Origin of the sequence: Dolomitihabitans soli (assembly GCF_022213955.1) — a bacterium.
Lineage (GTDB): Bacteria > Actinomycetota > Actinomycetes > Streptosporangiales > Streptosporangiaceae > Streptosporangium_A > Streptosporangium_A soli.
The window spans coordinates 1-113,994 of the sequence record NZ_JAKNTW010000036.1 but is presented as its reverse complement, the minus strand read 5'-3'; the positions used below and the strand labels follow the sequence as shown (position 1 = coordinate 113,994).

Genomic DNA, 113,994 nt, shown 5'->3' with positions numbered 1-113,994 from the left:
GCGGATCGCGATCGTGCTCGACAACGAGGTGATCTCCTCGCCGCAGGTGAACGAGGGCGTCGCCTGCAATGTGGGCATCCCCGGCGGCTCCACCCAGATCACCGGTTCCTTCACCAACGAGCAGGCCCAGGACCTGTCCGTGCTCATCAAGGGCGGCGCGCTCCCCGTCCCGGTCGAGATCGTCGAGCAGCGCACGGTCGGCCCGACGCTCGGCTCCGCCGCCATCGAGGCCAGCGCCAAGGCCGCCGTCGTGGGCGTGCTGCTGACCGCGCTGTTCATCATCGTGATCTACCGGCTCGTCGGCCTGTTCGCCACCGTGGCGCTGGCCTGTTACGGCCTCATCGCGTACGCCGCGCTGGTCGCGCTCGGCGCCACCCTGACCCTCCCCGGCCTGGCCGGCTTCGTGCTCGCGATCGGCATGGCCGTCGACGCGAACGTGCTGGTCTTCGAACGCGCCAGGGAGGAGTTCGAGGAGAATCCGGACCGGGGTCTGCGCGCCGCGCTGGAGAAGGGCTTCCGCAACGCGTGGAGCGCCATCGCCGACTCCAACATCACCACGCTGCTCGCCGCCGGGCTGCTGTTCTTCCTGGCCTCCGGTCCGGTCAAGGGCTTCGGCGTGACCCTCAGCATCGGTGTGATCGCGTCGCTGATCTCCGCGATGCTGATCACCCGGGTGCTCGCCATGTGGGCCGTCAGCCTGCGGGCCGTACAGCGCCGGCCGATGATTTCGGGCCTGGGCAGCATCGGCAGGGTCCGCCAGTGGCTGACCGCGCGCAATCCCGACCTCATGCGGCACCGGCGGCGCTGGCTGGCCATCGCCGGACTCGTCGTCGTGCTCGGCGGGGCCGGGCTGTTCTCCCGCGGGCTGAACTTCGGGGTGGAGTTCACCGGCGGCCGCATCGTGGAGTACTCCACCGGCTCACCGGTCACCGCCGACGCCGCCCGCGAGGCGGTCGCCGAAGCCGGGTTCCCGAGCGCGGTCGTGCAGACCTCCGGTGACGACATCTCCGTGCGAACCGGGCAGATCTCCAGCGACGACGTCGTCAAGATCGAATCCGCCCTGTCCACCGTGGCCGGCGACGTGACCAAGCAGCGTGACGAGCTGATCGGCCCGAGCCTCGGCGACGAACTCCGCCGCAACGCCCTGATCGCCCTCGGCGTCGCCCTCGCCGCCCAGCTCCTCTATCTGGCCGTCCGCTTCCGCTGGACCTTCGGCGCCGCCGCCGTGCTCGCCCTCTTCGTGGACGTCGCCGCCGTGGTGGGCGTCTTCGCCTGGCTGGGCAAGCCGATCGACGGTGTCTTCCTCGCCGCGATCCTCACCGTCATCGGTTACTCGGTCAACGACAAGGTGGTGGTCTTCGACCGCGTCAGGGAGATGTGGGGGCTGAGCCAGAAGACCCCCTTCGCCAAGGTGACGAACAGCGCGATCCTGCAGACCATCCCGCGTACGGTCAACACCGGTCTGGGCGCCCTCTTCATCCTGGCCGCCCTGGCCTTCTTCGGCGGCGACTCCCTGCACGACTTCGCCATCGCCCTGGTCATCGGCATCCTGGTGGGCACCGTGTCCTCCGCCTTCGTGGCCGGCCCGCTGGCCATCGAGTTCGAGGCCCGCAGCTCCACGCCCCCGCCGAAACCCCCCAAGAAGCGCACCCGTCGCCCCCGCGAGGGCTCCGGCGCCGTCGTCTGACACCCCTGCGGGCCGCCCACCGGTACGGCGGGCGGCCCGCGCAATCCCCGCGAAACCGGCTAAGGTGCCTCTGATCGAGATCCCCTGTGCCCGGAAGGCGGCCACCCATGGCGAACCTGAGCGACTACGCCGCGACCTTCGACCTGGTCGACGCCGACAACGACGGCCTCATCTCGGCCGGCGAGATGGCCCGCCTCATGGAGGTCCTCGGCCAGCCCATCACGACCGACGCCGCCCGGATCGCCGTCGGCAAGCTCGACCAGAACGGCGACGGCCTCATCTCCCTGGAGGAGTTCGCCGCCTACCTGAGCTGACTCGGCTGCGCACGGCCGAGGGCCAGGCGAAGCGGGCGGCCTGCCGTCACAGCGAAGCGACGGCAGGCGGTTCGCCTGCCGTCGCTTCATGGCCGTGGGTGCGGAGGGAGTCAGGCTGAGGTGAGGTACACCTGGCTGAAGACCTCGGCGAGCTTCTTCAGGTCGGTGGCGGTGTCCACCTCGGGGGTCGCGGGGTTGTAGAGGGTGGAGAGGCGGGGCTTGACGGCGGTCAGCTTGGCGAGCTGGTCCCAGGTGGGGTTGGCGGCGTGCTTGTCGCCGAGGACCCGGTAGACCTTGCCTTCGGCGTCCTGCCAGCGGGTCCAGAGGGTCACGGTCTCGGCGCCGTCGTCCATCAGGGTGCGGGAGATGCGCTCGGCGATGGCGTCGGTGGCCTGCTTGGCGGTGAGCTGGGAAGAGGTGGGACCGGCGAAGCCGGCGTCCTCGGCCGCGATGTGCGCGTAGGCGTCCCAGGCGCGGGCCCTGACCTGGATCCACTGGTTGCGCAGCACCTTCTCGGCGCTGATCTTCCAGGGGGTGTACTCGGTGCGGGCGAGGCCGCTGTCCAGGGCGAGCTGGTCGATGGCGCCGGAGGTCACGTACGACCCGACCTGGTCGGGGGCGAGCATCGGATACTTCTTGGCCATCTCGGTCCTGCACGCGTCGCTGGTGCCGCAGCCGAACTCGGGCACCAGGGTGTGCACGGCGAGCTTCTTGCCGGGGGCGGCGGAGCGGAGGGCGGCCGAGGCGGCGGTCACGAACTTGGTGATCTCCTCGGCGTTCGCGAAGGTCGCGCCGTACCCGAGCTGGGAGCTGAACCTGATGCCGGTCACGCCGGGCTGGGCGGCCAGCGCGCCGACCCGCTTCACGGCGGCGGTGAACTGCTCGGTGCCGGCCTTCCAGTCGTCGGCCAGCTCGGTGTCCACCCAGACGCGCATCCCGGCGGCCTTGGCGGCGGAGACGGCCTTGCCGTCGGCGGTGTCGGTGGCGGCCTTGACCTCTGCGGCCGTCACCTCGACGTCGGTGGGCGACTTGGAGCACTCGGTGCCGGGCGGGTCGCACTCGGGAGCGCCTTCGGGCTCCTCGTAGTCTTCGGGCAGGCCGTCGCCTTCGCCGTGCGTCGTGTCTGCGCCTCCGGGCTCGGGGCAGGTGTTGGCGGGGTCCGTGCAGTCGACGACGACCGGGGGGAGGGGCTCGGCGGCCTTGAGGTTCTCACCATCGTTGATGAGCCAGAACATCGCGGTCTTCCTGGCCTCCTCGGGGGTGGCCAGCCAGTTGCAGTACACGTAGGCCGGAGTGTCCTCTTCCAGCAGTTCGGTGCAACTGCTCGGATCGTCCTCGGAGTAGGCCGCTGTCGGCACGGCGATGCCCAGCATCGTGAGTGCCGCCCCGGCGGCGAGGATTCTGCGGAAGTTCCAGCGCATTTCTACCAAGCTCCCCGGCCAGCCTAAAGATCTACTCACCTTAGCGATCAGGTCCATGTCATACCAGACCTTCTGACCATGTGGCGCCATCTCTGTAATCATCGGCATTACTGAATCCGATATATCGCGGTATTTGGGGTAGCTGATGGCTCTCGCTGTTTCCCTGGGAGGAATCCGATGGGCTGGAGCTACCGCAAGTCGATCAAGCTGGGCCCGTTCCGGCTGAACCTGTCCCGCGGCGGCGTGGGACACAGCTGGGGCAACCGGGCGTTCCGCGTCACCCGTACGGCGGACGGCCGGCGGACGTTGTCGATCAACCTGCCCGGCGGCCTGCACTGGCGCAAGACCCTCCGTAGCCGCTCACGCGGCTGAGGCGCCCCCGACGGAACGCACGGGTACGGCCGGCGGGCCGTACCCGTCAGTCGTGCTCGTCAGCCGTACCCGTCAGCCGGGGAGATCGGTGTCGCCGCTGGTGCGCAGGCCGCGGGAGGGCTCGCGGGGTCCGAGCGCGAATCTCCGGTCGGGTTCGGCCGCGCCGTCGAGGAGGTCCGCGACGTACTCCGCGAGGGCGGGCGCGTGCTTGAACCCGTGCCCGGAGTCGCCGCCGAGCACCCAGACGTTCTCCCGCTCCTCCGCGATGATCCACTCGGCGTCGGGCGTCAGCGCGTACTGGCACACCTGGGCCAGCAGCACCCGCGCGTCCGCCAGTACGGGGAACCTGCGTCGCAGATAGGCCCGCGCGGCGTCCTCACTGCGCGGCGCCACCCGCCGCTCCCCCTCCTCCGGATCGTACGGCGGGCCCTCCTCGTCGGAGGTCACCTTCATCCCGGCCCCGCCGAGGTCGCCGTGGCCGTAGGCGGACCCGTCGTAGTCGACCCAGGCGGGCAACGGCGGCGTGCTCCACTCCCCGGGGACGGCGAAGTGCAACGTGTCCTGCCGGGTCACCGTCACCCCCGTGCACTCGGGGAACAGCCGGGGCAACCACGCCCCGCATGCCCACACCACCCGGTCCGCGCCCAGCAGCTCACCGCCCACCTTCACCGCCCCGCCGTACGGCACGGCACGGCCGAAGACCAGGCGGACCCCCGCGTCGACGGCGAGACCGGCGGTGACCTGGACGGCACGGCGGGCCCGCAGCACCCCGGCGCGCGGCTCCCAGAGCGCGAACGCGAGGTCGTCGCCGCGGAAGTCGGGAAACAACCGTCCGGCGCGCTCCGGCTCCCAGATGTCATGCGGGATATCCAGATTTTTCAGGACCTGGGCGCTCTGCCGTTCCCACCCGTCGGGACGCCGCGCGAACCACACCGCCCCCGACTCGCCGTACAACTCCTCGCCCGCCCGCTCGCCGAGCGCCCGCCACAGACCCCTGGCCCGCCACGCCAGCTGGGCGTACCACTCGTCGGTGCCGTGCGCGCACCGCAGCAACCGCGTCTCCCCGGCGCTGGCCTGCCGCAGATGCCCCGGCTGGTACTGCTCGACGAGCGTCACCCGCCAGCCGGTCTCCGCCAGCCTGAGCGCAAGCGACGCTCCCCAGATGCCCGCTCCCACGACGACGGCCGACTTCATGCTCACGTCCCCCTCAAGTCGATCTCCACCGTGTCCCACCACCTGGGCTTCCCGCAAGCCCCGCGATAATCGTGGCCATGATGGCCGCGGAGTCCTCTCAGACCCTGGAGCGCGGGCTGCGCCTGTTGCGACTGCTCGCCGACGGGCACGGCGGGCGCACGCCCACCGAGCTGGCGGGAGAGCTCGGCCTGAGCCGTCCGGTGGTCTACCGGCTGCTCACCACGTTGCAGGAGGAGGGATTCGTCCGCAGGAGCGGCGACGGGCGGGTGAATCTCGGATTCGGCGTGCTCTCGCTGGCGCAGGCCGTGCATCCGCTGCTCAGGGCGGTGGCGCTGCCCGCGCTGCGCAGGCTGGCCGAGCAGGTGGGCGCGACCGCGCACCTGACCGTCGCGGAGGGCGACGAGGGGCTGGCGATGGCGGTGGTGGAACCGTCGTGGACGCATCTCCACGTGGCGTATCGGGAGGGGGCGCGGCACTCGCTCGGGCAGGGGGCGGCGGGCCTGGCGATCCTGGGGCTGCGGCGGGGCGAAACCGGTTATCTGGTCACGGAGGGGCAGTTGCAGGAGGGGGCGCGTGGGATCGCCGCGCCACTGGCCGGACTGCCCGGGCTGGAGGCGTCCGTCGGGGTCGTCACCTTCGGCGCGCTGGACCCCGCGGAGGTCGGCCCACAGGTCGTCGCGACCGCACGGGAGTTGTCGATCGCACTGGGTTGACATCCTCTGACATATCCCGGATTGTCGTACGTATAGAGGACATCTGTGTCCGATAAACGGACGCCCAAGGGGGCGAAGGAATGCCGTTCTACCGCGTTGTGGGCGAGGTACCCCGCAAACGCCACATTCAGTTCAGGCAACCGGACGGCGCCCTCTATTCGGAGGAGCTGATGGGCGAGGAGGGCTTCTCCGCCGACTCCTCGCTGCTCTACCACCGGCACCTGCCGACCGCGATCGTGAAGTCGGAGGCGGTCACGGAGGCCGAAGAGTCCACCGTGCTCGCGCCGAACCACCCGCTCTCCCCCCGCCACTTCAGGACCGGCGAACTCCCCGCCGGCGGCGACCTGGTCACGGGCAGGAGACTGCTCGCGGGCAACGGCGACGTGCGCATCCTGTACGCGGCGGCGACCCGTGCGGGCGAGCTGTACCGCAACTCGATGGGCGACGAGTGCGTCTACCTCGCGAGCGGCCAGGCGAGGTTCGAGTCCACGTACGGCGCGCTGGACGTCGGCGAGGGCGACTACGTGGTCATCCCGACCGGCACGATCCACCGCTGGGTGCCGCGCGGGCCGGTCACCGCGCTCGTCATCGCCGCCGCCGGGCACATCCGCCCGCCGAAGCGCTACCTCTCGCGACACGGCCAGTTCCTGGAGCACGCGCCGTACTGCGAGCGTGACCTGCGCGCGCCCGCCGAACCGCTGATCGAGGCGGGCGAGGACGTCCCCGTGCTGGTCCGCACCCGGGGCGGGCTCACCCGGCTCACCTACCGCAACCACCCGTTCGACGTGGTCGGCTGGGACGGCCACCTCTACCCCTACGCCTTCAACATCGCCGACTTCGAGCCGATCGTGAAGCGCACCCACGCGCCGCCGCCCGTCCACCAGACCTTCGAGGGTCCCGGCTTCGTGATCTGCTCCTTCTGCCCGCGTCCGCTCGACTTCCACCCCGACGCGGTGCCGATCCCCTACAACCACCACAACGTCGACTCCGACGAGTTCATGTTCTACGCGGGCGGCGACTACGGCGCGCGCAAGGGCTCCGGCATCGACGTGGGCTCGGTCTCGCTGCATCCGGCCGGGTTCACCCACGGCCCGCAGCCCGGCTCGGTCGAGGCGGTGATCGACGCGGTCCGGAACGGCCTCACCGAGACCAGCGAACTGGCGGTGATGGTCGACACCTTCCGCCCGCTCGATCTCGGCGAGGGCGCCCTCGGCTGCGAGGACCCCTCCTACGCCTGGACGTGGGCCCGATGAACCCGCTCTTCGTCAACCTCGTCGACGACGCCGGCCTGTTCCCGCCGACCTCGCTGACCATGGGTGACGCGCTGGCCCGGCACGCCATCGACCGGCGGATCGGCAGCGACGTGCTCAGCCACCGCTTCCTGTGCCCCACCAGCCGGCTCGACGACCTGCGCCGCCACGCACCGGGGCCGCTGCGCCTGGGCCTGATCGTCGACACCCACTCGCCGCCCGACCTCGACGGGCTCGACGTGGAGTTCGTCGAGGTCAAGCACGTGCCGGAGCCCGCGGCCTCGTGGGCGCCCGCCACCGCGAGGGTCTTCGTCGAGGTCTCGCCCGCCGCGCTGCCCGTGCACGTGGAGCCGGGGATCGGCCTGAAGGTCCGCTGCGGCGGCCAGACCCCTTCGGCGTTCCCCACCACCCACGAACTGGGGGCGTTCATCCGTTTCTGCACCCACCACGCCATCCCGTTCAAGGCCACCGCCGGGCTGCACCACGCCGTCCGCCATCCGGACCCGAGCTTCGGCGTCTACCTGCACGGCTTCCTCAACCTGCTGCTCGCCGTCTGCGCCGCCGTGGACGACCGCGACCCGGTGCCGCTCCTCGAAGTGTGCGACCCGCACGAGTTGGTGGGGCTGACCGGTGCCGTGCCGGTGGACACCGCGCGACGGGCCAGGGCCTCGCTGATCTCCTACGGCTCGTGCAGCACGTCGGCGCCGCTCGACGACCTGACCGCACTCGGCTTGATCGAACCCGTCGGAGCGAGAGCATGAACCACCTGCCCTACGGCGTCTTCTCCACCACCGGGCAGGCCCCGCGCGTGGGGGTGCGAATCGGGAACCACGTCCTCGACCTCGCCGCCGCCCTCGGGGACGAGGTGTTCGCCGCGCCGAGCCTCAACCCCTTCATGGCGCTGGGCCCGGTTGCGTGGCGGGAGACCCGGCGGCGGCTGCAGGACCACGAGTGGGACGCGGACCCGATCCCGCTCGGCCAGGTCACTCTGCACCTGCCGTTCGAGGTGGCCGACTACGTCGACTTCTACTGCTCGCTGGAGCACGCCACGAACCTCGGGCGGATGTTCCGGCCCGACGAGGAGCCGCTGAAGCCCAACTGGCGGCATCTGCCCGTCGGCTACCACGGCAGGTCAGGCACCATCGTGGTGTCCGGCACGCCGATCAGCCGGCCGAACGGGCAACGGGGGGCCGGCGTCTTCGGGCCCTCGGTGCGGCTCGACATCGAGGCGGAGCTGGGGTTCGTGGTCGGGGTGCCGGGGTCGGGCGCGTTCGAGGACCATGTCTTCGGCGTCACGCTGGTCAACGACTGGAGCGCGCGCGACATCCAGGCGTGGGAGTACGTGCCGCTCGGGCCGTTCCTCGGCAAGTCGTTCGCCACCTCGATCTCGCCGTGGGTCACGCCGCTCGCCGCGCTGTCCGCCGCCAGGGTCGACGGCCGGGCCCAAGATCCTCGGCCGCTCGACTATCTACGCAGGTCAGGTGGGCCGTGGGGGCTCGATCTTGAGCTGGCGGTGGAGTTGAACGGGGAGATCGTCTCGCGCCCGCCGTACCGGGAGATGTACTGGACGCCGGACCAGATGCTCGCCCACCTCACCGTGAACGGCGCCTCGCTGCGCACCGGCGACCTGTTCGCCAGCGGGACCGTCTCGGGCGCGGAGAACGGCCGGCAGGGGTCGCTCATCGAGCTGTCCTGGAACGGAGCCGAGCCGGTCAAGCTCGCCAACGGCGACACGCGGACGTTCCTCGAGGACGGCGACACCGTCACGATCAGCGCCTCGGCCCCCGGAACCGACGGGAACCGGATCTCCCTGGGCGAGGTGACCGGCACGATCCTCCCCGCACGATCGATCACCTAGCGCACTCTTATGGACACTCTTCGCTACCATTGAGGATCTCCACGGACTCGACGGGACACTCGATGGGACAGGAGTGAGATGCGGCGCGCCGCGGCTTGTCTTGTGATCGTTCTCCTCCTGGCCGCGGGCTGCTCGCCCGCCGGCCCCGAGCGTGTCGCGCCGGTCCTGACGATCTCGCCGCCGCCGGGCTCCGGCCCGGTCCGCCCCGACCAGCACCTCGTCGTCACCGCGACCGGCACGACGCTCGGTGCGGTGACGACCACCGTCGCGGGCAGGCCCGTCCCCGGCACGTTCGACGTGGGCCGCACCCGGTGGCGCTCCTCCTGGCCGCTCGCCCCGGGCCGCGCGTACGACGTGGCCGCCGCCGCGACCGCCGACGGCACTCCCGTCACCACCACCGCCCGTATCCACACCTTCGCCGCCAAGCGCACCGTCAGGGTGGCCGCCGTCTCGCCACGCCCCGGCGAGACGGTCGGGGTCGGCATGCCGATCATCGTCACCTTCGACGCCCCGGTGAGCCGCCGCGCCCCCGTCGAGCACGCGCTGCGGGTCGACGCGGGCGACGACGTCGAGGGCGCCTGGCGCTGGGTGAGCGAGAACCAGGTGATCTACCGCCCCCGCCGTTTCTGGCCCGCCGGCCGCCACGTGACCCTCACCGCCCACCTCACCGGGGTCCGCATCGGCAAGGACACGTACGGCACGGCCGACCACTCGACCGGTTTCACGGTCGGGCGCAGGCAGCTCAGCACGATCGACACGACGGCCAAGCAGATGGTGGTCAGGCGCTCGGGCGAGGTCGTCCAGCGGATGGCGATCAGCGCGGGCAACGGCAGCACCTACGAATACACCACGACCAGCGGCATCCACCTGACCATGGAGCGGGACAACCCGGTCCGGATGGTCTCCCCCGGCCGGAGCGTGGGCGATCCCGGCTACTACGACCTGCGGGTCGATCACGCGGTGCGCATCTCCAACAGCGGGGAGTACGTCCACGCCATGGACAATCTGTGGGCGCAGGGCGTGGCCAACACCAGCCACGGCTGCATCAACGCCGCCCCCGGACAGGCCGCCTGGTTCTACGCCCACTCGCTGCGCGGCGACCCGGTGATCATCACAGGCACCGACCGCGAACTCGGCTGGGACAACGGCTGGGGGTACTGGCAACTGTCCTGGAAGGAGTGGCTCTCGGGTAGCGCGCTCTCCCTGCTGTAGGGCATATGTTGGGAACGATCGCACCATCTGGCCCGTTGTATACAGCAGGAGGGCCGAAGCATGGACGACTGGGTCATCTGGTTGGTCCTGGCGGTAGTGCTGGGCGTGGCGGAGATCTTCACCCTGACGGCCGCCCTCGGGTTGCTGGGCGGCGCGGCGCTGCTCACCTCGATGGTCGCGGCGCTGGGGCTGCCCGTGCCGCTCCAACTACTCGTCTTCACCATCGCCTCGGCGGCCGGGCTGGTGCTGATCCGGCCGATCGCCGCCCGCCATCTCAAACAGGTCCCCGCGCAGCGCTTCGGTGTGCAGGCGCTCGTCGGCAAGACCGCCTACGTGGTGCACGAGGTCAGCGGCAGGGACGGCCTGGTCCGCATCGGCGGCGAGGACTGGACGGCCAGGGCTTTCGACGAGACGCTCGTCATCCCGGAAGGCTCCACCGTAGACGTGATCAAGATCGAGGGCGCGACCGCCCTCGTTTATCCGCGGGAGTGATGTATGGACGCCCTGCTCATAGCCGGCCTCGTAGTCGTGTTCTTCGCCGTGCTCACCGTCCTGCGCTCGGTGCGGATCGTGCCGCAGGCGCGGGCGCGGAACGTCGAGCGCCTCGGCCGTTACCACCGCACGCTGCAACCCGGCCTCAACTTCGTGATCCCCTACATCGACCGCGTCTATCCGATGATCGACCTGCGCGAGCAGGTGGTGACCTTCCGCCCCCAGCCCGTCATCACCGAGGACAACCTGGTCGTCGAGATCGACACGGTCCTCTACTTCCAGGTCACCGACCCCAGGGCGGCGGCCTACGAGATCGCGAACTACATCCAGGCCATAGAGCAGCTCACCGTGACGACCATGCGTAACGTCATCGGTTCCATGGACCTGGAGAAGACCCTCACCTCCCGCGACACCATCAACAGCCAGCTCCGCGGCGTCCTCGACGACGCGACCGGCAAGTGGGGCATCCGGGTCAACCGGGTCGAGGTCAAGGCCATCGACCCGCCGAAGACCATCAAGGACGCGATGGAGAAGCAGATGCGCGCCGAGCGTGACAAGCGCGCCGCGATTCTCAACGCCGAGGGCCACCGGCAGTCGCAGATCCTCACCGCCGAGGGCGAGAAGCAGAGCAACATCCTGCGCGCCGAGGGCGACCGCACCTCGGCCATCCTGCGCGCCGAGGGCGAGTCCCAGGCCATCGACCAGGTCTTCCAGGCGGTCCACCGCAACGACCCCGACCCCAAGCTGCTGGCCTACCAGTACCTCCAGGTCCTCCCGCAGCTCGCCCAGGGCGAGAACAACACCTTCTTCGTCATCCCCAGCGAGGTGACCGCCGCCCTCACCGGCGTCTCCCGCGCCTTCACCGAGTCCCTGCCCAAGTCCGCCGCGACCCGCGAGGTCACCGCCGACTCCGCCGCCGAGGCCGCCGCCCAGGAGGCCGCCCAGGCCGCGCGGGCCGCGGAGGAGGCCGTCGCCGACGCCACCGAGCCCGAGCACCGCGGCGGCCCGCGCCAGCTCGACGCCGGCCCGCTCACCCCCGACCCCCTGGCCGACCTCCAGGAGAAGCGCGAACCGCATCACCACTGATCACTCGGTCGGCAAAGCGCGCCTCCTGACACGGCCATGGCAGAGGCGACGGCCCTTCGTGTTACGTTCGCTCCGTGCAAGCAGCTGATCTGGTGGAGCCGTATCCCACCGTCGAAATCGATTCGGACGCTCTCGACGCTGCTCGGCTCCTGGCCGAGCAGCGGCTGGTCGGCTTGATAGTGGTGGACGCCGACGGCCGCCCCCAAGCCGTGCTCCCGGGCTCCCAGTTCCTCCGGATCGCGGTCCCCCAGTACGTCCAGTCGGATCCCGCCCTGGCCAGGGTCGTCGACGAGCGGCACGCCGACCGGATGTGCACCACGCTCGCCGGCAAGCGAGTGCGGGACGTGCTTCCCGATGAGAAGCTCAAGCCGGCCATCGTGGATCCCGACGCGACCGCCCTGGAGATCGCCGCCCTGATGACCCAGTCCCACACCCCGCTCGTCGCGGTCATGGACGGCACCGACTACCTCGGCGCCATCACGGCGTCCGGCCTCCTCCGCCGCCTCCTCAACGCCGCCTGACCCGCCGGCGCCCACCGTTGCGCGGCGTGGCCGTCGTCGACGGGCTACTCCCGGCGGGCGAGGGCGACGGCCTCGGTGAAACGGCGATAGCGGTCGAGTTCGGCCTCCACCGGGGCCACCACCAGTTCCCTGCCGACCTGGCCGACTTCTGCGTGTAGTGACTTCGCGGTCTTGCGCGCCCGCCGCCGGCCGCCGAGCCAGGCGACCCCCCGGGAGAGCAGGGCGATCACCAACCCGACCAGCGCGCCGCCGACCAGTGACACGGTGGGCCACGGCACCTCGCCCAACGTGGGTGACGGCAGTTCGGGCAACCGGAGATAGTCGAGGGCGAACAGTCCCGCCAGCCAGAGCGCGCCCGCCACCATCAGCGCGAAGACCAGCCACTGCAACAGGCCGACCGCCCGCCACCACCTGGGACGCCTGGCCGCGCCGTACGAGGTCGCCGCCACTGTGCGGTCCAGCCGGTCGGGCAGGTCGCCGGCGTGTGAGCGGGCCGCCTGCCGTACGGCTGCCGCCCAGACGTCCGGCAGGCCGGCCGAGGCGGACTGGGCGAGGTCTCTGATCGCGGTGTCCACCCGGGAGCGCTGGACCCCGGAGGCCGCCGGGATCGACGTACGGCCGACGGCTTCCGGTTCCGTTTCCGGGATGCCGCCCAGGCGCAGCCTGCGCAGCGGGTCGGGCCTGAACCTGCGCAGCCACCTGGTCACCGGCCAGCCCGTGGCGACCACCGAACGGTGCCGGTGCGCCTTCGCCACCGCCGCCACGACCAGCGGCACCCCGGCCGCCTCGGCCAGGGCCGCCGTCAGCGGCCGCTGCAGGCGTTCCGGCGGGACCTCGGCCTCGGCCGGCGCGCCGTGGGACGCCTTGACCAGCGAGTCCGCGGCGGTCTCCGCGTCGGCGGCCAGCCTCGCCGTCCACGAGCGCCGTTTCGACACGCGCTCGACGAGCGTCGCCCGCAGCTCGGGGACGCCCGCGCCGGTGCGCGTCGAGACGCCGATCACCGGGACGCCGGAGAGTTCGTCCTCCGCGAGGAGACGGCGCAGGTCGGTGAGGCAACGCTCGGCGGCCGAAGGGGTGAGCCGGTCGATCTGGTTGAGGACGATCACCATGACGTCACGGTGGCGGGCCAGGGGACGAAGGTAGCGCTCGTGGAGGAGCGCGTCGGCGTACTTCTGCGGGTCCACCACCCAGACCAGCAGGTCGACCATCGTCACCAGGCGATCGACCTCCAGCCGGTGGCTCAGCCGGATCGAGTCGTGATCGGGCAGGTCGAGCAGCACCAGTCCGGAAAAGTCGGGATCTGGGGTCGTCTGCGTGGAGGCTCCCGGTGCGGTGGCGGAGGGGCCGCGAGGGGAGACGGGTTCGGCGACCGGCGGAGGCGCGTCAGCGGGCGACACCGAGGCGACGTCCGACCGTGTGAAGCCCGAAGCGGGGGCATCTGACAGGGCGGCGTCCGCCGGGGTGACGTCCGAGGGCGGGGCGTCCGAATCGGCGTCCGACAGGGCGGCGGGCGAAGGGCCGGGGGTCAGTTCGTGGCGGTGCGGGATCTGGAGCCAGTCGAGGAGGGGGGCGGTGCCCGCGCCGTTCCAGGTGGCGGCCTGGGCGGTGGAGGTGGTGGGGCGGGTGACGCCCACCTCGGCGAGGAGGGTGCCGGAGAGCAGGTTGAAGAGGGAGGACTTGCCGCTGCCCGTCGCCCCCGCCAGCGCGACGACGGTGTGGTCGACCGACAGGCTCCGCCGTACACCCGCCCGTTCGATCACGGCGCGCGCCTGCTCGACCACGTCGTCCGGAAGACGCCCTTCGGCCGCCTCGACCGCCTCGCCGAGACCTGTGAGCCGGTCGTCGAGCGAGACCGCCGACTTCCGCCGGAACACCTTCACTTCCCGCCACCGCCCCTTGGATCCGGATCACCAGGCTCGGGCCTGTCACCACCGACGGTACGAGAATCACGACGTCCGCCCTCGGAACCACCGGCCTGCGGATCGTCGCGCCCGAGAACACCTGCACCCGGACGGTCACGCTCGAAGGCACCCGCTCCCGGACGGTCGCCGCCTGAGGCGTCGGACTCCGGACGGTCACGCCTTCCCGGACGGTCACCGCCGGCCGTACCGGGTTCCGGACGATCGCGCTCGAAAGCACCTGCTCCTGGACGGTCACCGCCGGCGGCACCGGGTTCCGGACGGTCGCGCTCGAAGGCACCTGCCCCTGGACGATCATCACCGGCGGCACCGGGTTCCGGACGGTCGCGCTCGAAGGCGCCGATCCCCGGACGGTCGCCGCCGGAAGTGTCGGACTCTGGGCGGTCGCGCTCGAAGGCGCCCGTGCGGGGGTGGCCGGGAGGGGTGTTCGTGGTGATGGCGGTCGCCAGGGTGCGGAGGGCCTGCGGGGTGTCGGCGGGCGGGGTTCGCGGGGCGAGGAGGGCGGTGAAGCGGGTGGACTCCTCGGTGAGCAGGTCGCGGACGCGGTGGCGGAGGTCTTCGCGGGCCTTGGCGGTGAGGGTGCGTACGGCCTGGTCGCCGAAGACGGCTTCGAGGACCTTCTGGCTGAGCACGCTGGTCCCGCCGGCGATGCCGACCTCGATCCCGGTCAGGCCGCCGGTGGAGGCGAAGACGGCGAGCATCAGCAGCAGCCCCACACCGTTGACGCCGAAGGAGGCGACCCTCGCGGTGGTCCGCCGGTCGGCGCCCTCCTGGCGGACGAGATCGAGGACGAACGCCTGCCAGTCGCGGATGGCGGCCTCGGAGCGGGCGGGCAGGTCGGCTCCGGCGCGGGCGAGGCGGCCGGTGGTGCGGACGCCGGCGCGTTCGAGCAGGTCACGTCCGGCGGGGACACCGGACCAGGATTCGAGGGCGCGCTCGGCGGCGGAGTCGGCGGCGGCGCGGATGAGCGCGCCGACCCCGCTCTCCAGCGCGACCCGCAGTTCCCTGGCCGGCACGGGACGCCCGGTGAACAGCGACACCACGCGGTCCCGCAGCCGGCCGACGCGGGTCTCCAGGCCGCGCATGAGGTCGCCGGTGCCGATGAAGTCCTGCCATCGGGCGAGCACCTCGCCGCGCAGCAACGACCCGTCGCTCATGCCCTCGTCGAAGTGGGCCATCCCGCTCTCGTAGGCGCCTCCCACCGCCTCCTCCAGCACGAGGGCGGCGGACTGCTGGCGCTCCACCGCGTCGGCGAGCGCGGGGACGCGGGTGGCGAGGCTGGCCAGCGCCCCGGAGAGGGTCTGCCTGACGACCGCGGCACGGGCCTGGGCGTCGGCGGCGATGCCGGCGAGCCAGTCGGAGATCGACCGTACGGCCTCGGCGGGCAGCCTGGCGTTCTCCTCGGGCAGCGCGACCTCCGGGACGGCGAACAGCCGGGCGCCCGCCAGCCCGTTCGCCGCCAGCAGCCGGGTGAGGTCCGCGGCCACCACGTCGGTGCCCTCCGGGGGCACCCGGTCGAGAATGATGGCCAGCGCGGTGCTGCGTTCCCTGGCCACGCGGAGGAAGCTCCAGGGCACCTCGTCGGCGTAGCGGGCGGCGGTGGTGACGAAGAGCCACAGATCGGCCGCCGCGAGCAGCTGCGCGGCCAGCTCGCGGTTGGCGGTGACCACCGAGTCGATGTCGGGAGCGTCGAGCAGGGCCAGCCCGCCGGGTAGCGCCGGGGTGGTGACCACGCGGAGGGTGCCGGGTTCGGCGCTGCCGCCGCCGGTCACCCGGGGGAGTCCCGGGAGCACGTTCTGGCCGGTGAACCATTCGGCGTCGGCGGGGCCGGTGACCAGGGTCGGCACGAGCGTGGTGGGCCGCAGCACGCCCGGCTCGGTGACGTCGGTGCCGGCGATGGAGTTGACCAGCGTGGACTTCCCCGCCCCGGTCGAACCGCCGACCACCGCGAGCAGCGGGGCGTCGACGGCGCGCAGCCTGGGCAGCAGATAGTCGTCGAGCTGCCCGGTCAGCTCGGCGAGCGCCCCGCGATCCGCGGCGACGTCGTCGATCGCGAGCGGGAGCAGCTCACCGTCGAGACACCGTCTCAGCGCCTCGACCGTCTCAAGCAGTCCCTCCCCCGTCATAAGACCGATCATTCCCCATCAAAGGAGTGCTAGGCAGCGTGAAGCGAAAGACGGCTCCCGCGCCGTGGGTGCTGTCGACCGAGATGGTGCCGCCGTGCGCGTGGACCAGGGCGGCGGCGATGGACAGGCCGAGGCCGCTGCCGCTCCCGTCGGTACGGCGGCGCGAGGGGTCCGCACGGTAGAAGCGCTCGAAGACGCGCTCGATCTCGCCGGGTCGCAGTCCTGGTCCCTGGTCGGCGATCTCGACCACCGCCTGACCCTCCTCGACGGCCACGCCGACCACGACGGGAGTGCCTTCCGGCGTGTGCCTGAGCGCGTTGCCGACGAGGTTGCCGAGCACCTGTCTCAGTTTCGCCTCGTCACCGTCGACCGTCACCGGCCCGTCCGCGTCGTCCAGCCGCTGGAGGTCGATCGTGCGGTCGGGGGCGAAGGTCTGGGCGTCGAGCACCGCGCCGGCGGCCAGGCTCAGCAGGTCGACCGGGAAGCGGTCGAGGGGGCGTTGCTGGTCGAGCCGGGCGAGCAGGAGGAGGTCGTCGACGAGCACGCCCATCCGCGCCGCCTCGCCCTCGATCCTGCGCAGCACCCGGCCGGCCTCCTCCGCGTCCTGCACGCCCGCCTGCCGGTAGAGCTCGGCGAAGCCCCTGATCGAGGTGAGCGGGGTGCGCAGCTCGTGGGAGGCGTCGGCGACGAAGCGGCGCATCCGCTCCTCCGAGCTGCGCGCGGTCAGCGCCGACTGCCTGGCCACGCCCTCGGATCGCGACCTGTCCGTGAACGCCTTCTCGATCTGGGCGAGCATCCCGTTGATCGCCCTGCCCAGCCGCCCCATCTCGGTACGGCGGTGCCGCAGCGGGACCCGGCTCGACAGGTCTCCTTCGGCGATGGCCTGGGCGGTTCGCTCGATCTCGCCGAGCGGGCGGAGGCTGCGCCGTACCAGCCAGTGGCAGGCGAGGGCGAGGGTGACCAGCACGGCGCCGCCCACGCCGGCCACGATGACGCCGAGGCGGGAGACGGTCCCCTCGATGTCGCGGAGGCTGACCGCGACCACGCGGCTCTGCCCGCCCCGGCCGGGGACGGCGATCACCCGCCACCGGGCTTCGCCGGAGACGACGGAGGGCACGGTGAACGGGCGGCCGCCGCGCAGGGCCACGTCGATGGTCGTGAGGTGCGGGAGGTCGGGCATGCCGCCTTCGGTGGACTCCGCGACGGTACGCACCAGCGTGCCGTGCCGGTCCAGGATCACCAGGTGGAACAGGCCGAACAGGCGCTGGGGGCGCAGCGCGCGCTCTTCGACGGTCACGTCGTCGGGTTCGGGACGGGCGGGCTTGCTGGCGGCGGTGAGCTGCTGGTCCACCCGGTCCACCAGATACTCGCGCAGGAGCTGGACGGCGAACAGGCCGGTGAGCGTGATCGCCAGGGTCACCAGCAGCGTCGTCGCCGCCACCAGCCGCAGCCACAGCGGGGTGCGGGCCAGCCGCCGTTTCAGCTCATCGACGAGGCGCACGGAGGACATATCCCACGCCCCGCAAGGTGTGGATCAGCCGGGGCTCGACGTTGTCGATCTTGCGCCGGAGGTAGGAGACATAGGACTCGACCACTCCCGCGTCGCCGCCGAAGTCGTAGTTCCACACGTGGTCCAGGATCTGGGTCTTGGAGAGCACCCGGCCGGAGTTGGTCATGAAATAGTGCAGCAGCTTGAACTCGGTCGGCGACAGCCGCACGATCCGGCCGTCCCGCCAGACCTCGTGCGCCTCCTCGTCCAGCATCAGGTCGGCCACCTGCAGGCGGGTGGGCGACTCCAGGTCGCCGCGGGTACGGCGGAGCACGGCCCTGATCCTGGCCAGCACCTCTTCCAAGCTGAACGGCTTGGTCACGTAGTCGTCGCCGAGCCCGAGCCCGGCGACCTTGTCGTCGACGCCGTCACGCGCGGTCAGGAACACCACGGGCAGCCGCCGCCCGGACGCCCGGAGCTGCTCGGCGACCGTGAAACCGTCGAGGTCGGGGAGCATCACGTCCAGCACGACCAGGTCAGGCCGTACCCGCTCGGCGACCTGGACCGCCTCCTGCCCGTCCGCCGCGGCCAGCACCTCGAACCCGGCGTAGCGGAGGCTGGCCGACAGCAGTTCGCGGATGTTGGGCTCGTCGTCGACGATCAGCAGCCGGGCCTCGGGTGATCTCATCGGCCTCCTCGGACGCCGAATCCGCCTCCCTGGCTGACCATGGTCGCGGCCACGGTGCCGTCGCCGCCCTTCTCGCCCTGCACCAGCACGGTGCTGCCCGGCTTCAGGTCGGCCACCTTGCCCTGCTCGGTCACCTGGATCCTGGTCTGCCCGTTGGTGGTCACGGTCACGGCCGTGCCGTCCATCGTCTCAAGGTAGATCTTCTTACCCGCCACTCGTTTGACGGTACCGGTGGTCAGGCCGCCCGTCGCACCGGGCCTGCCCGTGGACGACCGGCCCTGCGTCCCGGCCTGGCCCGGACGCTGGTTCTCCCCGGCCGGCTGCACCATCAGCCCCGGACCGGCGACGTCGCTCCCCCACAGCTTCTGCGCCTGAATGCCGCCCAGCGCGCCGGCGATCAGGAGTAACCCGGCCGCCAGCCCGAGCGTCAGCTTCGAGATGGGCCTGCGCTCCGGCCGTGCCGCGAGTTCCTCGTCGAGGTCGCCGTCGAACGGCGAGGAGGCGAGGATGTCCGTGTCCGGCTTGCTCATGTCGCTCCTGCTCACTCGTGCCTCAGTGCCTCGATCGGCCGCAGCTTGGCGGCCCGGCCGGCGGGATAGCCGCCGAAGAACAACCCGATCGCGACCGACACGCCGAGGGCGAGCACGATCGAGCCCGGCACGAGCACCGGTTGCACCCCGGCGATCGTGAACTGACTGCCGAGCACCCCGACGGCCACCCCGAGCAGGCCGCCGACCAGGCTGAGCATCGTCGCCTCCGCGAGGAACTGGCCGAGGATCGCCCCCCGGGGCGCGCCGACGGCCTTGCGGATGCCGATCTCCCTGGTCCGCTCCGTGACGGTGACCAGCATGATGTTGGTGATCCCGATCCCGCCCACCAGCAGGCTGATCGCCGCCACCGCGCCCAGCAGCACCGTGAACGTGCCCATCGCCGCACTCACCGTCTCCTGCAGGGCCGCCTGGTTGAACACCCGGTAGTCGGCGGCGGCCATACCCGAGATGCCGTGCCGCGCGTTCAGGATCGAGGTGACCTCGCTCTCCGCCGCGTCCACGGTCTCCGCCGAGGTCGCCTGCACGATGACCTGCCCGAGCGGCCCGAACCCGGTCAAACTCTGCTGTACGGCGGGCAGCGGCGCGATGGCCACGTCATCCGCGTCCTGGAACCCGGCGGAGCCCGCCTCCTTGAGCACCCCGGCCACGGTGAACGGCACGCCCCCGATGGTGATCCGCTTGCCGATCGGGTCGAGCGTGCCGAACAGGTTCTCCGCCACGGTCCGGCCGATCACCACGACCTTGCGGGCCGCGAGCACGTCGTCGTTGGTGAAGTAGGAGCCGCTGGCGACCGGCTTGTTCGAGGCGTCGAAGTAGGCCGGGTAGGTGCCGATGAGCTGCTGGATCGTGTGGCCGGCCCCTTCGTAGACCGCAGCCTGCGACTGCGCGGCGACCACCGGGGACACGGTCCGCACCGACGGCGCGCCCGTCTTGTCGGCCAGCGCCCGCGCGTCCGCGACGGTCAGGCCCTTCGCCTGGGTACGCGGCCCGGAGTCCTGCTGCGGCGCGGCCATGCGCACGCCACCGCCGCCACCGCCGCCACCCATCGTGTTCGAGGAGATGGTCAGCGTGTTGGCGCCCAGCCGCTGGATGTTCTGGGTGATCGCCTGGGACGATCCCTCACCCACCGCGACCAGCAGGATCACCGCCGCCACCCCGATCAGGATGCCCAGCGTGGTGAGCCCGCTGCGCATCTTGTTCGCCGCCAGTCCCCGTACGGCGAAGCGCAGCACCTCCAGCGCGTTCACGCCGTCACCCCCGCGAGCTTCGGCGGCGGGCCCGCCACGGGCGACCGCCGGCGATCCTCGACGACCTGGCCGTCGACCAGCCGCAGGATCCGTTTGGCGTGTCCCGCCACGTCGTCCTCATGGGTGATCATCACGATCGTCCGGCCGGCCATGCTGAGCTGGTCCAGGATGTTCAGCACGTCACGGGTGGACGCGGAGTCGAGGTTGCCGGTCGGCTCGTCGGCGAGCAGCAGGGCGGGCGCGGTGACCAGGGCTCTGGCGATCGCGACCCGCTGCTGCTGGCCGCCGGACAACTCGTTGGGCTCATGCCGGGTGCGGTCCGCGAGCCCCACCAGGGACAGGGCCGCCAGCGCCCGCCGCCGGCGCTCGCCCGCCTTCAGCCCGCCGTACGCCAGGGGCAGTTCGACGTTCGCCAGCGCGGTCATCCTGGGGATGAGGTTGAACGACTGGAAGACGAAGCCGATCTTCCGGTTGCGCAGGATCGAGAGCTGCCGTTCGTCGAGGGCGCCCGCGTCGGTGCCGTCCACCAGGTAGCGGCCGGTGGAGGGGACGTCGAGACAGCCGAGGATGTTCATCAGCGTCGACTTGCCCGAGCCCGACGCGCCCATGACGGCGACGTAGTCGCCCCGGTCCACGGTGAGCGACACTCCGCGCAACGCCCGCACCAGGGCGTCTCCCCGGCCGTACGCCTTGGTCACCGCGCGCACGTCCAGGACCGGCGGGACGTCTTCCGGCCGCCCGCTCATCGGCCGCCTCCGCCGCCGCCGATGCGGGTGCCCAGGCCGCCGCCCGGGAACCCGCCCTGCTGGCCGGTGGTGGCGGGGGTGCCCTGCCGTACGACCTGGTCGCCGTCCTTCAGGCCGGACTTGATCTCGGTCGTCAGGTCGCCCTTGAGGCCGATCTCGACGACCGTGGGGACCTGGGCGCCGCCTTTGGCGAGGACGAGCACGGTGGGCCGGCCGCCCGCCGTACGGATCGCGCTGGTGGGGACCGTCAGCACGTCGGTGACCTCGCCGGTGATGACCTGGACGCTCGCGGTCTGGCCGAGGCGGACGCTCTTCGGCACGCCGGTCATCTTGATCGTGACGGGATACTGGACGACGTTCTCGGTGGTCTTGGCCACGGGGTCGATCCGGGTGACCTTGCCGGTGGCGGTCGTGCCGGGCATCGCATCGAAGGTGACGGTGGCCGCCTGGCCCGACTTGACCTTGGTCACGTCGGACTCGGTGAAGTCGCCGACGATCTGGAGCCTGGTGATGTCGGCGATCTCGACGAACCCGGTGGAGCCGGTGTCGTCGGTGCCGCTGCCCGCGGTCCCTGCGGCCGGGCCGCCCGCCGTACCGTTGAGGGCCGTGACGGTGCCGGCGAAGGGGGCCTTCAACACGGTGCCGGCGAGCGCTCGCTGGGCCTGCTTGCGGGCGTTGAGCGCGCTGACGTACTGGGCGTAGCCGGAGGCGGTCGAGGTGTCGCCGTCCGCGGCGGCGTTCAGGCTCGCCTGGGCGGCTTCGAGGGCCTCCCTGGCGTCGGTGTCGTCCAGTTTGGCCAGCACCTGCCCCTTCTTCACCCGGTCACCGGGCTCGACCTTGACGGAGGCGACCGTGCCGCTCCCCGTGAAGCTCAGCGACCTGGTCCTGGCACTGGTGACGGCCCCGGAGGCCGACACGGAGGCCGACACCATGCCCCTGGTCACCGTGCTGGTGGCCGGAGCGGTCTCCGACCGGACGCTCGTGTTGAGCGAGGCGTAGGCGGCTCCGACCCCGCCCACCAGCAGAACGGCCAGAGCGCCGTTCACGATCAGCGCTCTGCGCCGCAACGACAAGTTCACAGTCCATCACTGTGGCCCTCTCTGCTTGACGCCGCCTCAGACCAGGCTGAGCGTTTCCTGACAGCCGTCACCCTCAGCAAACTCTCAGCTCAGCCTGAGGCGGTGCTGACCTCCGCGCCGGAGGATGTCGGGCATGAGATCGGGAGTCCTGCGCGCGGCGGTTCTGAGCGTCGCCGCCCTGGCCGTGGCGGGCGCGAGCGCGCTGTTCCTGGTGGAGACCGGCTCGCCGGCGTCCCCCGGGCGGGCCCAACTGGTGGCCGCCAAGCGGGGCACGGTCGCCGCCACGGTGTCCGCCGCCGGTTCGGCCGTCGCCGCCGACACCAGGGAGCTCGCCTTCGCCGCGACGGGAGCGGTGCGGAAGGTCTATGTCGCGCCGGGTGACGAGGTCGAGGCCGGTGACCCGCTCGCCAGGATCGACGACACCCTCGCCCGCGAGAACCACAGCGCCGCCGCGGCCGCGCTCGCCGCCGCCGAGGATTCCCTGACCAAGGCGCGGGCCACCCCGACCGCGACCCCCGCGCCCGACCCCGGCCCCGCCGCCGTCGCGGGCCCGTCCGGACGTTCCACCTGCCCCACCCCACGTCCCAGGGCCTCGGGGACCAAGCCCCGCGCCGCAGCGGCCCCGGGTACGGCGGCGCGGATCGCCCCTGTCGCCCAACCGCTTCGTGGAGCAGAGGCTCGTACGGCGACGCGGATCACCCCGGTCGCGTACCGCCATCCGACGGCCACGCCCGGCCCGTCGGCCTCGGTCGAGCCGCCGCACCCCACCGGTGAACCCGGACCGCAGCGCACCCCTGCCTACCCGCTCTCCCCCGCCCCCGAGCCGCCGGTCTCCACCCCGACCGCCAGGAAGACGCCACCACCGAGCGCCACCCCGGCTCCCGTCACGCCCACCCCGGCCACCTGCGCCACGCCCACGCCCACCCGCACCGCCGCCGCCCCCAGGAACGAGCGGCAGGCCAGGCAGGGACCGACCACGCAGCGGCAGACCGGCCGTACCTCTGCGAAGCAGACCAAGTCGGTCCCCCAGGCCGAGGCCGACCTGGCGAAGGCCGAGAAGGCCTACCAGGACGCCGAGGCGGCGCTCAAGGGCGTCACGATCAAGGCCCCCGCCCCGGGCACCGTCCTCTCGGTGGCGGGAGGCGTGGGTTCCCAGGCGGGCACCGGCACCTTCGTCACCCTCGGCGACCTCGACGAACTCCAGGTCGAGGCGATGTTCTCGCAGACCGACGTGAGCCGTCTCAAGATCGGCCAACCGGCCGAGGTCGGCCTCGCCACCCGCCAGGGCGCCGACTACCGGGGCACGGTCACCCGTATCGCCCCCACCGCCACGACCGACGGCGACCTCGTCAGGTACGCCGTGCTGATCGCCCTCGACAAGCCGCCCGCCGGTCTCCTGATCGGCCAGAGCGCGATCGTCGAGGTGACCACCGAGAAGTCGGACGACACCGTCTATCTTCCGGCCCGTGCCGTACGGACCGGGGCCGACGGCTCCGCGACCGTCACTCTGCGCGAGGACGGCGGCGACACCGAGCGTGCCGTCGGCACCGGCGTCCGGGGCGACCTGTTCATCGAGATCACCGACGGCCTGACGGAGGGCACCCAGGTGCTCCTCCCCGGCTCCACCACACCCGACCTGACCTTCCCCGGCCTCTGACGGCTGGCACGGCAGGCCGAGAAGGAGGCGATACCGCGGGCAACGGAACCGCGACCCTGAGGATCCTTCAGCTCGCGTGCGCGGCGGGCGCGGCGGTACGGCGGCGCCAGAGGCTGTCGACGGCGAGGGCTCCGCCGTTGCTGAAACCGATCACCAGGCTGGCCGCGGCGAGAGCGAGGACGAACTCGTAGCCGCCCTTGTCGACCGCGAACCCGGCCGAACCGTGCACGAAGACGATGGCCCCGATCATGTTGAGGGCGAGCAGGGTGCCGAAGATCGGGAGCGCCGCGCCGAGAATGAGCGCGACCCCGCCGACGACCTCCAGTACGGCGACGGCCGGGGCCGCGATCCCCGCAAGTGGCACGCCAATCGATTCGAACATGGAGGTGGTTCCCGAGATGCCCATGGTCGTGAACTTCATCCAGCCGTGCACGAAGAAGATCACCCCGATGGCCACCCGGCCCAGCAGCAACGTGACCGACCTAGCCTGATCCATCATGACAACTCCTGTTAGTTCGAATTTCAACGACACCCTAGTCGTTAGTACAAATTCAAACAACCTTTATGGTTGAAGGGTGACGAACTGGCTCAACGCTGGCGAGATGGCCGCCTGGCAGGCCTTCCTCAATGCATCTCACCTGCTGGAACGAAGGGTCGAGGAGCAACTGAGAGCCGACGCCGGGCTGACTCACGGGCAGTACGAGGTGCTCGCCCGCCTCTCCGCCACCGCCGACCGGCGACTGCGGATGAGCGAGCTGGCCCGCGACGTCATCGTCTCCAAGAGCGCCCTCACCTACCAGGTGAGCCGGCTGGAGGAGCGCGGCCTCGTCCGCCGCACCAACTGCCCCTCCGACGACCGCGGCGTCTTCGCCGAACTGACCGACGAAGGCATGCGCTGCCTGGAACACCTCGCCCCCGGCCACGTCGCCGTCGTCCGCGCCAACCTGATCGACCACCTCACCCCGGACGACCTCACCGCCCTGACCCGGATCATGTCGAAGGCCGAAGCCTCAATGCGCTCCACCTGAGCTCAGGCGTAGATCTCCGCCGGCGTGACGAGACGCAACCGGTCCGCCGTCGCCGCGTACGCCATCAGCCGCGCGCTGAAACCGCTGCGCGAGAAGATGTATCTCGCCACGCCATCCGTCGCCCCTTCGACATAGGGGGTAAGACGATCCAGGAGATTCAGCTCGTCGAAGTCGACCTCGCTGCCGGTCCACTTGCACATCCCGATCACCAGCGGGGTCCGGTTGCCGTCCACCCCCACGACGTCGATCTCACGCTCTTCCGTCCTGGGGCCGTTGCCGACCGGGACCTGCCCCCACCATCGCCCGACTGCGGTGACTCCGGGGACCGTATGCAGCACATGCTGCCGGCACATGTCCTCCCATGCGTAGGAGGCATGCTGGTCGAGCTGCGGAAGCACCGATTCGTCGAGATAGGCGGCGGCCAGTGCGCTGGTCCTCAGCTGTGAACGGGCGGGCTCCACGAACCGGTAGTGGAACCGGAGGAACTGGTCACTGATCGCATAGGCCGTCTTCTTCGCCCGCGGCGACGCGGTGGCGGGCCGCAGTCGTTCCACCAGGCCGAGGCGCTCCAGCGAACCGAGCACCTTCGTGACGCTGGCAGGGGTCAACCCGGTCCGCGAGGCGATGTCGTTGTTGCGGTTATGTCCGTGCGCGATCGAACGCAACACCGCGATATGACTGGTCGGATCCGGAATCGACTGCCGCAGCATCAACTCCGCCTCGTCGTGCAGCAGCCCGGTGCGCTCGAAGACCTCGGTCAACAGGTGTTCGGACAGCGGGCGGTCGTCGGAGAAACGTTCCAGATAGTACGGAACACCGCCGCAGATCGAGAAGACCCGGACGCGGTCCTCGACCGAATAGCCCGGATGAAACAGCGCGGCTTCCTTCGCGAGAAAGGGCTCCAGCTTGAGCTGGCCGGTCCGGCGTCCGTAGAGCTGCCCGGCGAGCACCTCGTCCTCGAAGAAGGAGAGTTCGCTCCCGGCCAGGACGAGGACCACCGGCAGATGCCGTCCCGTGGTTCTCCACCAGCGGCTGAGCGTCGTCTCCAACTCCTGCGACTGCGTCGCCAGCAACTGGAACTCGTCCAGCACCACCAGCGTCCGCTCGTCGCCCACGAACTGAGCAACCGCGGTGAGCGCCGCGTCCCAGCTGCCCAGGGGCTGTACGGCCAGCAGGTCGTTCCCCCACACCCGGGCGAGCTCGTCGGTGAAGTCACGCAGTTGCTGCTGCACGACGGTGTCCGTCGCCTCGAAATAGAAGGACCTCATCCCGGCGGCGAGATGGGCGAGCAGCTCGGTCTTGCCCACCCGCCGACGCCCGTAGACCACCAGCAACTCGGCCTTGTCTCCGGTCAGACGGCGGTTGAGCATGCCCAGCTCGTCGGTCCTGTTAAGAAACTCCACAGGAAAATCCTACAGAAGATAATCCTGGGCAGGAAAATCATTCGGTGGTGTCGAGGGGGAGGGCGACGCGGAAGACGGAGCCTGCGCCCAGGTCGGAGTCGACCGAGACGAGTCCGCCGTGGGATTCGACGATGGCGGCCACGATGGCGAGGCCGAGGCCGGTGCCGCCGTCCTTGGTGGCGGTGCGGCTGCGGGCGGTGTCGACGCGGTAGAAGCGCTCGAAGACCCGGTCGAGCTGGTCGGGGGCGAGGCCGGGGCCCTCGTCGGCGACCTCCAGGAAGGCGGACTCGCCCGTGGCCCCGACCCGGACCGCGACCGGGGTGCCGTCGGGGGTGTGGGTGAGGGCGTTGGCCATCAGGTTGCCGACCACCTGGCGGAGCCGTACCTCGTCGCCGGAGACGATCAGCGCCGCGCCGTCGATCGTGAGCGTCACCGTGCGGTCGGGGGCGAGCATGCGGGCGTCGTGCACCGCGTCGGCGGCGAGGGCGAGCAGGTCGACGGGGTCGGCGGCGATGGGCCGCTGGCGGTCGAGACGGGCCAGCAGGAGGAGGTCGTCGACGAGCAGGCCCATCCGGGCGGCTTCGTCCTCGACGCGGCGGAGCAGCGCGGCCGGGTCGCCCTCGGGGTTCTGGCGGTAGAACTCGGCGAACCCGCGGATGGAGGTCAGCGGGGTGCGCAGTTCGTGGGAGGCGTCGGCGACGAAGCGGCGCATCTTCTCCTCCGAACGCCGGGCCGCCGCCTCCGACTCGGAACGGGCCTGGAACGCGGCCTCGATCTGGGCGAGCATCCCGTTCAGCGAACGGGCCAGCCGGCCGACCTCGGTGCGGGGGTCGATGCCGGGCACCCGGCGGCCGAGGTCGCCGGCGGCGATCGCCTCCGCCGTGTGCTCGATCTCGGCTAGGGGACGCAGGCTCCGCCGTACCGTCACGATGCCGATGCCCGCCAGGATCAGCATCACGGCGCCGCCGCCGAGCAGCTCGATGAGGGCGAGCCTGCTGGTGATCTGCCCCACCTCGGACAGGTCGGTGGCCACCACGTAGCTGCCGGCGCCGACCGTGAGCACGCGGATCCGCCACTCGCCGCCGCCCGACTGCGCGGGGACCGTGAACGGGCCGACCGGCGAGCGGTTCGGGACGACGGGTCCGGGGATCCCCTCGGCGTCCATGCCGCTCAGGGTGACCAGGACGTGCCCGCCGCGAGCACGGACCTGGACGATGCCGTCGGGCGGCAGCCGGAGGTTCGCCACCGCGTTCGGCCCGCGCTGGCTCCGGCGCACCACCTCTCCGCTGATCATGCTGAGCTGGCCGTCGACCCGGTCGATGAGATAGCCGTGCAGCACCGACACGCTGCCCACCCCGATCAGCGCCAGCCCCAACGCCAGCAGGGCCAGCGTCGCCGCGATGAGCTTGACCCGCAGAGGAGTACGGCCGGGCATCAGGTCACTGGGGGCACGCGCAGGACGTAGCCGACGCCCCGCAGGGTGTGGATGAGCCGCGGCTCGATGTTGTCGACCTTACGGCGGAGCACCGACACGTAGGACTCGACGATCGCGGCGTCGCCCCTGAAATCGTAGTTCCAGACGTGGTCGAGGATCTGCGCCTTCGACAGCACCCGCCCCGCGTTGGCCATGAAGTAGTGCAGCAGCTTGAACTCCGTCGGCGAAAGCGGCACCGGCCTGCCCTCCCGCCACACCTCGTGGCTCTCCTCGTCGAGCTCGATGTCGGCGAAGGTCAGGCGCGGCGGCGGCGCGGACGCGTCCCCGCTCGTACGGCGGAGCACGGCCCGGATCCGGGCGACGACCTCCTCCAGGCTGAACGGCTTGGTCACGTAGTCGTCGCCGCCGAGGGTGAGCCCGCGGATCTTGTCCTCGATGCCGTCACGCGCGGTGAGGAAGACCACCGGCGTGTGCGAACCGCCGCCCCGCAGCCGGCGAACCACGTCGAAGCCATCCATGTCGGGCAGCATGACGTCGAGCACGATCAGGTCGGGGCGGTGCCGCTGAACCGCCGAGACGGCCTCCAGCCCCGCGCTCGCCGTGGCCACCTCGAATCCGGCGAACCGGAGGCTGGCGGCCAGCAGTTCGAGGATGTTGGGCTCGTCCTCGACGATCAGAAGTCGGGCTTCTGGCGAATCGGTCACAGTCTCCATCTTGGCCCGGTCGTCTGAGAATCCTGTTAAAGCCATCCTGTCACGTACCCGATATAACGTCCGCGATGTGGCGCGCGATCGCGAGGCTGGACGTGGCGGCGGGCGAGGGGGCGTTGCGGAGCAGCACGACACGGCCGTGCACGTCGATGACGAAGTCGTCGGCCAGCGACCCGTCACGACGCACCGCCTGGGCCCGCACCCCGCTCGTGGTGCCCGCCACCTCGGCGTGTCGGATCCTGGGGACGAAGATCGTGGCGGCGTTGAGCATGGCCTGCCTGCGCAGCGAGCCGTACACCTCGCGGATTCCGGTGCGCCAGTGTCGCCTGGCCAGCCGCAGGGTGCCGCCGTAGGTCAGGATCCGCCGCAGGTCGCCGGGTTTCACATCGCGCCAGGAGTAGCCCTCGTAGGCCAGCGCCATCACCGCGTTGGGCCCGACGAGCAGGTCGCCGCCGATCGTGCGCGTCAGGTGGACTCCGAGGAAGGGGTAACGCGGATCGGGCACCGGGTAGATCAGGTTGTGCACCAGATCCTTCGCCGCGTCGGACATCACCAGATATTCACCCCGGAATGGGATGATCCTCACGTCTCCCGAACGTTTCGCCATCCCGGCGACCGCGTCCGTGCCCAGCCCGGCGCACGAGACCAGCCGGTCGAAGGCGAATATGCGACCCCCCGCGACCACTTCCACCTTGCCCGCCCGCTCCCGCATGGCCCGCACCGGATGCGACAGCCGTACGGAGCCGCCCAGCTCCGCCACGTCGGCGGCGAGCCTGCGGGCGATCGCGGGGAAGTCGGCGATGGCGGTGTGCGGCGAGTGGACGGCCGCGACGCCCGTGACGTTCGGCTCCAGCCTGCGGATCTCCCGCGCGTCAAGCTCACGGATGCCGGGCACGCCGTTCTGCCGGGCCCGCTCGGCGATGTCGTGGAGCCGGCCCGCCTCCAGCGGCGAGGTGGCCACGACGAGCTTCCCCACCTCCTCGTACGGCAGGGCGTGCTCGGCGCAGTACTCCTTGAGCATCGCCACCCCCTCCCGGCACAGCCTGGCCTTCAGCGAACCCGGAGGGTAGTAGATGCCGGCGTGCACGACCCCGCTGTTGTGCCCGGTCTGGTGAGCGCCGACCCGGTCCTCCTTTTCGAGCACCGTCACCTCGGCCCCGCGACCGCGCGCCAGCTCCCTGGCGACCGCCAGCCCGACGATGCCCGCCCCGATCACGCCGATCCGTTCGCTCACCCGACGACGCTAACGCCACTCCGGTACAGAGGGGGGCTTTTCGGGAGATCGAACTGACGTTCGGTACAGTAGACGGGTGTATGTGCCACCGGACTGGCCCCCCGCGGTCCTCCCGCCGGGGAGCCCCGACTGGGAGGCGTCCGCGGTGATCTGGCTGCTCGACGCGGTCCCGCCCGACTACCGGGCGTACGGCGTGCTGCGCCGGCATCCGCTGGCCCTGGCCAGGATGGCCGGCTACCACGTGCGCTCGTCCGTCGAGGCCGCCAGGACCGGTTACCGGGGAGCCGCCGTCGATCTCAAGGACCACCTGCCGCCGCACGTCATCGAGGCCGTCCTTGAGGCGTACCGCGAGGAAGGACCCCGGCTCGTCCGCCTCGCCACAGCCATCGACCTCGTAGAGCGCGCCCTGCGCGGCGAACTATTCACCGCCCGCATGTGATCGGGCCCTCCCATCGGGCCACCTCTGATCATCGCTGTCTTGATCATTGCTGTCTGATCGTCGCGGCGGTGAACCTCGCCGATTTTCTGATCGTCTCGTCAAGTCGGGGGTGTGAGCGCCGCCATCGGCACACGTAGAGGGCATGATGGCGGGATGGGGGTAATGATCCGAACGGCGACCGCGCTCACCATGCTGCTCACCTTCCCCGCGGTCAGCAGCACCGCAGCCGATGCCGCCGACACCACGGCCGCCTCGACCGCCACCGCCCAAAGCTCGGACCAAAGCTCGGTCGACGGTGAGCGGCTCGTCTTCCGCTTCCGTGATCCGCGGATCACCGAGTCGAGCGGCCTGGCCGTCTCCCCCGCCCACGAAGGCATCGTCTACACCCACAACGACAGCGACGCCGCCCCCGTGATCTACGCCGTGGGCCCGCACGGCCGTACCCGCGCCGCCCTCACCATCAGCGGCGCCGAAGCCCGTGACTGGGAAGGCATCGCCGTCTCCACCGACCCCGAGACCGGCCGGGGCGTGCTCTGGATCGCCGACATCGGCGACAACCTCGACGGCGCCTGGTCCGACATCTCCGTCTACCGCGTCCTCGAACCCACCAAACTCCGCGACGCGACCCTCCTCGCCACCCGTTATCGCTTCCGCTACGACGACGGCGCGCGTAACGCGGAGGGCATCATGATCAACCCCAGGACGAACCGCCTCTACGTCGTGAGCAAGGAGTTCGCCGGTTCGATCTACCAGGCTCCACGGAAACTCCGCGCCAACCGCCCCAACATCCTCCGCAAGGTCACCTCCGCCCCCCTGATGGCCACCGACGCCGCCTACTCCCCCGACGGCTCCACCTTCGTCATCCGCACCTACTTCTCCGCCACCCTCTACAGCGCCCCCGGCAAGATGATCCGCCAGATCTCCATGCCCTCGCTCAAGCAGGCGGAGTCGATCACCTACACCCGCGACGGCAAGGCACTCCTGGTCGGCAGCGAAGGCGTCAAAAGCCCCGTCTACGAAGTCCCCCTCCCCGCTGATCTCCTCCCGGCCCCGAAACCCAGCGCCTCCCCGCCGAGAAGCCAGCCGCCGCAGACACCCGCCGACATCTCCGCCTCCGCCACCTCCCCCACGGCCGTCGGCCCCTTCGACGGCCTGTCCCGGAACCTGATCCTCCTCGGCCTGGCCCTGGCCGCCGCCGTCACCACCGTGATCATCCTCATCGCCCGCCGAACCCGCTGAGCCCGCCGAACCCGCTGAGCCCGCTGAGCACCCGCCGGCTTGAGCCGTAACCCTGCTGGTGCGAAGCGCATAAGCCCGCTGAGCAAGTACGCAACCCGCTGAACCGCCCGTGAGCCGGTTGAGCCCATAAGCCAGTGACCCGGCTGAACCCGTGAGCCGGTCGAGCCGGTCGGGTCGTGCAGCCGCTGTGACGCCATCGCCACGGTCGAGTCGACCGGCCACGCCTGCCCCGGGTACGCCGCCAGATAGGGCGATGCCGAATCGTCGAATGCCCAACTTTCGGGATAAGCAACCAAGGTTGACTAGTGCCAGATTAGTCAACTACGGTTGCTTGCGTTCCCCCTTGTGGCACGGCCGGCCGATCGAACTGGAGCGGTGGTGTGCCGGGAAATCCCTAATCTGAGGACGATGAATGAAACGGGTAGCTGCTGTGCTCGCCGCGCTGGCGGTGGGAGCCGGGGTGCTGGCCGGGACCGGGATCGCCGGCGCCGAGGCCCCCCTAAGCCGCTTCTACGAGCAGGACGTCACGTGGAAAGCCTGCGGGGACACCGCGCTGGACCAGGCGGGGGCCCAATGTGCCGAGGTCACGGTGCCGCTGGACTACTCCAAGCCGCAGGACCGCACGATCAAGGTGGCGATCTCACGGCTCAAGGCCACCGACACCGAGCACCGGCGCGGGATCATGCTCTCCAACCCCGGTGGGCCCGGTGGCGCGGGCCTGCACTTCATGCTCTACATCAAAGGGGCGATGACCCCCGAGGTGTCCTCCCGCTACGACCTGATCGGCATGGATCCGCGGGGCATCGGGCGGAGCGCGGCGATCGAGTGCGCGTGGCCCATCGGTCACATGCTCTGGTCGGCCGGGCTGAAAAGGGAAGACTTCAGCGACGCCGTACGGACTCAGGCCGATCTCGCGCGGCGGTGTGCGCGGAAGGAGGGCGACAGGATCGGCCACATCACCACCCGCAACACCGCGCGGGACATGGATGTCATCCGCGGCGCCCTGGGCGAGGCGAAGGTCTCCTACTTCGGCATGTCCTACGGCACCTACCTCGGCGCGGTCTTCACCCAGATGTTCCCGCACCGCGGCGACCGGATCGTGCTGGACAGCGCGATCGACCCGGCCGCCTACATGGCCGGATCGATCAGAAACCAAGGCGCGGTCAACGAGGCCGCGCTCGATGAGTGGGCGAGTTGGACCGCCGCCCGCGACGCCGATTACCACCTCGGCACGACAGGGCGGCAGGTGCGGGACCGGGTCCAGGTTCTGATCAGGCAGGCGGCCGACTCGCCGATCCGCATCGGCGAGCATCTCCTGGACGAGCGTTTCCTGCCCATGACGCTGTTCACGCTGCTGCCCGACGCCCGCTACAACGCCCACCTGGCCGGACGGGTGCGGCAGATCGCTGACGCGGCCGAGGGCAAGCCGATGCAGCCGAGCAAGGACTTCGACGACGAACTGCGCTTCACGCTGAAGGGCCGGCCGCAGGACCTGTCCAGCCAGGCGGCCGTGATCTGCGGTGACGCCCCCGTGCCGCGCGATCCGGAATGGTACTGGCGCAACATCCAGCGCAGCCGGGCCGACCAACCGGTGTTCGGGCCGTACGCGAACAACATCACGGCGTGCGCATCCTGGGCGCCGCCCCGCGAACCCAGGACCATCGTGCGCAACGACGTCCCCGCCCTGATCGTCCAGGCCACCCGCGACACCCGCACCGTCTATCAGGAAGGCGTGAACCTGCACCGGGCGATGTCCGCCTCCCGCTTGGTCACCCTCCAGGATGTGCGCATGCACGGGATCTTCGGCCGCCTGCCGAACGCCTGCGTGGAGGACGCGGTGAACACCTACTTCCGCGACGGCACCCTGCCCGCCGCCAACGTCACCTGCCACGCGGGCTGACCTTTGCCGCAGTGGCACGGACCGGTGGCGTCCAGGCGGGAGCTAACCCGGTGAACCGGCGTCCGGCGGCAGGCGGCGATCGTAGGCGTCGTGGGCGGTGTCGATCTCCTCGATGTGCCGCTCGGCCCACTGCGTCACGGTTCGCAGGACGGGCAGGAGGCTCTGGCCCAGAGGGGTGAGCGCGTAGTCCACGCGTGGCGGGACGGCGGCGGTGATCGTGCGGGAGACCAGGCCGTCGCGTTCGAGGTGGCGCAGGGTCTGGGTGAGCATCTTCTGACTCGCCCCGGCGATCGTGCGTGCCAGGTCGCTGTAGCGGCGAGGGCCCTCGGCCAGTTCCTTGAGGAGCAGGGCGACCCATTTGTCGCCGATGCGATCCAGCAGGCGGTTGGTCGGGCAGGAGGCGAAGCGGGCCTGGTGCGAGGACCGGTCCTCCGCGCGTCGCCGGCCGGCGGTACGAGTGCTCATGGCATCCCTTCGCGTGCGCAAGCCACCTTGAAGTGCGTACTTCCCGCCAACGGTAGCGCTGCCTACTTTGCTGGTTGACCCGCCCAATCAAGGAGGACGAAACCATGACGACGATCGGCATCCTCGGCTCGGGAAACGTGGCCCGGGCTCTCGCCGGCAGGCTGCGCGAAGCGGGGCACGAAATGACCGTCGGCTCCCGCGACCCGGAGGGGCCGGTGGCCGCCGAGTGGGCCGGGACGGGCGTGCGCGTCGCCGGACTGCCCGAGGCGGCCGGCTCCGCCGAGGTGGTCGTCAACGCGATGCCGGGCTGGGCGTCGCTGGAGGTGCTCACCGGTCTCGCGACGCTGTCCCCGGGCCAGGTCCTGATCGACATCGCGAACGCCACGGAGTTCGACGCGAACGGCTTCGCATCCGCCCCCCTGTATCCCGGCGGCAGCCTCGCAGAGGAGATCCAGCGGGCGCTGCCCGGGGTCCGCGTGGTGAAGACGCTCAACACCATGCACGAATCGGTCATGGCCGACCCCGGGAGGCTCGCCAGCCCGCCCTCCGCGTTCGTGTCCGGCGACGACACCGGCGCGAAGCAGGTCGTCATCGGCCTGCTCGGCGATCTGGGCTGGCCGAGAGACTGGATCATCGATCTCGGGGGCGTGCGGACCGCCCGGGTGCCCGAGGCGTTCGTGCTGATGGTCGGCGATCTCGTCCGCGCGCTGGGCCCGGTCCCCTTCGGCCTGTCCGTGGCCCGATGAGCGGTGATCCCGGTCACCGGCGCCCGGAGACATGACCGCCGGCGCGGACGTGCGAGCTCGGCCCCGGGGACGAGGGGTGATTTGCCGCCGGCGGGCGAATGGGGTTGATTCTCCGCTAAGGGGAGGCGGGAGGGTGAGGGCATGGAAGGCGACGCGTACTACACGATCGGTGAACTGGCCCGGCGGACCGGGCTGACGGTCAAGGCCATTCGGTTCTACGCCGACCGTGGGATCGTGCCGCCGACCGACCGCAGCCCGGCCGGCCACCGCCGCTACGACATCGACGCCGTCGCACGCCTGGACCTGGTGCGGACGCTGCGCGACCTGGGGCTGGATCTCCCCACGATCCGACGGATCGCGGATCGGGAGATCCCGCTCGCCGAGGTCGCCGCGGCGCACGCCGAGGCACTGGCGGTGCAGATCCGGACGCTGCGCCTGCGGCGTGCGGTGCTGACGGCGGTGGCCAGGCGCGGGTCCACTCCCGAGGAGACGGATCTCATGCACAAACTGGCCAAGCTCTCCGAGGACGAACGCCGACGTCTGGTCGACGAGTTCCTCGACACCGCCTTCGGCGGCCTGGACGCCGACCCCGCGTTCGCGGGAGCCAGGCGCTCGATGACCCCCGAGGTGCCCGACGATCCCGCAGCCGAGCAGGTCCAGGCGTGGATGGAACTGGCCCAGCTGTCCCAGGATCCGGATTTTCGGCTCAGCATGCGCCGTATGGTTGAGGACCTCGCGGCCGAGCGCGCCCAGGGCGACACCACGGAGCTGCGCCGCGACACCGTCGCAGCCGTCCGGGACCAGGTCGCCCCGGCCCTGGCGGCCGGCGTCGACCCGGCCTCGCGGCAGGCTGACCCGGTCGTCGCGGCGGTCACGGCTCGATACGCGCACCTCTTCGGCCTGCCCGACGACGCCGACCTGCGGCGTCGCCTGCTGACCCGGTTGGAGACCGCGAACGACCCGCGCAGGGAGCTGTACCTGCGGCTCCTCGCAGTGGTCAACGGCTGGCCGGCCCCGGACGACCTGACGCCGGTGTTCGACTGGGTCCTCCCGGCCCTGCGCGCCCGGATACCGGCCTGACGAAGCGCCGCCCGGCGAGAGCCCCTGACGGGCGATCGACGGTCATCAGCCGGTTCCACCCGCACACCGACTCCGTACGGCCGCCTGACACGATGGACGGCCCCGTGGTCACACCTCGGCGAGGATTCCGGCGACCAGGGCAGCGCGTTCGGGCAGCGAGGACAGCACGATGCACTCGTGCAGCGCGTGCGCGCCCGCCCCCCGCGGGCCGAATCCGTCGAGCGTGGGCACTCCGAGCGAACCGGCCGTGTTGGTGTCGGCGGCTCCAGCGGCGGGGGCGGCGGCGATGTCCTGGCCGAGCCGCTCCCCGGCCCGGCGCACGGCGGAGGTGAACGGGTCGCCGGCTCCCTCGAACACCCAGGTGGGCCTGCTGGACAGGATCTCCGTCGAGACCTGCGCCCCCGCGCGCACCGGCGTCCGCGCGCCCAGCTCGGCGAGCACCGCGCGTTCGACGGCGGCGTCGGCGAAGCGCAGGCCGATGTCGGCGGATGCCCGATCGGGCACGACGTTGGCCTTGCCGCCTCCCGTGAGGACGCCGACGTTGCACAGCACGCCGCTGGAGTGCCTGGCAATGATCTCGCGCACCGCGACGAGCTGGTCCACGAGCTCGTCGATCGCCGAGATCCCCTTCTCGGGGTCGAGCGCGGCGTGCGCCGCCCGGCCGCGCACGCTGAGCCGTAGCCGGGTGCTTCCGCGCCGCCCGCGCTTGAGCGCCCCGTCCGGGTGCGGGGACTCGAAGCCGAGCGCGGCGAACGCCCCCTCGACGCGCTCCCTGACCAGTCCGTTGGACGTGGGGGAGCCGATCTCCTCGTCGGCCACCACGACGATCCGCACCGGCCGGTGCGGGAGGGCGGCGAGCGTGGCGAGCTCCAGAGCCGTCTCCATCACCACGAGCCCGCTCTTCATGTCGAAGACGCCGGGCCCGTGCGCGAGGGTCCCGTGCTCCGCCGACTCCTCGACGCGCCAGGGCATGGGCCCCGCAAGATGGCCCTTGGGCCACACCGTGTCGTGGTGGCCGATGAACAGCAGCGGAGCCTCGCCCGCGCGGTCGGGGTGACCGGGGAAGTCGGCCGCGACGTGGTCGCCGGTGGGCGAGGGGACCCGGCGCGCGACGCCGCCGAGGTCGGCATAGCGGGCCAGCAGGCGGTCGGCGAACGCGTTGAGCGCCTCGGCGTCGCCGGTGGGCGTCTCGTGCTCGACGTAGCCGCGCACCCGCTCGGCCATCTGGGCCGCTCTGGCCTGGGCGGCATCGCGAAGCCCGGCGGCCGGTGCGGCACCGTTACGGGCGGATCCGGCGCTGGTCATCTGATGTCCTCTGTGGTCTGGGGCGGGCGGCCCACACCTTCATCCTGACGGATCATACGTGACGTATCCCTGCCAGGTCGCAGGCCGTATCGCGGGGCATTCGTGAACTATGCGCAGCTCAGCATACTATTGACATTGTCACATATCAGTTGATAGCTAAATTTAAGCCACAGATCTCCGCCTCACCATTCTCGCCCGCAGGAGCCTCCGCCCTTATGACGTCATCCGCCACCCCTGTGGTCCGGACACTCTGCACGCCCGATGAGCTAGGTCAGGCCACCACGCTCTACCGGGACGTGTTCGGCTACACCGACCTGCGCCAGGGTGCCAGCCCCCGGCTGCTCACCTCGCTGCGTGACAACGGCGGCTCCGTCGTGGGCGCGCGGGACGGCTCCCGCGTCATCGCGTTCGCCTACGGTTTCCACGGCACCGACGGGATCAGCACCTACCACTACTCCCAGGCGGCCGTGGTCCACCCCGAGCACCAGGGACGCGGCCTGGGCAGGGCGCTCAAGTCCGCGCAACGCCAGGTCGCGCTCGGCTGGGGCACCACCCGGATGCGCTGGACCTACGATCCGGTGATCGCCCGCAACGCGCACTTCAACCTCGACGTGCTGGGCGCCGTCGCGCGCTGGTTCCACGGCGACCTGTACGGCATCGGCGCCGACCGCCTCGTCGTCGACTGGGATCTCACCCGCCCGCCCGGGCCGGCGGCGCCGCCACACGATCTTCCTTCGGGTACGGCCGGCTGGGCCCACCTGATCGCCGACGGCGACCTGCGGTGGCTGCCGATCCCGACCGACTTCGCCGCCCTGGCCGAGCGTGAGCCGAAGCGCGCCGCAGAGGTGCGCACCGATCTCGCCGCCGAGCTGGACACGCTGATGGGCGACGGATGGGCCGCCGTGTCCTGCGCGCCGTACAGCCCCGACACCGCGATCTATCGCTTCGAGCGTGTCGGGTGACCACGACCAGCGACATGGACGGGCAGGAGGCGGAGCGCGCGCACGCCGAGAACCGGAGGCTGAGCAGCCCCGGTGAGCGTTTCGGGGCCCGGTTGCAGCGCCAGTCGTCCGCCGCGGCGTTGCAGCGGCGGCTGATCGAGCAGGAGACCCGGAACCTGGCCGAGGCGCTGGGCCGGATCGCCGCCGACGGCTCGGTGGTGCGGAGCGCGGCCGCGGTCGTCGCCGCGCGGCGGCGCTTCGTCACCGGCTCAGGCAAGTCGTTCGCCTACGCCTCCCTCCTCGCCACCGACCTGTCCGCCGGGCTGTCCCACGTCACCCTGGTCGACGGCGCGGTGGTGCGGCCGCTCGACGTGCTCAGCGAGGTCAGTCAGACCGATGTGCTGATCGCGGTGTCGCTGCGGAGGTACCGCCGCGAGACGGTGGTCGTCGGCCGGCACTTCGCCGAGGCCGGCGGCACGGTGGTGGCCATCACCGACGACGCCGACGCGCCGCTGGCGTCCATCGCCGCGGAGACGATCGTGGTGCCGACCGACAGCGCCTCCTACGCCGACTCGCCCACGGCCGTCGCCGCGGTCGTCCACCTGCTGACCACGCTGGCCACCGCCAGCTCCAAGGGTGCGCGGCGCAGGCTCGCGGAGCGCGACCGGCTCAGCCACGCGCTCGGCAACTACCTGGAGGACTGAACCTTGCGCATCGTCGAAGCGTCGCTGCACCTCGTCCGGCTGCCGCTGGTGCACGCCTTCCAGACCAGTTCCCATCGCAAGAACCACCTGGACCACATCCTGGTGCGGCTGGTGGAGGAGTCCGGAGCCGAGGGCTGGGGCGAGATCGCCTCCCCCTCCGACCCGTACTACTGCCCCGAGACCACCGAGACCTGCTGGCACATCGCCGAGCGCTATCTGCTGCCCGCGGTCGTCGGCGCCGACTGGGAGCACCCGGCGGAGCTGTCACGGCTGTGGAGCAAGGTGCGCGGCAACCGGTTCGCCATCGCCGGGGTCGACGCGGCCGGCTGGGCCCTGTGGTCCGGGGTCCGGGGCGTCCCACTCGCCAAGGCGCTGGGCGGGACGCGCAGCGAGGTCGTGGCGGGCGTGTCGCTGGGCATCGAACCCGGCTACGACGCGTTGCTCGCGCAGGTGCAGCGCCAGGTCGACGCCGGCTACCCGAGGGTCAAGCTGAAGATCGCCCCTGGCTGGGACACCGAGCCGGTACGGCTGGTCCGCGAGTCCTTCCCCGACCTGGCCGTGCACGTCGACGCCAACGGCGCGTACGGCGAGACGGACGAAGAACTCGCCGTGCTCCGCGGCCTCGACGACTACGGCCTGCTGATGATCGAGCAGCCCTTCGCGCCCCGCAACCTGGTGGCCCACGCCGCCCTCCAGCGCAGCGTGCGGACGCCGGTGTGCCTCGACGAGTCGATCGACACCGTCGACGATCTCCGCACCGCGCTGGAACTGGGAGCCGGCCGGGTGCTCAACATCAAGGTGTCGCGGATGGGCGGGCTCACCCCGGCCGTGGCGGCGCACGACCTCGCCGGAGAGCACGGCGTCGACGTGTGGTGCGGCGGGATGCACGAGTTCGGGATCGGCCGCGCCGCCAACGTGGCCCTCTCCAGCCTCCCCGGATTCACCCTGCCCTCCGACGTGTCGGCCTCGGCCAAGTATTACGCGCGTGACGTCATCCAGCCGGAGGTCGTCGCCGACCACGGGATCGTGACCGTCCCCGACGGTCCGGGCCTGGGTTTCGCCGTCGACACCGCCTTCATCCACCAGAACCTCCTGAAGGAGACGGTCATCCCCGCCCGCCAGGTGCGATAACCCGGCAACCCCCTGCCCTCCATGATCGAGGAAAGCACCAAAATGAGCACCGATCCCCCGTCGAGTGGCACCCCGCCCGAATCCCCCGCCGCCACCGGCGCTCCGGTCAAGGACGAAGGCAACGCCTACGAGGTCGACACCTCCGCGGGCCGCCGCAGACTGAACAACATCATCGCGATCGTGGGCCTGCTCGCCTCGATCGGCGCCGGTTTTCTCGGCGGCGCGCCCACCATCTGGGGCCTGCTGCCCATCGTGCTCTACGCGCTGCTGGCCCTGCTGGGCATGGACATCGTGGTCGCCACGGTCATCGCCCTGCTGTCGGGAGTGCTGATCGCCCAGCTCCCGCCGCTGGAGATCGGCAACCTGCTCGGCGACTCCCTGGCCGACCAGGTGACGATGATCGGGCTGATCATCATGCTGGGATGCGGCGTCGGCGAGGTCCTGAAGACGACCGGCGTGGCCGGGACCATCGTGCGGGGCGTCATGCGCGTCGTGGGCGAGAAGAGCCGCCTCGCGGTGATCCTCGGCATGATGGTGGCCTCGTTGCTGCTGGTCGCCAGCCTCGGCACGCTGGCGGGGGCGCTGGCGATCGCGGCCCCCGTCCTGCTCCCGATCGCCGCACGGATGGGTTTCACCCGATCGGCGACCGCGTCGATGATGTTCATCGGCGGATGCGCCGGTCTGACCATCGCCCCCTTCGCGGGCTCCAACGTCGCCATCATGGAGGCGGCCGGGATCGGCTACCTCGGCTACCTGGGCTACGGAGCCGGGCCGCTCGCGGTGCTCTCGCTGATCATGGGGCTTCTGGTGGTCCCCTGGATGCAGCGCAGGACAGTGCGCACCGATGACCACTACACCGAGGCCGAGGTCGGCGCGGCGGCCGACCAGGACGTCCGGAAGGCCGGCGCCGGCCGGGCCACCACCGTCTTCCTGCTGGTGCTGCTCGCCAGCGTCGGCTACGCGACGTTCACCAACGCCGGGACGTCGTTCCCGCTGCTCGCCCTGCCGGTGCTGGGCGTCGCCACCGGCCTCGCCGGCGGCCTCGGCACCAAGGAGATCGTCGGCCTGATCTATCGGGGCGCGGCCCGCCTGATCAGCATCTTCCTGCTCTTCTGGCTGCTGGCCGGCCTGTTCATCCTGATCGAGAAGCTTGCCCCCTTCAAGGTCATCCTCGACATGTACGGCGAGAGCCTGGCGGGCAGTTCCCCCTTCGTGTTCTCGATCCTCATCGCCCTGCTCGGCTGGGTCGGCGTGCCGGGGGCGACGGCGGCCCAGGTGGTGCTGCTCGACCAGGTCTTCGGCGACCTGGCCACGAACATCGGCGTCACCACGGGCGCCTGGACGGTGGTGCTGCTGTTCGCGTCGAAGGCCGACACCTACGGCCCGTTCCCCAACGGCAACATGGTCGGCGCGATGGGGCTGGCCCGCTCCGCCAACCTGCGGAACATGATGATCACCGGCTGGGCGCTGCTGGTCCCGGCCTGCGTGATGTACACGATCATCCTGCTCTTCCTGTCCCCCTGATTTCGGGTATCGCCCTGTTGATACGCATCCACCGGAGAGGACGAGCGCAGTGACGGAGCACGAGACCGTTGTCCGCGGCGGCACCCTGATCGACGGCACCGGCGGACCCGGTTACCGGGCGGATCTCGGGATCGACCACGGGAGGATCACCCGGATCGCCCGCCCCGGCGACGGCGACCCGCCCCGAGGCGGCACGGTCGTCGACGCGTCGGGGCTGACGGTCACGCCCGGGTTCATCGACCTGCACTCGCACGCCGACTTCAGCGTCGAGGGCTGGCCCCAGGCCACCACCCAGCTGCACCAGGGGGTGACGACCCTGGTCACCGGCAACTGCGGCTGGTCGCCGTTCCCCCAGGACGAGTCCGGCCTGCTGCGCGAATGGAGCGCGTTCCTCTCCCCCGAGACCGGGTGGGACTTCTCCGACACCGGGGGATTCGCGGCCGCGGTGTCCCAGGCGCGACCGGCCGTCAACCTCGCGCTGCAGATCGGGCACGGCGCGCTGCGGCTCGCCGCGATGGGCGGCGCGGAACGGCCCCCGGAGCTCGCCGAGCTCGACACGATGCGGGCGCTGCTGCGCGCGGCGGCGGCGCAGGGCGCGTACGGCTTCTCCACCGGCCTGATCTACGCCCCCGGGTCCTTCGCGACGGAGACGGAGGTGCGGGCCCTGGTGGCCGAGGCCGCGGCCGCGGGCCTGCTGTACTCGACGCACATGCGCAACGAGTCGGGCACCCTGCTGCCGGCGGTGCGCGAGGCGCTGAACGCCGCCGAGGCGGCCGGCGGCCGGCTGGAGATCTCCCACCTCAAGGCGATGGGACCGGAGAACCACGGCTCCGTCGTCGGCGCGCTTGACGCACTGGACCAGGCTCGGGAACGTGGTGTGGACGCCACGGCCGACGTCTACCCCTACACCGCCTCCAGCACCACACTCACCTCACGGCTGCCCCTGTGGGCCATGGACGGGGGCAGCCCCGCGCTGCTGCACAGGCTGGCCGGCCCCGCTGACCGCGAGCGGGTGGCCGAGGGCCTGCGGTCCCGCTTCGGCCGCGACGTCGACCCCGAGGGGATCATGCTGGCCAAGCTGCCGGAGGGTCCCTACACCGGCTCCATCGGCGACAGCATCGCCGAGATCGGCCGGCGCGAGGGAACCGATCCGGCGGAGGCCGCGCTCCGGGTCCTGGAGGCGCACCGCGGCGCGGTGTCGATCATCAACCACGCGATGAGCGAAGACGACGTCGTCACGGTCCTGCGTCACCCCATGGTGTCGGTCGCCAGCGACGGCTGGGTGCTGCGGCCGGAGGGCGACGGGATGCCGCACCCGCGGAGCTTCGGCACCTTCCCCCGGGTGCTCGGCCGGTACGTGCGCGACCTCGGCGTACTGGACCTCCCCGAGGCGATCCGCAAGATGACCGGTCTCCCGGCCCAGCGGCTGGGGCTCACCGACCGCGGCCTGCTCACCGAGGGCGCCGTCGCCGACCTCGCCGTCTTCGACCCGGCCACCGTCACCGACCACTCGACGTACACCGACCCCTGGCGCCTCTCCACCGGCTTCGCCGCCGTCCTGGTCGCCGGCGTCCCCGTGCTCGCCGACGGCACCCCCACCGGCGCCCGCCCAGGCCAGGTACTCCGCCGCCCCGCCCCACCAGGCTGACCATCTCACCGCCTACCCGGGTCCGAGGAACCGGATCGTGCGTGGCAGAACGAGGACGCCGGCCGGCCCAACGACCTCGGGGTAACCGCTAAGCGTTTGTCCTGGTGATTCCTGGTTCGGCCCGGCTCTCGACCCGTACGGCCAACGCCGCGGTGGCCGCGCCGATTCAGTCTCCCGACGGCGGCGTCGATTCGGAGCGGTGCCGGATGAGGGTTTCCACGCCGTCCAGGATGCGGGTGAGGCCGAACGCGTAGTGGAACCGCCGCTCCTCCTCGGTGGCGTCCGGTGGATAGTCGAACGCGCCCGCGTCGATCGCCACACGCAGGTCGGGGAACCGCTGAGCGTCGACAAGGCCGCCGAGCAAGGTGCTGTGGGCGGCGACCGACTCCCCCGAAGCCGCCGGGCCGAGTTCCGTGCTCATCCGTGCGGTGGTGAGCATGTAGCTGGCGACCAGCAGGACCACGCCGGCCTTGTCGGCCTCGGTGAGCGCGGTGCCGCGCAGCGTGCGCAGGGCGCGATCGGTCCACGCCAGCTGGTTGGGTGTGATCGGCGGTCCGCTGATGGGCAGGGCGACCACCCAGGAATGGGCGCGCAGCATCACCCACTGCGCCCGGCACCAGCGCTCCAGGCCGAGCCGCCAGTCGTCGCCGGGCTCGTCGAGTTCGGCGGGCACGGCCGCGACCGAGTCCAGCATCAGCAGCAGCACCTCGTTCTTGTTCGTGACGTGCCGGTAGAGCGACATCGGGGTGAAGCCCAGCCGCTTGGCGATCTTGGCCATCGAAACGGCGTCCAGGCCGTCGGCGTCGGCCAGTTCCACCGCCGCGCGCACGATGCGGGACAGGCTCAACCCCGGCCTGGGCTCCGGCGCGGACTCGTCGAGCCGTTCCCAGAGAGAGCCGAGCCCGGTCGGCAGCTTGTCGTTCATCGCTCCTCATTCGCGCTCGGGGCAGCTTGCCATCTCCCTGAGTATATGTCATAGACTGAGTATATGGCATATACTTCGGTGATCATCGGTGGCGGCATCTCGGGCACGTTAAGCGCCATCGCCCTGCGCAAGGCGGGGATCGACTCGATCGTCTACGAGGCCTACGACGGGACCGCGGACAACGTGGGCGCCTTCCTGACGCTCGCGGTGAACGCGCTCGACGCGCTGCGCACGCTGGACGTGGACATCAGCGACCTCGGCTTCGACACGCCGAGGATGACACTCACCAGCGGTTCCGGCAGGAAGCTGGGTGAGATGCCCTATGGCACGGCCCTGCCGGACGGCACGGTGAGCCGGACCGTCAAACGGGCCGACCTGTACCGCACACTCCGCGAGCAGGCCGTCCGCTGCGGAGTGCGGATCGAGTACGGCAGGCGACTGGTCGACGCCGAGGACACCGGCGACGGGGTGCTGGCGAGGTTCGCCGACGGCACCACGGCCGAGGGCGACCTCCTGATCGGCGCGGACGGCCTGCGGTCGCGCACCCGCGAGATCATCGACGCGCAGGCTCCGGGCCCGCGATATGCCGGATTGATCAATACCGGCGGCTATGCGCACGGCAGCACACTCGGCGGCGAGCCGGGCATGATGCACGCGATCTTCGGCAAGCGCTGCTTCTTCGTCCACACAACGCACCCGAACGGCGAGGTGTGGTGGATGGCGAATCCGGCGCGCGCCACCGAGCCCACCCCGGCCGAGCTGGCCGCGATCCCTCCGGAGGAGTGGCGAGCCTGGCTGATCGACCTTTTCCGGCGCGACCGCGGGCCCGCCGAGGCCATCATCGCGGCGACCGACAAGATCTTCACGGGCTGGAAGACCTACGACGTCCCCACCGTGCCGAGATGGCACCGAGGCCGGATGATCATCATCGGGGACGCCGCCCATGCGACCGCGCCCTCGATCGGGCAGGGCGGGGCCATGGCCATCGAGGACACCGTCGTGCTGGCCACATGCCTGCGGGACCATCCCAGCATCGCGTCCGCGTTCACCACCTACGAACGGCTACGACGCGAGCGGGTGGAGCGCGTCGTCGAGCAGGGCAACCGCACCGGCGGCTGGAAGACACTCGGCCCCCTGGCCCGGATCCCACGTGACCTGATCATGAGCCTGGGCATGAAACACATGGCCCGCACCGGCAACGACCCCAGCCGATGGATCTACGACCACCACATCGACTGGGACGAACCGATCCGAAGCAGCCATTAGCGGGTTCGGCCGAGTCCCGTCCGGGGTTCGACCGGAGGGCATGGTCAGGGGGCGAGTTGTCGCGGCGGCCGGCCACAGCCGCTGGAGTGGCATGGCCCCGCGGACGCCGACCACCCCACAGCCTGGGCGCCGAGGGGGCGGGCCGTAAAAGAGCAGCAGTCGGGGCGCTCGACTGGAGCGCACTCCAGGTATTTAGGCTGGCGGTATGGAATACGTGAACCTTGGGCGTAGTGGTCTATCCGTCAGCAGGCTCTGTCTGGGGACGATGAACTTCGGGCCCAGCACCTCGGAAGACGATTCGTTCACGATCATGGATCGTGCCCACGAGCTGGGGATCAACTTCTTCGACACGGCCAACGTCTATGGCTGGAAGCAGGGCGAGGGGATCACCGAGCAGATCGTCGGGCGCTGGTTCGCCAAGGGAGGCGAGCGGCGCGAGAAGACGGTCATCGCGACGAAGCTGTACGGCTCGATGGGCGACTGGCCCAACGACAACAAGCTGTCGGCACTGAACATCCGCAGGGCGTGTGACGCCTCGCTCAAGCGGCTGCAGACCGACTACATCGACATCTACCAGGCCCACCACATCGACAGGGACACGCCCTTCGACGAGTTCTGGGAAGCCATGGAGGTCCTGCGGCAGCAGGGCAAAATCCTTTACGTGGGCTCCTCGAACTTCGCCGGGTGGCACATCGCCAAGGCGCAGGAGGAGGCGAAGCGGCGCAACTTCTTCGGGCTGGTCTCGGAGCAGAGCCACTACAACCTGCTCACCAGGGCCGTCGAGCTGGAGGTGCTGCCGGCCGCCGAAGACTACGGGCTGGGCGTCATCCCGTGGAGCCCGCTGGCCGGCGGTCTGCTGGGCGGCGTGCTCCGCAAGATCGACAAGGGGCGCTCCGCGGCGGAGAACATGCTCAGGGAGCTGGAGAAGCACCGCGACAAGATCGAGCGGTACGAGGCGCTCTGCGATGAGCTGGGCGAGGACCCGGCACACGTGGGCCTGGCCTGGCTGCTGCACCAGCGGGCGGTCACCGCGCCGATCATCGGGCCGCGCACGATCGAGCAGCTCGAAGGCACGATGCGGACCCTGGAGATCAAGCTGGACGACAAGGCGCTGGCGCGCATCGACGAGATCTTCCCCGGCCACCGGCCGGCCCCGGAGGACTACGCCTGGTGATCAGGTCAGCAGGGCGCCCAGCACCACGATGAGCACGAGCAACGCGAGCACCACCGGGAGTAGCCAGCTTCGAGGACGATCCACGTTGTGGAGCCTAGCCGCCCTGCAGGGTGGTCCGGGACAGGGGCCACGACTCGACGGTCTGGTAGCGGACCCGCGCGCCGAGGTCGCTGCGCACGAGGTGGATTTCGGACGCCTCCCAGGGGGCGCCCGTGAAGGAGCTGAGGGCCGCCACGAGGGGACGCACGTCGACGTCCTCCCGTGAGCGGGCCACGCTCAGGTGCGGCCTGAGCCGTTTGTCATCGGTCTCGACGGCCCCCGCCCTCCGCGCGCCCGCCTGCAGCGAGGCGGCGAGCTTGACCAGGTCGGCGCGAGGGCCGTCGAGACCGGACCAGACGACACGGCTGCGGCGGGCCGAGGGGAAGGCGCCCGCCCCGGTGAACGAGAACGTCATCGGGGCGTGGCGCGCGGCGGCCCTGGCCAGCCGTTCCTCCAGGCGGGGCAGGACACGGTCGGGGACCTCGCCGAGGAAGGCGAGCGTCACGTGCCAGTTATCGCGGGACAGCCAGCGCAGCCCCGGCCAGGCATGGTGGTACGGCAGGAACGCGCGCTGCACCTCATCGAGCGACTCCGGCGGTGGCGGCAACGCCACGAACAGCCTCATGCGTCTTCCTCCTGCGCCCGATCGCGTTCGTCGCGAGCACGGCCAGACCGGTGCCGACCAGGCTCATCACTCCAGCCAGCATGACACCGACACGGGGCCCGCCGAACTCGGAGACCCAGCCGATGAGCGGGGCGCCGAGCGGGGCTCCCCCGGTGAACACCAGGATGAAGATGCCCATCACCCGGCCGCGCATCTCCGGCGTGGTGCCGAGTTGCAGGGTGGCGTTGGCGGCGGTGTTCACCGTGATCATCGCGACGCCCGTCGGGATCAGCAGCACGAGGTAGACCAGGTACGACGGGGCGAGCCCGGCCGCGATCTGGGAGACGCCGAAGCCGATGGCTCCGCCGATCATCAGGCGGCGGCTGGGCCGTACCCGCCGGGCGGCGAGCAGGGCGCCGGCGAGCGCGCCCACCGCGAAGACGCTGGAGGCCAGTCCGAACGACGAGGCGCCCGCGCCGAAGACCTCCTTGGCCATCAGGGCGATGGACATCGAGAACGACTGCGCGAACATCGACACGGACGCGATCACCAGGATCGGCATCAGCAGTTCGCGCCGGTCGAGGACGTAACGCAGGCCCTCGCGGAGCTGACCCTTGGCCCTCGGCACCAGCTCGGGCGTGCGCAGCTCGGAGCGGCGCATCAGGAACAGGCTCGCGATGACCGCGGCGAACGTGGTCGAGTTGAGCAGGAAGATCGGCCCGGTGCCGCCGAGCACGTAGATCAGCACACCGGCCAGGGCCGGGCCGACCACGCGGGCCAGGTTGAAGATCGAGCTGTTCAGCGCGATCGCGTTGGCGAGGTCGTCACGGCCGACCATCTCCACCACGAACGCCTGCCGGGTCGGCACCTCCACGCAGGAGATGATGCCGAGCAGCAACGCCATCACGTAGACGTGCCAGACCTGCGCGCTGCCGGTCACCGTGAGCAGGCCGAGGGTCAGGGCGAGCATGCCCATCATCGCCTGTGCGGCGATCAGGATCGGCCGCTTGGCGTACCTGTCGGCGATCATGCCGCCCCACAGCCCGAGCACGAGCTGGGGAAGGAACTGCAGGGCGGTGGTGGCGCCGAGCGCCGCCGCGCTGCCGTGGGTCAGGTCGAGGACCAGCCAGTCCTGGCCGGTGCGCTGCATCCAGGTGCCCACGTTGGAGACCACGCCACCGGAGGCGAACAGCCGGTAGTTGTGGCTGCGCAGGGAGCGGAACATGCCGCCGCGGGTCTCGGGGACCACCTGCGCGCCGCCGGACTCGACGGCCTGGATCTCTCCCGCGACAGCCGCCTTCGCGGCCCTCCGCCGGCGGAGCCGGCGGCGTCCGCGACGCACGCGGGAGACGGCGACGGCGTCGGCCTCAACGGTGGACGCCGCCGCGCCGGGTTCCTCAGGTTCGAGGTCGTCCTGCTGGCCTAGATCCTGCTGAGCTTCTCCAGAATCGGCGCGGCGGCTCTCAGCACCGCTCGCTCCTCCGTCGTCAGCTCCTTCAACCGCTGGGTCAGCCACGCCTCCTTGCGGCGGCGTTCCTCCTTCAGCAGCGCCGATCCGGCCTCGGTCAAGCTCACCGAGACCTGACGCCTGTCGGTCGGATGCGGGGTTCGCGCGACCAGTCCCCGCTCGTCCAGGGCGGCGATCACCCTGGTCATCGAGGGCGGCTGCATCTTCTCCAGCTCGGCGAGCTCCCCGGGGCTTATCGAGGAGTGGCGTTCGACGGCTGCGAGCGCCGCGAGCTGGGTGGGTGTCAGTGTGTCCACTACGGCCTGCCTGCGCAACCGCCGGTTCAGCCGGGCCAGGGACACGCGCAACGCGGATGCCAGACCGGCGTCGCTGCGCAGGTTCGCAACGCGGTCCTTCTTGGGGTGGTTCGTTAGCATGTGTCATTACCTTTGCTAACTATATACGACATCACGATGTTCCTCCACGCATATACCTTCTAACCCAGTTGTGCCGCCTGGAGCCCTGAGTATGCACCCCGGCGTCGGAGCAGCTCATCATGGGTGCCGACCTCCATGATCCGACCGTCGTCGAGCACCACGATGCGGTCCGCCGTACGGATGGTGGACAGGCGGTGCGCCACCACGAAGACGGTACGGCCGGCCACCAGCCGGGACAGGGCCTGCTGGATGAGCGCCTCCGAACGGCTGTCCAGCGCGGAGGTGGCCTCGTCCAGGATGAGCACCCGGGGGTCGCGGATCAGCGCGCGGGCGATGGCCAGGCGCTGCTTCTGACCTCCGGACAGCCGCGCGCCCCGGTCCCCGACGACGGTGTCCAGCCCGTCGGGCAGCCGGTCGACGAACTCCAGCGCGTTGGCGTCGCGGAGCGCGTCGTGCAGGGTCTCCTCGGTCACGTCCGGCAGCCCGTAGGCGACGTTCTCCCTGATGCTGCCCTCGAACAGGATCGACTCCTGTGGCACCACCGACACGAAACGGCGGTAGGTCCGCAGGTCGAGCGACTCCATGTCGTGCCCGTCGAGCGCGATCGTGCCCGAGGTCGGGCGCAGGAAGCCGATGACGAGGTTCAGGATCGTCGACTTGCCGGCTCCCGACGCGCCCACCATGGCGATCGTCTCGCCCGGCGACACGGTGAGCGAGAAGTCCCTGATCGCGGGCCGGTCCGCCTCGTAGGCGTACTCCACGGCGGTGAACTCCACCTTGCCGCGGACCGACTCGACCTCGGCCTTGCCCGCGTTGTTCTCCAGGTCGGGAGCCTGCAGGACCTCGCCGATGGAGCGCACCGACGCGAGGCCCTTGCTCACGACCGGCGTGAGGCTGAGCAGCGTGGTGACGGCCGTGGTGAGCGTGGTGAAGTACGTCGTGAGCATCACCACGTCGCCGGGCGTGAGCGGCAGCACCCCGTAGTAGGAGATCAGGGCCGCCCCGCCGAGCACGGCCACGCCCAGCGCGTTGAGGATGATCCAGGCGAGCGAGCCGAACCGGCCGTTGACCAGGTCGAGCCGGAGGCCGGTGCGCAGCACGTTCGACAGCGTGCCGTCCACCCGGTGCAGCGCGTCCCGCTCCAGGCCGTGCGCCCGGGTGATCGGGATCAGGCTCGTCATCTCGCTCACCCGGGAGGAGAGCCGCTCGACCTCCTGCCTGAAGGTCTCGTTGTTGGTGCGCAGCCGGTCCCGCATCTTCATCACGAGTACGGCCGCCGCCGGCACGACCACCATGAAGACCGGGAGCGCCTCGGGCACCTTGAACGCGATCACGGTGACCCCGCCGGTGAGCATCACGAAGGCCGACAACCCGCCGTCCCCGGCCTGCTGCGCCATCTGCTCCACGCTCTCCACATCGCGGATGACCTTGGTCTGCAGGACGCCCGCGCTGACCTTCGCGTGGTAGCCGACGGACAGCTGCTGCATCCGCCCGCACAACGCCGAACGCAGGCTCGTCCCCATCCGCCGGATCGATCCGTGCAGGTAGCGGACGTAGAGCAGGTGCATCGGGTAGTTCGACAGCAGCATCACGAACAGCAGCCCGATGTTGATCAACAGTCCCGTCACCGGGAGCCGTCCCACCAGGATGTCGATGACGTTGGCGGTGATCAGCGGCAGCAGCCAGATCGGGCTGTGCTTGACCATGAAGGCGGCGACCGCCAGGGTCAGCCGCCCGCGGTCCTCGGCGAACAGGTAGGCGAGGGTCCTGACCGGGTGCTCACCGCGATATCGATGATCGAGCGCGCCGTACGGCACGGCCACAGTAACCACAATCCCTTACGTGCTAGTTGATATGAAAAATCATGACGTAAGGGACGGGGAAAAGCCCCACCGGAGGGGGGCTTTTCCAGCCGGCTACAGGCCGAGCAGCGAACCGATCGGTTCCACGGTGAAGTAGACGACGAACAGCAGGCCCACCACCCACATCAGCGGGTGCACCTCGCGCGCCTTCCCCTTCAGCACCTTGATCACGATGTAGCTGACGAAACCGGCGCCCATGCCCGCCGTGATCGAGTAGGTGAACGGCATCAGCACGATCATCAGGAACGCCGGGATGGCGAGTTCCAGATCCGCGAAGTCGATCTCCCTGATCTGGGTCATCATCAGGAACCCGACGATCACCAGCGCGGGCGCCGCCGCCTCCGAGGGCACCATCTCCGTCAGCGGGGCGAAGAACATGGCCAGCAGGAACAGCAGACCGGTGACCACGCTGGCCAAGCCGGTACGCGCGCCCTCGCTCACCCCGGAGGCCGACTCGACGTAGGTGGTGTTGGAGGAGACGGAACCCGCGCCACCGGCCGCCGCGGCGACCGAGTCGACCAGCAGGATCTCCCTGGTCCGCGCCATCTTGCCGGCCGGGCTGACGAGGTTCGCCTGGCGGCCCACGCCCACGACGGTGCCCATCGTGTCGAAGAAGTCGGCGAGCATCAGGGTGAAGACCAGCAACACCGCCGCCACCACGCCGACCTTGGCCGGGTCGAACGCGCCGAACAGGCTGAACTGGCCGAGCAGCGACAGGTCGGGGATGCCCACCACGTTCGCCGGCATCTGCGGGGCCACCAGGCTCCACGCGTTGGGATCGGCGGGCTTGCCGTCCACGATCTGGGTGCCGAGGTCGGCGACCAGCTCCACGACGACGGCCAGCACCGTGGTGCCCAGGATGCCGAGCAGGATGGCGCCCTTCACCTTGCGGGCCACCATGACGGCGATGGCCAGCAGCCCGATCACGAAGACGAGCGTCGGCCAGCCGTTCAGCGAACCGGTGCCGGCCGCGCCGAGCTGCACCGGCACCGCACCCCCGGCCGTCCTGCGCACGAACCCCGCGTCCACGAAGCCGATCAACGCGATGAACAGGCCGATGCCCACGCTGATCGCGGTCTTCAGCGACCCCGGGATCGCGTTGAACACGGCGACCCTGAACCCGGTGAGCACCAGGACCAGGATGATGATCCCTTCGAGCACCACCAGGCCCATCGCGTCCTCCCAGGACATCTGGGAGGCGACGCTGTGGGCCAGGAACGCGTTCAGGCCGAGTCCCGCCGCGATGGCGAACGGCACCCTGCCGACCACCCCCATCACGATCGTCATGATCCCCGCGACGAACGCGGTGGCCGCGGCGACCAGCGGGAAGTTCGGAGCCGAGCCGTCGCCGAGGAACTGGCCGGTATCGTCGGGCACGGTGGCGATGATGATCGGGTTGAGCACCACGATGTACGCCATGGTGAAGAAGGTGGCCAGGCCGCCCCGGACCTCGGCGCCGAAGGTGGAGCCGCGATCGGTGATCTGGAAGAAACGGTCAAGGGATCCCCCGAAGCCGGTACGGCCAGCCGACGGGGGGAGGGTGGTGTCTTTCACGGCCGCAGAGTCCCAGCCGGTATCACCCTAGGAAAGGCATCTACGGGTAATTTGATGGATTTGAGACAGATCTGTGCCCTTTCGCGATCCACGGCCACCGTCGCCTAGGCTGGATCACGTGAACGAGCCCCGCCGCCCGGAGATCGAGCCGTTGCAGACCAACGACACGGCCACGATCCTCGTCGGCACGGCCCTGTGGGCGGCGGCCCTGGTCGTGCTGCTGATCATCCAGCCGTCCCCCGACCACCAATGGTGGATCTGGACCTGCGTGGCCGGCATCGGCGGCGGCGCGTTCGGCCTCCTCTTCATCCGCCGCCGCGACCGCAAACGCCCCCCCGGCCCCACCCAGCAGCCGATCGAACCCAGCACCACCGTCCCCCCGGGCTGACCAGATCCTGCTGAGCCCAGGCGCTGTCCTTCGCGGACGCCGCTGGGCGAGGATGAATCTGACCCTCAGGGGCCGACGACAGGCGAGATGACCGGATTGCCAGGAGTGTCACGCCAGATGTGCTGGCCCTCGGGAGTGACCGTCATGCCGAAGCGGTCCCGGTCAGGGCTGCCCCAGGAGACCCACCGCAGGAACGCGGCCGCCAACTCCTCCCACAGATCACGCGCTCCTCGCTGCCAGACCGCGATCCGCTTGTACTCCGGCGAGTAACGCGCGTTGGCCTCGGAGTCCTCCGACCACAGCCAGACACGGAACCCGCCGCCCTCCTCCTCGGCGTAGGTACCGCATACTCTCGGCAGCATCCCGGCGACGGCCACCTCCGCACCATAGGAGGAACGCACCACCCGGCGCGGGTCGAGCAGCGTCGACGACCTCCGGAAGTCACCCTCCAGCAAAGGGTGCGCCCACCGCTGCGACCGCAACGGCATGAAGCCGCACGCCCGGTGGAACACCCCCACGGCGGTGCCGTCCCCGGTCACCGTCAGCCCGACCAGGTGCGCCCCCTCCCAGCCGGCTATCCAGGGGAGGACGATGACCCCGCCGGGCCGGGTCTGCTCGACCCAGGCGTACGGCACCTCCCGCACCCCGCAGGTCACATGCACCCGATCGTACGGCGCAGCCTCCGGGTGACCCTTCGTCCCGTCGCCCAGCACCAGCTGCGGGGACCGCCCGGCCTTCCTGAGGTTCTCCTCCGCCACCGCGAGCACCGACGGATCGATCTCGACGCTGGTGACGTTCTCATCCCCCAGACGATGCGACAGCAGCGCGGCCGTCCACCCCGTGCCGGTGCCGACCTCCAGAATCTCGTCGCCGTCATAAGGGTCCAGCAGCCCCAGCTCCGCCGCGACCACGCCGGGAGCCGATCCCGAGGAGGTGTACTCGCCCCTGCCCTCGGCCACGCCGGTCGCACCGTCGGCGATCTGTGTCACGATCGCCGACTCCGCCGAGCCCACCGCATGTTCCCAGCCGGCGGGCTCGGCGGCCCGGTCGATCAGGTAGCCCGGCCCTTCACCGGGAAGACACCACGCCCTGTCGGGGATGAACAGGTGCCGGGGCACCGCGCGTACGGCGTCGCGCCACCGGCCGTCGAGATCCGGCAGGCGATCGGCAAGATCCTCGGCACTCACTTCTTCCCCGGCTTCTCGTGCTTGCCGGGCTTGTCCGGCCGGAGCCCGTCCCCTGTCGATGGAGCCGGTTCCGGCTTCTCCACGGGCTTGTCGGTGTTTCCGTCACCTTCATGCTTGCCCATGCTGGTTGCCCTTCCTGACAAGACGGATGCTCTCGCAGCCGCTCACGGACCCGATCGTCACTCGACCCGGCATGATCAGCGCACGTACGGCGAGCCCGGGCCGACGAGGCCCGTCTATCCATTCACTCGCCGCGAACACGTTGTGTAACAGTACGATCGTAAAGAGTGAGCGGAGGTGGCGGCAGCCCTCACGTGTGGTCACTTGTGGCCGCGCCCGACCACGATCGTGAGGAACCTCATGGCGGCAGCTCCGATCGACCCGAACATCTCCCCGTGGCACCTGTTCGGCGCCGTGATGCGCCAGTGCCGGGAGAGCGAGCCCAGGAAGGCACTACGCCGGGCAGCCGACGCCCTCTACACCGACTTCTCCAACCTCGCCAAATGGGAACGCGGTGAACGCACACCCCCACCGGAGGTGATCCCCCGCCTCGACCAGGTCTACGACGCCGGCGGCGTCCTCACCGCCCTGTACGACACAATCACCCGCCTGAACGCCACCTCCGAGTCAAACCGCTTACGCGTGGGTACTTTGCACGAGAATCCCGCATCTCGCGATGGAGATGATGACATGTATCGGCGTGCCGCGATTCAGCTTCTTACCGCGCTCACCGCCGGAGCAGTCATCCCCGTGGACGCCCTTGAGACGCTCCTGTCGGGTGGTGAGCCTTCGGAAGACCGCACGGAATTCGATCTCGACTCGTGGGACGAAACCGTATGGGAATACGGCTACCTTCTGAGCACCCAACCCGCAGGCACTCTTATCGGCAACGTGACGGCAGACCTCGCGGAAGTCTCCCGACGTCTGAACAGAGCCACCGATTCGCCCACGCGCACCGGCCTGCAGCGAATCGCCGCCCAGCTCATGGCTTTGCTGGCAATCGAGATGGGGATGACGGACCGACGTAGTGCCGCCATTCGGTCATGGGCAGCCGCGCGTCGGACCGCCGACGCCACCGGCGATCACGGCCTGGCCGTATGGGTGCGCGCCCGAGAGGCGGAAGAGGCTCTGATCACCGGCCACCCCGCCTCCGTCATCTCAACGCTGGCCGGTGACGCCGCCCAGATCGCAAATGGTCTTCCCTACGCCGGCCTGCCGCGCGTACACACGGTTCGCGCCCGCCTGGCCGCCGAGCAAGGTGACGAGGTCACCGCCCGGGCCGCCCTGCACGATCTCGCCGGCGTGCTGGAGCGATTGCCCCACAGCGTCACCGCAGACCACCACTCCATCTGGGGCTGGCCCGAAGAACGGTTCTACGGCGTGCAAACAGCAGCTCTCGCTTTCGTCGGCACCGAGCAGGAAGTGATCTCAGCCGCGCAGCAGGCACTTGCCGGTTACCCATCAGGTCTTCGCGGCCCGATTCGGTTCATTTCTCTCATGCAGTCCATCGGCCTTATTCGACACGGTCACATCGCCGAAGGGCTCGACCATGCCTACACGGCTGCCGTGTCATGGGCACCCAACCAGAAGCACGACCGCACCGTCGGGCAAGTCATCAACGCCTTGCCCGACCAGGCCCGTACCCTGCCCTTCGCTCGCGAACTTCGTACGCTGGCATCAGCCTGATGCCTGGCGGTGCGGCAGGTGCATCTCGTATCACAGCTACGGGACGGCCATCTGTATCGATGGGAGCGCCTCGCTTCGGTACCTCAGGGAGCGTGGCTCACAACGCCGTGCGGCCATGCGTGCGGTGACCCGGAGGTGTTCACCTCGGGCCGGCTTCGACGGCGAAGTGTGAGTGCGTCCTTCTAGTTGGTAATGGTTATAATCCTTTTATACCTCTTACCAAGGGACGGCACGTGCTGATTTCTCTCACCGACTACGCCGTGGGGGCGGCGGTGGCGACCGATCTGGTCAATACCTCGCCCACTGTGCGAAGCACCACGGGCGAGGCGCTTCCGGGCCCGGACACGCTGGCGGCCTTCCTGGCCGGGCATGACCTCCGGCTCGACGCACGCCCGTCGCCCGACTACGACATGCAGCAGGTGCACCTGTTTCGCAGGGAGGTGCGCGCCATCTTGGAGACCGCCACGGAGGAGCACGCCGTCGCCGGTGGGATGGTGCTGGTCAAGCGTGCCTGCCTCGCCCCGGTGCTGCGCCGCGATGCCGACGGCGGATGGCAGTGGTACGTCCCGACCGCGCCGGGCGCGTCACTTCCCGACGAACTGGCGGCGCTGATCGGCATCGGGCTGCTCGGTGTCGTCCGGACGCTCGGCCATGAGCGCTTCCGCCCCTGTGCCACCCCGGGCTGCCGCGGCGTGTTCGTCGACACCAGCCGGGCCGGACGCCGCCGCTACTGCATGCCTGGCCTGTGCGGCAACCGCGTCAACGTCGCCAATCACCGCGCCCGGCAACGGATCGAGAGTGTGACCCGATGACCACCCCGCCGCTCACGAATGCCTTTCGCCTCCCGGACGAGTCCTGGGTCCGAGGCCGCGGCCTGCGCCGTCCGCCGCCGGTGGGTCCGGTGCCCGATTTCGGCCTGTACCTGGGATCCAGCCGCCTGCGCCGCCGCCACGAGGAGCACCTGTCCTGGCCGCACGCCTGGATCGAGTGGCCCGACTTCCTGCTGCCCCGCGACCGGGAAGCGGCCGTCGAGCACATCCGCGCACTGTACGCGCGGGCGCGCGAGGGCGCCGCGGTGGAGGTCGCCTGCGGCGGCGGCGTCGGCCGTACCGGCACGGTCATCGCCTGCCTCGCCATCCTGGCAGGGCTGGACCCCTCGGACGCCGTCGCCTGGACACGGCGACACCACCACCACCGGGCCATCGAGACCCCGTGGCAACGCCGCTGGGTGACCGGCTTCCCCACCGACTGACCCACGACCTCTCCGGTGCGGCCGGTGCGCCCGATCTGCCGGCTGAACGGCTCCTAGCCGCCCAGGCTGTCGAGGTCGGCTTCGGCGAGGAGCAGCGGCACCGCCGACGGGTCGCGGAGCAGCGCCGAGACCGCGAGCCGGTCGCTCCACTGGCCGGACGCCCATGCCAGCCCGCGTGCCAGCCCTTCGACCCCGGAGGCGTGCACGACCCCGTCGAAGAACCGCCAGGCGGCGGGCACGTCGTCCACCAGCAACGTCTCGTGCTCCACATACGTGGCGGGCGCGCCGGGCAGCAACGATCGTACGGCGGGCGGCACGTCACGGGTGACGCCCGTCGACGTGACCTCCCCGGTGACCGCCTCGGCGGCCAGCGGCAGGTCGAGCAACTCCGACAGCGCCTCCGCCAGGTCGAACGGAGCCAGCACCAGCGGCCGGGCCGCCACCAGCGACAGCAGGTCGGGCGCCTCGACGACGACCGGACCGGCCGCGGAGGAGTCGGCGTCGGCCACCACGATCTCGCCGTCGAGCACCGCCCGTACGGCACGCGGCGGGGCCGCCCTGGCCGGGTCGACGCCCGCGAGGGCGGTCCACAGGGCACGGAGTTGCGCCCTGTCCACCTCGATCGAGGAGTCGGCGAGCAGATCGAGGAGTTCCTCGGGGCCGCCATGACCGGCGAGCAGCGCGGTCAGGGTGGTGCGTACGCCGATCATGGCCAGGGCCGCCTCGTCGAGGCCGCCGGGGGCGTCGCCGTACAGGCCGATGAGGAGGGGGTCGCCGCCGGGCAGGCGCAGCGCGGTGGGCAGGCTGCCGGCCAGCACCGGATGGGTGCTCAGCCACCACGCCGTGTAGGACGGGACCTCGATGACCTCACCGGCGGCGAGCACGCGCAGCGGGTTGAGGGCGGCGCGCAGCGGCGGGCGGGTGAGCAGGGCCAGCGCGGCGGGCCAGTCGGCGACGTACTCGAGGTCGCGGATGGCGGAGAACTCCGGGGCGACCGGCGGCACGCCGGTGTCGGGCAGCAGGTCGAGGACGGCGTCCAGCCAGTCGTCCTCGCGGTCGAGGTCGTGGTCGCAGTCGTCGGGGTCGAGGAGCACGTCGGAGTCGTTGGCCACGGCGAACCCGTCGAGCACCCCGACCGCGGCGAGGACGCGCGGGCCGTACCGCTCGACCAGTTCGGGCGCCGCGGTGCCGAAGGGGGTGTCCGCGTCGACGACGGCCGCCAGCGCGCCGCCGCTCAGCAGCAGCTCACCGGCCGGGTAGAGGTCGCCGTCGGCGCCGCGCAGCGCCAGGTCCGACAGCCAGGGCTCCTCGCCGGCGGTCAGCCCGGCCGCGTCGACCAGGGACAGCACGGCAAGCGCGATCTGCTCCGGATCGTCGGTATCGACGGACTCGGCCACCGCGGCCCTGGTCAGCGGGTCCTCAAGCACGGTGCGCGGGGTGGCCTCCGCCGCGCCGAGCCGCAGCAGCAGCGGATGCGCCGCGTCGGGATGGACGACGCGCAGGCCGAGCGGGGCCAGCGCGGCGGGATCGAGCGAGGAGCCGTTCGACAGCAGCAGCGTGCCGCGCGGTCCGCGCACCCGTCGGCCGTCGGCCAGCGGCACCGGCAGCGCGCCGAGCGCCTCGGTGTCGTCGGCGGGCAGCACGTCGTAGACCGACCGCCACCAGGCCGGGTCCTTCTCCTCGACCGCGTCGCCAGACAGGTCGCCAGACAGCAGGTCGACGACGTCGGCGAGGTCGATCCGGCGTACGCCCAGCGTGGCCAGCGCCGGATGCCGGAACGGCCAGTCGGCGGGCAGCAGCCCCGGCACCATCGGCGCGACCCGCTCCAGGAACTCGGCCGGTCCCGCCACCACGGCCGCCTCCCGGCCGGAGACGACCAGCCGCCCCGCATCGCCGTCCACCTCTGCGGGCGAACCGGCGGACTGATCGACGGGCACCTCGGCGGCATCATCCGCTGGGAAGTCCAGGTCGGCGTCGGCGCGGCGGGGGCCGGTGGGCTTGGCGGCGGGCGGTGACAAGGCGGGGAGCAGGCGGGCGTCCGGGAGCCTGCGCACGATCGCGCGGCGGATCGCGGCGTCCAGCTCGCCCTTGCCCATCAGGCCGGGCACCAGGTCGAGCAGGCGCGGAGTGCGCGACAGCGTGCCGAGCAACTCAAGGTAGAGGTCGGCGGCCCGCTCTACCAGGAAGTCGGTGAGCGCCCCCTTGGCGACGTGCCGCCGGTCGGTGGCCATCGGGAAGCTCGCGATGAGCAGCGCGTTCAGGTCGAGCGGCTCGTCGCTGGGCGTCGGCGCGTGCACCATGGGCGGCACGCTCGCCGGCAGCCGCCCCGACTCGGGCACGGCCCACCGGACCAGCCAGTACGGCCGGGCGCGCTCCTCGGTCGGCCGGTCGCCGAGCAGCTCGGCCACCTGCGCGGGGGTGAAGTCGCCGGAGGCGGACACCACGTGCCAGCCGTCGGCGGTGACCGTGCGCTCCTCGCCGTCGAGCTCGATCTCGATGGTGGCCAGCGCGGGCAGGCCGAGCAGCAGCGCGGGGCTGGTCTCGGCCAGCATCCGCCGTACCGCCTCCTCGGCGGTCTTGTCACGCAGCGGCAGCCGTACGACGGTGTCGAAGCCCTCGGGGACGTCGACCGCGTCGGCGGGGAAGGGCAGGCGGAGCAGGGGCACGTGCCCCTCGCGCCCGGCCAGCACGTCGGCCAGCGCCGGCTCGGCGGCCACCAGCGCCTCGGTCTCCTCCCGGGACCAGCGGACCGCCCCGCTCGCCCAGGAGGCGACCTCGGGCGCGTCGCAGACGGAGACCACGGCGGCGAACCCCACCCCGAACCGGCCCGCCGTGCCCAGTTCGTCGCGTTTGGCGGAGACCCGCAGCGTGGACAGGCCCTCCACGCCGCCCGCGTCGAGCGGCGCCCCGGTGTTGGCGGCGACCAGGACGCCGTCACGCAGCGTCAGCCGCAACCGGCCCGGCACCGCACCGCGCAGCGCGGCGTCCGCGGCGTTCTGCGCGAGCTCCACGATCAGCCGGTCGCGGTAACCGCCGAGGGCGAAGTCCTCTTCGGCGTTGGCGTCCTCGCGGAAACGCGCCGGTGACGCCGTCCAGGCCGCGAGCACCGCGGCCCGTACGCGATCGGTGGCGAAGATGTCGGTCATGAGGATGCCAACTCACACTCGGTCGGCGTGCCGCCCTGCGGGCACGCCTGGGAAGGGGGGTACTACGGCGGTCAGGAGTGGCCGAGCGGCTCGGAGTCGGCGTCGTCGACGGAACCCGTCAGCACGGGCCCCGCGTCGGCAGCCTCCTCCACCATGAGGTCGAACCCGAGGTCGTCGAGGATCGGCGGGGCCTGCTCCGCGGACGGCGGGGCCTTGATCGCCTCGGAGTGCGCTCCGCAGCCGTGGTCGGCGGCGACCACCCGGCCGTCGTCGGGCGCGTACTCGTTGGCGCAGACGCCGAAGCCCGTGCGCAGCGCGCCCGCGAGCGGCCAGTAGAAGCCGCAGGTCGAGCATTGCGCGGGCGCGGCGTGGGCCAACGGCGTGTGCGGGCCGGGGTCGCCGGAATGCCAGCGGCGAACGGCGCGGTCACGGCCGATGGCCGACAGCACCCGGGCACGGCCGAGGCCGTACTCGAAAATCATCTGCTGGTCGGCGTCTTCACTCGTCTCGGTGAAGCCCGGGGCCAGCCGGTCGTCGTCGGCCGAGGTCGGCAGCAGGTCGCCGACGCCCAGGTCGCCCGGCCGCAGCCGCTCGCTCCACGGCAGCCACTGCGGCGCGAGCAGCGACCCCACGCCGGGCAGCAGCACCGTCTCGCTCACGGTGACGTTTCGCGCCCGGGAGGCACGCGTCACCGTGATCGCCCAGCGCCAGTTGCGGTAGGCCCGATCCAGGCAGGCGAAGTAATGGGTGCCGATGCGGTCGCCCTCGCTCTCGTAGCCGAGGTGCTCACCGACCTCTCCGGGCCGGGCGATCTCCTGAGCCGCCGCACGAGCCGGCTCGATGGCCGCGGCACAGGCCTGGTCGACAGGCGCGGTACGGGTCCGGGTGCGGCTCACGAGACCACCTCCGCCGGCTGCGTCTGCCGAAGGCTGATGGTATTGGCTCGCCTGTTCACACCTTCATTCTCACCTATCACGGGACCTGACAGCACCCTTCTTCGGCTCGCGGGGTCTCCAACCGGACACAACCGGTGCGCTTCGGGTAAGACTTGATGCGTGGCAGGCGGCTGGGAACGAGCATTGCGTACGGCGGGCACCGCCACTCGGCGTCTCGCCAAGTCGGCGATCGGCGCGGGCCGGGCGACGGCGAGGGCGAGCAGGGCGGCCGTCGGCGGCACCCGCAAGGCGGGGGCGGCGGCGGCCGGCGGCACGCGTTCGGTGGGCCGGGCCGCCAGGCGGCTCACCCACGCCAAGGGCGCCGACCGTACCGGGCTGGGGCGGCTGATCGAGCTGAGCGCGGCGCACAGCGCCGGCGACGCGCTGGTCACCGTCGGGCTGGCGGGGTCGTTGTTCTTCGGGTTGCCCGTCGACGAGGCGCGCGGGCAGGTCGCCCTCTATCTGCTGATCACCATGGCGCCGTTCGCGGTGGTCGCCCCGTTCGTCGGCCCGGTGCTCGACCGTATGCGCTCCGGCCGCCGCTACGTCATGGCGGGCACGCTGTTCGCCAGAGGGCTGCTGTGCTGGGCCATGGCGGCGGCCGTGGTGGCGGAGGACGCCTTCACGCTCTTCCCGGCGGCGCTCGGCGTGCTCGTGCTGTCGAAGGCGTACAACGTCTCGCGGGCGGCCATCATGCCGAGCGTGCTGCCCGCCGACATCAGCCTGGTCACCGCCAACGCGAGGGTCGCGTTGTTCACCCTGGTGACGGCGGGAATCGCGCTGCCGATCGGCGCCGGTCTCACCGCGTGGCTGGGCGCGGAGTGGGTCCTGCGCGGCACCATGGCCCTCTTCCTGCTGGCCGGTGTCTACGCCGTACGGCTGCCGCGGCACGTCGACTCGCCCGACCTCGAACCCGAGGCCGAGGAGGCCGCGCCCGCACACCGCTGGCGGACCCTGCTGAACGTCGGCCCGGCCGTCGCCGAGGCGATGCGGGCCAACGCGGCGATCCGGGTCTTCTCCGGGTTCCTGCTGTTCTTCCTGCTGTTCATCGTGCAGGAGGGGCACCTGCCCGGCCTCGATCAGAAGGTGACGATCGGGGTGCTGGCGGCCGCCGCCGGAGCGGGCGGGTTCGCGGGGGCCGTCATCGCCTCGTGGGCCCGCAACCACTCGCCGCAGCTCATCGTGCTGCTCACGCTCGTGGTGATGACCGCGACCGGGGTCGCCACCGCGATCCTGTTCAACATCTGGGCCGCGGTGGCCGTGGCGCTGGTCGCGGCGTTCGCCCAGGAGCTGGGCAAACTCGCACTCGACGCGATCGTGCAGCGGGAGATCGGCGAGGAGGTGCGCTCCTCGACGTTCGGTGTCGTGGAGGCGCTGCTGCAGATCGCCTGGGTGCTCGGCGGGCTGCTCGGTCTCATCATGTCGCTGTTCTCCAGCGGGTCCGCCGCCCTGGCGGTCCTCTCGGGCGCGACGGCGGTGGCGCTGGTGTGGCTGCTGGTGGTCAGGCGGACCCGGCTGCGCGCCAGGGACGCCAAGCTGGCGCGCTCACACCAGGCGGGCGACACCACGACCACCGACCTCATCCCGCGACCGCCGCTGCCCGGTCACGGCGACCCACACAACCACACCAAACCGCTCACCAATCCACACGGGTGAGCGGACGGCAGCCACGGTCGTCACCCAGGGCCGCGCCGCGCGACTCTCGGGGCTGCGCCCTCCTCGGGACGGAGTCCGGGTACGGCGGGCACGTGGGCTGTCCGGCGGCCGGCTGATGTGGCCAGGTGATCGTGTGAGCTGTCGCTACCCGCCGAGCTTGTGGCGTGTGTAGCGGTGATCGGGAACCCCGAACTCCATGCCGTTCTCGTCGAGGGCGTTGTAGATCGTCACCCAGTCGTCCGGGAAGGCGAAGCCGACGGACAGCGTCCCCTCCGCCATGTCATCCTCTACCCATTCGAGAAGCTCCACGGCTTGCAGCTGCTGCCCCTGCAACGCGGCCAGTTCCGAGAATGCGCCCTCTCGCCACGCCAGCCGGAATCCCTCTCCGGCCCAATCCAACGGCTGAGCCGGATCAACGGTGTTCCACGTGATCGAGATTTCATCGAACTTCGTGTGCACGATCTCGACCTGCTCACCCTCGAAGCCCAGCAGGACCAGCCCATCGGCGAACCACGCGTCCTCATCGAGATCCCACACCAGCAGGGCGCGAGTCAGCCTCCTCCCTGCCAGCAGGGCCAATCTCCGACCATGAGCGGCAGTGATGGCCGAACGGTCAGTCAGCCATGCCGGCCTGTATCCAGAGACCCCGTAGTCGAACATTTGTCGATTATGTCGGCCGACGACACCCAGGAGGTCCCCGCCGCCCGTACCCGCCTGCCCGCCTGGACGCCTGGCGAATCGCGACCACCGTTCCGCATCGAGTCCATCCACACTCGATGCAGAACGCACAGGTGCACAGGCAGCCTCACGATGTGCGGCTGCCCCGTCAGCGTGGGCGGTCAGGCGTCAAGGTCGTCGGCCACCGCCCGCAGGACCGTCGCGATCTGCTTCGCGTGGGGGGCGTCGGGGTGTTTGCCCTTTTGGTAGGACGTCGACACGGCGTCGAGGAGTTTGATGAGATCCTCAACGATGACGACCATTTCGTCGGGCTTCTTCCGTTTGCCCTTCGCCTTGGTCTTGGCCAGCGTCGGCGGCTGGTCGAGTACGCGGACCGACAGCGCCTGTTGACCGCGACGGCCCTCGGCCACGCCGAACTCGACCTTCTGACCGGGCTTTAGCGAGTCCACGCCGCCGGGCAGCGCGGAAGAATGCACGAATACCTCACCGCCGTCATCGCGGGTGAGGAAGCCGAATCCCTTGTCGGCGTCGTACCACTTGACCTTGCCACTCGGCACAGGGCTGACCTCGTTCAGACTGTCGTGAAAGGTGAATGGTTGTAGGTTATGCCCACCCGGGCCGACAAGCGACCGTGTATTTCACCGAGAAATCAGGCGAAAGCCGCTTCCGATCGCCAGCCGTCGTACCAAGCGCCGAACTCGGTCAGGTCGCCGAGCACCACATCGGCACCATGCTCACGTAGCTCCTCACCGGTATAAGGGCCGGTCGCCACGGTGACGCTGACGCTGTTACCCGCCCGCGCCGCCGCGATGTCGGCGACATGATCTCCAACATAGGCTCCCGCGGAGAAGGATGCGAGCGCGCTGCCCTTTTCCGCGCCGAACACCGAACCCTCCACGGCCTCGACCACAAGGCCCAACGCGTCCAGCGTACGGCGAGCGTCGGCCGTGTTCTTTCCGGTGACGACGATGACCCGCCCACCGGCCTCGTGCACCGCGTCCACAGCCGCACGGGCGCCCGCCATGAGAGTCGTCTCGGGCACCGCGATCCCCTCGTACATCTCCCGATACATGTCGGCCGCCGCGGGGATCTCCGACTCGGGTAGCCAGTAGGCGAGTTCGGTCTCCAGTGGGGGGCCCAAACGGGAGATCACGACCGCGCTGTCGATCGGCACTCCGAGGCGCAGCGCCAAGGCGTCATAGACCGCCGCGATCCCTGACCGGGTGTCAGCCAATGTCAAATCCAGGTCAAATCCCACCGAATACATCCCAGCAGCATGCCAAACCCCTGCGAGCCGCGCTAATCGAGCCTGGTTGTGGGAGCGTTGAAAGGACTTCCTTATCCAGACATGCCCAACGCCGCAGCACACCTCGATGCCCGTTAGGGTCTTGGCGGAGGTACGGCACGAGATGACCAGATCCACGCGAGAGCGGATCGTCGACGAGGCCCTGCGGCTGTTCGCCGACCGGGGCTACGCGGCCACGTCCGTGGCCGAGATCGAGGCCGCGGCCGGGCTCTCCCCTGGCGCGGGCGGGCTCTACCGGCACTTCAAGTCCAAGTACGAGGTGCTCGCCGCGGCGGTGAACGAGCACGCCGCGCGCACCAGGACTCAGATCGCCGAGACGCTGACCGAGGTCACCGAGGTGGGTGACTCGGTCGACCTGGAGGAGCGACTGGCCCGGCTGTGCAAGGCCGGTCTCGCCAAGGTCCGCGCGGAGCGCGAGCTGACCCGGGTGTTCTTCCGGGACCTCAGCCAGTTCCCCGAACTGGTGGTCATCGTCCGCGAGGGCCTGCTGCAACCCATGTTCGACGCCATCACCGCCTGGTTCCTCGCCCAGCCCGAATACGCCGACGCGGACGTCGACTGGCCGGGCATCGCCGCCGTGCTGGGCGGCTCCGTGGTCAACTACCAGCTGTTCCAGGAGACCGTCGGCGAGCCTCCCGGCCGCGCGGAACGTGACCGGTTCGTCACCGCCTGGGTGCGCCTGGCGCTCGGCCTGCTCCCCGTCACCGCCGCTCGCGGGACGATCGGGGCGGCGGGTTGAGCAGCCGGTAGGCGAGCAGACCGACACCGCCCGCGGCGCCCAGCATGAACAGCACGCCGCCCAGCCCGAAGAACTCGCTCAGCAGCCCCTGGAAGCCGGCGTCACCGCCCGCGGCGCGGATGCCGCCGAACAGCAGCCCGCCGAAGATCGCGGCGAACGGCGGGGCGCCCAGCCCGATGAGCCGGTCGCGCAGGTTCCAGCCCTCGCTCGACAGCACGACCACCGTGGCGAGCGCCCACACCAGCAGCGGCACGGGGAAGATCTCGACGGACGGCAGCCGGAACGGCACCAGCAACGCCGCCACGACCAGCAGGAGCATCCCGGCGACCTCGCGGCGGTACTCCTTCAGAATCGTGCGCGCGTCCCGGCCCTCGGTGGCCATCGGGTTGGCGCCGGCCATCACCGCGCGGCGGAACCGGCTGCCGGGCAGCAGCCGGGACCGCTGCCGGACCACCGGGCGACCGGCGGGCACCCGGCCCCGCGCGGGCACCGGCCGCCGCTGCCTCTCGGTGTCGTCGACGATCCGGGGGAAGACGGCTGTGCTGTGCTCCGCCCCGTCGGGGTAGCCGGGGATGGGGACGGTCGTCGGGTGCGGCTCCGGCGCCGGCTTCGGCTCCGGCTCCGCGGCCGCGGACAGGCGGCGCACCTCCGCGCGGACCAGCTCGGCGGGCTCGCCGAGCCTGGCGAGGATTCTGCCCACGGCCCTGGCGTCGACGGTGCCCGACCGCTCCCGCTCGATCCGCGCGCGCAGCACGCGGACGAAGTCCAGCCGCTGGTCCTGGCGCAGCACGCCGTGGGCGATGTCGGCCGCCCTGCTGACGTAGTCCAGAACGAGCAGGTCAGCACGCTCGATCACGCTGGACATCTTCCTCCTGTGCGCCGCGCTCCGCGACCCCTTCGCCGCGATATCAGGTATTCCCCACCCCTCGTCACTTTCGTCCGTCGCACGATCATGACCAGCTGGTTTCGCGCCATACCATGAGAAGGCGAGCCCGGCCTTTCAGCCGGACGTGAGGGTCGAAGGGGTTCTGGAAAGGTGAGTGCGGAGTTCGCCGACTGGCTGCGCGGCCGTAATGACGACGAGCTGCGCGCGCTGGTGACCGCGCGCCCCGAACTGGTCACCCCGGTGCCCGCCCACCTGCCCGGCCTCGCCGCGCGGGCCACGACGCCGTCGGCCACCGGCCGGGCGCTGGACCGGCTCGACCGGTTCACCCTCGCCATCCTGGAGACCCTCGTCCTGCTGCCCTCCCCCGTCTCCATGGGCGAACTGCGCGCCCTCGCCGCCCGAGCACTGGCCGAGCCGGGCAAAACCGGCTTCCAGGGCACGCTGAGCAAGACGGTCGACCGGCTGCGCACCCTGGCCCTGGCGTACGGGCCCGACAACGCGCTGGCGCCCGCCCCCGGTGTGCGGGAGGCGCTCGACGCCCCCGCCGGGTTCGGGCCGCCCGCGACCGAGGTGTTCCGTCACTACCCGCCGGAGCGGCTCGGCGAGCTGATCGACGACATCGTCGGCGGCGACGGGGACGACGGGGGTTCCGGGTCCAAGGAAGGGCTGGCGGAGCTGCTGAGCGAGCCGTCGCTGGTGGCGCGCCTGGTGGCGGAGGTGTCACCGCAGGCGCGGGCCGCGCTCGACGAGCTGGCGTGGGGGCCCGCCACCGGCCGGGTGCCGAACGCCAGGCGCGAGGTGCGCGTCGACACCGCCCGCTCACCCATCGAGGAGCTGCTCGCCCGCGGCCTGCTCGGCGCGACCGGTGCGGAGACGGTGGCGCTCCCCCGCGAGGTCGCCGTCCACCTGCGCGGCGGGCGGGTCCATCGCGACCTCTGCCCGTCGCCCCCCGAACTGCGCGGGACCGAACGCGACCAGTCGCTCGCCGACCGGACCGCCGCCGGTCAGGCGTTCACGTTCGTCCGCACCGTGGAGGAGCTGTGCGAGCGGTGGAGCCTCGACGCGCCGGGCGTGCTGCGCGCGGGCGGGCTCGCCGTACGGGATCTGAAGCGGGTCGCGCAGCTGCTGGAGCTGCCCGAGTGGTCGGCCGCGCTGGTGATGGAGGTGGCGCACGCCGCCGGGCTGGTCGTCGCGAACGGCAACGTCGACGGGGAGTGGCTGCCCACCCCGGCGTACGACGGGTGGCGGATCAAGGCCACCGAGGACCGCTGGGCGGTGCTCGCGGAGAGCTGGCTGACGATGGACCGGGTGCCCGGCCTGGTGGGCGAGCGCGACGATCGTGACCGGTTGCTGAACGTGCTGACGCCCGAGTTGCGCCGGGCCGCCGCACCCGAGGTGCGGGGGACCACGCTGGGCGTGCTCGCCGCCGGGGCCCGCGGGCTGGCCCCGGACGTCGCGTCGGTGCGCGAGCGGCTCGCCTGGGAGCAGCCGCGCCGCCGCGGGCCCTACCGCGACCAGCTCCTGGCGTTCACGCTGCGCGAGGCCGAGCAGCTCGGGATGACCGGGCTCGGCACGCTGTCCGCCCACGGGCGGGCCCTCGCCGCCGGCGACTTCACGCTCGCCGCCAAGGTGCTGGCGCCGCTGCTGCCGGAGCCCGTCGACCATGTGCTGCTCCAGGCCGACCTGACCGCCGTCGCGCCGGGGCCGCTGACCAGCGAGCTGCGCCGGTGGCTCGCCCTCAGCGCCGATGTGGAGTCCACCGGCGGCGCGACCGTCTACCGCTTCGGCGAGGGCTCGGTCCGCCGGGCGCTCGACGCCGGGCAGAGCGCCGACGAGCTGCTGGTCATGCTCGCCCGGCACTCCACCACGCCCGTGCCGCAACCGCTGCACTACCTGGTCACCGACGTGGCCCGCAGACACGGCCGGATCAAGGTCGGTACGGCGAGCGCCTACGTGCGCTGTGACGACCCCGCCCTGCTCGACCAGGTGATGGCCGACAAGCGGGCGATCCCGCTCCGGATGCGCCGGCTGGCGCCCACCGTGATCGCCTCCAGGTCGTCGCGGGCGGCGCTGATCGACGGCCTGCGCTCGATGGGCTATTCGCCGGTCGCCGAGTCGCTCGACGGCGACGTGATCGTCACCCAGCTCGACGCCCGCCGTACCGAGGTGCCGCCGCTCGCCCGTCCCGCCGTGCTGGTCAGCGGGCTCGACCGCGAGGTGGTGACGGCGGCGGTCCGCGCGCTGCGGGCCGGAGACGCCGCGCACCAGGCCAGGCGGTCACCGATCGACGCACCCGGCGGCCAGGTGCCCCGTTCCCCCGCCACCGCCACGATCACCGCGTTGCAGGACGCCATCCGCCAGGGCGCCCGGGTGTGGATCGGTTATCTCGACAGCCAGGGCCACGCCACCAGCCGCATCCTCGAACCCGCCCGGATGGAGGGCGGTTATCTCACCGCCTACGACGAGACCAGGGCGGCCGTGCACCGTTTCGCGCTGCACCGGATCACCGGCGTCTCCGACGTCAATTGAAAAGTGATTGCACCCTTCCCGGGTAATGCGGCACAGTAATTCCAGGAACGAATGGCAAACAAGGAGACGGAGGGTGCGATGCGGTTGCCGGAATACGAGGACAGCCGCGCCGGATCGCGGCCCCGTCTCAGCTGACGCACCCCCTCCCGGTGCGCAGGCGAGGGCTACTTCCTCTTACTGGGGAGACGCGGGTTCGAATCCCGTCACCCGCTCCACGTCACGCGGGTGTCGTCCAGCGGCCCAGGACACCTGACGCCTTCGTCGGCCTGACCTCGGGAGGGCCTCACCTGCCACGCGCCCGATGCGCGGGCGGCGGTTACTTCGGATCCGGATGCCGAGGGTTCGAATCCCTCCGGCGCAAGCCGTAGCTCAGCCAGGAAGAGCACCGGACTATTCACCGCAGCCCCATTGTCCGATCTCGGGCGCGTTTCATTATTCGAAGAGAGGTGGTGTTTTCGTCATGTCCAGGTTCAACGTTTCCAACAGGCCCCGGACGTTCGAGGGGGCGACCGGGTTCAAGCGGGATCCGCGAACCGAGTTGTTTCTTCTCGCAGTCTCGAACATGGTCGGCGAGGACACCTTCTACGAGGCCGCCGCCGACCGCGACGACCGCTTCCGCGAGCTGGTCCACGGGCTGGCCGTCACCGACGCCGAATGGCTGGCCCGCCTGGTCGCCTGGCTGCGGCGGGGCGCCCACCTGCGCTCGGCGAGCGTCGTGGCGGCGGCGGAGATGGTCAGGGCGCGGACCCAGGCCGGTCTCGCCGGCGGCAACCGGCAGGTGATCGACCTGGCGCTGCGTCGTGCCGACGAACCCGGTGAGCTGCTCGCCTACTGGATCGGACGCTACGGGCGCGCCCTCCCCCAGCCGGTCAAGAGAGGTGTCGCGGACGCGGTCAGGCGGCTCTACGACGAGCGGTCACTGGCCAAGTACGACGCGCCGGGCCGGGCCTTCCGCTTCGCCGACGTGCTGGAGCTGACCCACCCCGCACCGGGCACACCCGAGCAGGGCGACCTGTTCAGGCACGCCATCGACCGCCGGCACGGCGGCGCCGAGGTCCCGGCGTCGCTGGCCACGCTGCGCCGGCGTGCCGAGTTGCTCGCGCTGCCGGTCGCGGAGCGGCGTGCCCTGCTCGGCCGTCCCGACGCCGCGGACCGGCTGCGTACGGCGGGCATGACGTGGGAGGCGCTGGCGGGCTGGCTCCAGGGGCCGATGGACGGGCAGGCGTGGCGGACGATCCTGCCGTCGATGGGTTACCTGGCCAGGCTGCGCAACCTGCGCAACCTCGACGAGGCGGGGCTGCCCGACGACGTCGCCGCGGAGGTGGCCGCGGGGCTGGCCGACCCTGTCCGGGTCGGCGGCTCCCGGGTGCTGCCCATGCGGTTCCTCGCGGCCTGCCGGGCGGCTCCCTCGGGTCGCTGGGCCGGGGCGCTGGAGCGGGCGCTCGGGCTGTCGCTGGGCAACGTGCCGCGGCTGCCGGGGCGCACGCTGGTGCTGGTGGATCGCTCCGGTTCGATGTTCTCGACGATGTCGGCCAGGTCGAAGCTGACCCGCGCCGACGCGGCGGCGGTGTTCGGGGCGGCGCTGGCGCTGCGGTGCGCGAGCGCCGATCTGATCCAGTTCGGCACGGTGAGCGCGCACGTGCGGTTCGCCGCCGGGGAGTCCGTGCTCAAGGTGGTCGGCCGGTTCGGCAACCTGGGCGGCACGAACACCGCGCACGCCGTACGCCAGTGGTATGGCGGCCACGACCGGGTCGTCATCGTCACCGACGAGCAGACCTGGCCGGGGCGGCGCGGCGAGCGGCCGACGGCGGCGGTCCCCGCGTCGGTGCCGGTCTACACCTGGAACCTCGGCGGCTACGAGCACGGGCACGGGGCGGACGGGCCCGGCCGGCACACCTTCGGCGGGCTGTCCGACGGCGCGTTCGCGATGATCCCGCTGATCGAGTCCGGCCGGTCCGGCGACTGGCCGTTCTGAGACGGGCCCCCACGGACGGGCCCACGCGGAGAGGCCCACGGCCCTCCGCGTGGGCCCGTTCCGGGGGTCGAACCCTGTAGGGCCTGCTCGGCGAGCCCAATATCGTGGTATCTGTTGACCACCGGTACGACAGAGAGTGAAAGATTCGATAGTGAGCAGTCACCCCGAGGACCCGCGGAACCCCGACGACTGGCAGGCCCCCAGAGACGCCGACCAGCCGCCCTACCCCTCTGGTCCCGAGGGACAAGGCCAGCAGGGCTACGGGCAGCAGGGCTACGAGCAGCCTTCGTACGGCCAGCCTTCGTACGGCCAGCCCAGCCAGCCCGGCTACAGTCAGCCGGGCTACGGCCAGCCTGGTTACGGCCAGCCGGCTTACGCCCAGCCGGGCTACGGACCAAAGGACGGCGGGTACGGCCCGCCCACCCAGCCGCCCCAGGGCTACCAGGACCCGCTCTACGGCCAGCAGAACCCCTACGGGCAGGCCCCCTACGGCTACGGATACGGCCAGCCGCCGCGTCCGGGCACCGAGGGGCCGCGCACGCACGCCATCGTGGCCCTGGTGATCAGCATCGTGCTGGCGATGAGCTGTTACATCACCCCGGGCGGCCTCGCCGGAGCGGTGTTGTCGGGCATCGCGCTCAGCAAGGCCGACATCGAGCCGCGGCGGGCGAGCAACCTGCTCAAGTGGGCCTGGATCGCCATCGGCATCAACTTCGCGCTGGTCATCGTGGGCATCGTCGCGTTCGTGATCGCAGGAGTCAACGGCGCGTTCGACTGATTCGGGGATTGAACCAGCTCAGAGTCTTGTTGGATAGGCGGTAGCAGTACCGATACCGGGGAGACATCTGTGACCGACGGCCCGCTGATCGTTCAGTCGGACAAGACCTTGCTGCTGGAGGTCGACCATGCCGCGGCCGACGAGTGCCGCAAGGCGATCGCGCCGTTCGCCGAGCTGGAACGCGCTCCCGAACACGTGCACACCTATCGGATCACCCCGCTCGCCCTGTGGAACGCGCGAGCCGCGGGCCATGACGCCGAGCAGGTGGTCGACGCGCTCATCGGCCACAGCCGCTATCCGGTCCCGCACGCGCTGCTGGTCGACATCGCCGAGACCATGGCGCGGTACGGCAGACTCCGGCTGGAGAAGGACCCGGTCAACGGGCTCGTCCTGACCAGCACGGACCGCGCGGTGCTGGAGGAGGTGCTCCGCTCCAAGAAGATCCAGCCGCTGCTCGGCGAACGGCTGGGCGCCGACTCGGTGGCCGTCCACGCCTCCGAGCGCGGCACCCTGAAGCAGGCGCTGCTCAAGCTGGGCTGGCCGGCCGAGGACCTGGCGGGTTACGTCGACGGCGAGCACCACGCGATCGAGCTCGACCAGGACGGCTGGACCCTGCGGCCCTACCAGCGCGAGGCGGCCGACTCCTTCTGGTACGGCGGTTCCGGCGTCGTGGTGCTGCCCTGTGGCGCGGGGAAGACGATCGTGGGGGCCGCCGCCATGGCGCACGCCCAGGCCACCACGCTGATCCTGGTGACCAACACGGTGAGCGCCCACCAGTGGAAGCAGGAGCTGATCAAGCGCACCTCGCTGACCGAGGACGAGATCGGCGAGTACACCGGCGCGAAGAAGGAGATCCGGCCGGTCACCATCGCCACCTACCAGGTGATGACCACCCGGCGGCAGGGCGTCTACCGGCACCTGGAGTTGTTCGACGCGCGCGACTGGGGCCTGGTCATCTACGACGAGGTGCACCTGCTGCCCGCGCCGATCTTCCGGATGACCGCCGACCTCCAGGCCCGGCGCCGCGTCGGGCTCACCGCCACCCTGGTGCGCGAGGACGGCCGCGAGGGCGACGTGTTCTCGCTGATCGGCCCCAAGCGCTACGACTCGCCCTGGAAGGAGATGGAGAACCAGGGCTGGATCGCGCCCGCCGACTGCGTGGAGGTCCGGGTGACGCTGACCGACGATGAGCGGCTGACCTACGCGATGGCGGAGTCCGAGGAGCGCTACCGGTTCTGCGCGACCACCCCGTCGAAGACGCGGGTCACCGAGGCGCTGGTCAAACGGCATCTGGGCGACCAGGTGCTGGTGATCGGACAGTACATCGACCAGCTCGACGAGCTGGCCGAGCACCTGAACGCGCCGGTGATCAAGGGTGAGACGCGGGTGCGCGAGCGGGAGCGGCTCTACCAGGCGTTCCGCGACAAGGAGATCCAGGTGCTGGTCGTCTCCAAGGTGGCGAACTTCTCCATCGACCTGCCGGAGGCGTCGGTGGCGATCCAGGTCTCGGGCACCTTCGGGTCACGCCAGGAGGAGGCGCAGCGGCTGGGCAGGGTGCTCCGGCCGAAGACGGGCGGCGGGGGCGCGCGGTTCTACTCGGTGGTCAGCAGGGACACGGTGGACCAGGACTTCGCGGCGCACCGCCAGCGGTTCCTGGCCGAACAGGGGTACGCCTACCAGATCATTGACGCTGACGACGTGCTCGCCGGCGAATAACGCTCATCCGCGCGCCGAACACGTCATCGCGGTCAGGTCCAGGAGATTCCGCGGTTCCTCCGGTCGCTGGACAATCCAACCACCCCCTAGCTCGGCCCCATGCTGGCCAACTGCGGCATACCCCCATGATCGGCGCTATTCACGAGGAATGCCCGATTTTCTCACGAAATTTCGGGACTTTGACGGAGGGTGCAGGAATGGTTACCTGACGAGCATTCCGCCGACGAACAATACGGCTTCCGCCAGCACCCAGGCGACGACCGCGGCGATCATGAACGGCATGGACCACCGCCGCGTCGGCCGCACCCAGGCCACCGCCGTGCAACAGGCCCCGACCACGGCGAACACCCCCGAGAAGGTGGAGACCGACCGCAGCCTGGCCGTACAGTCCCGCGCGAGTTCCCCGTCGGCGCAGAACGCCGCCAGACCCCATCCGGCGAACACCGAGAAACCCCACAGCGCGGCGAGCAGCAACACCGCCACGAAGGGAATGAAGGGGGAGACAACGACGCGGGCACGAGTCACCCCCTTGGGGTACCCGCCTTTTATCCGTTGGATGCATTCTCCGGCTCTGGGCTAGGCTGGTTGATTCGCCATTCCCCGGCCAGAGAACAGGAGCCGTCCTCGCATGCCCGCACACCAGCTCTCCCCCGATATACAGGAGGGCGAACCAGCCCCCGACCCAGCCGACCATTCAACCGACCACCCGGCCGATGACCCGGAGCAGGTGCTCGCCGGGGAGCGCGCCCACCTCGCCACCTCGCGCGCGGCCCTGACCGCCATGCGGGAGCACGCCCAGTCGCTCTCCGCCGACGCCGCCGGCGACTGGGTCTCCCAGCAGATCCTGCAGGGCCTGCTCGACACGCGGGTCGCCGCGCTCGCCGATCACCCGGACACCCCGCTGTTCTTCGGCCGCCTCGACCGGTCGGTCCGCGACGACCTGCCCGGCACCGTCTACGTCGGCCGCAGGCACGTCCACGACACCCACAGCCGTGCCCTGGTGATCGACTGGCGGGCTCCGGTCTCCCGGGCGTTCTACCAGGCCAGCCCGTCCGAACCGATGGACGTCGCGCTCCGCCGCCGCTTCGGCTACCACGGCGGCGACCTGACCGCCTTCGAGGACGAACCGCTCGACCAGGGCGGCACCCTGCACGCCTCCAAGATCCTCACAGACGAGATCGAACGTCCCCGCACCGGCCCGATGCGCGACATCGTCGCCACCATCCAGCCCGACCAGGACGAGATCGTGCGCGCCGCGCTCGGCCAGACCGTGTGCGTGCAGGGCGCCCCCGGCACCGGGAAGACCGCCGTCGGCCTGCACCGGGCCGCCTACCTGCTCTTCACCCACCGCGAGAAGCTGCATCGCGCCGGCGTGATGATCGTCGGACCCAACCGGGCCTTCCTCTCCTACATCTCCTCGGTCCTGCCCGCACTGGGCGAGATCAAGGTCGGCCAGACGACGATCGCCGGCATCCTCGGCCCGCACGCCGCCGACGAGGACCCCGCGGTCGCCACGCTCAAGGGCGACGCCCGGATGGCCGCCGTGCTGAAGCGGGCCCTGTGGGCGCACATCGTCAAACCCACCGAGGGCCTGCTGTTCGCGAAGGGCTCCTTCCGCCACCGGGTGCCCGACTACGAGGTCCGCGAGATCGTGGCCTCGCTGCGCGGCACCACCAGGTACGGCCCCGGCCGCGCCTCCCTCGCCCAGCGGCTGGCCCATGCCGTCCTGGTCCGGATGGAGCAGCGCGGCGAGTCACCCGACGACCGGGTACAGGACGCCGTGGCCAGGTCCAAGCCCGTCAAGCAGCTCGTCGAGGCGGTCTGGCCGAAGCTGGTCCCCGAACAGGTGCTGTTCCGCCTGCTGTCCGAGCCCGAGTTCCTCGCCGCCGCCGCCAGGTCCGACCTCACGCCCGAGGAGCGCGAGCTGCTGCCGTGGACCAAGCCGGCCCGCTCCTGGAAGTCGGCCGTCTGGTCACCCGCCGACGCGGCCCTGCTCGACGAGCTGGGCGACCTGATCGAGCGCACGCCGTCCATCGGTCACCTGGTCGTGGACGAGGCCCAGGACCTCTCCGCCATGCAGCTCCGCGCGCTCGGCAGGCGCTGCCGTACGGGCTCGGCCACCGTGCTCGGCGATCTCGCCCAGGGGACCACTCCCTGGTCCACCCGCTCCTGGACCGACGTGCTCGAACACCTCGGGCAGCCGTCCGGCGAGGTGACCGAGCTGACCCTGGGCTTCCGGGTGCCCCGCGAGGTCCTCGACTACGCCGCGCGCCTGCTCCCCTCGGTGGCCCCCGACCTCGCCGCCCCGCGCTCGCTCCGCCCCGGCGCGGGCTCCCTCTCGGTACGGCACGCCACCGACCTCCCGGCCGCCCTCGCCACCGCGGTCGGCGAGATCCTGGCCCGGCAGGGCTCCATCGGCGTCATCGTGCCCGACGCCGCCGTCCCCGCCGTGTCGGCCGCCCTCACCGACGTCGACCACGGCGTGCTGGGCCCCGACTCCACCGGCGACCGCCGTCTCCTGGTCATCCCCGCCACCCTCGCCAAGGGCCTCGAATACGACCACGTCATCGTCGTCGAACCCACCGACATCGTCGAAGCCGAACCCCGCGGCCTCGCCCGCCTCTACGTGACCCTCACCCGAGCCGTGACCACCCTGACCGTCCTGCACACCAGAGCCCTCCCGGCCCAGCTCACCTGACCCAGTTCACCTGACCCAGGCGAAAGCCCTCCGAGCACCCGGCTCGGAGGGCCGGCCCACAGTCACACCCCGCTCGAACCGAGCTTCAGGCGTACGGCTGGGGCAGAACTCGTCGGCCCTACCAACCAGATCCTCCGCGAAATCCCCATGAACAGAGCAAAAGCGAACAATTGGTGCACACTGCTAGCTTTCTGCCATGGGTGAGTTCGGAGTGCAGGTCCGGTACGGCGGGCACGCGGATGTGGCCAGGGTGATGGAGTTCTGGCTGGACGCGGCGGAGGGGACGGATCGACATGATTCGCCCGACAAGGTGCTGGCGCTGATCGAGCGTGACCCCGAGGCGTTGCTGATCGCCGAACTCGACGGGGACATGGTCGGGACTCTCATCGCGGGATGGGACGGCTGGCGGGCGCATCTCTATCGCCTCGCCGTCCATCCCGGGCATCGGCGCAAGGGGATCGGCACGACGTTGCTCGGCGTCGCGGAGAAGCGGTTCGCACGCCTCGGCGCGTTCCGGGCCGATGCCATGGTGCTGCAGGAGAACGTTCTCGCCCACCACGCCTGGGGCGCCGCGGGTTACACGCGGCAACCGGAGTGGGGGCGGTGGGTCAAGCCCATGACGAGCTGATCGGAACATCGGAACGCAGCCGTTCCGATGTTCCTCTCGTCGGCAGCGATCAGCCCGCGACCGGAAGGTTCACCTCGGCCGGAACGGGCGCGGGGGCCTCCTTCGTGACCTTGTCATCGCGCACCGCGGTGGAGATGTCATCGCCGTCGTCGACGACGCCGTCGGTCGAGCGGGTGTCGCCGTCGATCGAGCCGATGTCGCCGTGGTCGACGCCGCCGTCGATCGAGCTGGTGTCGCCGTTGTCAGCGGTGCCACACATCGCCTTGGCGACGTCGATCGTTTGGGTCTTACCGCCGGGCGTCGGCACGGTGATCGCCATGCCGGTGACCGCCAGGCGGCCATCGGCCCCGCGGACCTGCTTGTTGAACGTCACCGACGCGGTTCCCACCTTCTCGAGGGTGACGGGAACCGTGGTGTTGGGCGCCGGCTTCGACTCGATCGGACGACCCGCGACCCTGGCGTTGGCGATCCGGGAGACACCCTGGCCGCCCTCGCAGCGCGCCGAGATGGCGCCCGCCGAGATCTCGTCCTTCAGCGTCCGCACATCGGCCGCGCTGGCCTGCGAGTGCTGGGAGTCCGCCGCGACCGACAGGGCCTTGGCGACGATGATCGCGTTCTCCGGCTGCTCGATCAGGCTCCTGCGAGCCAGCTGCCCGCCGGGCGAGACCACGGCCGGCACCGGCTTGATGGCCACCGGCCCGTCTGCGGCGAGGCCGAAGGCGGAACCGGGCGTCTCGGTGCTCGCCTGCGAGGTGGAGGCGACCCCGACCAGCGCCACGGAGGCGCCCAGTACGAGAGCCGATGCCCCGATGACGTGCCTTCTGAGACCCATGCATTTCCCCCTGAGTTGAACGGGCTAGGTGATTGGTCCCTAGCGCGTGATGATGACGAGGGTGCCGAGCGGTACCCGTGACAGAGCGCTCAGCGCGCTGTCCGGTGCACGCACGCACCCGTGGCTGACGGCCTTGCCGAACACCGTCTTGTCCGGCCAGCCGTGGAACGCGACAGTCCCCGGCCCGCCGCCGTACGTATCCAGCGACTTCGAGTGCGTCCCCGTCGGGAGGACCACCGAGCCGAAGCCCTGGCCGGTCTTGGAGAGCGCGGCGAGCAGAAAGGTCCGCCCGAGCGGCGTAGGCGTCGTGGGAGCTCCCACGGCGACGGTCCACCGCCCGATGACCCGTCCGGATCTGAAGATGGTCAGGCGGCGGGCTGCTCTCTCGACCTTGATCAGATAGGGAGTGCGCGCGACCTGTAGCCCGCCCCCAGTCCCCGAGATCCAGCCCGTGGCGCGGTTGGGACGCGACGGAAGCAGGACCCTGACCCATCCCGGCGCGGTCTCCACGACCGGGACCCAGGTGGGGTTGCCCAGCTGGGTACTGGGCAACACCGCCATGGGCGACCCGCCAGGCCGTGCGTAGACCACCCGGGATGAGGTCGGGTGGACTACCGCACCCGTTCCCTCAGCGAACGGGTGAGCGTCGCGTGGCACCCCTTGCAGCCGCTCGAACGTGGTCGCGTGCGGCAGGAAGGTCGTCCCCATCGCAAGCGTCACGCCCAGGCCCGTGGCGAGCAGAATGAGCGCGACCACGACGGAGATCCGGGCAAACGAGACCCGACCGCTCATGACTTCGCTCCCCGGGATGGCTGACGTGTTCCGGGGGAGGCTATCCAGACGGCATTCGGCGCTAGGGCGGCCCGAGACAGTGCAGACCCAAGGTTTACGTCCCGATGGGGTTGGGGTCTTCGCCGATGGCACCCCTTGGCCGTCCTTCGGGGGCGCGCTCAGCGGGCTCCCGGAACGACCCCGGGGTGCTCACGGGGTGCTCACGGGTGCTCACGGGTGCTCAGACGCGAAGAAGGGGCGGTCCCTGAACGGGAACCACCCCTTCTTGGAGAAGCAGACGAACTCAGAAGTCCATCTCGCCGCCGCCCGGCATGGCCGGAGCGGGAGCGTTCTTCTCGGGCTTCTCGGCGATGACGGCCTCGGTGGTGAGGAACAGCGCCGCGATGGACGCCGCGTTCTGCAGCGCCGAGCGGGTCACCTTGGCCGGGTCGAGAATACCCGCCTCGAACATGTTGACGTACTCGCCGGTCGCGGCGTTGAGGCCCTCACCCGGGGTCAGGTTGCGGACCTTCTCCACCACGACGCCGCCCTCGAGGCCGGCGTTGACGGCGATCTGCTTCAGCGGCTCCTCAAGAGCCTTGCGCACGATCGCGGCACCGGTGGCCTCGTCACCCTGGAGCTCGAGCTTGTCGAACGCCTTGGCGCCGGCCTGCAGCAGAGCCACGCCACCGCCGGGGACGATGCCCTCCTCGACGGCCGCCTTCGCGTTGCGAACGGCGTCCTCGATGCGGTGCTTGCGCTCCTTGAGCTCCACCTCGGTGGCCGCGCCGGCCTTGATGACGGCGACGCCGCCGGCCAGCTTGGCGAGGCGCTCCTGGAGCTTCTCGCGGTCGTAGTCGGAGTCGGTGTTCTCGATCTCGGCACGGATCTGGCTGACCCGACCGGCGATCTGCTCGGCGTCACCGGCGCCGTCGACGATGGTGGTCTCGTCCTTGGTCACCACGACCTTGCGGGCGCGGCCCAGCAGGTCGAGGGTGGCCGTCTCCAGCTTGAGCCCGACCTCTTCGGCGATGGGCTGGCCACCGGTGAGGATGGCGATGTCGCCCAGCATGGCCTTGCGGCGGTCGCCGAAGCCCGGAGCCTTGACGGCCACGGAGCGGAACAGGCCGCGCATCTTGTTGACGACCAGGGTGGCCAGGGCCTCCGCGTCGACGTCCTCAGCGATGATCAGAAGCGGCTTGCCGGACTGCACGACCTTGTCGAGCAGCGGCAGCAGGTCCTTGTTTGCCGAGATCTTGGAGTTGACGATCAGGATGTAGGGGTCCTCGAGGACGGCCTCCATCCGGTCGGGGTCGGTCACGAAGTAACCGGAGGTGTATCCCTTGTCGAAGCGCATGCCCTCGGTGAGCTCAAGCTCAAGCCCGAAAGCGTTGCTCTCCTCGACGGTGATGACGCCTTCCTTGCCGACCTTGTCCATCGCCTCGGCGATGAGCGCGCCGATCTCGGCGTCACCGGCGGAGATGGAGGCCGTGGAAGCGATCTGCTCCTTGGTCTCCACATCCTTCGCCAGCTTGGAGAGCTCCTCGCTGACGCGCTCGACGGCCGCCTCGATGCCCTTCTTCAGGGACATCGGGTTGGCGCCGGCGGCGACGTTGCGCAGGCCCTCGCGTACCAGCGCCTGGGCGAGCACGGTGGCGGTGGTGGTGCCGTCACCCGCGACGTCGTCCGTCTTCTTGGCGACTTCCTTGACCAGCTCGGCGCCGATCTTCTCCCACGGGTCCTCGAGCTCGATCTCCTTGGCGATGGACACACCATCGTTGGTGATCGTGGGAGCGCCCCACTTCTTCTCCAGCACGACGTTGCGGCCCTTGGGACCCAGGGTCACCTTGACGGCGTCGGCGAGCTGGTTCATACCGCGCTCGAGACCGCGCCGGGCGTCCTCGTTAAACGCGATCATCTTGGCTGCCATACGGCTAGACCTCCCAGATACAGGGTGGCTTGCAGCGGATCGAGCCGACGCCCGCGACGGCATCTGGACCCCGCCTCCCCACGACACCGGTCGCCGTGGATCGCCAGGCCCCATCGCCTCGACCCGGTTGTCACTCTCCACATGAGAGTGCCAACGAACTGTTTAGCACTCTACCCTGCCGAGTGCAAGCTCAAGCCCTGCTGACCAGGGAGTGCTGGACGAGAGAAGGGCCCGATCCATGACCCGGACCAGGCCCTTCGAGTCTGCCGGGTGGATCCGGCAGATCCGCGCGGACTGCGCTGCCGCGTGATCTGCCCGGATCCCCGGCGGGAGTGTCAGCCTGGCGAACCCGGCGCCGAACGCCCACCGGACCGCCACCCGGCTCAGACGGCTCTGACGGCCTCCGCCTGAGGGCCCTTCTGACCCTGAGTGATCTCGAATTCGACACGCTGCCCCTGCTCCAACGCACGGTAGCCGTCCATCAAGATAGCCGAGTAATGGACAAACACATCCTTACCACCGTCTACCGCGATGAAGCCGTAGCCCTTGTCCGCGTTGAACCACTTGACGGTGCCCTGCGCCACTTTCCGACTCCTCTTACTGGGCTTGAAGACCGTGCCCATTCCTCTGCCCGGCCCGTCGATCTCTGAGGCCGAGATTGCACTCGAAGTTTTCGCAACACCCAGATAGGTGCCGAGTCAACTCCGCACGCCAACTCAACTACGTCGATCGTCCTCGACCATACCTGTGAGAGACCATTTGGCAACAGAGTCAGGGGACAAACTCGTTCTTCACGTTCGCTCATAGCAGGAAGAGAAGAAGTTTCTTCCGGCGAATAGGTCGTTAAAAATTGCATCATTCAGCCATGACACGAATGACCCCCCACCCCATTGCCCCCGTCACGCCCCACCCGTGATCCCCCTCTCCCGCCGCCGAAGACCCCGGTTCCCCGAGATCGCCGCCCGCCCCGCACCTGGCCGCACACCGGCACGAACAGCCACGACCGCAGACCGACAGCACCCCCTCGACCTCCGCGCCCCCACAGGCCCTCCTAGGCCCGCGCGCGGCCCCTATGGTCCGCGCGCACACCCCCTACAGCCCTCGTATGGCTCTTGGGCCCCCGTACGGCACGCCAGGCCAGCGCCACGCGCCGTTGGTGGTGCGGTCCGTGGGGTCCACGCTCCTCCAGCGGCGTCAGCGGACCACCGCCACGCCCCGCCCGCCGGCCGTCTCCGCTGGTGAAACACCCGCGCATCGATCCGCGCCCGCCGAACCCTGAAGCGCCGCCCCGCTCGCCGGCCGTCTCCGCTGGTGAACACGTACATGGATCCGCACTCGGCACCCCTGACGCGCCACCGCCGCTCGCCTTCCGCCGCCTGCGACCGGGCGGAATCGGCCAGGCCCGTTTTCCGGCCGCGCGTGGATCGGCGCCGGGCAATCCTGGCGTGGCGTTCTCCCCTTTCCGGGCAGCCGCGAGAGGGCGGCGTGACCCGCTCGCCTCCCGGCGCCCAGAACAGAACGCCGCCTTATTCCCCCACTCGATCCCCGCCAACCACCCAATGGCCGACCCACTCATTTAAGGAGCGTCCCATTCCACACGAAGCCCCCTCCACCAGACACATCATCTCAACCAAGGAGGGAATAAAGTGCAGTCTATAAAAGGTATAACGATACGACCGAAACATGATCGAACTGGGATCCGCAGTCCGATCAGAGGACACTGACAGTAAGTCAGACAGCCAACACTCGGACGCATCGTCAGGCAATAACGGTCCTCGGCGGAGACCGTTTCCTGGCGCCGGAAGCAGCAGCCCACAAACGCACAGTCGCCGCCGTGTCACTCAGATGATTCACAAACTAGTCACCGAAGTCACCCGGCTCGAAATGCCGGGCGCTTGCGCATCCCCGGCGCCATCCCCATTCCGGCGCCCGCCGATACGCCCCATCACCACGCCACTCGGGAACCGCTCCCACCGCTACGCCCGACAAGAACCGCCCGCACTGTTTCGCGTCACGAGAACCGCTTCCCAGCACGCGTCCCCCACCGCCGAAGACCGCCTGGCGCGGCACTGCCGCGTCATGCGGTGCGGGTCGAGATCAATTGGGCGTTCAGCGGGCGCACGCGGGCATGGCGAGAGGGCGCCAAAGGCGCGGAGAAGCAGCGCGTCAGGACCCGCCCGCCCGAATCCACCGGCGGGTGTGAACCAGCGGAGACGGCCGGCGGGCGGGCGTGGCGGCGGTCCGCTGACGCGCTGGAGGAGCGTGGACCCCACGGACCGCACCACCTACGGCGCGCGGCGCCGACCGGGCCTGCCGTACGGACCAAGCACCGACGTCAACGACCGCCGCACAACACGGGCGGCGGTCCGCTGACCCCGCTGGAGAAGCGTGCACCCCACGGACCGCACCACCAACGGCGCGCAGGGCCGACCGGGCCTGCCGTACGGACCAAGCACCGACGTCAACGACCGCCGCACAACACGGGCGGCGGTCGTTGACGTCGCTGGAGGAGCGTGGACCCCCGTGGTTACGCGCCGCCGGCCACCGCGGGGATGACGGAGATCTGGGCTCCCGACGGGGTCGCCGTGTCGAGGCCCTCCGCGAAACGGACGTCCTCGTCGCCGACGTACACGTTGACGAAACGGCGGAGCTTGCCGCTTTCGTCGAGGATCCTGGCGCCGATGCCGGGGTAGTCCGCGTCGAGCTTCTGGAGGACTTCACGCAGCGTCGCGCCTTCACCACTGACATCGGCGGAGCCGCCGGTGTACGTGCGCAGAATCGTCGGAATTCGCACAGAAACGCTCATTGTCCAGCTCGCTTTCGTTATTGGGAATCAGACGGTCAGCCGGCGACGGCGGCGCGGAAGTCGTCGAGGGTGGGGCGGATCACCGCGGTGGGCCTGGCCCCGTCGGAGACGGCGTCGAGGGTCTTGAGGCCGTCTCCGGTGTTCAGGACGACGGTCTCGGCCTCGGGGTCGAGCACGCCGTTCTCGACGAGCTTGCGCAGGACCCCGACGACGACGCCGCCCGCGGTCTCCGCGAAGATGCCCTCCGTGCGGGCCAGCAGCCGCATGGCGTCGACCACCTGGGCGTCGGTGACGTCTTCGACGGCGCCCCCGGTACGGCGGGCGATGTCGAGGACGTAGGGGCCGTCCGCCGGGTTGCCGATCGCCAGCGACTTGGCGATCGTGTCCGGCTTGACCGGCTGGATCACGTCGTGGCCCGCGCGGTAGGCGGCGGACACCGGCGAGCATCCCGCGGCCTGGGCGCCGAAGACCTTGTACGGCTTGTCCTCGACGAGACCGAGCTTGATGAGTTCACCGAAGCCCTTGTCGATCTTGGTGAGCTGCGAGCCCGACGCGATGGGGATGACGATCTGGTCGGGGAGCCGCCAGCCGAGCTGCTCGGCGATCTCGTAGGCGAGGGTCTTGGAACCCTCCGCGTAGTAGGGCCGCAGGTTGACGTTGACGAATCCCCACTTCTCGCCCATCTCATCACCGATGAGCTCGGAGCAGAACCGGCTGACGTCGTCGTAGTTGCCGTCGATGCCGACCACCTGTCCACCGAACACCGAGGCCATGACGATCTTGGCTTCTTCGAGGTTCGCCGGGATGAAGACGCAGGCGTCGAGCCCCGCGCGGGCGGCGGCGGCGGTGACCGCGCCCGCCAGGTTGCCGGTGGAGGAGCACGAAAGGGTGTGGAAGCCGAAGTTGCGGGCCGCCTCGACGGCGATGGCCACCACGCGGTCCTTGAAGGAGTGCGTGGGGTTGCCGGAGTCGTCCTTCACGTGCAGGGAGCGCAGGCCCAGCTCACGGGCGAGCCGGTCGGCCTTGACCAGCTTGGTCCAGCCGGGCGCCATGTTGGGCTTGTCGAGCACATTCGCCGGGACGGGGAGCAGCGACCGGTAGCGCCAGATGTTGGCGGGGCCCGCCGCGATGCTCTCCCGGGTCACCGGGGCGAACTCGTAGGCGATCTCCAGTGGGCCGAAACACTCACTACAGGCGAAGTTGGGACCGAGGTCGAAGCGGGTGCCGCACTCCCGGCAGGACAGGGCGACGGCGGGGCCGAAATCGGTGGAGGTTGTCTTGGCTGCGGTTGCGAGCGCCATGAAGCGAGGCCTTTCCCTCATCTTCGCCCGCGACCACCCTGATCACGGGCCGGAATTGGCACCTGTCCCGGCCGGGCCTCGCCATGGTCGCGAGCACGGAACCGGGAGGGTTGCCGGGGCTTCGCAGGGCCGGTCCCTCCACCCCTCTGGATGAGCAAATATTCAGTTGTGAACCCGAATGACAGGGCTGAGTGAGACTCTACCTTGCCCGTCGGCGTATCCGACCTGCTGTCTCACTCTTCGAGATGTGAGTAGTCAACAGGCGGACGCCCCGAGCCGGCTCACCCGTCGCGAACGTCCGTCAGGCCAGCCCGTACGCGTCGCCGAGAGCCGTCTGGACGTACTTGCGCGCCTGGTGGATCCGTGACTTGGCGGTGCCGAGCGGGATGCCGAGCTGCTCGGCCACCTCGGCGTAGTCGAGCTGGCAGATGTCGCGCAGCACCAGGGCCTGGGCCAGGTCGGGTTTGTCGGCCTCCAGCGACTCCATCGCGTCGAGCAGGTCGAGCCGGGAGCCCGCGATCACGCTCACCCTGCGCGCGTCGGGCCGCTGGAGGGGCAGCTCGTCGGAGCTCTGCTCGGCGGCGCGCCGCTTGAGGGTGCGGTAGGTCGTGCGGGCGCAGTTGGCGGTCACGATGTGCAACCAGGTGCTGAAGCGGGCACGGCCCTCGAAACGGGCGATGTTACGCGCGACCGCCAGCAGGGTGTCCTGGCACGCCTCTTCGGCGTCCTGGTGATAAGGCAGTATCCGCGCGCAGTGCCGCAGCACGTCGGGCTCGATCCGGCGCAGCAACTCGCCGAGCGCTCGGTGATCTCCCTGCGCGGCGTCGCGGGCCAGTTCCTCAGTCGTCTCGTCCAGCGCCATTCGGGATCCCCATCTGCGTTAGGTCTCAGACATCCTATGGTCGGGGGTCAAGGTTGGTTAACCTTCCGGCAAGCGTCCCACGGCGAGGGAACGGTGGTCGATCGATGAACGCAGTCCTGGTGGCCTCCAATCGAGGACCCGTCTCTTTCACGCTGTCCGAAGACGGCGCCCTGACCATGCGCAGGGGCGGCGGCGGCCTGGTCTCCGGGCTGTCGGAGGTCGCCAAGGAGATGGACATCCTGTGGATCTGCGCCGCCCTCTCCGACGGCGACCGCTCCGCCGTACGGCTGGCGCCGGGTGAGCGGCTCGACCACGCGGGCTACGACACGGGCGCGCTGCGGATGCTCGACATCCCGCCCGCGGTCTTCCACCGGGCCTACAACGCGGTGGCCAACTCGACCCTGTGGTTCATCAACCACCTGCTCTACAACACGCCGACCGCCCCCCAGTTCGACACCCGGTTCCGCCGCGAGTGGGAGTCGTACCAGACCTACAACGCCGCGTTCGCGCTCGCGCTGGCCGAGGAGGCGGGGCCCGGTGCGCGGGTGATGATCCAGGACTACCACCTGACGCTCGCCCCCGTGATGCTCCGCGGCGAACGTCCCGACCTGCGCATCGCCCACTTCTCGCACACGCCGTGGGCCCCGCCGGAATACTTCTCGCTGCTGCCCGACGAGGTGGCCGTCGAGGTGCTGTCCGGCATCCTGGGCGCGGATCACGCCGGGTTCCTCACCGAGCGGTGGGCCTCGGCGTTCATGGACTGCTGCGAGGTGGTGCTGGGCGCCGACGTCGATCGCGCCGGCCGTACGGTCACCCATGACGGGAGGACGACCAGGATCGGCGTGCACGCGCTGGGCGTGGACGGCGAGGCGTTGTGGGCGCGGGCCGGCGAGCCCGACGTGGAGTCGCACATGGTCGCGCTGCGCGAGCAGGTCGGCGACAGCAAGCTGATCGTCCGGATCGACCGCACCGAGCTGTCCAAGAACATCGTGCGCGGGCTGACGGCCTACCGCGAGTTCCTGGCCGCGCACCCGGAGTGGCACGGCCGGGTCGTCCACCTCGCGTTCGCCTACCCCTCGCGGCACGACCTGCCGGAGTACCGGGAGTACACCGCGGCGGTGCAGCGGTGCGCGAAGGAGATCGAGGACCAGTTCGCCACCGATGACTGGGATCCGCTGATCCTCAACGTGCACGACGACTACCCGCGCTCGCTCGCCGCCTACCGGCTGGCCGACGTGCTGCTGGTCAACCCGATCCGGGACGGGATGAACCTGGTGGCCAAGGAGGGCCCGATCCTGTCGCCGCGCTCCGCGCTGGTGCTCTCCCGCGAGGCGGGCGCCGCGGCCGAGCTGGGGGCCGACGCGTTGCTGGTCAATCCGTACGACGTGTGCGGCACCGCCGACGCGCTGCACGAGGCCCTGATGATGCCGGAGGAGGAACGGCTGCGCAGGACCGAACGGCTCCGCGCCGCCGCGACCGCCCTGCCCCCGAGCGCGTGGTTCTCCGAACAGCTCACAGCCCTGGACACGTGATCGAAGACTGCCTACCGTTGAGCCATCGAACGTGTGCGATTGATTCGTGATCGGGCGACCTGGCTCATCTATCTCCAACTGGGCACGTTCGCGACCTACCTCTACGGTCTGAGCGCGGCGCTCCCGCTGCTCAGGATCGACCAGGGCGTCTCCAAGACGGTGGCCGGGCTGCACGGCACCACGATGGCGGTCGGCGGAGTCCTGACCGCACTCGCCCTGGCCCGGCTGACCACCAGATTCGGGCGCAGGACCGTGACCTGGCTCGGGCTCGGCGGGATGAACCTGGGCGTCCTCCTGGTCGTCCTCAGCGACGCCCTGCCCGTCACCCTCACCGCGTACGGCATAGCCGGCGGGTGCGGCACGATGGCGCTCTACACGATGATGGCGGTGCTCAACGACCATCACGGCCCGGCGGGGCCCGCCGCGCTCAGCGAGGCAAACGCGGTGGGCGTGATCCTCGGCATCGGCGCCTCCTTCGCGCTCAGCGCCGCCGCGGGCAGCGCGCTCGGCTGGCGGGCGGCGCTGCTGCTGACGCCGGTGCTGACGGTGGCGCTCGCACTGGCCATGGGTCGCGTCTGGGTGCCGCACACACCGCGGCCGGCCGTACTGGAGGCCGCGAGGCGGGTGCCCTTCGGGTGGCGGTTCTACCTGGCGGGCGCGGTGCTGTTCTGCTGTGTGGCCCTGGAGTTCGGCTTCAACCTGTGGGCCGCGGAGCTGGTGGCGGAGCGTACCGGGCTGAACGCCGCGGTGGCGGCCACGGCGCTGACCGCGTTCACGGTCGGGCTGGCGGCGGGGCGGTTCGCGGGCGTGTGGCTGGCCCTGCGGGTCGCTCCGGGTCCGCTGCTGGTGGGCGCGCTCGTGGTCGCCGCCGCCGGGTGGGCGATCTTCTGGTCGAGCAGCCATCCGGTGCTGTCGTACGCCGGGCTGGTCGTGTGCGGGCTGGGGGTGGCGCTGCACTTCCCGCTGGCGTTGACCCGGGTGATCGCCGCCTCGGGCGGGCGGCCCGACGAGGGCGCGGGCATCGCCGCCCTGTGGGCGGGCGCGGCGAGCGGCCTCGGCCCCTTCGTCCTCGGCGCGCTGGCCGACGGCTTCGGCACGCACACCGCGTTCCTGCTGACGCCCGCGCTGATCGCGGTGGCGGTGGGCTGCGTCCTGGGCGCGGGCCACCTGAACGCTTCACGGCAGGCAGGACCGGCCGCCGGCTCTTAGGACTGCCCGGACGGCGTGCGGCAGGACGGCGTGCGGCAGGACGGCACGGACGGCGTGCGGCGACGAGCCGTCCAAAGGGGCCTCAGCGGAGAACGGCGAGCCTGGCCGAGCGGCGCGCCTGAACGGAGAGGCAACGGAACCGGTTCCCTTCAGAGACCCGGAACTCCCCCCGGCCGAACGGCTCGCCGACCTGATGGGACCGGCGGGTCTCAGCGGAGGGCGGCGGTCAGGGATCTGAGGAACGCCACCACGCCGTCGGGGCCGTCCACGACGAGGTCGGCCCGCTCGGCCAGCGCGGTCACCTCGGCCGAGCCGCTGCACACGGTCACCCCGGGCAGCCCGGAGGCCCGCACCGCCTCGAAGGCGGCCAGGTCGCCCAGGTCGTCACCGGCGAACAGGACCGAACGGGCGGACCGCTCGGCCAGGAACGCGGCGAGCGCCTGCCCCTTGTCCATGCCCGGCGGACGCAGCTCCAGCACGAACCGGCCCGGCTCGACGACCAGCCCGTGATCGTGCGCGAGCTCGGCCAGCGGCGCACGGAGGCGGTGGAAGGTCGCCTCCGGATCGCTCGCCCTGCGCGTGTGCACGGCCAGAGCGCGGCCCTTGTCCTCGATCGCGGCCTCCGGCACGCCGAGTCCGGCCAGCAGCCTGGGCAACGACGAACGCGCCGCGTCGACGCCCCGGGGCGGCGGCGGCGAGGTGATCCTTCCCGCCTCCCAGCGCTCCACGCCGTACTGCCCGAGCACCACGAGCCCGGGGACGTCGGCCAGGCCCACGCCTCCCGCGCCGACGCCGTACTCCACCGCGGTGGCGGCGGGTCTGCCGGTGAGGACCAGGACGGTGCCGACCAGCGTGCCGAGTTCGGCGAGCGCGGCGGGGGCCTGCGGGTGGACGCGGGCGGCGGCCGGGTCGGGCACGATCGGCGACAGCGTGCCGTCGAAGTCGAGCCCGATCACGGCTCCGCCGGGATCCGCCATGATCGCGTCGAGCCCGACGGAACCCGCGGCCGTGCGCATACGTGGCAACTCGGTGGTCATCCGCGCTCCATACCCACGGGGTTACGGGCGCATGCCGAAGCGTCGCGCGGCCCGCTCGCGCTGCCTCGCGGCGCGCAGCCGGCGGAGCCGCTTGACGAGCATCGGGTCGTGGGCGAGCGCCTCGGGACGCTCGATGAGCTCGCCGAGCAACTGGTAGTAACGGGTGGTGGAGAACCCGAAGGCCTCCTTGATGGCCTGTTCCTTGGCTCCCGCGTAGCGCCACCACTGGCGCTCGAACGCGAGCACCTCACGATCCCGGTCGGTGAGCGTGGCCGGGGGTGGGGGGGACGGTTCCGACGCGCCACTGTCACCGTTGACCGGTGCAGTGTCCATGATCTCCTCCTCGGTCGGGCGCCCGACGATCACATCGCGCGCACGCGGCCCGTGGCCATCGTAGTCGCCATTTTGCGGGTGTTCACGATGGATGCGAAGACCTGCGCTCACCGGTATCGATCCCCCGGGCTCCTCGGTGGACGGCCGCCGGACCAGAGCTCACGTTACGGTCCGTATCGACGTGTTTACCGAAGCGCGGGACGAAAGACGGGCCGCATGTCAGAATGAGCCCGCAGCACCGGCGGACGAGCGGGTGCCGTGTCCGATTGCCCCTCACCCGCGAGCCGGGTCACGTCCGTTTGGCGAGGCCGCCGTGACCGAAGCACGTGCCGTCCGCAGATGCGGTTCGCATCGCAGGCACCGCAAGGCGCGTCTGATGCCCACGGTGGTGCCGGTCGTCCTGCTGGCGGCCGTCGCGAGCGTCGCCGTCTCCTGGCTCCCGGCGCACAGCGGCACCGCGCCTCCCGTGCGCGAGCGCTGGCACACCTGGCCTGCCCGCGACATCTTCCCCGCCGCCATCCGCGGCACCAGCCCGTCCGGGGCCGGCACCCGCTACCGGCTGGCCGGGGTGGCTCCCGAGGCCGCCTGCGAGCGGGCCCTGCAGCCGGCCGCCGCCAGGGCGCTCGCCCCGCTCGGCTGCCTCACCACGTTGCGCGCCACCTACGCGGACAGCACGGAGACCTTCGTCGCGACGGCCGGGATCGCGGTCCTGTCCGACTCCGCCGCGACCGCGCCCTCCTCCGTCGCCCGCCTGCTCGGTCTGCGCGGCGGCGACCGGATCCAGGGCCGCCCGCCCTCGGTGCGGCCGGCCGGCTTCCCCGGCGGCGTGGCGGAGGGCTTCGGCGAGCGGCAGTACGTCGCGGGCGCGCTCGTGGCCGGTCACGACCGTTACGTGGTGCTGACGGCCGCCGGATACGCCGACGGCCGGCCGTACGTCGCGGGCGGGCGGGCGGACATCCGGCTGACCCGGCTGGCGGTCGAGCTGGCCGACGCGTTGTACCGGGGCCTGACACGATGAGCCGGACCGCGGCGGCGCGGTCGCTGGCCGGGCTGCTCCCCCTGCTGGTCGCCGCCGGGCTGCTCATCAGCCTGCCGGGCTCCCGCGCCTCCCTGGCCGACGACATCGGCGCCACCGCGCGGGCCGGCCAGTGGCCGCTGAAGACGCTGCGCGCACCGGACGCGTGGCGGCACAGCCGCGGCGAGGGCGTGCTGGTCGCGGTCCTCGACACGGGCGTCGACCCGGACCATCCCGACCTGGCGGGCGCCGTACGGCAGGGCCCCGACTTCACCGGCGCGGAGAGGTCCCGGCACTGGGGCCACCACGGCACCTCGATGGCCAGCCTCATCGCCGGTCGGGGCCACGGCGAGGGGCACGCGAGCGGCGTGCTGGGCGTGGCGCCCGCCGCCGAGATCCTGTCGGTCAGGGTGACCCTGGAGAACGACGACCCCCGTCGTGGCACGGCCGGGAGCCATGGCACGAACGCTCTGGCGCGCGGCATCAGATACGCCGCCGAGCAGGGCGCCGACGTGATCAGCATGTCGCTCGGCGGCGGCAGCGGCACCTGGGAGGGCTCGGCGGCCGAGGAGGAGGCCGTGCAGTACGCCGTCGAGCGCGGCGCGGTGCTGGTCGCGTCGTGCGGCAACGACGGCGCGGGCGCCAACCGGAAGAACTTCCCCGCCGCCTATCCCGGTGTGATCGCGGTGGGCGCGGTGGACGAGCGGTCGCGGGTGGCGCGGTTCTCCAACCGGCAGGACTACGTGTCGGTCGTCGCGCCCGGCACCCGGATCGTCAGCGCCGACGGCTCCGGCTCCTACGTGGTCGGCGACGGCACCAGTTCGGCCGCGGCCATGGTGGCGGGCATCGTCGCGCTGATCAGGGCGGAGTATCCAGAGCTGACCCCGCGCCAGGTCAGGCTCGCCCTGGAGGACGGAACGACCCGCCGCGCGCCCGCGGCCGACGCCCGGGAACAGGACCCAGCCCAGGAAGACCAGGCCCAGGAAGGGAACGCGACCACCACCCACGACCTGGCTCATGGACACCGCGCGGCCGCCGGGCACGATCCGGCCTACGGGTACGGCGTGGCCGACGCCGCGCTCGCCCTGAGCGAGGCGGGCCGGATCGCCCGCCGCCCGCCGCCACGGGTCCGCGCTCTCGGCCTGACCTCCTATTTCGGCGGCGGGCCGGAGAGCGGCGGGCCCGGCGGCTCACGGCGGGTCGTCGTCGGCGTGCTGATCGTGGTGGCCGGGTGCCTGGCGGCCCGGGTCATGTCACGCCGGCGGCATCGCCCTTGAGCAAGCGCTTGTGCCACTATGGGCGGATGAGCGCGCCCCCCGAACTCGCGGTACCCGGCTGGTTCACCGTCGAACACGGTGTCACCTGGCTGCTGGGCACCCGCTGCGGCGACTGCGGCACCACGTACTTCCCGCCGGAGACCCGATTCTGCCGCAATCCGGACTGCGAGGGAGAGGAACTGCCGGAGGTCCGGCTGTCCCGCCGGGGCACGGTCTGGTCCTACACCAACGCCTGCTACCCGCCTCCCCCGCCCTACGTCGCGGCCGAGCCGTACGAGCCGGTGGTCCTGGCGGCGGTGGAGCTGGCCGAGGAGTCGCTGGTGGTGCTCGGGCAGGTGACGCCGGGACTGGCCGTCGAGGACCTGCGGGTCGGCATGGAGCTGGAGCTGACCAGCGGGCCGCTCGCCGACGGGCCGCTGGTGTGGATGTGGGGGCGGGCCTCCTGATGGACAGCTCGGCGGCCTTCCACGAGATCCTCTTCGAGCTCGCCCGCATCGAACGGCGGATCAGCACCGACCCCTCGCTCGACGACCGCACCAGGGCCGAGGGTCGCGTCTGGGCCTTCTCCCTGCTCCGGGTGGCCCTGGACACCCAGGTACAGGCCGACCCGTACCGGCCGCGCCTCACCGACATCGTCTGGCCCTACGCCAAATGGGGCGGCGACAACGCCGACGCCTACTACTGCTTCACCCCCCTGGACCCGACCAGGACCTACCTGGTGACCGGCAACCGCGGCGACACCGCCTACCTCTCGTTCACCGTGTACGGCGGGCCGGCCGACGGGCGTCTCGCCGACCGGATCGTGGCCGCCGCCAACGACCGGACCCTGCACTTCGCCGTCGACGGCGGCTTCGAGCTGATCCTGTCGCCCGACGAACGCCCCGAACACAGCGACGCGAACTGGCTGACCCTCGAACCCGACGCCGTCTGCGCGATCACCCGTGACTACCTGGCCGACCCGGCGACCGGACGGCGGGCGAGCTTGCGGATCGAATGCCTGGACCCGCCGGCCGAACCTCCGCGAAAGGGCGACGCCGAGCTGGCCCGCGGCTTCACCGCCGCGCTCACCTGGCTTCGCGAGCAGTCCACGCTGGTGCTGCCGCTCGTCGCCGAGAACGACGTCGGCGAGCCGTACCCGGTGCCGTCCGAGACCTTCGGCTGGGCGGCCGGCGACGCGGCCTACGCGATGGGCTCGTTCTCCCTGGCCCCGGACGAGGCGCTGGTCGTGGAGGGCCGCTCGCCCGAGTGCGCCTTCTGGAACGTGTGCCTGTGGAACCCGTTCCTGCACACCTACGACTCCGCCTGGGAACGGGTGACGATCAACGGCGACCAGCTGGAGTACGAACCCGACGGCTCCTGGCGGATCGTGATCGCCCACGCCGACCCCGGCCTGCCCAACTGGGTGTCCACCGCCGGACACGAGCGGGGCCGGATCTGGTTCCGCTGGTTCCTCCCGGACCGCACCCCCGCCCGCCCGATCGCCAAGGTGGTGCGGCGATGAGCGTCGTCGTGCTCGGCCAGGGCATGCACCCGTGGGGCAAGTGGGGCCGCCCGTTCACCGAGTACGGCGTGGCGGCGGCCCGCGAGGCGCTCCGGGACGCCGGCCTGGCCTGGCGCGACGTGCAGTTCCTGGTGGGGGCGGACACCATCAGGAACGGCTATCCGGGCTTCGTCGCCGGCGCCACGTTCGCCAAAGCGCTCGGCTGGACGGGCGCGCGGGTCGCCTCCTGCTACGCGGCGTGCGCGTCGGGCGCCCAGGCGATCGACATCGCGCGCACCCGCATCCTGGCGGGGCTGTGCGACGTGGCGCTGGTGGTCGGGGCGGACACCGCGCCCAAGGGCTTCTTCAAGCCGGTCGGCGGAGACCGGCACGACGATCCCGACTGGCTGAGGTTCCGCCTGCTCGGCGCGACCAACCCGGCCTACTTCGCGCTCTACGCCCGGCGGCGGATCGCCCTGCACGGCGCCACCCCGGCCGACTTCGCCGCGGTGAAGGTGAAGAACGCGCTGGCCGGGTCGCTGAACCCGATGGCCCGCTATCGCGGCACGGTGACCGTGGACGAGGTGCTCGCCTCGCCGATGGTGGCCGACCCGCTCAGGCTGATGGACATCTGCGCGACCTCCGACGGCGGCGCAGCGCTGGTGCTGGCCTCCGAGGCGTTCGCCCGCAGGCACGGCGGCCCCGCCGTACGCGTGTCGGCCGTGTCGACCGTGACGCCCACGTTCCCCGGGACCGTGCTCGAACTGCCCGACTTCGCCACCGACTCGGCGGCGGCGGTGCCGCCGCCCGAGCGGACCTTCCGCGCCGCCGTCGCGCACGCCGCCTACGAGGAGGCCGGGATCGGACCGTCGGACCTGTCGTTCGCCGAGGTCTACGACCTGTCCACGGCGCTGGAGCTCGACTGGTGCGAGGACGTCGGGCTGTGCGGTCCCGGCGAGGCGGAGAAGCTGCTGCGCGCCGGGGACACCTCGCTCGGCGGGCGGATTCCGGTCAATCCCTCGGGCGGGCTGGCGTCCTTCGGCGAGGCGATTCCGGCCCAGGCCATCGCCCAGGTGTGCGAGCTGACCAAGCAGTTGCGCGGGGCGGCGGGCGGTCGTCAGGTGGCGGGGGCCGGCGCCGGGCTCGCCGTGAACCAGGGGCTGTTCGGTCATGGCTCGGCCATCATCGCCACAGTATGACTTGGGCCACCGGCCAGGCTGATGGTTCCGCCCGCCGGCGGCTGGCAGCCTCTCCGTTACGTTCTGTAGTCGGGCAGTGCCCCGTACCCACCCAACGGAGAGACACCATGATCCGTCGTATTCTCGTGGCCTCGGCCATCGCCGGTCTCGTCACCCTCGGCACCGTCTCCGTCGCGTCGGCCGACACCCAGATGCGCCCCGCCGACCCGGCCAACGATCTCCTGCAGAAGGCGCTCGGCGGCCTCGGCGACAGCGCCCTCGGCGGCGGCGCCCTCAGCGGCCTCAGCGGCGGCGCCCTCGGCGGCCTCGGGGGCGGCGCGCTCGGCGGCCTCGGCGGCCTCGGCTAGACCCGCGGAAGCCCGCCGCATCAGGGCTTCCGCGTTCGCGTGTCGGCCGGCTCAGGCCACATCGTGCCGAAGCCCTCCACATGATCGATCTGTGGAGGGCTTCCGCATTCGTGCGTCAGGTGGCGTGCACCACGTCGTGGGTCTCCGCGAAGTGGCACGCGCTCTCGTGACCCGTACCCGGCCGGATCTGCAGCAGCGGCTCCTCCTCGGCGCAGATCTCCTCCGCCTTCCAGCACCGGGTGCGGAACCGGCAGCCGGACGGCGGGTTGGCCGGCGAGGGCGGGTCGCCCTGCAGGATGATCCGCTCCCGCTGCTCGCGCCCTTCCGGGTCGGGCACCGGTACCGCCGACAACAGCGCCTGGGTGTAGGGATGCGCGGGCTTGTCGTAGATCTCCAGATCCTTGCCAAGCTCCACCATCTTGCCCAGGTACATCACCGCGACGCGGTCGGAGATGTGGCGCACCACCGACAGGTCGTGGGCGATGAAGATGTAGGCGAGGTCGAACTCGGTCTGCAGCCGATCCAGCAGGTTGATCACCTGTGCCTGGATCGACACGTCGAGCGCGGAGACCGGCTCGTCACAGATGATGATCTCCGGCTGCAGCGCCAGCCCCCGGGCGATCCCGATGCGCTGCCGCTGGCCGCCCGAGAACTGGTGCGGGTAGCGGTTGATGTGGTCGGGGTTGAGCCCCACCACGTCGAGCAGGTCCTGCACCTTGCGCCGCCGCTCACCCTTCGGTGCCACGTCGGGATGGATCTCGTACGGCTCGCCGATGATGTCGCCCACCGTCATCCGGGGGTTCAGCGACGTGTAGGGATCCTGCATGACCATCTGGACGTTGCGGCGCATCCGCTTGAGATCGCCGCCCCTGGCCTTGGCCATGTCCTTGCCGTTGATCATGACAGAGCCGGAGGTCGGCCGCTCCAGCGCCATCAGCACCTTCGCCAGCGTGGACTTTCCGCAGCCAGACTCGCCGACGACGCCGAGCGTCTCACCGCGGTGCAGGTCGAAGGAGACCCCGTCGACCGCCTTGATCGCGCCGATCTGCCGCTTGAAAACGATGCCCTGGGACAGCGGGAAGTGCTTGACCAAGTCCCGGACCTCAAGGATCGGGTCACCCGTCGGTGCCATCGAGGACCTCCCTCCAGTAGTGACAGGCGCTGTTACGGGTGGGGTTGATCTCGTACAGCTCCGGCACGTCGGTGACGCAGTTGTCCTGACGGTAGGGGCAGCGCGGGTGGAAGGAACAGCCGCTCGGCATGTCGAGCAGGTTCGGCGGCAGGCCCTTGATCGCGTACAGCTCCTGGCCCTTCTGGTCGACCCTGGGGATCGACTCCAGCAGCCCCTTGGTGTACGGGTGCCCGGGCGTGCGGTAGATGTCGTGGACGGGCGCGTTCTCCACGATGCGCCCGCCGTACATCACCGCGATCTTGTCGGCCACGTCGGCCACCACGCCCAGGTCGTGCGTGATCAGGATCAGGCCCATGTTGCTCTCGCGCTGCAACTCGGCGAGCAGTTCCATGATCTGCGCCTGCACGGTCACGTCGAGCGCCGTGGTGGGCTCGTCGGCGATCAGCACCTCCGGGTCGAGCGCGATGGACATCGCGATCATGATGCGTTGCCGCATCCCGCCGGAGAACTGGTGCGGATAGTCGTTGACGCGCTGCTTGGCCGCCGGGATGCGGACCCGGTCCATCAGCTCGACGGCCTTCGTCTCCGCGTCACGCCGGGACATTCCCCGGTGCACCCGGAACATCTCGCCGATCTGCCAGCCCACGGTGAAGACCGGGTTCAGCGCGGAGAGCGCGTCCTGGAAGATCATCGCGATGCGCTGGCCGCGGATCTGGGTGCGCGCCTCCTCTTTCAGCTTCAGCAGGTCGGTGCCGCGGAAGCGGACCTCGCCCAGCGGAATCCTGGCCGGTGGCATGTCGAGGATGCCCATGATGGCCTGAGCGGTCACCGACTTGCCGGAGCCCGACTCGCCGAGCACCGCCAGCGTCTCACCGGCGTTCAACGTGTAGCTGACCCCGTTGACGGCCTTGACGAGGCCGGCTCTGGTGGCGAACTCCACGTGCAGGTTGTCGACCGCAAGCAAAGGGTCGTTGCCAAGCCCTCCCTCGGCCGGCACCACCTCGGTTGCAGTGTTCTTCACGGATCCCCCTTTACCGCAGCTTCGGGTCGAGCGCGTCGCGGACGGCGTCACCGAGCATGATGAACGCCAGGACGGTCACGCTGAGGAAGAGCGCCGGGAACAGCAGCGGGCTGTAGGCCTCGAGGAACCTGTCCCGAGCATCGGCGATCATGAGACCCCAGGAGATGTCCGGCGACTGGATGCCGACTCCGAGGAACGACAACGCGGCCTCGGCCGCGATGAAGCCGCCCAGGTTGATGGTGGCGACGACGATCACCGGAGCGACGGCGTTGGGCAGAATGTGCCGGAACATGATCCGGCCCGGCCCGGCGCCGAGCGCTCTGGCGGCCATGACGTAGTCCTGGTTCTTGGCCATGATGACCGCCGCCCGCATGATGCGGAAGGTCATCGGCCAGGCCAGCACCGCCAGCGCCAGCATGACCGTCCACACGTTGCCGGTGCGGAAGACGGCCAGGATGAGCAGCGCGCCCAGGATCGGCGGGATCGCGAAGAAGACCTCGGTGGTCCTGGACAGCACCGTGTCCGTGGCACCGCTCCGGTAGCCCGCGATCAGGCCGAGCAACCCGCCGACGATGGCGGTGACGATCGTCGTGCTCATGCCGACCACGATCGAGTTGCGCGCGCCGTAGATCGTCCGCGAGTAGACGTCGCAACCGAGGTTGTCGGTGCCGAACCAGTGCGCCGAACCCGGCGGGTTACGGGCCTGAGCGAGCTGGCAGGTCGCGGCGTTGAAGGGGTCCACCGAGGAGAACCACTGCGGAAAGACCGCGATGACCAGCAGGATCAGGATGAGCACCGAGGAGAAGATGAACAACGGCCGGCGGCGCAGGTCGTACCACGCGTCGCTCCACAGGCTCGCGGGCTTGCCCTGCTTGGCGGGCTTCACGTCCGGCGGCGGCTCGGGGGTCCCGACTGCCACAGCCTGTCCGGTGGCGTCATGTTCCGTCTCTGGGTGGGGTGGCCCAGCGGGTCTGATGTCACTCATATCGGATCCTCGGATCGAGCACGGCGTAGAGCAGGTCGACGAACAGATTGGCGAGGATGTAGACCAGAACCAGGAGCGTCACGATACCGACGACGACCGGTTGCTGCCTCTCATACACCGACCTGAAGAGTTCCTGCCCGATCCCCGGAATGTTGAAGATCGACTCGGTGATCACCGCGCCGCCCATCAGCGTGCCGAGGTCGGCGCCCAGATAGGTGACCAGGGGGATGAGCGCGTTGCGTAGTGCGTGCCGTCCGACGACGCGTCTTCGGGGCAGTCCCTTGGCCACCGCCGTACGGACGAAGTCGGCGCGTAGCGTCTCGGCGAGACTGGTTCTGGTGAGACGGGTCAGATAGGCGATCGAGACGCCCGCCAGGACGAAGCCCGGCACCAGATAGCTGCGCCAGCCGTCGTAGACACCCGCGACGGGGAAGAAGTCGAAGCCGGTGCTGGTCTTGAGCTGCACGCCCAGAAGCAACTGGAGCACGAAGCCGGTTACCAGGGTCGGCACCGAGATCAGGATCAGCGTGGACGCGAGAATCGCGCTGTCGATCGCCTGACCGCGGCGCAGCGCCGCCCACAGGCCCAGCCCCACGCCGATAATCGCTTCCAGAATCAGTGCCGTCATCGCTAGATTGATGGTCACCTGAAACTTGCCGGCGATCAGATCGGACACCTCCACCTTGGCGAAGGTGGTGCCGAAGTCTCCGACGAACACGCCCTTGATGTAGTACCAGTACTGCAGGAAGAACGGATCGTTCAGGTGGTACTGCTCGCGCAGGATCGCGACGACGGTGGGGTCGGTCCGCTTCTCACCGGCGAGCGACGCGATGGGATCGCCAGGCAGCGCGAAAACCGTCAGGTAGATCAGGAATGTGGAGCCCAGCAGAACTGGGATCGCCTGGATCAGGCGTCTGATTATGTAGCGGCCCATTAAAGCCTCCCGTACATGCCTAAGGGCAGCTACCCGGCACCCGGGGTTGCGGTGCCAATCAGAGCTGCCCCCAGAGCGGGCCCGCGGGCCGGGCGTCAGGCGCCCGGCCCGTCAGGATCCGTTCAGACCTTCTCGACGCTCGTCCACTCAACCTGGTTGAGCAGATTGATCTTCACGCCCTTGACGTGTTCCGAGAAGCCGGCGTTGATCTTGTAGAAGTAGACCGGAATGTACGGGAGCTCCTTGATCAGGATGTCCGCGGCCTGCCGGTAGAGCGCCACGCCCTCTTCCACCGTGGGGGCGGTGTCACCCTTGACCAGGAGTTCGTCGAACTCCTTGTTGGAGTACCCCGCGTAGTTGGAGCCGGTCTTCGCGGCATCGGTGGAGAAGATCGGGGTCAGGTAGTTCTCCGGGGACGGGTAGTCGATCGCCCAGCCCATCCGGAACATGCCCTTGTAGGTCTTCTTGTCGAGCTCGTCGAGGATGGCCTGGAACTTCTCGAACGGCTTGACCGTGACCTCGACGCCCAGGTTGGCGCGGAGGTTGATGGCGACGGCCTCGATCCACTCCTTGTGGCCGCCGTCCGCGTTGTAGCCGAGCTCCAGCAGCTTCGGCCCGTTGGCCTCGGCGTAGGCGGCCTTCGCCTTGGCCGGGTCGTAGGTGCACACCGCGCAGGCGCCCTGCTTGTACCCGTCGATCGCGGGGTTGATGAAGTCGTCGGCCGGCGAACGGGTGCCGGAGAAGACCGTCTCCGAGATGGTCTTCCGGTCGATGGCCATCGAGATGGCCTCGCGGATCTTGACGTTCTCGTACTCGGGGTTGTACTTCAGCGGCACGCCGATGTAGCCGATGCCCGCGTCCGGCTGCTCGATGTAGCGCTCGCCGAGCTCGGTCTTGGCGCTGGAGATGTTCGACGCGGCGAGCTGGTCGATGATGTCCACGTGGCCGGCACGCAGGTCGTTGTAGGCGGTCTCGGTCTTGGTGTAGACCTTGAACTGCAGCTTGTTGAACTTCGGCTTCTCGCCCGGATACTTGTCGTAGAGGGTCAGGTCGATCGTCTGATCGGTGCCCTTGCCGTACGCCTTGTCGATCTGGAAGTAGCCGTTGCCGATCGGCTTCCTGGCGTAGTCCTCGGTGACCTTGCCCGAGGCGTCGAAGGCGGCCTTGGGCAGCGGGTAGAACGCGGTGTAACCGAGCATCACCGGGAACTGCGAGAACGGGTTGGTGAGGGTGACCTCAAGGGTGCTGTCGTCGACCGCCTTGAGACCGCTCATCTCCTTCGCCTTCGGCGTCTTGCCCTCACCGGGGGCAAGGTCGGCGTAGCCGGCGATCCGGCCGAAGAAGTAGCTGGCCGACTGGGCGTTGTCCTGGTAGGAGGCGAAGTTCCACGCGTCGACGTAGTTCTGCGCGATCACCGGCTCGCCGTTGTGCCAGGTGTATCCCGGCTTGAGCTTGACCGTCCACACCTTGTTGTCGGTGGACTCGATCGATGCCGCAAGATCGTTGACGACCTTCTTGTCGTCGTCGTACTTCACCAGCGGGGTGAAGAGGGCGGCGAGGACCTCAGCGCCTTCGGTCTCGGTCGTGTCGCTCGGGTAGAACAGCTTCTGCGGCTCGCCGATCTCCATCCGGACCGCCGCGTCGCCGCCGCCGGTGGCGTCAGGCGTGCTGCTGGTTCCACCGCCGCCGCCGCACGCGGCGACCGCGAGGGCAAGCAGCGCGGTACCAGCGATTATCTTTGCGCCCTTGGTCACACGCATTGTGGGTAATTCCTCCCTCTCAGGTGGGCGTTGGCTCTGAGCTGCGATGTTCTCCCGAGCAGCCTTGCGCGGGGTCTGGTTGCCCCACGGGTTGGCTGACATGGTCAAACCAGCTGACGCCCTGCCAGTCGATCGCGACTATCCCTCACTACTTCTCACCCGGGAGTCTCTGGCGCGTTGCAGTTCGGTCACACGTGCGTCTGTCCGGCGTCACACGCATACCAGCGTGCTAGGCAAGAATGCCCAAATTGGGCATAAACCACTTATTGGGGTACACATAGGATGGGTTGGTCTGCATCAAAAATCCCCGGGTAAGCCACCCGAGCGCCATTGCCGACATCGGGCCATCTCCTGGGCTACGGTTGACGCGGTCAGAGGGGCGGCGGGGGCACATCTAGGGCGAAAGTCGTGGAACCGGACTTCCGGTGAACACGTCCAAGCCACCGTGCGGCTGCCTGCCGTACAGACGACCATCGCAAGCGCCCCATCCGCCCTCATCCAATAGAGTCCTTGCCATGAGCCAGCCGGAATCCGCGCTCGCGGACGCCCAGGCGGGCGGCCGGAAGAACGGCGCCCCTCCCAAGGGGAAGGAGCCGCTGGCCAAGCTCGCCGAGCGACATGGGCTTCGTCGTGCCATCGCCCGCCCCAGTCTGCCCGCATACATGCGTCAGTTGTGGGACCGTCGGCACTTCGTGCTGACATACGCCAGTTCCAAGAACGTGTCGAAGTACTCCGGCTCGATGCTGGGTCAGCTCTGGCAGGTGCTGACCCCCATGCTGAACGCCGCGATCTACTTCCTGATGTTCGGCGTGATCCTCGGGGCCCGTGACGACATCGAGAACTACACGGCGTTCCTCATCACCGGGATCTTCATCTTCACCTACACCCAGCGCTCGGTCTCCGGCGGCGCGAAGTCCATCTCGGGAAACCTCTCGCTGATCAGGGCGCTGCACTTCCCACGGGCGGCCCTCCCGCTGGCCTACACGATCCAGGAGTTCCAGCAGCTCGCCATCTCGATGGGCGTGCTGATCGCGGTGGTGCTGGTCACCGGCGAGCCCGTCACGTGGCTGTGGCTGCTGATCCCCGTCGCGCTGTTCCTCCAGACGCTCTTCAACATCGGCGCGGGTCTCGTGCTGGCGCGCATCGGCGCCACCGCCCGCGACATGAACCAGCTGCTGCCCTTCATCATGCGCACCTGGCTCTACACCTCGGGCGTGTTCTTCGTCATCGCACCCAAGATCGAGCAGGCCGGCCTTCCCGCCTTCGTGGCGGATATCCTCTATGCCAACCCGGCCGCCGCCTACATCGAGTTCATGCGTGACATCCTGATCTCCGGGCACACTCCCCGGCCATGGATATGGATGGCTTGCGTATTCTGGGCAGTGTTCGCACTCATCGTCGGCTTCTGGTACTTCTGGCGCGCCGAAGAGAGGTACGGCCGTGGCTGAGCTGACCGAGGAGCTGTCACACGTGAAGTCGGAGGAACCCGACGTCCCCAAGCCGGACGTCAAGGTCCACCCCAAGCCGGCGACAGCCGCGCCCCCGGGCACGCCCACCGTCATCGTCGACGACCTGCACATCATCTACCGGGTCTACGGCGCCACCTCCGACGCGGAGAAGGGCAACGCCGCCAACGCGCTGATGCGTCTCATCCGCCGCCAGGGCCGCCCGCAGATGCGCGAGGTGCACGCCATCAAGGGCGTCTCCTTCGTCGCCCACCACGGCGACGCCATCGGCGTCATCGGCCGCAACGGCTCGGGCAAGTCCACCCTCCTGCGGGCCATCGCGGGCCTCCTCCCGCCCCACCAGGGCGCCGTCTACACCGACGGCCAGCCGTCCCTGCTCGGCGTCAACGCGGCCCTCATGCGCGAACTGACGGGCGACCGCAACATCGTGCTCGGCTGCTACGCGATGGGCATGAAGCCGAACGAGGTCAAGGAGAAGTACGACGAGATCGTCGACTTCTCCGGCATCGGGGAGTTCGTGCAGTTCCCCATGTCCACCTACTCCTCGGGGATGGGCGCCAGGCTCCGGTTCGCCATCGCCTCCGCCAAGGCCCACGACGTGCTCCTCATCGACGAGGCCCTGGCCACCGGCGACCGCGACTTCAAGCGCAAGAGCCAGGAGCGCATCAAGCTGATGCGCAAGCAGGCCGGCACCGTCTTCCTCGTCGCGCACAACCTCGACGTGATCGAGGAGACCTGCAACCGGGTCATCTGGCTGCACAAGGGCAAGATCAAGATGGACGGCGACCCCGAGACGGTGCTCGCCGCGTACAACCGGGCCTGATCCGTTTGGGGTTCCTCCCGGGGGCTAGGACTATGGGGATCGACCATGAGGACGACACCCATCCGTCGGAGGAAACCCGTGCGGCCACCGATTCCCTATGACTACCTTCCCCAGGTCCCCGACCTGACCGTCGAGAGCGACGACATCAGCCACGAGGGCATCCTGCCCGACGCCCAGGTGTTCGACGGCTGGGGGATGACGGGCCAGAACCTCTCCCCCCACCTGCGCTGGTCCGGAGCCCCGGAGGAGACCAGAAGCTACGCGGTCACCTGCTTCGACCCCGACGCGCCCACCGGCAGCGGCTTCTGGCACTGGGTCCTGTTCGACCTCCCGGCCGACGTGACCGAACTCCCCGCGGGCGCGGGCTCCGGCGACATGAAGGGGCTTCCCGCGGGCGCGACCCACGCCCGCAACGACTACGGCACCAAGGCGTACGGCGGAGCGGCGCCCCCGCCCGGACCTCCGCACCGCTACCTGTTCGCCGTGCACGCGCTGGGTGTGGCGAAGCTCGGCGTCGACGGCGACACGCCGCCGGCGGTGGTCGGATTCAACATCACCGCGAACACCCTGGCCCGCGGCTTCGTCGCGCCCGTATACGGGGTCTGAACACGCCGGACTCCCTGACACCGACTCCCGCGTTCCGCTATGATTCGAACGTTAATTCGATCAGTGGACGCCGTCATGGAGTGGGGGCGCGCGATGCGAGATCTGTCGACCGCGATCGACTACCTGGCCGCCGAGGATCCTGCCGAAATACCCCTTGCCCTGCTCGCCGAGCAGCTTCTCGACCTGCACTGGCAGATGGCCAGACTGCAGGCCCAGATCGCCCGGCGCACGGGCGTCAGGCAGCCGGGCGGCTGACCCGCCCCGCGCAGCCCGCACCGGCCGGTGTGCCTCTCGCACACCGGCCGGTCGCCTGTCGTCAGGCCGACAGCCTCGCCGAGGCCACGGTGGCCGCCTCGAAGGGGAAGCGGTCGGCGAAGGCGGGAGTCAGGTCGCTGAGCCAGGTCGCCTTCGGGTCGTACCTCGCGAAGAACGGCCGCCCGACGAGCTGCGGGTCACGCGACTGGATGAGGTGCAGCACGAAGACGCGCTGTCCGGCCACCTCGGCCACCCCGTCGACGCACACCTTGCCGGGCGTGGCCGACATGGAGGGCCCCCGGACCGTACGGCAGAGGCCGGACACCTCCGCGTAGGCGTCGCGGAAGACCTCGTAGGCGCGGGCGAGGGTCACCGCGAAGTAGTCCTGCGGTCCCGTGTCGCGCTCGACGAACATGTAGTAGGGCACCATGCCGAGGGTGAGCTGCTTGCGCCACATCTCCGTCCAGGTGGCGGGGTCGTCGTTGATGGAGCGGATCAGCGGCGCCTGGGTACGGATGATCGCGCCGGTGTCGAGGATCCGGGCGACCGCCTTCGTGACGATCTCCGACTCCATCTCCCGGGGGTGGGAGAAGTGGGCCATGAAGGCGAGGTTCTTGCCCGACTCGGTCACCTGGCTGAAGAGGCGCAGGGTGTCGTCCGCGTCGGGGTCGGTGACGAAGCGCTGCGGCCAGTAGCCGAGCGACTTGGTGCCGATCCTGATCGACTCCAGTTGCTCCAGCTCCAGCAGCGGCTCCACATAGCGGCGCAGCACCGGCTCGCCCATGATCATGGGATCGCCGCCGGTGAGCAGCACACTGGTGACCTCGGGATGCGCCCGAATGTAACCGACGAGCTGGCCGATGTCGTCTGAGGCCATCTTGAGATCGGGCTCGCCCACGAACTGCGCCCATCGGAAGCAGTAGGTGCAGTAGGCGTGGCACGTCTGCCCCTGCTTGGGGAAGAAGAGCACGGTCTCGGGATATTTGTGCTGCAGCCCCGGGACCGGCTCCTGGCCGATCCTGGGGATGTTGAGTTCGAGTTGTCCCGCCGGATGGGGGTTCAGCTTCATCCGGACCTCGCGGGCGACGTCGTTGATCTCGCCCTTGGACGCACCGGCCTTGAGCAGGCCGGCCAGGCGACTGACGTCGGGCTCGGGCAGCATGTCCGCCTGGGGAAAGACCAGCCTGTACATGGGGTCGTCGGGCGTCGCCGACCAATCAATGAGCTCGTCTACGACGTAGGCGTTGGTGCGGAAGGGCAGCACCGTCGCCACCGCACGGATCCGCAACTTCTCCTCGTCGTCGAGACCGGCCCGCATCAGCAGCTCGTCGAGATGCTTGCTGGTGTAGGCACGGTACCCACGACTACCGCTCTGGTTCAAGATCACTAGGTCTTTCCCATCCTTTTTGTTACTTGAGATGTAAACCTCTTGGCCCGCTCGTGCGTCTACGTGCTTCATATACCCGACGCGGCTACCCCCAGGGTCGGTTCCAAGGTGACCCAAGTTTCTTCCGGCGTTCTCTCTCTCGCGACATATCGCGTTCGGGCGTAGACTCGCTCCATGAGCCCCTCGCAGCCCGACGCCGCCGACCGACGCGCCGTCGACCAGCGCGCCTCCGACGCCGAACGTGATCACGTCGCCGCGATGCTCGGCGAGGCCCTCGCCACCGGACGTCTCACCAGCGTCGAGCACGCCGACCGGCTGGAAGCCACCTACACGGCCGTGACGGTCGGAGACCTGGCGCCCATCACCCGCGACCTGCCCGCCGTCGCCGGCGCCCAGGCCCAGGCCCCGGCAGGCACCGACCGGCAACGGGTCGCCGCCGTGTTCAGCAAGGTCGTCCGGAGCGGGCGATGGGTCCCCGGCCGGCACACCGAGCTGCGCTCCACCTTCGGCGCGCTGATCGTCGACCTCGCAGACGCCGTGCTGCCCGGCCGCGAGATCACCCTTGAGCTCAACTCACTGTTCGGCAAGCTGATCGTACGGGTCCCGTCCAACGCCAGGGTGATCGAAGAAGGCGGGGCCCTGTTCGCCAAACGGCACGTCTCCGGCGGCGACGACCCCGACGGTTCCGGCCCGTTGATCCGGGTCACCGGGCGGGCGACCTTCGGCAAGATCGTGGTGTCCCGCAACGACGACCACCACTTCTGACCGAGGCGCCAACCCGCTGGTAGCGACCCGTCGCCACCCGCCTACGATGCGGTGAGACCCATTCCGCACGAGGTGACTGCTTGCCCGACACCGACCGTACCCGCGTCGCCCCGATCGCGGTGGACGCCATGGGGGGCGACCACGCGCCCACGGAGATCGTCGCGGGAGCCGTGCTGGCCGTACGGGAGCACGGGATCTCCATCGTCCTGGTCGGCGCGCCCCGGCAGTTGCACGAGGCGCTCGCCACGCACGACGCCACCACCGAGATCCCGATCGTGCGTGCGGAGGAGGCCCTGGAGATGAACGAGGGGGCGCTCGCCAGCCTGCGCCGCCCCCGCTCCAGCATCGCCGTGGCCTGCCATCTGCTGCGCCGGGGCGACGTCTGCGCGGTCGTCTCCGCCGGCTCGACCGCCGGGATCGTGACCACCGGGCGGCTGAGGCTGCGCGGCCAGCCAGGGGTCCTGCGGCCCGCTCTCGCCGTCGCGCTCCCCACCGTCCCGCACCGCACCGTGCTGCTCGACGCCGGCGCGAACGCCGAGGTCAAACCCGAGATGCTGGTGCAGTTCGCGCATCTCGGCGCCGCCTACGCGGAGACCGGGCTCGACATCGAGCACCCGAGGACGGGCCTGCTCACCATCGGCAGCGAGGCCGAGAAGGGCAACAAGCTGGCGAAGCGGGCGCACGAACTGCTCAGCTCCGCGCCGGGCCTCGACTTCGCCGGCAACGTCGAGGGCAACGACCTGCTCACCGGGGTCGTCGACGTCGTCGTCACCGACGGGTTCACCGGCAACGTGGCGCTCAAGACGATGGAGGGCGCCGTCCGCTACGCCTTCGGGGAGCTGCGTTCGAGCATCGAGGAGGGCCGCCTGGCCAAACTCGGCGCGCTGCTCCAACGGGGCAGGATCGACGGTCTCCGCCACCGGCTCGACCCCGAGGCCCACGGCGGCGCCGTACTGCTCGGGCTGAACGGAACGGTCGTGATCGCGCACGGCTCGTCCAAGGCCAAGGGGATCGCCGCGGCGTGCGTGCTCGCGACGTCCCTCGCGGCCGGCGGCACGGTCGCCAGGATCGGCGAGCGGATCGCCGCGACCCCCCGTCCCCACCGGCTGTGGTGATATCCCGCGATGCCGGGGAGTGCCCCAAGTGATATGCCCACGGCGCCAAAAGATCGCCACAAAACGACGGGTCTCAGCGGATAGTCTTGGTCCATGACCGACCCGCAGTTCGTCCTCACCGAACGCGTACGGCGAGCCCTTGGCGCGGCCTTCGGTGCGGAGTTCGCCGACGCGGATCCACTGATCCGGCCGTCGCAGTTCGCCGACTTCCAAGCGAATGTGGCGCTGGGCCTGGCCAAGCGCCTGCAGCGGCAACCGCGAGAGGTCGCCCAGGCCATCGCGGCCGAGCTGGCCGACTTCCCCGGCACCGTCGAGATCAGCGGCCCCGGGTTCCTCAACATCACCCTCGACGACGGCTGGATCGCCGAGCAGGCCGGCCAGCTCCTCGACGACCCGCGCGCGGGCGTCGGGCAGATCACCCCGCCGCAGACCGTCCTGATCGACTACTCCGCGCCCAACGCGGCCAAGGAGATGCACGTCGGCCACCTGCGCACCACGATCGTCGGCGACTCGCTGGCGCGCATCCACGAGCACCTCGGCAACCACGTCGTCAGGCAGAACCACCTGGGCGACTGGGGCACGCCGTTCGGCATGCTCATCGAGCACCTGCTCGACATCGGCGAGGCTGCGGCGGTGGCGCAGCTCGAAGCCGGCGAGGGCACCGAGTTCTACCAGGCCGCGCGGGTCAAGTTCGACGCCGAAATAGCGTTCAAGCGCCGGGCGCGCGCGCGGGTGACCACGCTCCAGGCGGGCGACCCCGACACCATGCGCCTGTGGCACGTCTTCATGGACGCCACGGTCCGCTACTTCAACAAGATCTACTCCATGCTCGGGGTGACCCTCACCGACGACGACATCGCCGGCGAGAGCATGTACAACCCGATGCTCGCCACGACCTGCGACGATCTCCAGGCCTCCGGCGTCGCCACGCTGAGCCAGGGCGCGCTGTGCCTGTTCCCGCCCGGTTTCACCGGCAGCGACGACCAGCCGCTCCCGCTGATCATCCGCAAGTCCGACGGCGGGTACGGCTACGCGACCACCGACATGGCCGCCATCCGTCACCGGGTTGACGACGTGAAGGCCGACAGGATCCTCTACATCGTCGGCGCCGACCAGGCACTGCACTTCCAGATGGTGTTCGCCGCCGCCCGCCAGGCCGGCTGGCTGCCCGAGACCGTCTCCGCCGAGCACGTCCAGATCGGCATGATGCTCGGTGCCGACGGCCGCCGGTTCAAGACCCGCTCGGGCGAGTCGGTCAAGCTGATGGAGCTCCTCACCGAGGCCGTCGACCGGGCCAAGGCCGCCATCGCCGAACGGGGCTACGACGAGACGACGCGTGACGAGATCGCGCACGACGTGGGCATGGGCGCGGTGAAGTACGCGGACCTGTCGATCAGTCACGACAGCGAGTACATCTTCGACTTCGACCGCATGCTCAAGTTCCAGGGGAACACCGGCCCCTACATGCAGTACGCCACGGCCAGGATCCGCTCGATCTTCCGCAAGGGCGGCGTCGACCCGGCGTCCGCCACCGCGAGGATCACACCGGACCATCCCGCCGAGCGCGCCCTCGCCCTGCAGCTTCTCGGGTTCGGCGCGCTGGTCGAGCAGACGGCCGCACTCGCCGAGCCGCACCGCATGTGCGCCTACCTCTACGAGACGGCCAGCCTCTTCAGCACCTTCTACGAGGAGTGCCCCGTGCTGCGGGACGACGTGGCGGCCGAGACGCGTGCCTCCAGGCTCGCCCTCTGCTCGCTGACCCTGCGCGTCCTGGAGACCGGACTCGGCCTTCTCGGCGTGCCGGTGCCCAGCCGAATGTAGTTTCCGGCCGGACGAGACGGGTTCAAGATCTTTCGCAACGAGCCGCCTCCGGGCGCGCCTCCGTGGACATGGAGCGTGCCCGGGTTAGGCTTTGCGCGGTCATTGGAAAGTCCGGCGTCGAGACGGCTGGAGTCGCCCATGTGGAGTTCTCTGCCTTGAGCATGGATCTGACCGCGAGTCCCCGCGCCGCGACCGAGCTGCGCCGGAGCGCCGACGCGCTGCTGGCGCATCTCGCCGCAGGTGGCGCCACGCCCGCCGCCCCGATGGAGATCACCGACATCGAGGGCTACTGGCTGCCGCCCGCCATCCAGTCCCTGACGGCCCTGATGTCGGGCAACGACGCGCTCGACGCCCTCGCCAAGGCGGCCCAGCGTGACGAGCAGCGCACCGCCCTGTTCCTCTGCCTCGCCCTCGCCGTAGCCGGGCAGGGCGACCGCATCCACGCCTCCTGGCTCGGCATCGCCTTCGGCGAGCTGTCCGCCGAACGCCCGGTGACCCACGGCCAGCGTGCGCTGTGGCTCGCCGCCGCCCGGGGGGCGTACGGCCCGGCCGGCAAGATCTTCGTGCTTCGCAAGCTCGACGCGACGGCCGTGCCGGCGGAGACCGACATCGACCGCTGGCTCAGCTCCCTGGTCCCCGGCGAGCCCGCCGTCGTCGTCCCGCGGGCGCTGGTCGACTATCCCGAGCTCGCCGAGATCCCCGAACTCGCCCGCCCCGCCCAGGCGGCCGCCAGGCTCGCCCGCCTGCGTGGCCGCTGCGCGGAGATCACCTCCTCGCGGCGGCCCGACGAGAGCACCTCTCCGCCCCTGCGCAACCGCTCACGCAGGCCCGCGTCCACCTGGTCCCACGACGAGCCCCTCTCCGTGTTGCGCACGCTGATCGGCTCCGGCGGCCCCGAGGGCCCGCTGAGCTCCCTCTCCGGCCACCTCCTCGAAGACCTCGGCGCCGGTTCCGACCCCGATCTGGCCGCCGTCGCCCTGCACGTCGTGGCGCCCATCGTCCGGTCCGTCGCCGAGGAGCTCGCCGAGACCACCCGTTTCAACCCGCCGGCCAGTGTGACCCTGCCGATCCTGGGGCACCGCGTGATCCTCCGCCCCGAAGGCCCCGACCCCGACTCCCTCGCCGCCGCCGAGGCCCGCATCGTCACCGAGGGCGTCCCCGCGCGCCGCGGCCCCTGGCCCGGCTACGCGGCCATCGCCCTGGGCGTCTGCGGCCTCGTGAGCGCGTTCTTCGTCACCCTCTGGCTGCTGCTCCCCGGCCTCGCCCTCTGCGCTCTCGGCGCCCACCGGCTCCGGCTGCACGGCCGTCAGCTCCAAGCCGACGAGGAGTTCGTCACCACCCGGGTGACCGAGCTGCGTGACCTCGCGGAAGGCGCGGTCTGGGCACTCCACGAACACGCGCGAGAAGCCGAGAACCGCGCCAAACTGGCCACCGAGGACCTGACCGACCTCACCCGCCTGATCCGCCGGGGCCCCCGAGCCGCCTGACCGCCGCCACACCTGCGCACAACACCTGCGCACAACACCTGGCCTCGGCACACCCGGCGACCGCACCCACCCCAGGCCCGACGGCCCCGAGAAGACCACACCCTTCCGGGGAGAACGCACCTGGGGACGGCGCATCCGGGGACGGCTGGTGAACCGGCGACGGCAACGCGGCCGCCCGCGAGCCGGGAGCGCGACTTGCGATGCGACCACCGCCCAGGCCACGACTACCGTGAAACACCACGGCCACGCCGGGCCCCACCACACGAACCAGGCAAGCCCCCGGCTCGTCCCATCCCCGAAACCACCACGCCGCCGCCCGCCCTCCCCCAAGGGCGCCGCGACGGCGAGGAACACAACTGCTGACCGGTGCCCTCAGCAGCGCTGAGCACCTGGGTGTATCAGATGGTGGAGATCTCCACATCGATCGGAGCCAGCAGGAACACCTTCTCTGCGATCCGCTCGATCCGCCCCTCGCACCCGTAGGCGAGCCCGGCGGCGAAGTCGACCATCCTGGTGGCCTCGGCCATCGGCATTCCGGTGACGTCCATGATGACCGTCTGACCTTCGCGGAAGTGCTGCCCGATGGTAGGCGCGTCGTTGTACTTGAGCGGCTGCACCATCACGATGCGCGTCGGCTCCACGGTGGCCTGCCACCGCTTGGCCGCCCGCTCGGACGCCGGCATCCACTCCTCGTCCTCGGCACCCTCGTAGTCGTAGTCCTCGTCGTACTCATCGACTCCGCCCAGGCCAAGGTAGGTCGCAACCTTGCGCACTGCCCCCATCGGCTTGTCCTTTCCTCAGGAACTCACCTCATTCGGCTTGTCCCGACACAATGGACGCTAACCGACGAATCGGGTCTCGCCACGCGACACGCCCAACGCTTTTCCATTTTGTACGGCCAGAACCCCATCTGCGACTGGTTATCCGAGACGTGGATAACCTCGCTGCTATGCGCATCTTCACGGTGGATTCCTTCATCGAGCAGCCGTTCTAGGGTAACCCCGCAGCGGTCTGCCTGCTGGCTTCACCCGCCGAAGACATACGGTTACAGTCCGTAGTTGCTGAGATGAATCTCTCAAAGATCGTCTTGGTGACCGGCCCGCAGGGCCTCAGCCGCATTCTCCGCGATGGTTCACCCCACCGCCGAAGTGACATTGTGCGGTCACCCGACCGTCACCGCGCACACATGCTCTATTCGATTGCCGCCGCGCGAGGGCCCATCGAATTCGCCGTCATGAGCGGAATCCTGACCGTGAATCAGGGGTTGAACAATTTGATCATCATGGATTTTCCGGGATAAGAACCCCTTCCTTGTGCCCCCGCCGAAGGGCCTGGCCGAGGCTTCGAGGGCGACTCCGAGCAGGGTCGGCCGCAGCGAGTTCGATCTTCTCGTCGAGGCGGAAATCGACCCGGGCACCCGCGAACCGGCCCTCTATATCACGGACCTGACCAGCATCGACACCAGCGGCGTCAGCGTCACCGCCGCTGCGGCGGCCGCTCCGGACCCGGCCGGCGTCGCACGGTTCTTCGCTCCTCGCGCCGGCGCCCCCAAGGCCCTGGTGACGGGCTCGGCCCACCGCGTGCTCGCTCCTTATCGGTCGGCCGAACTCGGCAGGAAGGCAATCCTCTGCGCTCGACATTCCCAGCCCAGCGGTTTCGCCCATCCCACCAACCAAGACGAACATGTAATTGCCGCCTGCCACGCTGTCACCATTCTTAATAGGAAATACCTTCCTAAACCCCACTAAACCGGACCACCAACCCCTGCCACCCCTACGGCCATGCCTCACACGGCTCCTCTCGGGCCGGCGCGGGGATGCGTGACAGGATCCGCTCGTGGGCGTGCGGGCACTCGTCGAAGCTGAGCGGGCAGTCCAGGGCGTGCTCGATGAGCGCCTTCGCCGCCTGCGCCTGGGCGATGCGGTGTTCCAGCGCCACCAGATGTTCTCGGAGCAGCTCGGAGTGATCCATCGGATCCGCCGAGGACAACACCTCACGCAACTCACGGAGACCCAGCCCGGCCTCCTTGCCCATGAGGATCATCGCCACCCGCCGCAGATCGGCCGATCCGTAGCGGCGGTGACCCCCCTCGTGCCTGCCTGGCGTCAGCAGGCCGACGCTCTCCCAGTAGCGCAGGACATGCGTGGCCAAGCCGAACCGGTCAGCCAGTTCCCCGATGGTCATGTCCTCGTCCGGAACCCTTGACTTCATGTGCACATTAAGCTGCACGGTGATCGGCATGAGCAACCATGACGGGAGAAACGCGTCTCCTGACGGCCCTGCCCAGGAGACCGTCAGCCACTCCGCACCCCCGGTCGTCACACGGGTCGCCACGCGGGTCGCCAGCGCGTGTGCCCCACCGGAACCCAACGGTCATCCCATCCGCTCTTCACCGAACACCGGCAGTCGCCGCTGGGAGTATCCGGCGGCCACCCGATGAGCACGACGCGCGCCAGGCCGATGCGCCGCATCCTCGAACGCGTCCTGCTGCCCGGCACGGTCGAGGAGATCGAACTCGTCGGCCGCCGCATGCGCCGAATCAGGATCACCGGAACGTCTCTGCGGGACCTCGCCTGGACGCCCGGTCAGCACACCCGCCTACAGGTCGGCGACCTGCTCGCGCCACAGATCTGGCTACGGGGGTTCCGCGACGCGCTGCGCACCTACTCGATCTGGGACTACGACCACCGCGGCTCTCTCGACCTGTGCGTCCTCGACCACGAGGGAGCGGGCCCGGGAGCCACCTGGTCGCGACGAGTACGGCACGGCGACCAGGTGGCCTTCACCCGGCCGGAGGGCAGATTCGTCACGCGTTCCGGCGCGCCGTACCACCTCTTCGTCGGGGACGAGACGGCCTCGGTGGCGTTCGGGGCGATGCTCCGCGCGCTGTCCGGCACCTGCCGGGTATACGGGGTCGTCACCGCCGGCGAACCGGGCGAACGGTTGCCCGTGCCCCGGTCGAACGAGCTGACCTGGCTCTATCGGGGCGAAGATCCCTCCGACGACACGGACCTGCTGGTCCGCGCCGTACGGTCGCTCACCCTGCCCGACGGTCCCGGAGTGGCCTACCTCGCCGGGCAGGCACGCACCTGCCAGGCCGTGCGCGGGCACCTTACCCGCGACCGCGACTGGCCGCGTGACGCGGTCCTGACCAAACCCTTCTGGGCGCCCGGCAGACGGGGACTGGACTGAATCCGGCGCGACAGGCCGTCCCGCACCGGCCGCCTTCGACAACGCCCGTGTTCCCGCCATTTCCAGGTCCATGACGACTTACCCTAGGCGGGACCACCGACAGTCTCGCGGCACGATGGCACCCGTCCACCGACCCGTCTGGCAACGGCAGGCCTACTCGCCGGTGACGCCGTCGATCCGCTCACGCAACAGGTCGGCATGGCCGTTGTGCCGGGCGTACTCCTCGATCACATGGACCAGGATCCAGCGGTGCGAGCAGTCCTGCCCGTGACGCTGCTGCTTGCCGATGGCGTCCAGTGGCACATCGGCCGAGATCTTGCGAGCGTGCTCGATCTCGGCCCGCCAGACGGCGAAATCCTCCTCCGCGGACGCGGTGTCCACATCGTTGAAATCGCTGTCGGGGTCCTCAGCCTTGGAAAAGAGGAGGGGGACGTCCTCCCCGTCCAGCACACGGCGGAACCAGACACGCTCGACGTGCGCCAGATGGCGGACCAGGCCGAGCAACGACATGGTCGACGGCGGCACCGACCGCTCGCGGAGTTGAGCCTCGGAAAGACCGGCGCACTTGACCGCGAGCGTCTCACGGTGCCAGTTGAGCCAGTTGTCCAGCATGGATCGCTCGTCGGCGATGAAGGGAGGGGAAACTCGGCTGTCCGTCATATCAAGTGACTCTATCCACCGGCCACCCGATACCCACACCCGTTTGTCCCCCTCCCTGAGGGGACGACTCAGCAGCGGCGGGGCCGTCAGCAGACGCCGCTCCCTGAGCGGGACGACTCAGCTCAACAGCGGCTGGGCCGTCAGAAGCCATGCTGCTGAGCAGCCGGCGAGACAGCACAGCGAGATGGAACAAGTCCGGGCATAGGAAGGCCCCAGAAATAGAAGAAGGCCCGCACGGAAACCGTACAGGCCTAACTTCCAACAACGACAAACATCAAATGTTTGTCCGGCGGTGACCTACTCTCCCACACCGTCCCCGGTGCAGTACCATCGGCGCTGGAGGGCTTAACTTCCGGGTTCGGAATGTAACCGGGTGTTTCCCCACCGCTATAAACCGCCGTAACCATATGAAACACAACAACCAAACACCGGTTGCGGTCTCAGAATCACATAGTGGACGCGAGCAAACAGATCACCAACAGCAACCACACAACCCACACACACCCCAAAACCGGGATGCGGGATCAAAACGTGGCGACCACCAGCAACCAAAAGCTTTGTGGTCAAGTCCTCGGCCTATTAGTACCGGTCAGCTCCACACGTTACCAT

Annotated in this window: 105 protein-coding genes, 1 rRNA gene and 1 riboswitch (1 of these 107 only partly in view); of the genes, 55 read left to right on the top strand and 51 right to left on the bottom strand. The window is 70.3% G+C overall.

Annotation, left to right across the window (positions count from 1 at the left end):
* Positions 1 to 1,687: the 3' portion of a protein translocase subunit SecD gene (gene secD, locus MBA17_RS42625; protein ID WP_238503635.1), read on the top strand. 590 nt of this gene lie to the left of the window's left edge; 1,687 of the gene's 2,277 nt are visible here — the last part of the coding sequence; the start codon falls outside the window, past its left edge; it ends in the stop codon at positions 1,685 to 1,687.
* A 107-nt stretch (positions 1,688 to 1,794) separates the two neighbouring features.
* Positions 1,795 to 2,001: an EF-hand domain-containing protein gene (locus MBA17_RS42620; RefSeq protein ID WP_238503634.1), complete on the top strand. Its 207-nt coding sequence runs from the start codon at positions 1,795 to 1,797 to the stop codon at positions 1,999 to 2,001.
* 110 nt (positions 2,002 to 2,111) lie between these two features.
* Here MBA17_RS42620 and MBA17_RS42615 read toward each other — a convergent pair whose 3' ends face one another.
* Complete coding sequence (locus tag MBA17_RS42615; RefSeq protein WP_238503633.1) at positions 2,112 to 3,422, bottom strand: hypothetical protein; 1,311 nt, start codon at positions 3,420 to 3,422, stop codon at positions 2,112 to 2,114.
* A gap of 177 nt (positions 3,423 to 3,599) precedes the next feature.
* On the opposite strand from MBA17_RS42615, the gene MBA17_RS42610 reads away from it, so the two are divergent.
* Positions 3,600 to 3,794 carry a DUF4236 domain-containing protein gene (locus MBA17_RS42610; protein WP_238503632.1) on the top strand — a complete coding sequence of 65 codons (195 nt, stop codon included), beginning with the start codon at positions 3,600 to 3,602 and terminating at the stop codon, positions 3,792 to 3,794.
* Positions 3,795 to 3,866: 72 nt separating this feature from the next.
* Here MBA17_RS42610 and MBA17_RS42605 read toward each other — a convergent pair whose 3' ends face one another.
* Positions 3,867 to 4,988 (bottom strand): FAD-dependent oxidoreductase, encoded by a 1,122-nt coding sequence (locus MBA17_RS42605; RefSeq protein ID WP_238503631.1) that lies wholly within the window; start codon positions 4,986 to 4,988, stop codon positions 3,867 to 3,869.
* Positions 4,989 to 5,065: 77 nt separating this feature from the next.
* Between MBA17_RS42605 and MBA17_RS42600 the strand changes: the two genes are divergently transcribed.
* From MBA17_RS42600 to MBA17_RS42565, 8 genes are all read left to right on the top strand, one after another.
* Positions 5,066 to 5,701, top strand: a complete 636-nt coding sequence (locus MBA17_RS42600; protein ID WP_238503630.1) for an IclR family transcriptional regulator — start codon at positions 5,066 to 5,068, stop codon at positions 5,699 to 5,701.
* 80 nt (positions 5,702 to 5,781) lie between these two features.
* Entirely contained in the window at positions 5,782 to 6,954 is a 1,173-nt protein-coding gene (locus MBA17_RS42595; protein WP_238503629.1) for a homogentisate 1,2-dioxygenase, read from the top strand.
* A complete protein-coding gene (locus tag MBA17_RS42590) occupies positions 6,951 to 7,712 on the top strand; it encodes a hypothetical protein (RefSeq protein ID WP_238503628.1) in 762 nt (253 codons plus the stop codon). Before MBA17_RS42595 ends, MBA17_RS42590 begins: the two co-directional genes overlap by 4 nt.
* The gene (gene fahA, locus MBA17_RS42585) at positions 7,709 to 8,809 is read left to right on the top strand and encodes a fumarylacetoacetase (RefSeq protein WP_238503627.1); all 1,101 of its coding nucleotides are present in this window, start codon (positions 7,709 to 7,711) and stop codon (positions 8,807 to 8,809) included. Before MBA17_RS42590 ends, fahA begins: the two co-directional genes overlap by 4 nt.
* Before the next feature lie 102 nt (positions 8,810 to 8,911).
* Positions 8,912 to 10,021 (top strand): L,D-transpeptidase, encoded by a 1,110-nt coding sequence (locus MBA17_RS42580; RefSeq protein WP_238503626.1) that lies wholly within the window; start codon positions 8,912 to 8,914, stop codon positions 10,019 to 10,021.
* A gap of 60 nt (positions 10,022 to 10,081) precedes the next feature.
* Positions 10,082 to 10,513, top strand: a complete 432-nt coding sequence (locus tag MBA17_RS42575) for an NfeD family protein (protein WP_238503625.1) — start codon at positions 10,082 to 10,084, stop codon at positions 10,511 to 10,513.
* Between the two features lie 3 nt (positions 10,514 to 10,516).
* Positions 10,517 to 11,599, top strand: a complete 1,083-nt coding sequence (locus MBA17_RS42570; protein WP_238503624.1) for an SPFH domain-containing protein — start codon at positions 10,517 to 10,519, stop codon at positions 11,597 to 11,599.
* 74 nt (positions 11,600 to 11,673) lie between these two features.
* Entirely contained in the window at positions 11,674 to 12,120 is a 447-nt protein-coding gene (locus tag MBA17_RS42565; protein ID WP_238503623.1) for a CBS domain-containing protein, read from the top strand.
* Between the two features lie 44 nt (positions 12,121 to 12,164).
* On the opposite strand, the gene MBA17_RS42560 is transcribed toward MBA17_RS42565, so the two are convergent.
* The 8 genes from MBA17_RS42560 to MBA17_RS42525 are packed head-to-tail and all read right to left on the bottom strand — an operon-like array spanning position 12,165 to position 21,965.
* Positions 12,165 to 14,000 carry a GTPase family protein gene (locus MBA17_RS42560; RefSeq protein ID WP_238503622.1) on the bottom strand — a complete coding sequence of 612 codons (1,836 nt, stop codon included), beginning with the start codon at positions 13,998 to 14,000 and terminating at the stop codon, positions 12,165 to 12,167.
* Entirely contained in the window at positions 13,997 to 16,165 is a 2,169-nt protein-coding gene (locus MBA17_RS42555) for an ABC transporter (protein ID WP_238503621.1), read from the bottom strand. Before MBA17_RS42555 ends, MBA17_RS42560 begins: the two co-directional genes overlap by 4 nt.
* Positions 16,143 to 17,675, bottom strand: coding sequence for a sensor histidine kinase (locus MBA17_RS42550; protein ID WP_238503620.1), 1,533 nt, complete (start codon positions 17,673 to 17,675; stop codon positions 16,143 to 16,145). The genes MBA17_RS42555 and MBA17_RS42550 overlap by 23 nt, the downstream gene beginning before the upstream one ends.
* Entirely contained in the window at positions 17,650 to 18,342 is a 693-nt protein-coding gene (locus MBA17_RS42545) for a response regulator transcription factor (protein WP_238503619.1), read from the bottom strand. The genes MBA17_RS42550 and MBA17_RS42545 overlap by 26 nt, the downstream gene beginning before the upstream one ends.
* Complete coding sequence (locus tag MBA17_RS42540) at positions 18,339 to 18,872, bottom strand: hypothetical protein (RefSeq protein WP_238503618.1); 534 nt, start codon at positions 18,870 to 18,872, stop codon at positions 18,339 to 18,341. The genes MBA17_RS42545 and MBA17_RS42540 overlap by 4 nt, the downstream gene beginning before the upstream one ends.
* 11 nt (positions 18,873 to 18,883) lie before the next feature.
* Positions 18,884 to 20,140: an ABC transporter permease gene (locus MBA17_RS42535; RefSeq protein ID WP_238503617.1), complete on the bottom strand. Its 1,257-nt coding sequence runs from the start codon at positions 20,138 to 20,140 to the stop codon at positions 18,884 to 18,886.
* Complete coding sequence (locus MBA17_RS42530; protein WP_238503616.1) at positions 20,137 to 20,886, bottom strand: ABC transporter ATP-binding protein; 750 nt, start codon at positions 20,884 to 20,886, stop codon at positions 20,137 to 20,139. Before MBA17_RS42530 ends, MBA17_RS42535 begins: the two co-directional genes overlap by 4 nt.
* Positions 20,883 to 21,965 carry an efflux RND transporter periplasmic adaptor subunit gene (locus tag MBA17_RS42525; RefSeq protein WP_238503615.1) on the bottom strand — a complete coding sequence of 361 codons (1,083 nt, stop codon included), beginning with the start codon at positions 21,963 to 21,965 and terminating at the stop codon, positions 20,883 to 20,885. Before MBA17_RS42525 ends, MBA17_RS42530 begins: the two co-directional genes overlap by 4 nt.
* A 133-nt stretch (positions 21,966 to 22,098) precedes the next feature.
* On the opposite strand from MBA17_RS42525, the gene MBA17_RS42520 reads away from it, so the two are divergent.
* Positions 22,099 to 23,622, top strand: a complete 1,524-nt coding sequence (locus MBA17_RS42520; protein ID WP_238503614.1) for an HlyD family efflux transporter periplasmic adaptor subunit — start codon at positions 22,099 to 22,101, stop codon at positions 23,620 to 23,622.
* Between the two features lie 67 nt (positions 23,623 to 23,689).
* Here the strand turns inward: MBA17_RS42520 and MBA17_RS42515 are convergent, their stop codons facing one another.
* Complete coding sequence (locus tag MBA17_RS42515) at positions 23,690 to 24,121, bottom strand: DoxX family protein (RefSeq protein WP_238503613.1); 432 nt, start codon at positions 24,119 to 24,121, stop codon at positions 23,690 to 23,692.
* 76 nt (positions 24,122 to 24,197) lie between these two features.
* Here MBA17_RS42515 and MBA17_RS42510 point away from each other — a divergent pair, with 76 nt between their 5' ends.
* Positions 24,198 to 24,650 carry a MarR family winged helix-turn-helix transcriptional regulator gene (locus MBA17_RS42510; protein ID WP_238503611.1) on the top strand — a complete coding sequence of 151 codons (453 nt, stop codon included), beginning with the start codon at positions 24,198 to 24,200 and terminating at the stop codon, positions 24,648 to 24,650.
* A gap of 2 nt (positions 24,651 to 24,652) precedes the next feature.
* Here the strand turns inward: MBA17_RS42510 and MBA17_RS50780 are convergent, their stop codons facing one another.
* From MBA17_RS50780 to lhgO, 4 genes are read right to left on the bottom strand one after another with little or no spacing between them, the layout of a single operon-like run.
* Positions 24,653 to 26,053, bottom strand: coding sequence for an ATP-binding protein (locus MBA17_RS50780; protein ID WP_238503609.1), 1,401 nt, complete (start codon positions 26,051 to 26,053; stop codon positions 24,653 to 24,655).
* A gap of 37 nt (positions 26,054 to 26,090) precedes the next feature.
* The gene (locus MBA17_RS42500; protein ID WP_238503608.1) at positions 26,091 to 27,488 is read right to left on the bottom strand and encodes a sensor histidine kinase; all 1,398 of its coding nucleotides are present in this window, start codon (positions 27,486 to 27,488) and stop codon (positions 26,091 to 26,093) included.
* The gene (locus MBA17_RS42495) at positions 27,488 to 28,192 is read right to left on the bottom strand and encodes a response regulator transcription factor (RefSeq protein WP_455432963.1); all 705 of its coding nucleotides are present in this window, start codon (positions 28,190 to 28,192) and stop codon (positions 27,488 to 27,490) included. The genes MBA17_RS42500 and MBA17_RS42495 overlap by 1 nt, the downstream gene beginning before the upstream one ends.
* A gap of 49 nt (positions 28,193 to 28,241) precedes the next feature.
* On the bottom strand, positions 28,242 to 29,432 hold the full coding sequence (gene lhgO, locus MBA17_RS42490; RefSeq protein WP_238503606.1) for an L-2-hydroxyglutarate oxidase: 1,191 nt from the start codon (positions 29,430 to 29,432) through the stop codon (positions 28,242 to 28,244).
* A gap of 76 nt (positions 29,433 to 29,508) precedes the next feature.
* On the opposite strand from lhgO, the gene MBA17_RS42485 reads away from it, so the two are divergent.
* The 3 genes from MBA17_RS42485 (at position 29,509) to MBA17_RS42475 (ending at position 33,010) form a co-directional block, all read left to right on the top strand.
* Positions 29,509 to 29,871, top strand: a complete 363-nt coding sequence (locus MBA17_RS42485; protein ID WP_238503605.1) for a hypothetical protein — start codon at positions 29,509 to 29,511, stop codon at positions 29,869 to 29,871.
* A 153-nt stretch (positions 29,872 to 30,024) separates the two neighbouring features.
* Positions 30,025 to 31,110, top strand: coding sequence for a hypothetical protein (locus MBA17_RS50000; RefSeq protein ID WP_274386805.1), 1,086 nt, complete (start codon positions 30,025 to 30,027; stop codon positions 31,108 to 31,110).
* A gap of 412 nt (positions 31,111 to 31,522) precedes the next feature.
* Positions 31,523 to 33,010 (top strand): alpha/beta hydrolase, encoded by a 1,488-nt coding sequence (locus tag MBA17_RS42475; RefSeq protein ID WP_238503604.1) that lies wholly within the window; start codon positions 31,523 to 31,525, stop codon positions 33,008 to 33,010.
* A gap of 42 nt (positions 33,011 to 33,052) precedes the next feature.
* Here MBA17_RS42475 and MBA17_RS42470 read toward each other — a convergent pair whose 3' ends face one another.
* Complete coding sequence (locus MBA17_RS42470) at positions 33,053 to 33,475, bottom strand: winged helix-turn-helix transcriptional regulator (RefSeq protein WP_238503603.1); 423 nt, start codon at positions 33,473 to 33,475, stop codon at positions 33,053 to 33,055.
* Positions 33,476 to 33,579: 104 nt separating this feature from the next.
* Between MBA17_RS42470 and MBA17_RS42465 the strand changes: the two genes are divergently transcribed.
* Entirely contained in the window at positions 33,580 to 34,221 is a 642-nt protein-coding gene (locus tag MBA17_RS42465) for an NADPH-dependent F420 reductase (RefSeq protein ID WP_238503602.1), read from the top strand.
* 141 nt (positions 34,222 to 34,362) lie between these two features.
* The gene (locus tag MBA17_RS42460; protein WP_238503601.1) at positions 34,363 to 35,301 is read left to right on the top strand and encodes a MerR family transcriptional regulator; all 939 of its coding nucleotides are present in this window, start codon (positions 34,363 to 34,365) and stop codon (positions 35,299 to 35,301) included.
* Positions 35,302 to 35,409: 108 nt separating this feature from the next.
* Here the strand turns inward: MBA17_RS42460 and MBA17_RS42455 are convergent, their stop codons facing one another.
* The gene (locus MBA17_RS42455; protein ID WP_238503600.1) at positions 35,410 to 36,606 is read right to left on the bottom strand and encodes a M20/M25/M40 family metallo-hydrolase; all 1,197 of its coding nucleotides are present in this window, start codon (positions 36,604 to 36,606) and stop codon (positions 35,410 to 35,412) included.
* A 215-nt stretch (positions 36,607 to 36,821) separates the two neighbouring features.
* Here MBA17_RS42455 and MBA17_RS42450 point away from each other — a divergent pair, with 215 nt between their 5' ends.
* From MBA17_RS42450 to MBA17_RS42430, 5 genes are read left to right on the top strand one after another with little or no spacing between them, the layout of a single operon-like run.
* On the top strand, positions 36,822 to 37,568 hold the full coding sequence (locus tag MBA17_RS42450) for a GNAT family N-acetyltransferase (protein WP_238503599.1): 747 nt from the start codon (positions 36,822 to 36,824) through the stop codon (positions 37,566 to 37,568).
* A complete protein-coding gene (locus tag MBA17_RS42445) occupies positions 37,565 to 38,251 on the top strand; it encodes a MurR/RpiR family transcriptional regulator (protein WP_238503598.1) in 687 nt (228 codons plus the stop codon). The genes MBA17_RS42450 and MBA17_RS42445 overlap by 4 nt, the downstream gene beginning before the upstream one ends.
* Positions 38,252 to 38,254: 3 nt before the next feature.
* Positions 38,255 to 39,382: an o-succinylbenzoate synthase gene (gene menC / locus MBA17_RS42440; protein ID WP_238503596.1), complete on the top strand. Its 1,128-nt coding sequence runs from the start codon at positions 38,255 to 38,257 to the stop codon at positions 39,380 to 39,382.
* A 42-nt stretch (positions 39,383 to 39,424) separates the two neighbouring features.
* A complete protein-coding gene (locus MBA17_RS42435) occupies positions 39,425 to 40,906 on the top strand; it encodes a Na+/H+ antiporter NhaC family protein (protein WP_238503594.1) in 1,482 nt (493 codons plus the stop codon).
* Between the two features lie 49 nt (positions 40,907 to 40,955).
* On the top strand, positions 40,956 to 42,554 hold the full coding sequence (locus MBA17_RS42430; protein ID WP_238503593.1) for an N-acyl-D-amino-acid deacylase family protein: 1,599 nt from the start codon (positions 40,956 to 40,958) through the stop codon (positions 42,552 to 42,554).
* 166 nt (positions 42,555 to 42,720) lie between these two features.
* On the opposite strand, the gene MBA17_RS42425 is transcribed toward MBA17_RS42430, so the two are convergent.
* Complete coding sequence (locus MBA17_RS42425) at positions 42,721 to 43,479, bottom strand: TetR/AcrR family transcriptional regulator (RefSeq protein ID WP_238503592.1); 759 nt, start codon at positions 43,477 to 43,479, stop codon at positions 42,721 to 42,723.
* Positions 43,480 to 43,542: 63 nt separating this feature from the next.
* Between MBA17_RS42425 and MBA17_RS42420 the strand changes: the two genes are divergently transcribed.
* A complete protein-coding gene (locus MBA17_RS42420; RefSeq protein WP_238503591.1) occupies positions 43,543 to 44,745 on the top strand; it encodes an FAD-dependent monooxygenase in 1,203 nt (400 codons plus the stop codon).
* A gap of 205 nt (positions 44,746 to 44,950) precedes the next feature.
* The gene (locus MBA17_RS42415) at positions 44,951 to 45,919 is read left to right on the top strand and encodes an aldo/keto reductase (RefSeq protein ID WP_238503590.1); all 969 of its coding nucleotides are present in this window, start codon (positions 44,951 to 44,953) and stop codon (positions 45,917 to 45,919) included.
* 94 nt (positions 45,920 to 46,013) lie between these two features.
* Here the strand turns inward: MBA17_RS42415 and thpR are convergent, their stop codons facing one another.
* The 5 genes from thpR to MBA17_RS42390 all read right to left on the bottom strand — a co-directional run bounded on the left by thpR (position 46,014) and on the right by MBA17_RS42390 (position 51,862).
* Complete coding sequence (gene thpR, locus MBA17_RS42410; protein WP_238503589.1) at positions 46,014 to 46,583, bottom strand: RNA 2',3'-cyclic phosphodiesterase; 570 nt, start codon at positions 46,581 to 46,583, stop codon at positions 46,014 to 46,016.
* Positions 46,537 to 47,904, bottom strand: coding sequence for an MFS transporter (locus tag MBA17_RS42405; RefSeq protein ID WP_238503588.1), 1,368 nt, complete (start codon positions 47,902 to 47,904; stop codon positions 46,537 to 46,539). Before MBA17_RS42405 ends, thpR begins: the two co-directional genes overlap by 47 nt.
* Before the next feature lie 80 nt (positions 47,905 to 47,984).
* On the bottom strand, positions 47,985 to 48,446 hold the full coding sequence (locus MBA17_RS42400; RefSeq protein WP_238503587.1) for a MarR family transcriptional regulator: 462 nt from the start codon (positions 48,444 to 48,446) through the stop codon (positions 47,985 to 47,987).
* A 59-nt stretch (positions 48,447 to 48,505) separates the two neighbouring features.
* Positions 48,506 to 50,269 (bottom strand): ABC transporter ATP-binding protein, encoded by a 1,764-nt coding sequence (locus MBA17_RS42395; protein WP_238503586.1) that lies wholly within the window; start codon positions 50,267 to 50,269, stop codon positions 48,506 to 48,508.
* A 93-nt stretch (positions 50,270 to 50,362) separates the two neighbouring features.
* Positions 50,363 to 51,862 (bottom strand): NCS2 family permease, encoded by a 1,500-nt coding sequence (locus MBA17_RS42390; protein WP_238503585.1) that lies wholly within the window; start codon positions 51,860 to 51,862, stop codon positions 50,363 to 50,365.
* 118 nt (positions 51,863 to 51,980) lie between these two features.
* Here MBA17_RS42390 and MBA17_RS42385 point away from each other — a divergent pair, with 118 nt between their 5' ends.
* Positions 51,981 to 52,250: a DUF2530 domain-containing protein gene (locus tag MBA17_RS42385; protein WP_238503584.1), complete on the top strand. Its 270-nt coding sequence runs from the start codon at positions 51,981 to 51,983 to the stop codon at positions 52,248 to 52,250.
* Between the two features lie 65 nt (positions 52,251 to 52,315).
* Here the strand turns inward: MBA17_RS42385 and MBA17_RS42380 are convergent, their stop codons facing one another.
* Positions 52,316 to 53,437 (bottom strand): methyltransferase domain-containing protein, encoded by a 1,122-nt coding sequence (locus MBA17_RS42380; RefSeq protein ID WP_238503582.1) that lies wholly within the window; start codon positions 53,435 to 53,437, stop codon positions 52,316 to 52,318.
* The gene (locus MBA17_RS49995; RefSeq protein WP_274386804.1) at positions 53,434 to 53,559 is read right to left on the bottom strand and encodes a hypothetical protein; all 126 of its coding nucleotides are present in this window, start codon (positions 53,557 to 53,559) and stop codon (positions 53,434 to 53,436) included. Before MBA17_RS49995 ends, MBA17_RS42380 begins: the two co-directional genes overlap by 4 nt.
* A gap of 238 nt (positions 53,560 to 53,797) precedes the next feature.
* On the opposite strand from MBA17_RS49995, the gene MBA17_RS42375 reads away from it, so the two are divergent.
* The 3 genes from MBA17_RS42375 to MBA17_RS42365 all read left to right on the top strand — a co-directional run bounded on the left by MBA17_RS42375 (position 53,798) and on the right by MBA17_RS42365 (position 56,375).
* Positions 53,798 to 55,123, top strand: a complete 1,326-nt coding sequence (locus tag MBA17_RS42375; protein WP_238503580.1) for a helix-turn-helix domain-containing protein — start codon at positions 53,798 to 53,800, stop codon at positions 55,121 to 55,123.
* Between the two features lie 233 nt (positions 55,124 to 55,356).
* Complete coding sequence (locus tag MBA17_RS42370) at positions 55,357 to 55,935, top strand: CGNR zinc finger domain-containing protein (RefSeq protein WP_238503578.1); 579 nt, start codon at positions 55,357 to 55,359, stop codon at positions 55,933 to 55,935.
* Entirely contained in the window at positions 55,932 to 56,375 is a 444-nt protein-coding gene (locus tag MBA17_RS42365) for a phosphatase domain-containing protein (protein ID WP_238503577.1), read from the top strand. The genes MBA17_RS42370 and MBA17_RS42365 overlap by 4 nt, the downstream gene beginning before the upstream one ends.
* Positions 56,376 to 56,428: 53 nt before the next feature.
* Here MBA17_RS42365 and MBA17_RS42360 read toward each other — a convergent pair whose 3' ends face one another.
* Positions 56,429 to 59,521, bottom strand: coding sequence for a sacsin N-terminal ATP-binding-like domain-containing protein (locus MBA17_RS42360; RefSeq protein WP_238503576.1), 3,093 nt, complete (start codon positions 59,519 to 59,521; stop codon positions 56,429 to 56,431).
* A gap of 71 nt (positions 59,522 to 59,592) precedes the next feature.
* On the bottom strand, positions 59,593 to 60,417 hold the full coding sequence (locus MBA17_RS42355; protein ID WP_238503575.1) for a DUF3027 domain-containing protein: 825 nt from the start codon (positions 60,415 to 60,417) through the stop codon (positions 59,593 to 59,595).
* A gap of 159 nt (positions 60,418 to 60,576) precedes the next feature.
* Between MBA17_RS42355 and MBA17_RS42350 the strand changes: the two genes are divergently transcribed.
* Positions 60,577 to 62,112: an MFS transporter gene (locus tag MBA17_RS42350; protein WP_238503574.1), complete on the top strand. Its 1,536-nt coding sequence runs from the start codon at positions 60,577 to 60,579 to the stop codon at positions 62,110 to 62,112.
* A 144-nt stretch (positions 62,113 to 62,256) separates the two neighbouring features.
* Here the strand turns inward: MBA17_RS42350 and MBA17_RS42345 are convergent, their stop codons facing one another.
* From MBA17_RS42345 to MBA17_RS42335, 3 genes are all read right to left on the bottom strand, one after another.
* Entirely contained in the window at positions 62,257 to 62,772 is a 516-nt protein-coding gene (locus MBA17_RS42345) for a hypothetical protein (protein ID WP_238503573.1), read from the bottom strand.
* Between the two features lie 179 nt (positions 62,773 to 62,951).
* Positions 62,952 to 63,347 (bottom strand): cold-shock protein, encoded by a 396-nt coding sequence (locus MBA17_RS49990; protein WP_455432962.1) that lies wholly within the window; start codon positions 63,345 to 63,347, stop codon positions 62,952 to 62,954.
* A gap of 92 nt (positions 63,348 to 63,439) precedes the next feature.
* A complete protein-coding gene (locus MBA17_RS42335; RefSeq protein WP_238503572.1) occupies positions 63,440 to 64,057 on the bottom strand; it encodes an HAD family hydrolase in 618 nt (205 codons plus the stop codon).
* 142 nt (positions 64,058 to 64,199) lie between these two features.
* Between MBA17_RS42335 and MBA17_RS42330 the strand changes: the two genes are divergently transcribed.
* Positions 64,200 to 64,835, top strand: a complete 636-nt coding sequence (locus MBA17_RS42330) for a TetR/AcrR family transcriptional regulator (protein ID WP_238503571.1) — start codon at positions 64,200 to 64,202, stop codon at positions 64,833 to 64,835.
* On the opposite strand, the gene MBA17_RS42325 is transcribed toward MBA17_RS42330, so the two are convergent.
* Positions 64,798 to 65,691 carry a hypothetical protein gene (locus tag MBA17_RS42325; RefSeq protein ID WP_238503570.1) on the bottom strand — a complete coding sequence of 298 codons (894 nt, stop codon included), beginning with the start codon at positions 65,689 to 65,691 and terminating at the stop codon, positions 64,798 to 64,800. The two genes, MBA17_RS42330 and MBA17_RS42325, sit on opposite strands and share 38 nt — an antisense overlap.
* A 180-nt stretch (positions 65,692 to 65,871) precedes the next feature.
* On the opposite strand from MBA17_RS42325, the gene MBA17_RS42320 reads away from it, so the two are divergent.
* From MBA17_RS42320 to MBA17_RS42305, 4 genes are all read left to right on the top strand, one after another.
* Positions 65,872 to 68,250, top strand: a complete 2,379-nt coding sequence (locus tag MBA17_RS42320) for a helicase-associated domain-containing protein (RefSeq protein ID WP_238503569.1) — start codon at positions 65,872 to 65,874, stop codon at positions 68,248 to 68,250.
* A 460-nt stretch (positions 68,251 to 68,710) separates the two neighbouring features.
* Positions 68,711 to 70,225: a TROVE domain-containing protein gene (locus tag MBA17_RS42315; protein WP_238503568.1), complete on the top strand. Its 1,515-nt coding sequence runs from the start codon at positions 68,711 to 68,713 to the stop codon at positions 70,223 to 70,225.
* 151 nt (positions 70,226 to 70,376) lie between these two features.
* The gene (locus tag MBA17_RS42310; protein WP_238503567.1) at positions 70,377 to 71,003 is read left to right on the top strand and encodes a hypothetical protein; all 627 of its coding nucleotides are present in this window, start codon (positions 70,377 to 70,379) and stop codon (positions 71,001 to 71,003) included.
* A gap of 69 nt (positions 71,004 to 71,072) precedes the next feature.
* Positions 71,073 to 72,719, top strand: coding sequence for a DNA repair helicase XPB (locus tag MBA17_RS42305; protein WP_238503566.1), 1,647 nt, complete (start codon positions 71,073 to 71,075; stop codon positions 72,717 to 72,719).
* A gap of 201 nt (positions 72,720 to 72,920) precedes the next feature.
* Here MBA17_RS42305 and MBA17_RS42300 read toward each other — a convergent pair whose 3' ends face one another.
* On the bottom strand, positions 72,921 to 73,244 hold the full coding sequence (locus MBA17_RS42300) for a hypothetical protein (protein ID WP_238503565.1): 324 nt from the start codon (positions 73,242 to 73,244) through the stop codon (positions 72,921 to 72,923).
* A 103-nt stretch (positions 73,245 to 73,347) separates the two neighbouring features.
* Here MBA17_RS42300 and MBA17_RS42295 point away from each other — a divergent pair, with 103 nt between their 5' ends.
* On the top strand, positions 73,348 to 75,417 hold the full coding sequence (locus MBA17_RS42295; RefSeq protein ID WP_238503564.1) for a HelD family protein: 2,070 nt from the start codon (positions 73,348 to 73,350) through the stop codon (positions 75,415 to 75,417).
* A gap of 196 nt (positions 75,418 to 75,613) precedes the next feature.
* Complete coding sequence (locus tag MBA17_RS42290; protein WP_238503563.1) at positions 75,614 to 76,045, top strand: GNAT family N-acetyltransferase; 432 nt, start codon at positions 75,614 to 75,616, stop codon at positions 76,043 to 76,045.
* A 49-nt stretch (positions 76,046 to 76,094) separates the two neighbouring features.
* Here the strand turns inward: MBA17_RS42290 and MBA17_RS42285 are convergent, their stop codons facing one another.
* From MBA17_RS42285 to MBA17_RS42255, 7 genes are all read right to left on the bottom strand, one after another.
* Positions 76,095 to 76,877 carry a choice-of-anchor P family protein gene (locus MBA17_RS42285; RefSeq protein WP_238503562.1) on the bottom strand — a complete coding sequence of 261 codons (783 nt, stop codon included), beginning with the start codon at positions 76,875 to 76,877 and terminating at the stop codon, positions 76,095 to 76,097.
* 39 nt (positions 76,878 to 76,916) lie between these two features.
* On the bottom strand, positions 76,917 to 77,669 hold the full coding sequence (locus MBA17_RS42280) for a L,D-transpeptidase (RefSeq protein WP_238503561.1): 753 nt from the start codon (positions 77,667 to 77,669) through the stop codon (positions 76,917 to 76,919).
* 283 nt (positions 77,670 to 77,952) lie between these two features.
* A complete protein-coding gene (groL, locus tag MBA17_RS42275; protein ID WP_238503560.1) occupies positions 77,953 to 79,578 on the bottom strand; it encodes a chaperonin GroEL in 1,626 nt (541 codons plus the stop codon).
* 383 nt (positions 79,579 to 79,961) lie between these two features.
* Positions 79,962 to 80,162, bottom strand: coding sequence for a cold-shock protein (locus MBA17_RS42270; protein ID WP_238503559.1), 201 nt, complete (start codon positions 80,160 to 80,162; stop codon positions 79,962 to 79,964).
* 1,943 nt (positions 80,163 to 82,105) lie between these two features.
* Positions 82,106 to 82,384: a MoaD/ThiS family protein gene (locus MBA17_RS42265; RefSeq protein WP_238503558.1), complete on the bottom strand. Its 279-nt coding sequence runs from the start codon at positions 82,382 to 82,384 to the stop codon at positions 82,106 to 82,108.
* 35 nt (positions 82,385 to 82,419) lie between these two features.
* Positions 82,420 to 83,685: a threonine synthase gene (gene thrC / locus MBA17_RS42260; protein WP_238503556.1), complete on the bottom strand. Its 1,266-nt coding sequence runs from the start codon at positions 83,683 to 83,685 to the stop codon at positions 82,420 to 82,422.
* Between the two features lie 14 nt (positions 83,686 to 83,699).
* Positions 83,700 to 83,842, bottom strand: a riboswitch (SAM riboswitch).
* Positions 83,843 to 83,986: 144 nt separating this feature from the next.
* Complete coding sequence (locus MBA17_RS42255; RefSeq protein WP_238503555.1) at positions 83,987 to 84,547, bottom strand: RNA polymerase sigma factor; 561 nt, start codon at positions 84,545 to 84,547, stop codon at positions 83,987 to 83,989.
* A 104-nt stretch (positions 84,548 to 84,651) separates the two neighbouring features.
* On the opposite strand from MBA17_RS42255, the gene MBA17_RS42250 reads away from it, so the two are divergent.
* Positions 84,652 to 86,079 (top strand): alpha,alpha-trehalose-phosphate synthase (UDP-forming), encoded by a 1,428-nt coding sequence (locus tag MBA17_RS42250; RefSeq protein ID WP_238503554.1) that lies wholly within the window; start codon positions 84,652 to 84,654, stop codon positions 86,077 to 86,079.
* Positions 86,080 to 86,118: 39 nt separating this feature from the next.
* Positions 86,119 to 87,288: an MFS transporter gene (locus MBA17_RS42245; RefSeq protein ID WP_238503553.1), complete on the top strand. Its 1,170-nt coding sequence runs from the start codon at positions 86,119 to 86,121 to the stop codon at positions 87,286 to 87,288.
* Positions 87,289 to 87,497: 209 nt separating this feature from the next.
* Here the strand turns inward: MBA17_RS42245 and otsB are convergent, their stop codons facing one another.
* Both otsB and MBA17_RS42235 read right to left on the bottom strand, forming a co-directional pair.
* The gene (gene otsB / locus MBA17_RS42240) at positions 87,498 to 88,325 is read right to left on the bottom strand and encodes a trehalose-phosphatase (protein ID WP_238503552.1); all 828 of its coding nucleotides are present in this window, start codon (positions 88,323 to 88,325) and stop codon (positions 87,498 to 87,500) included.
* 21 nt (positions 88,326 to 88,346) lie between these two features.
* Complete coding sequence (locus MBA17_RS42235; RefSeq protein WP_238503551.1) at positions 88,347 to 88,658, bottom strand: DUF3263 domain-containing protein; 312 nt, start codon at positions 88,656 to 88,658, stop codon at positions 88,347 to 88,349.
* A 376-nt stretch (positions 88,659 to 89,034) separates the two neighbouring features.
* Here MBA17_RS42235 and MBA17_RS42230 point away from each other — a divergent pair, with 376 nt between their 5' ends.
* The 6 genes from MBA17_RS42230 to MBA17_RS42205 all read left to right on the top strand — a co-directional run bounded on the left by MBA17_RS42230 (position 89,035) and on the right by MBA17_RS42205 (position 93,976).
* A complete protein-coding gene (locus MBA17_RS42230; RefSeq protein WP_238503550.1) occupies positions 89,035 to 89,676 on the top strand; it encodes a hypothetical protein in 642 nt (213 codons plus the stop codon).
* The gene (locus MBA17_RS42225; RefSeq protein ID WP_238503549.1) at positions 89,673 to 90,950 is read left to right on the top strand and encodes a S8 family peptidase; all 1,278 of its coding nucleotides are present in this window, start codon (positions 89,673 to 89,675) and stop codon (positions 90,948 to 90,950) included. The genes MBA17_RS42230 and MBA17_RS42225 overlap by 4 nt, the downstream gene beginning before the upstream one ends.
* A 26-nt stretch (positions 90,951 to 90,976) precedes the next feature.
* Positions 90,977 to 91,396 (top strand): Zn-ribbon domain-containing OB-fold protein, encoded by a 420-nt coding sequence (locus tag MBA17_RS42220; protein WP_238503548.1) that lies wholly within the window; start codon positions 90,977 to 90,979, stop codon positions 91,394 to 91,396.
* Positions 91,378 to 92,451, top strand: a complete 1,074-nt coding sequence (locus MBA17_RS42215) for a DUF1214 domain-containing protein (protein ID WP_238503547.1) — start codon at positions 91,378 to 91,380, stop codon at positions 92,449 to 92,451. Before MBA17_RS42220 ends, MBA17_RS42215 begins: the two co-directional genes overlap by 19 nt.
* On the top strand, positions 92,448 to 93,629 hold the full coding sequence (locus MBA17_RS42210) for a lipid-transfer protein (RefSeq protein WP_238503546.1): 1,182 nt from the start codon (positions 92,448 to 92,450) through the stop codon (positions 93,627 to 93,629). The genes MBA17_RS42215 and MBA17_RS42210 overlap by 4 nt, the downstream gene beginning before the upstream one ends.
* 107 nt (positions 93,630 to 93,736) lie before the next feature.
* Positions 93,737 to 93,976 (top strand): hypothetical protein, encoded by a 240-nt coding sequence (locus tag MBA17_RS42205; RefSeq protein ID WP_238503545.1) that lies wholly within the window; start codon positions 93,737 to 93,739, stop codon positions 93,974 to 93,976.
* A 115-nt stretch (positions 93,977 to 94,091) separates the two neighbouring features.
* Here MBA17_RS42205 and MBA17_RS42200 read toward each other — a convergent pair whose 3' ends face one another.
* The 5 genes from MBA17_RS42200 to MBA17_RS42180 all read right to left on the bottom strand — a co-directional run bounded on the left by MBA17_RS42200 (position 94,092) and on the right by MBA17_RS42180 (position 99,808).
* Positions 94,092 to 95,108: an ABC transporter ATP-binding protein gene (locus MBA17_RS42200; protein WP_238503544.1), complete on the bottom strand. Its 1,017-nt coding sequence runs from the start codon at positions 95,106 to 95,108 to the stop codon at positions 94,092 to 94,094.
* A complete protein-coding gene (locus MBA17_RS42195; protein ID WP_238503542.1) occupies positions 95,092 to 96,129 on the bottom strand; it encodes an ABC transporter ATP-binding protein in 1,038 nt (345 codons plus the stop codon). The genes MBA17_RS42200 and MBA17_RS42195 overlap by 17 nt, the downstream gene beginning before the upstream one ends.
* A gap of 10 nt (positions 96,130 to 96,139) precedes the next feature.
* Positions 96,140 to 97,048 (bottom strand): ABC transporter permease, encoded by a 909-nt coding sequence (locus MBA17_RS42190; protein ID WP_238503540.1) that lies wholly within the window; start codon positions 97,046 to 97,048, stop codon positions 96,140 to 96,142.
* A gap of 58 nt (positions 97,049 to 97,106) precedes the next feature.
* Positions 97,107 to 98,048, bottom strand: coding sequence for an ABC transporter permease (locus MBA17_RS42185; RefSeq protein ID WP_238503538.1), 942 nt, complete (start codon positions 98,046 to 98,048; stop codon positions 97,107 to 97,109).
* Between the two features lie 122 nt (positions 98,049 to 98,170).
* A complete protein-coding gene (locus MBA17_RS42180; protein ID WP_238503537.1) occupies positions 98,171 to 99,808 on the bottom strand; it encodes a peptide ABC transporter substrate-binding protein in 1,638 nt (545 codons plus the stop codon).
* 515 nt (positions 99,809 to 100,323) lie between these two features.
* Between MBA17_RS42180 and MBA17_RS42175 the strand changes: the two genes are divergently transcribed.
* The 4 genes from MBA17_RS42175 to MBA17_RS42160 all read left to right on the top strand — a co-directional run bounded on the left by MBA17_RS42175 (position 100,324) and on the right by MBA17_RS42160 (position 102,958).
* The gene (locus MBA17_RS42175; protein WP_238503536.1) at positions 100,324 to 101,256 is read left to right on the top strand and encodes an ABC transporter permease; all 933 of its coding nucleotides are present in this window, start codon (positions 100,324 to 100,326) and stop codon (positions 101,254 to 101,256) included.
* Positions 101,249 to 102,097, top strand: coding sequence for an ABC transporter ATP-binding protein (locus MBA17_RS42170; RefSeq protein ID WP_238503535.1), 849 nt, complete (start codon positions 101,249 to 101,251; stop codon positions 102,095 to 102,097). The genes MBA17_RS42175 and MBA17_RS42170 overlap by 8 nt, the downstream gene beginning before the upstream one ends.
* 45 nt (positions 102,098 to 102,142) lie before the next feature.
* Positions 102,143 to 102,703, top strand: a complete 561-nt coding sequence (locus MBA17_RS42165; RefSeq protein ID WP_238503534.1) for a YbhB/YbcL family Raf kinase inhibitor-like protein — start codon at positions 102,143 to 102,145, stop codon at positions 102,701 to 102,703.
* 93 nt (positions 102,704 to 102,796) lie between these two features.
* A complete protein-coding gene (locus MBA17_RS42160) occupies positions 102,797 to 102,958 on the top strand; it encodes a hypothetical protein (RefSeq protein WP_238503533.1) in 162 nt (53 codons plus the stop codon).
* A gap of 61 nt (positions 102,959 to 103,019) precedes the next feature.
* Here MBA17_RS42160 and MBA17_RS42155 read toward each other — a convergent pair whose 3' ends face one another.
* Positions 103,020 to 104,345 carry a KamA family radical SAM protein gene (locus MBA17_RS42155; protein ID WP_238503532.1) on the bottom strand — a complete coding sequence of 442 codons (1,326 nt, stop codon included), beginning with the start codon at positions 104,343 to 104,345 and terminating at the stop codon, positions 103,020 to 103,022.
* Positions 104,346 to 104,519: 174 nt separating this feature from the next.
* Here MBA17_RS42155 and MBA17_RS42150 point away from each other — a divergent pair, with 174 nt between their 5' ends.
* From MBA17_RS42150 to MBA17_RS42135, 4 genes are all read left to right on the top strand, one after another.
* Positions 104,520 to 105,110 (top strand): DUF1707 SHOCT-like domain-containing protein, encoded by a 591-nt coding sequence (locus tag MBA17_RS42150; protein ID WP_238503531.1) that lies wholly within the window; start codon positions 104,520 to 104,522, stop codon positions 105,108 to 105,110.
* Between the two features lie 80 nt (positions 105,111 to 105,190).
* Positions 105,191 to 106,225 carry a phosphate acyltransferase PlsX gene (gene plsX, locus MBA17_RS42145; protein WP_274386802.1) on the top strand — a complete coding sequence of 345 codons (1,035 nt, stop codon included), beginning with the start codon at positions 105,191 to 105,193 and terminating at the stop codon, positions 106,223 to 106,225.
* Between the two features lie 93 nt (positions 106,226 to 106,318).
* Positions 106,319 to 108,046 (top strand): arginine--tRNA ligase, encoded by a 1,728-nt coding sequence (gene argS / locus MBA17_RS42140; protein ID WP_238503530.1) that lies wholly within the window; start codon positions 106,319 to 106,321, stop codon positions 108,044 to 108,046.
* 161 nt (positions 108,047 to 108,207) lie between these two features.
* On the top strand, positions 108,208 to 109,533 hold the full coding sequence (locus MBA17_RS42135; protein WP_238503650.1) for a hypothetical protein: 1,326 nt from the start codon (positions 108,208 to 108,210) through the stop codon (positions 109,531 to 109,533).
* Between the two features lie 398 nt (positions 109,534 to 109,931).
* Here the strand turns inward: MBA17_RS42135 and MBA17_RS42130 are convergent, their stop codons facing one another.
* Positions 109,932 to 110,315: a cell division protein SepF gene (locus MBA17_RS42130; RefSeq protein ID WP_238503529.1), complete on the bottom strand. Its 384-nt coding sequence runs from the start codon at positions 110,313 to 110,315 to the stop codon at positions 109,932 to 109,934.
* A gap of 531 nt (positions 110,316 to 110,846) precedes the next feature.
* Here MBA17_RS42130 and MBA17_RS42125 point away from each other — a divergent pair.
* Positions 110,847 to 111,281: a PhzF family phenazine biosynthesis protein gene (locus tag MBA17_RS42125; RefSeq protein WP_238503528.1), complete on the top strand. Its 435-nt coding sequence runs from the start codon at positions 110,847 to 110,849 to the stop codon at positions 111,279 to 111,281.
* 25 nt (positions 111,282 to 111,306) lie between these two features.
* Here the strand turns inward: MBA17_RS42125 and MBA17_RS42120 are convergent, their stop codons facing one another.
* Complete coding sequence (locus MBA17_RS42120; protein WP_238503527.1) at positions 111,307 to 111,744, bottom strand: helix-turn-helix domain-containing protein; 438 nt, start codon at positions 111,742 to 111,744, stop codon at positions 111,307 to 111,309.
* Between the two features lie 225 nt (positions 111,745 to 111,969).
* Between MBA17_RS42120 and MBA17_RS42115 the strand changes: the two genes are divergently transcribed.
* Positions 111,970 to 112,725, top strand: a complete 756-nt coding sequence (locus tag MBA17_RS42115) for a siderophore-interacting protein (protein WP_238503525.1) — start codon at positions 111,970 to 111,972, stop codon at positions 112,723 to 112,725.
* A 153-nt stretch (positions 112,726 to 112,878) separates the two neighbouring features.
* Here MBA17_RS42115 and MBA17_RS42110 read toward each other — a convergent pair whose 3' ends face one another.
* Together MBA17_RS42110 and rrf are read right to left on the bottom strand one after the other, a co-directional pair.
* The gene (locus MBA17_RS42110; RefSeq protein ID WP_238503524.1) at positions 112,879 to 113,385 is read right to left on the bottom strand and encodes a DinB family protein; all 507 of its coding nucleotides are present in this window, start codon (positions 113,383 to 113,385) and stop codon (positions 112,879 to 112,881) included.
* A 284-nt stretch (positions 113,386 to 113,669) separates the two neighbouring features.
* Positions 113,670 to 113,787, bottom strand: a 5S ribosomal RNA gene (gene rrf / locus MBA17_RS42105).
* Between the last annotated feature and the right edge of the window lie 207 nt (positions 113,788 to 113,994).

Excerpts from the sequence above, each read along its gene's own strand:
- MBA17_RS42620 (WP_238503634.1), top strand. The coding sequence starts at position 1,795 with ATGGCGAACCTGAGCGACTACGCCGCGACCTTCGACCTGGTCGACGCC.
- MBA17_RS42615 (WP_238503633.1), bottom strand. The coding sequence starts at position 3,422 with ATGCGCTGGAACTTCCGCAGAATCCTCGCCGCCGGGGCGGCACTCACG.
- MBA17_RS42610 (WP_238503632.1), top strand. The coding sequence starts at position 3,600 with ATGGGCTGGAGCTACCGCAAGTCGATCAAGCTGGGCCCGTTCCGGCTG.
- MBA17_RS42605 (WP_238503631.1), bottom strand. The coding sequence starts at position 4,988 with ATGAAGTCGGCCGTCGTCGTGGGAGCGGGCATCTGGGGAGCGTCGCTT.
- MBA17_RS42600 (WP_238503630.1), top strand. The coding sequence starts at position 5,066 with ATGATGGCCGCGGAGTCCTCTCAGACCCTGGAGCGCGGGCTGCGCCTG.
- MBA17_RS42595 (WP_238503629.1), top strand. The coding sequence starts at position 5,782 with ATGCCGTTCTACCGCGTTGTGGGCGAGGTACCCCGCAAACGCCACATT.
- MBA17_RS42590 (WP_238503628.1), top strand. The coding sequence starts at position 6,951 with ATGAACCCGCTCTTCGTCAACCTCGTCGACGACGCCGGCCTGTTCCCG.
- fahA (WP_238503627.1), top strand. The coding sequence starts at position 7,709 with ATGAACCACCTGCCCTACGGCGTCTTCTCCACCACCGGGCAGGCCCCG.
- MBA17_RS42575 (WP_238503625.1), top strand. The coding sequence starts at position 10,082 with ATGGACGACTGGGTCATCTGGTTGGTCCTGGCGGTAGTGCTGGGCGTG.
- MBA17_RS42570 (WP_238503624.1), top strand. The coding sequence starts at position 10,517 with ATGGACGCCCTGCTCATAGCCGGCCTCGTAGTCGTGTTCTTCGCCGTG.
- MBA17_RS42555 (WP_238503621.1), bottom strand. The coding sequence starts at position 16,165 with ATGACGGGGGAGGGACTGCTTGAGACGGTCGAGGCGCTGAGACGGTGT.
- MBA17_RS42550 (WP_238503620.1), bottom strand. The coding sequence starts at position 17,675 with ATGTCCTCCGTGCGCCTCGTCGATGAGCTGAAACGGCGGCTGGCCCGC.
- MBA17_RS42545 (WP_238503619.1), bottom strand. The coding sequence starts at position 18,342 with ATGAGATCACCCGAGGCCCGGCTGCTGATCGTCGACGACGAGCCCAAC.
- MBA17_RS42540 (WP_238503618.1), bottom strand. The coding sequence starts at position 18,872 with ATGAGCAAGCCGGACACGGACATCCTCGCCTCCTCGCCGTTCGACGGC.
- MBA17_RS42530 (WP_238503616.1), bottom strand. The coding sequence starts at position 20,886 with ATGAGCGGGCGGCCGGAAGACGTCCCGCCGGTCCTGGACGTGCGCGCG.
- MBA17_RS42520 (WP_238503614.1), top strand. The coding sequence starts at position 22,099 with ATGAGATCGGGAGTCCTGCGCGCGGCGGTTCTGAGCGTCGCCGCCCTG.
- MBA17_RS42515 (WP_238503613.1), bottom strand. The coding sequence starts at position 24,121 with ATGATGGATCAGGCTAGGTCGGTCACGTTGCTGCTGGGCCGGGTGGCC.
- MBA17_RS42500 (WP_238503608.1), bottom strand. The coding sequence starts at position 27,488 with ATGCCCGGCCGTACTCCTCTGCGGGTCAAGCTCATCGCGGCGACGCTG.
- MBA17_RS50000 (WP_274386805.1), top strand. The coding sequence starts at position 30,025 with ATGGGGGTAATGATCCGAACGGCGACCGCGCTCACCATGCTGCTCACC.
- MBA17_RS42475 (WP_238503604.1), top strand. The coding sequence starts at position 31,523 with ATGAAACGGGTAGCTGCTGTGCTCGCCGCGCTGGCGGTGGGAGCCGGG.
- MBA17_RS42470 (WP_238503603.1), bottom strand. The coding sequence starts at position 33,475 with ATGAGCACTCGTACCGCCGGCCGGCGACGCGCGGAGGACCGGTCCTCG.
- MBA17_RS42465 (WP_238503602.1), top strand. The coding sequence starts at position 33,580 with ATGACGACGATCGGCATCCTCGGCTCGGGAAACGTGGCCCGGGCTCTC.
- MBA17_RS42460 (WP_238503601.1), top strand. The coding sequence starts at position 34,363 with ATGGAAGGCGACGCGTACTACACGATCGGTGAACTGGCCCGGCGGACC.
- MBA17_RS42455 (WP_238503600.1), bottom strand. The coding sequence starts at position 36,606 with ATGACCAGCGCCGGATCCGCCCGTAACGGTGCCGCACCGGCCGCCGGG.
- MBA17_RS42450 (WP_238503599.1), top strand. The coding sequence starts at position 36,822 with ATGACGTCATCCGCCACCCCTGTGGTCCGGACACTCTGCACGCCCGAT.
- MBA17_RS42435 (WP_238503594.1), top strand. The coding sequence starts at position 39,425 with ATGAGCACCGATCCCCCGTCGAGTGGCACCCCGCCCGAATCCCCCGCC.
- MBA17_RS42425 (WP_238503592.1), bottom strand. The coding sequence starts at position 43,479 with ATGAACGACAAGCTGCCGACCGGGCTCGGCTCTCTCTGGGAACGGCTC.
- MBA17_RS42420 (WP_238503591.1), top strand. The coding sequence starts at position 43,543 with ATGGCATATACTTCGGTGATCATCGGTGGCGGCATCTCGGGCACGTTA.
- MBA17_RS42415 (WP_238503590.1), top strand. The coding sequence starts at position 44,951 with ATGGAATACGTGAACCTTGGGCGTAGTGGTCTATCCGTCAGCAGGCTC.
- thpR (WP_238503589.1), bottom strand. The coding sequence starts at position 46,583 with ATGAGGCTGTTCGTGGCGTTGCCGCCACCGCCGGAGTCGCTCGATGAG.
- MBA17_RS42400 (WP_238503587.1), bottom strand. The coding sequence starts at position 48,446 with ATGCTAACGAACCACCCCAAGAAGGACCGCGTTGCGAACCTGCGCAGC.
- MBA17_RS49995 (WP_274386804.1), bottom strand. The coding sequence starts at position 53,559 with ATGGGCAAGCATGAAGGTGACGGAAACACCGACAAGCCCGTGGAGAAG.
- MBA17_RS42375 (WP_238503580.1), top strand. The coding sequence starts at position 53,798 with ATGGCGGCAGCTCCGATCGACCCGAACATCTCCCCGTGGCACCTGTTC.
- MBA17_RS42365 (WP_238503577.1), top strand. The coding sequence starts at position 55,932 with ATGACCACCCCGCCGCTCACGAATGCCTTTCGCCTCCCGGACGAGTCC.
- MBA17_RS42360 (WP_238503576.1), bottom strand. The coding sequence starts at position 59,521 with ATGACCGACATCTTCGCCACCGATCGCGTACGGGCCGCGGTGCTCGCG.
- MBA17_RS42345 (WP_238503573.1), bottom strand. The coding sequence starts at position 62,772 with ATGTTCGACTACGGGGTCTCTGGATACAGGCCGGCATGGCTGACTGAC.
- MBA17_RS42335 (WP_238503572.1), bottom strand. The coding sequence starts at position 64,057 with ATGTATTCGGTGGGATTTGACCTGGATTTGACATTGGCTGACACCCGG.
- MBA17_RS42330 (WP_238503571.1), top strand. The coding sequence starts at position 64,200 with ATGACCAGATCCACGCGAGAGCGGATCGTCGACGAGGCCCTGCGGCTG.
- MBA17_RS42315 (WP_238503568.1), top strand. The coding sequence starts at position 68,711 with ATGTCCAGGTTCAACGTTTCCAACAGGCCCCGGACGTTCGAGGGGGCG.
- MBA17_RS42295 (WP_238503564.1), top strand. The coding sequence starts at position 73,348 with ATGCCCGCACACCAGCTCTCCCCCGATATACAGGAGGGCGAACCAGCC.
- MBA17_RS42290 (WP_238503563.1), top strand. The coding sequence starts at position 75,614 with ATGGGTGAGTTCGGAGTGCAGGTCCGGTACGGCGGGCACGCGGATGTG.
- MBA17_RS42285 (WP_238503562.1), bottom strand. The coding sequence starts at position 76,877 with ATGGGTCTCAGAAGGCACGTCATCGGGGCATCGGCTCTCGTACTGGGC.
- MBA17_RS42280 (WP_238503561.1), bottom strand. The coding sequence starts at position 77,669 with ATGAGCGGTCGGGTCTCGTTTGCCCGGATCTCCGTCGTGGTCGCGCTC.
- groL (WP_238503560.1), bottom strand. The coding sequence starts at position 79,578 with ATGGCAGCCAAGATGATCGCGTTTAACGAGGACGCCCGGCGCGGTCTC.
- MBA17_RS42265 (WP_238503558.1), bottom strand. The coding sequence starts at position 82,384 with ATGAGCGTTTCTGTGCGAATTCCGACGATTCTGCGCACGTACACCGGC.
- thrC (WP_238503556.1), bottom strand. The coding sequence starts at position 83,685 with ATGGCGCTCGCAACCGCAGCCAAGACAACCTCCACCGATTTCGGCCCC.
- MBA17_RS42255 (WP_238503555.1), bottom strand. The coding sequence starts at position 84,547 with ATGGCGCTGGACGAGACGACTGAGGAACTGGCCCGCGACGCCGCGCAG.
- MBA17_RS42250 (WP_238503554.1), top strand. The coding sequence starts at position 84,652 with ATGAACGCAGTCCTGGTGGCCTCCAATCGAGGACCCGTCTCTTTCACG.
- otsB (WP_238503552.1), bottom strand. The coding sequence starts at position 88,325 with ATGACCACCGAGTTGCCACGTATGCGCACGGCCGCGGGTTCCGTCGGG.
- MBA17_RS42235 (WP_238503551.1), bottom strand. The coding sequence starts at position 88,658 with ATGGACACTGCACCGGTCAACGGTGACAGTGGCGCGTCGGAACCGTCC.
- MBA17_RS42230 (WP_238503550.1), top strand. The coding sequence starts at position 89,035 with ATGCCCACGGTGGTGCCGGTCGTCCTGCTGGCGGCCGTCGCGAGCGTC.
- MBA17_RS42225 (WP_238503549.1), top strand. The coding sequence starts at position 89,673 with ATGAGCCGGACCGCGGCGGCGCGGTCGCTGGCCGGGCTGCTCCCCCTG.
- MBA17_RS42220 (WP_238503548.1), top strand. The coding sequence starts at position 90,977 with ATGAGCGCGCCCCCCGAACTCGCGGTACCCGGCTGGTTCACCGTCGAA.
- MBA17_RS42210 (WP_238503546.1), top strand. The coding sequence starts at position 92,448 with ATGAGCGTCGTCGTGCTCGGCCAGGGCATGCACCCGTGGGGCAAGTGG.
- MBA17_RS42205 (WP_238503545.1), top strand. The coding sequence starts at position 93,737 with ATGATCCGTCGTATTCTCGTGGCCTCGGCCATCGCCGGTCTCGTCACC.
- MBA17_RS42200 (WP_238503544.1), bottom strand. The coding sequence starts at position 95,108 with ATGGCACCGACGGGTGACCCGATCCTTGAGGTCCGGGACTTGGTCAAG.
- MBA17_RS42185 (WP_238503538.1), bottom strand. The coding sequence starts at position 98,048 with ATGGGCCGCTACATAATCAGACGCCTGATCCAGGCGATCCCAGTTCTG.
- MBA17_RS42180 (WP_238503537.1), bottom strand. The coding sequence starts at position 99,808 with ATGCGTGTGACCAAGGGCGCAAAGATAATCGCTGGTACCGCGCTGCTT.
- MBA17_RS42175 (WP_238503536.1), top strand. The coding sequence starts at position 100,324 with ATGAGCCAGCCGGAATCCGCGCTCGCGGACGCCCAGGCGGGCGGCCGG.
- MBA17_RS42165 (WP_238503534.1), top strand. The coding sequence starts at position 102,143 with ATGAGGACGACACCCATCCGTCGGAGGAAACCCGTGCGGCCACCGATT.
- MBA17_RS42160 (WP_238503533.1), top strand. The coding sequence starts at position 102,797 with ATGCGAGATCTGTCGACCGCGATCGACTACCTGGCCGCCGAGGATCCT.
- MBA17_RS42150 (WP_238503531.1), top strand. The coding sequence starts at position 104,520 with ATGAGCCCCTCGCAGCCCGACGCCGCCGACCGACGCGCCGTCGACCAG.
- argS (WP_238503530.1), top strand. The coding sequence starts at position 106,319 with ATGACCGACCCGCAGTTCGTCCTCACCGAACGCGTACGGCGAGCCCTT.
- MBA17_RS42135 (WP_238503650.1), top strand. The coding sequence starts at position 108,208 with ATGGATCTGACCGCGAGTCCCCGCGCCGCGACCGAGCTGCGCCGGAGC.
- MBA17_RS42130 (WP_238503529.1), bottom strand. The coding sequence starts at position 110,315 with ATGGGGGCAGTGCGCAAGGTTGCGACCTACCTTGGCCTGGGCGGAGTC.
- MBA17_RS42120 (WP_238503527.1), bottom strand. The coding sequence starts at position 111,744 with ATGAAGTCAAGGGTTCCGGACGAGGACATGACCATCGGGGAACTGGCT.
- MBA17_RS42115 (WP_238503525.1), top strand. The coding sequence starts at position 111,970 with ATGAGCACGACGCGCGCCAGGCCGATGCGCCGCATCCTCGAACGCGTC.
- MBA17_RS42110 (WP_238503524.1), bottom strand. The coding sequence starts at position 113,385 with ATGACGGACAGCCGAGTTTCCCCTCCCTTCATCGCCGACGAGCGATCC.